Source organism: Leeia aquatica (genome assembly GCF_012641365.1).
GTDB lineage: Bacteria > Pseudomonadota > Gammaproteobacteria > Burkholderiales > Leeiaceae > Leeia > Leeia aquatica.
The window spans coordinates 229,663-345,005 of sequence record NZ_JABAIM010000001.1; the positions used below are offsets into that span (position 1 = coordinate 229,663).

Here is a 115,343-nt window from a genome sequence, read left to right on the forward strand (position 1 = left end):
CCGTACAACGACTCCGCCTCCGGGTAACTGCGGCGCAGGTAACCCAGCCATTGTTTGAGACGTCCAGGCGCATGCTTGGGCTCGACCTTGCGGCGCACCTCGGCGAAAAAGTCCGCCAGAATGGGCAGCATGTCTGCCCAGTGCCATAGCGCTACTTCGCCTGCAGCTGACCGAATCTGCAAGGCCAAGTCAGGCCGGGCCACCAGACCACGTCCGATCATCACGTCCTGCAGGCCGCTGACCTGCCGACAGCGCAAATAATCCGCCACACTCCAGATCTCGCCATTGGCAATCACCGGAACCGTGACCTGCTCCGCAATACGGGCGATCCATTCCCAATGTGCAGGCGGGCGGTAACCTTGCTGTTTGGTGCGCGCATGCACCACCAGTTCCGCCGCCCCGCCGCTGCAGAGTGCCTGTGCTGCCGCAATAGCAGGGGTTGTGTCGTTGACTCCTAGCCGCATCTTGGCCGTAACCGGCACCTGGGCTGGCACCGTCTTGCGCACTTCACTCATGATCTGGAACAGCAGCTCCGGCTCTTCCAGCAGGACGGCGCCACCACGGTGACGGTTGACGGTTTTGGCCGGGCAGCCAAAGTTGAGGTCCACCACCGGCGCGCCCAGCTCGGCGGCACGCGCAGCATTATCCGCCAGGCTGACCGGATCGCTCCCCAGCAGTTGCACCCGTACCGGCACCCCACTACGGGTGCGGGCCGCGTTACGCAGCTCTGGCACGACACGGGTAAAGGTACGTCTTGGCAGCAGGCTACCCGTCACGCGGATGAACTCGCTGACGCACCAGTCCACACCCGGCACCCGAGTCAGCGCATCCCGCATGACATTGTCTGCCAGCCCTTCCATCGGGGCCAATACCAGCCGCATTACCCTGCCCTCACTCAGCCGCGTTGCAACCAAGGGGCTGGCAGCCCACGCGCTTGCCAATGCTGTTCCAAGCGTTGCCACACTTGCTCACGGGCCGTTGCATCCATGGCCACCCATTGCGCCACCTCTTGAAAGGTGCGCCCGCACCCCACGCACACCTCATCACCCAGTGCCGTTGAGCACAGGGCCACACAGGGAGAATCCGGACGTTCAGCGGGCATGGCAGAGGGTCATCGACAAGATCAATCGTCTATTGTACTGCGACTGGTCACAACACCAAAATGTCAGGACCGGCGGAAGGTCACCACGTGGTCTGCCGCCAGCACGATACCAATGGCTTCGCCAAGCTGATGGTCGTGATGGCTAGGCACCAGCGCCAGCAGCAACTGGCCGCTGGGCAACTGCAGCTGATAGAGGAACTCAGCGCCCCGGAACTGCTTGTTGACCACCACGGCACGCAAGGGGGCATCATCCTGGTGCACCACATCATCCGGGCGAATCAACACATCTACCAGCTCACCGGCGCTACCTGCCGCAGCGGTCACGCAGGCAGACTGGGTACACAGCCGCCCCAGCTCGGTCAGCACGCAGCCATCAGGCTGGACCTCCCCCAGAAGCCAGACTTGCTCACCGATGAAGTCCGCAACCTGGTGGGTGGCGGGCTGATGGTAAAGCTGGTACGGCGGTGCCCACTGCAGCAGGCTGCCACGCATCATGACCCCCACCTCATCCGCCAGGATAAAGGCCTCCTGTTGGTCGTGGGTCACCAGCAGCGCCGTGGTGGCACTGGCCTTGAGAATGCGGCGCACCTCTTGCCCCAGCTGCTGCCGCAGGCTCACGTCCAGACTGGAGAAGGGCTCATCCAGCAGCAACAAGCGGGGCCGGGGCGCAAGCGCCCTCGCCAGTGCGACCCGCTGCTGCTGCCCCCCGGAAAGCTGATGCGGCATGGCCTGTGCGTAGCCCTCCAGCCCAACCAGCGTCAGCATGTCCGCGACACGCTGACGCTGCTGGATTTTTGCTTGATTGAACAAGCCAAACGCAATATTGTCCGCCACACTCAGATGCGGGAACAGCGCAAAATCCTGAAACACCAGGCCGATGCCGCGTTGCTGCGCCGCCAGTTGATAATCGGGAGCAGACAGCAATTGCTCCCCCAGCCGGATTTCCCCATGGCGCACCGGCTCCAGCCCTGCAATGGCCCGCAACAAGGTGGTCTTGCCGCAACCCGATGGCCCGAGCAAGCACCCCACCTGACCGGCCGCCAGGGTGAAGCTGATCTGTTCCAGTACCGTGTTTGCGGCATAGCCACAGCTGACACGGTCAATATGCAAGGTTGTACTCATGGGCCAGGAGGGGGTGATGATGAACTCATCCGGTTCAGGGTGCGGAACAACAGGCCAACCGGCAGCAAGCCCGCCAGCACCAGGGTCAAGGAAGGCAAGGCCGCCAGGGTCCACTGCCCTTCTGAGGTATATTCAAAAATTTTGGTGGCCAGTGTATCCCAGCCAAACGGGCGCATCAGCAAAGTGATGGGAATTTCCTTCATCACATCAATGAACACCAGCATCATGGCTGTGCCCATTCCCCCTGCCAGCAGGGGGGCGTAGAGTCGGGAGAGCAAACGCCACCCGCGCATGCCCAGCAGACGGGCAGACTCCTCTACACTTCGCGTCAACCGCTGGCTGGCACCCTCCACCGGCTTGTAGGCCACCGCCATAAAGCGTGCTGCATACGCCAGCAGCAATGCAAGCACGGTTCCGCGCAATACCGCGTCGGCGTGCAGGCCCAGCGCTCTAGCGCTGGTCAGCAGCCACTGGTCCAGCATTGTAAACGGCCAGTAGAAACCGACCGCCAGCACGGCGCCCGGCAAGGCGTAGCCCAACGTTGCCATGCGTGACCAGAGCTTGAAACCTACCGAGGCATGGCGTCGCCCCGCCAGCACCAGTGCCGTCGCCATCAGCGTGACCAGCATCGCCGCCATCAGGCTCAGACGCACCGCATTCCAGGTGAGCGCCCAGTATGCTTCGTCCCACTCCGCCCGCACCTGGTCCCAGCTCCAGCCGATCAACTGTGCCAGGGGCAGAATAAACACCGGCAGTAACACCAGCAACAACAGGCACGGCATCAGATAGCGCATTGCCCCCTGCAAGGCTCGGGGCTGGAAATGCTGGCTGCTGCGCCCGCCGAGATCAAAGCGCAACCGCCGTAACAGCAGATACTCCGTGAGCAACAACAGCGCCACCAGCAGCAATAGCACGGTGGCCAATTGCATGGCACCCGCCTTGGAGAAGAGCCCAAACCAGGTTTTGTAGATGGCGGTGGTCAGTGTGTCGTAATTGAAGATGGCGACCGTACCATAGTCTGCCAGTGTTTCCATCGACACCAGCATGCTGCCACCCAGCAGCCAGGGCAAAGCCAGCGGCAAAGACACCCGCCACCAGACTCGCCAGCGACCGGCCCCCAGCGATCGGGCAACTTCTTGCAAGCGCTGGCCTTGCGTCAGGAAAGCCTGCCGCGCAATCAGATAGACGTAAGGGTAATAGCCCATCACCATGCACAGGATGGTGAGCATCCTTCCACGGCTCAAGGGGAAAGCGCCCCAGCCTGCCTCACGCCATAGCGTCGGGAGCCAGGCCCCATACTCAGTCCAGCCCAGATAGACAAAGGCCAGAATGTAGGTGGGCATGGCCAGCGGCAGCATCAAGGCAAAGCTCAGCCAGCGCCGCCCCGGATAATCCCAGGCTACCGTGGCCCACGCCAGCGAGGCGCCCAGCAGCAAGCTGCCCAACATCACCCCTAACCATAGCCAGAGGGTATTGGGCAGCACATGGGGCAGCACATACTCACGCAAGTGCTGCCAAACCGCCGGTTCCGCCACCAGGAAACCGCTGAGCACCGCCAGCACGGGCAGGAGCACCAGCACTCCCGCCAGGGTGGCCAGCAGTGTCAGCAACCGCCCTGACACGGACCGTGATTGCTGTGAATCAGCGATAGCCTGCACGATCCATCAGCTTGACCGCTTCCGCTTGCAATTCACCTGCCTTGGACATATTGATCAGATTGGCCTTGAAGCTGCCCCAGGCGGCCACTTTAGGATCCGGCTTCACCGCCGGGTTGGCCGGGAACTCCATATTGTTGTCGGCAAAGAGGTTCTGCGCCTTGGGCGAGGCCAGCCACTCCAGCAGTTTCTGCGCGCCTGCCGGGTTCTTGGCATGACGGGTAATGCCGGCGCCAGACACGTTGACGTGAACCCCGCTGGTTTTCTGGTTAGCCCAGAAGATCCCGACCGGGAACGCCGGGTTGCTGTCGATCAGTCGGCCATAGTAATAGGTGTTTGCCAGACCAACCTCGCATTGCCCCGCCGCGATGGCTTCCAGCATCTTGGTATCATCCGCGAAGGGGTCCGTTGCCAGGTTGTTGACCCAGCCTTTCACAATCTGCTCGGTCTTGGCTTCGCCATGCTCTGCAATCAAGGTGGCCACCAAAGACTGGTTATAGACCTTCTTGGAGGTACGCAGGCACAGCTTGCCTTTCCACTTCGGGCTTGCCAGGTCCTCATAGCTGCTGAGGCTAGCTGGATTGACCTTGGCTTTGTTGAAGAAAATAGTCCGGGCACGGACAGACAAACCAAACCACTGATTGCCCGGGTCACGCAAATGCGCCGGAATGGCGGCATTCAGTGTGTCCGACTTGACCGGGCGCAACACGCCCTCTTTGGCTGCCAGCCAGAGATTACCGGCATCCACCGTGATCAGCAGGTCTGCGGGTGTGTTCTCTTTTTCGGCCTTCAGGCGCTCCAGCAGCACCCCTTCCTTGTCGTTGAACACCTTGATCTCAACACCGGTTTCCTTTTTGTACGCCTCAAGGATCGGCTTGAGCAAGGTTTCGGTGCGTGCAGAGTAGATGGTTAGAGACTCGGCCTGACTCGCCAAAGGCACAATCAGCGCAGCCGCCAGCAAGGTACGGGTAAACAGCATGGTAAAACACACTCCGGATCAATCGTTGAAATGAGCGGCGCCCTCATATATAGACACCGCTCCGCTAGCAGGATAACACGAATAGCAATAATTCCCAATTGTACAAAAGCAGGGATTAAACAGCATGGATATTGCCGGTCATGGTGTTTGTTTGACCAAACAATGGCTCAAATAGTTGCCATAAAGTTTGATAATCATTAACATTTTCATTTTTACCCACGCTTGGGCATCTGCCCTGGCTTGCAATCCATAGATCTGGAGTTTTCCTGTGACCCTATCCCTGCACCGCAAAGGCCTTGCCCTGTTGATGGCTGCCGCCCTGACAGGCCTCGCCCCTGTCTACAGTCAGGCAGCCACTGATGTCTCTGCTGTCCTCAGCACCTATGCGGACATGGTGCATGCCAGCTATCAGGACGCCAGCAACAAGGCTCGTGAACTGCAAAAGGCTGTCGATGCCTTTGTCGCCAAGCCGTCTGCTGATGGCTTGCAAGCAGCCCGCAAAGCCTGGCTGGCTGCGCGTGAGCCATACGGCCAGACCGAGGTGTATCGCTTCTACGGCGGCCCGATCGATGATGCCAAAGATGTCGAAGGTCGCCTCAACTCCTGGCCGCTGGATGAGGTCTACATCGACATGGTCAAGGGCAAACCGAATGCAGGCCTGATCAACAACCCCAAGATCGACCTGGCCGCTGAGCGGCTGATCAAGCTGAATACCAAGGGCGGCGAAGCCAATATCGCCACCGGCTACCACGCGGTGGAATTCATGCTGTGGGGGCAGGACTTCAACCCGCAAGGCCCAGGCGACCGCGCCTTTACCGATTTTGTCGATGGTCAGGCCAAAAATGCCGACCGCCGCCGCCAGTACCTGAAGGTGGTGACCGATCAACTGGTGGCGGATCTCGACTATCTGGCGCACTCCTGGCAGGCTGGCAGCACTGACAACTTCCGCAGTCGTTTCCTGAAAGACAAACCGGAAGCCAGCCTGCGCAAGGTATTGACCGGCATGGCCGTACTCAGCAGCGCTGAACTCTCCGGTGAACGCATGCAGGTGGCGCTGGATAACCAGGATCAGGAAGACGAACACTCCTGCTTCTCTGACAATACCCATCGCGATATCGTCAACAATGCGCTAGGCATCCAGAACGTTTACCTGGGCAGCTACAAGCGCGTGGACGGTAGCGTGGTCAAGGGGCCAAGCCTGAAAGACCTGGTGGCGGACAAAGACCCCAAGCTGGCCGAGAAGCTGGCACAGGACTTGGCCAGCACCCAGCAAGCTGCTGAAGCCATCCAGGCACCGTTTGATCAGGAAATCATCGGCAAGAAAGATGCGCCGGGCCGCAAACGGGTGCAGGCCACCATCGCATTGTTGAAAGCCCAGACCAAGACACTGGTCAGCGCCGCGCGCGCCATTGGCATCAACAAACTGTCGGTCGACGCCCCCAACTGACGCCCTCAACCGGGCTGGCACCACTGTGGCCAGCCCGCTCAGACCCTTCATCGTACCTTTGCCGCCCATGCCTACCCTGCCCTCCAGCCGTACCCTCCTGACTGGCCTTAGCCTGCTATCCTGTGCCATCCTGCTGGGGTTCACCAGCAGCCGTAACCTGCAACAGCAGAGCGACCCGGGTGAGGAGCGCTCCGGCGGTGATACCACCGTGGTGGAAACCAACCGTCGTGCCTTTTCCCTGCCCGCTGCCAATATGAGCCTGGACCGGCGCGCACGCTTTGCCGTGGGTCACGCCTTCTTTAACCAGCCCTGGGTGGAAGCCCCCTCCAGTACGGCTGCCCGCGATGGGCTGGGCCCACATTTCATCGCCCGCTCCTGTACCGCCTGCCACAGCAATGATGGGCGTGCCGCACCGCCGGTGGAAGCTGATGAGCAACCGATGGGGCTGCTGTTCCGCCTCTCCATCGCCGGTGAAGGCGAACACGGTTCACCCAAGCCCGAGCCGACTTACGGTGGTCAGTTCAATAATCAGGCGGTGGACGGTGTCAAGCCGGAAGGCAAAGTCAACATCCAGTACACTGAAATGCCTGGCAAGTTTGCCGACGGCGAGCCTTACGCACTGCGCAAGCCCAGCTATCAGTTCACCGATCTGGGCTATGGTCCGATGCAGGCCGGCACGCTGGTATCACCGCGTATCGCGCAACAGGTCATCGGCCTCGGCTTGCTGGAGGCCATTCCGGCGGAAGCCATCCGCAAGCAGGCTGACCCGGATGACCGTAACAAAGATGGCATTTCCGGCCGCCCCAATCTGGTGTGGGATGCGGTAAGCAAACGCATGCAGCTGGGGCGCTTTGGCTGGAAGGCGAATACCCCCAATGTGGCGCATCAAAGCGCGGGGGCCTTCAATGGCGACATCGGCATCACTTCCTCGCTGTTCCCGACAGAGGAATGCACGCCCTCACAAAAGGATTGCCAGCAGGCTGCGCGTGGTGGCAAGCCGGAAATTGCCGAGCACAATCTGCAAGCGATGATCTTCTACACTCGCACGCTGGCAGTACCGGCACGGCGGGAGGTAGACAAGCCGCAAGTCATCCGTGGCAAGCAATTGTTCGCCGAGAGTAACTGCATCGCCTGCCACACCGCATCCTGGAAGACCGGCACGCTCGCTGGTTTGCCAGAAGTCTCCAGGCAGTGGATCCACCCCTATACCGACCTGCTGCTGCACGATATGGGTGAAGGACTGGCCGATGGCCGTCCGGATTTTCAAGCCACAGGCCGCGAATGGCGTACCCCGCCCTTGTGGGGTATTGGCCTGATCCCGACCGTCAATGGCCACAGCTACTACCTGCACGATGGCCGCGCCCGCAATCTGAGCGAAGCCGTGCTGTGGCATGATGGCGAAGCCGCCGCCGCCCGCAGCCGTTTCCTCAACATGAACAAACAGGATCGTGAAGCGCTGCTGGCATTTCTGAATTCACTTTAAGTTTATGCCGCATGAAACTGATTTATAGTGCTTTTATTGCTTCGGTTGTGCTTGCGTCCACGCCGAGCCTGGCTGCCGATGATGACAGCGTGCAGGAGCGGTTTTCCAAATCGACCTTGCTGAAAGGCTTGGCAGAGGGTGTATTTCAGCCACAAGTGCAGCAGTTTGCCCGGCAAAGCCAGACCTGGGCACAGGACTGGCAGCGCTATTGTCAGCGACCCAGTGCAAACGGCTGGAAGCAGCTACAGCAAGGCTGGCTGACAACGGCCAAGCAATGGCAAGCACTGGAGATGGTACAGATCGGGCCGCTGATTGAGCGGCGTAGCCAGCGAGAAGTCAATTTTTGGCCCACTCGCCCTGCGCAGATCGACAACTGGCTCAAAAGCCATGATGCCCTGACTGCGGATGCGCTGGAGGCCCTGCCTGCCGCAGCCAAAGGGCTACCAGCCCTTGAGTACCTGATGTCGCTTAAGCCCGCGCCAAAGGGGCGACGCTGTGCCGTGGCGACTTGGCTGGCACAGGGGGTAGCCCAAGAGGCCACAGGGCTGGAGCAGGACTGGCGACAGGGCTACACCCGCCAACTGGCAGAAGCCGGGCAGCACCCGGAAGACAAGGTGTTCCTGCGTACCGACCAAGCGCTGGGCGAGCTGATCAACCTGATGATTGCCGGCATGGACTTTGTGCGGGTGCGCAAGCTGGAAAAGCCTTTGCAGCACAATCGTGACGAACAGGATGCGCTGGGCCGGATCGAAGCCTGGCGCAGCGGGCACTCCCTCAGCCTGCTGGAGGCCAATCTGGATGGCTTCAGTCGTGTCTTTTTCGGCATGGATGGCCCCGGCGGCAAGGCGGTGGGCTTTGACGACTATCTGGACGGACGTGACAAGCTGGTACTGATCCGCCGTACCAAAGAGGACCTGGAAGAAGCCCGTGCCATCCTCCGCAGCTTGAAGGGCAAGACGATGCAGCAAGCCATCCAGCGCCACCCGGCCCAGCTGGAGACCCTGCAAACCATCCTGCGCCGCCTGCAAACCCGGCTGGAAAACGAGCTGGCACCCTTGCTGGACATACAGCTGGATTTCAACGCCAGCGACGGAGACTGAGCCGTGCCACTCAGCCGCAGACGCCTGCTGCAAGGCATGCTGGCTTACAGCCTGCTGCCTGCGCTTGGGCACGCCACACCGGAACAAGCCGCACCCCGCTGGCTGGTTTCGCCACTCAATATCGGTAACCTCAGCCACAATGGCCGGCTGCGCTGGCCACTGGAAGCCGGGCAAATCAGTGCCAAAACCCCCTTGCCCGCACGCGGGCATGGTGCGGTGTTCACCCATGACGGCAAGGTGCTGATCCTCGCCCGCCGTCCCGGTACCCAGGCCTGGTTGCTGGATCTGACTAGCGGTGAAGTCTGTGGCGGCTTTAGCAGCGATGAAGACCATCATCTGTTTGGCCACGCCGTCTATAGTGCCGACCAGCGCTATCTGTTCACCAGCGAGAACCATATCCCGACCGGGCAAGGACGGATTGTGGTGCGGGATGCCCGTGACTTTCGGGTGCTGGACAGCCACCCCAGCCATGGCATTGGTCCACATGAATTGATTCTGCTGCCGGATCGCCACACCCTGGCCGTCGCCAATGGCGGTATCCTCACCCTGCCGGAGACTGGGCGCGTCAAGCTCAATGTCGCGAGCATGGTGTCATCCCTCGCTTATGTGGATAGCCGGAACGGTGCGCTGCGCGGGGAATACCGGGTACCGCTGCCGCAGCTGTCGTTACGGCACCTGGCGCGCACCCCGGATGGGCGACTGGCTGCCGCGATGCAGTTTGAAGGCCAGGACGACCGTACGCCGCTGATCGCCTTCCATCAAGGTGAAGACCCGCTGTCGATTCCCCAGCTGGCGGAAGACACGCAGCGTCGCATGGCCGGCTATACCGCCTCGATCGCCGCCCTCGCCTCACAACCGCTGCATGCGGCCACCCACCCCAAAGGCAATGGGGTATCGCTATGGCGCAATGGTCAATGGCAAGGCTGGGTAGACATCCCCAAGGCATCCGGCATCGCCGACATGGGCGATGCCTTTCTGGTATCGAATGAGTTGGGCGAGCTGTACCGGGTTAGCCCGCAAGGCGAGAAACAGCTGCTGCTGCGTGAGCCCGGTGTGATGTGGGACAACCACATTTACCTGAGCCCACCCGCTGCCTGATCAACGCCGCCACCAGCGGGCGCGGTGCAGATCCTGCCATGCGGCCTTACGGAAGGCGGCTGCGTGGCGGACCAGGATCGCCGCCACCTGCTCCATCATCTGGTCCTGCGCTTCACTATCGCCGTCGCTAACCGCCTGCAAGTGCATGGCAGCCAACTCATCCACGATGGTATCCAGAATCTGCGAGGCGGTTTCCGACATCAGCAGACGGTAGCCCGGTGCCTGCACAAACAACTGGAATACCGCCTGCCGGGCCTGCTGCTCCAGCTCTTCGCCTGCACCAAGGGTACGGCAGATAGTGCTACCGCACGCATCGCCCCTTCCCCGGCCCACAGCTGGATTTTTCCCAGTGCCTGCAAGGTATCCTGATAAGCCAGCCGTCGCTCATCCCACAAGCGCTCGTACCGACGCTGCCACAAGGTGATCCAGGCACCGGCCAGTACGCCGATCAGTGCCGTCAGTAAACTGAATACGGCCCCCCATAGGGGACTGCCACTGGCATTCATGATTCATCCTCCTGCCTCAAACGTGCAACCAGACCGGAATGGCGCAACGGTACCAGCCGCACAGCCTCGCGCAAGCGGGCCTCATGGCCAAACAGCGTGACCTGCCGCCGTGCGCGGGTGACGGCGGTATACAGCAGAGGGCGGCTGAGCAAGGGGCTGGCCTGCTCGGGCAACACCAGCGCCACATGTGAAAATTCAGAGCCTTGGCTCTTGTGCACCGTCATCACATAGGCGGGTTCATGCGGAGGCAGGCGTGCGGGGGGCAAGGCCCGCCAACCACCACCCTCTGCCGCAAACCAGACCTTGAGCTGCCCCTGTGCGTCCGGCAGCATGATGCCAAGGTCCCCATTGTAGAGCTGCAGGCTGTAATCATTCTGCTGAACCAATACCGGCAAGCCGGGATAGCGTGGTTCCGCCCGAATCCAGCCACGGTTGGCAAAACGGTAAGCCAGCTGGGCATTGAGCTGCTGGGTGCCATCCGGCCCCTCGTGCAAGGCCGCCAGCACCCGCACCGCATCCAGTGCAGCAAAACAGGCCGACACATCGCCCTGCCGGACTGCGGCAAAGTAGTCTGCAAACAGTGCTGTCAGTTGCTCCAGCATCACGACCCGTGAGAGCGTGTGCCAGTGCAGATCCGGATTGTGCTGCAACACAGCCAGCACCGCGTCTTCCTGCCCGGCATTGATATGGCGGGCCAACTGGCCGATTCCAGCGTCACCGGCAAAACGATAGCTGTGGTGCAGGAACTGCACCGCATTGCCCAGCTGGCTACGCCCGGCACGTGGCAAAATGACATGGCCGGTCAGTCGGGACAAGGACTCGGCTTGCTGTGGGTCCAGCCCGGCGTCGGCACACAGGTCGGCAAACACGCTGCCCGCCTCCACCGAGGACAACTGGTCCTTGTCGCCGAGCAGAATCAGGCGGGCGTCCACCGGCAAGGCATCCAGCAGATGCGCCATCAGGCTGACATCCACCATCGACGCCTCATCCACCACCAGCACATCCAGCGGTAACGGATTGCTGGCATGATAGCGATAGCCAATGCGGTCCGGTCGGGGCTGCAGCAGCCGGTGCAGGGTTTCCGCCTGTTGCGGCAAGCCTTGCAGGGCGACCTGCCAGTCCTCCGGCAAGCCGGGCAGCACCTGGGCTGCGGTCAACCGCAGACTCTCCGCCAGCCGGGCCGCAGCCTTGCCGGTAGGCGCAGCCAGCCGGATGCGCAAGCTCTGCGGCGCGCTCAGTTGCAGCGCGCATAGCATATTGAAAACGGTACGGCTTTTACCGGTTCCGGGCCCACCCGAGAGGATGGTCAACCCCTGGCGCAGGCTGGCCGCCACCGCCACGCATTGCCAGTCCGGCTGTTGCTGGCTACCCGCAAACAGTCGGGCCAGCAGTGCCGGACTGTCGGGCCGGGACCAGTCGGCACTGTTTTGCAAGCGTTGCAACAAGCCTTGTGCCAGCTGTTGCTCGTAGTGCCAGTAGCGGGCCAGGTAAAAACGGTCCAGCTGATAGAGGATGGGCTTGAACTCCCCCGGTCTGCCGACCAGCGGGCTCGCCAACAAGGCCTCACAGGCTGCCGGGCCCAGCATGTCTCGACTCAGGCAGACATGACCCGCCTCCAGCGCTTCCACCAGCTGCTGCACCGCATGCTCCAGCTCGGCACTATGCGCATCAACCAGACGCAACAAGGTCTGACTCAGCGGGCGGGCCAGGATACTCATGCCTGCACCCCGGCAAAGAAGTGATCCAGCGCATCAATCATGGCCAGCGAAGGCAGGTCAGCATACACCCCGCAGCCGGGCTGTCCGGTTGCCGTACCGCGCAGGAACAGGTAGCGCACCCCACCCATGTGCTCTTCATACTGATAGCCGGGCAGGCGTTGCTGCAGGTAGCGGTGCAAGGCCAGCGTATACAGCAGGTATTGCAGGTAATAGTGCTCATGCGCGATGGCGTGACTCAGTCGCTGCGGCACATAATCCTCCGCCCTTCCCCCCAGCCAGTTTGATTTGTAATCAATAACATAAAATCGGTTGTTAATACGGCATATCAAGTCTACATAGCCCTTCAGGTAGCCTGCCGCCGCCTGATGGTTCAGCTGGCCCAGCACCTGGCGGCAAGGCTCAGGCAAGCCCAGCTCTGGTCGAGCCAGTAGCGCAGCCAGCTGCGGCATGGACAGCGCGGGCAGCGGGAAAGTGAACTCCAGCTCGACCAGACGCTCACGCTGCGTGACCTGTGCCAGACAGCCACCGGCCTCATCCAGCGGCTGCAGCAGGGTCGCTTGCAGCATGTCTAGCAGCACCGGCTCCCAGTGCGCCTCATAGCCCTGTCCCGCCAGCAGGGTACGGACCACGGGTTGCCAAGCTAAACGGGGTGCGCAGAAATCAATCTGCTCAAACAGGCTGTGCAGGAAGGTACCCGGTCGGGCCCCTTTCGGGAAAGCAAACATGCCCGAAGCCGGTACCTCGCTCTCGACCGGGAGTGGCTGGGTGCGGCCATCATGGTCGGGTAGTTCGATGTACGCCGCAGACAGGTTTCGGGTCAACGCCGTAAAGCTGCTCATTTGCCACTGGCTGCGCAAGTGGCGGCCAAACCGAGCGACCTCGACTTGTGGTGTACTCAGCTCGGCTTGCCAGCGTGCCTGCGACACATCGTCTGCAAGCTGCCAATGCATATGCCCGTCCATCCGTGCTTGCCAAGCCTGCAGCAGCGCCTGCCACCCTGCCTGATCCAGTGCCTCGGTCATCATCAGGTGTTCCGGCAAGCTGGTGGCCATGCCGTGCAGCAGCCAGGACAAAGCGGCCCGACCGGCATCCTTGACCCAGCCCCAATACAGATAGCAGCGGTGGCGGGCGCGGGTCAGCGCCACATAAAGCAGGCGCAGCTGTTCGGCAAAGCGCTCGCTTTCAGCGCGGGCACGGGCGGCGGCAGGCGCCCCCAGGTAGAGCGTTGCTACACCCGCCTCATCACGGCAGCTGAGCACATCCTGCTCGTGGCGCTGCAGCAGCTTGCCATCCCAGGCAAACGGACAGAACACCACCGGATACTCCAGCCCCTTGCTGGCATGAATGGTGACAATCCGCACCCGCTGCGCATCGCTCTCCAGCCGGATCAGCGCTTCATCCTGACCACCTTCCGGCTGCAGTGTCTGATCGCAGAACCAGCGGTACAGACTGTCCATTCCCAGGTGGACATGGCTCTCCGCCTGGGTCAGCTCCAGCAAGTGCAATACATTGGTCAGGCGCCGCTCGCCATCCTGCAGACGCAGCAAGTGTTCAGCAACCGCCCGCTCGTCCAGTAGCTGGCGTGCCATCGGCAAGAAGCCCTGCTCGCGCCACAGCTGATGGTAGCGGTTGAAATCTTCAACCTGCTGCTCCCAGTGCTCCGGCGTTTCACGCAGTTGCCACAGCTCTGCACCATCCAAGCCGAGCCAAGGGCAACACAAGGCAGCACTCAACGCGGACTGTCGGTTGGGCTGCAGCACCGCCGCCAGCAGGTTGCGCAGTTCCACCGCCTCTTCTGTCAGGAAGACATTGTGGGTGGCCTGCTGCACACACGGGACCCCCCGCTCACGCAAAGCCTCGGCCATCAGGCTGCCTTGCCGGTGGCTGGGCACCAGTACCGCCATATCGCCACCGTGCAGCCGTCGCCCTTCCAGCATCACGGCCGGATCGCTCAGCAGACGTACCATCTCACTGGCAGCGTGCTGCGCACTGTGGCGGCTGGCCTCCTCCTTGCTCAGTGCGGTGCCATTCGCCGGTAGCAGTCGCCACTGCAGGGGCGCCGCATGCTGCGCGCCACCGTGCAAGGCAGAGGGGCCGCGCCGCGCGGCGTCTACTGGCTGAAACACAATCCCCGGCAGCAAAAAGGGCTGAGGCCGGGCAAACAGCTGATTGACGGCACTGACCAGTGCCTCGTCTGAGCGGTGGTTGACACCCAGACTATGCTGCTGACCGGCATCGTGTCGGGCCTGTAGATAGGTAAACACGTCCGCCCCACGGAAGCTATAGATCGCCTGCTTGGGGTCACCCACCAGCCAGGCCACCGCATCGTCATCCCCGTACAGATGCCGGAAGATGCGGTACTGTACTGGGTCGGTATCCTGGAATTCGTCGATCAATGCTGCCGGAAAGCGCTGGCGCACCCGCTGGCGCAGGAATTCGGCAGCCGGACCCTCCAGCGCCTGGGCCAGCCGATTGAGCAGGTCATCATAGGACAGCACACCCTCGGTTTCCTTGCGCGCGGGTAGCGCCGCCTGGCAGTGACGATACAGCGCCGCCAGCACATGCTGATAACGCTGCTCCAGCGCAATCAGCATGCTTTTCTGCTCCATCAGCAAGTCCTGCCAGGCGATGAAGAAGGCGTGCACAGGCGCCTCACTGCCTGCCTTGCAGCTGGCAGACAAGCTGTCCTGGGCCAAGCGTTCAGCCTTGTCAAACAGGGCTTGCTGGTGAGCCTGCTCCGGGCGCAGCCAGGCATCCATTTTGCCGAGCCACAGGCGGCACCAGTCCTCGCGATACACGTTCTTCTTCAAGGCCGGGCTGGCGAGCAAGGCGGTGATGGTGTCAGCCTCTGCCTGCCATAGTGCGCGGCAATGCTGATAATGCTGCGCAAGGCGTTGCCAGCTGGCCTCTAGCTCACCGGCTTCTGGCGCCGCCACCTGCAACCAGGGCTGCCCGATGTAGCTCCGCAGGGTGCGCAGCAGGGTATAAGGCGTAATGTGGTGGTCCAGCAGCCATTGCAGCAACAGCGGATGAACATCGTGTACCAGTCGCCGCCAGCTGTCAGCGATCAACTCCAGCAGCAGGCCACTATCATCGGTCAGCAGGGCCTGCTCGAAGGGCACCCCGGCCTCCAGCGCCACGTCGCCCAGCACCCGCTGACAAAAGCCGTGAATGGTGAAGATCGCAGCTTCGTCGAAACCCCGCAGGGCATAGTCCAGACGGGTCAAGGCGCGGAAACGCGCCTCACCGGCGGGCAGGCGCTTCAGCAGCACCCGTCCGACCGGATCGGTACTGTCACCGTGATACAACCAGTCTCGTGCCTCCGCCAGCCGCAGCCGCAGCCGCTCGCGCAGCTCGGCAGTGGCCGCCTTGGTATAGGTCACCACCAGAATCTGCTCGATCGGCAACCCCTGCTCCAGCAGCAAGCGCAGTACCAGATTGGCGATCGTCCAGGTTTTGCCGGTCCCGGCGCTGGCTTCAATCAGTTGCAAGCCGCGCAGCGGAAACCCCATCAGGGTAGGTTCAACCAGCTTCATGGCTGACCTCCCGGTGTGCAAACATCGGTGCCAGCAGGCGCTGTGCCCAGTCGCAGAATGTCTGGTCCAGCGGATTGTGGTCGCGGTACAGCAGGTGGTAATACGCTTGCTCACCTTCGCCAAACTGGCCGGGGTGGCGATGCTCCGGGGGTAACCACACACGCTCGGCCGCCTTCATGGCATCTTTGCCTTGCTGCTGGGCCACAAACCAGGCATGTGCACTCTTGATGAAAAACGGCAGCGGCTGGTTCCCGGCAAGGCAGAAGGCCTGTTCCAGGTCCAGCAGCAGCGGCTCGGGTTCGGCCACGCGCTCAAACTGCAGCCACTGCGCGCCATTGCGCTCATCGTGCGCCAGCCAGCGGCTCTGGCAGGCCACATTCTGGGGCTGTAGTACGCACAACAACAGATGCTGTATCCATAGCAGGAATTCATCCGCTGGACGCAGGCGGTCTGCACGCAAGCCGAGCAATCCTGACGGCGTCAACCGCCAGTTGCCCTGCCCCAATACCCCTTGCAGGCGCAGCTGCTGTCCTTGCCAGTGAAAGGGTAAGGGTGGCAAGGTCTCTGCCGCGCCGGGCAAGGCTTGCAGAAAAGGCTGCAACGTGGCCCGTTCTGCCTGATACATCAGCCCCCCCATCGGCCCGGCAGGCAGCAAGCCATCCGCCTCGACCAGACACTGCACCGTCTCCGCATCGCCCCACGGGCGACCTTGTGCCTGCTGCAGCCAACGCCGCAGCGTCTGGCGGGCATGCCAGTCCAGCTCAAACGGCTCATACCCTTCCGGTTCCGCCCGGGGCTCATCCAGCCAGATGGAGAGCCGCTCCCGCAATAGATAGCGGGCAGGGTTACGAAAACACTGCAGCCACTCTTCCAGCGATGCGCTATCTACAACACGCTCAGGCAAGGGCTGCTGGAACAGTGGGGCAAGGCTGCCCTCGCCCAAGCCTGCCAACACGCCGGCTCGCGCATAAGGCGCGGCATAGCTGCGCAGCCGCCCAGCGTCGGGCTGAAACAAACGGGCATCAAACGGCTGCAAGGGATGGGCCAGCGTCACGCGCGACAAGGCGTCCGGGTCGGCACAGCTCAGGCGGATCACGTCCAGCAATTCAGCCAACAGCGGCGACGGTGGCAGACTCTGGCCGTCGCGAATGCTGAAACCGACATGGCTGAGGTAGAGCACTTGCCGGGCCGATAACAGTGCCTCAAGGAACAGATAGCGGTCGTCAAACCGGCGCGAGCGGTCTCCCCGCCGGTAATGCTGCGCCACCAGATCAAAGGATTGCGGGCGCAATTGTCGTGGGAAATCGCCATCATTGAGTCCCAGCAGACACAGTACGCGGAAGGGCAGACTGCGCATCGGCACCATCGCGCAAAAGGTCACCCCGCCGGACAGGAAACCAGTGGAGCCATAGGCTTGTGAACCATGCCGCTGTAGCCAGCGCCGCAACCAGGGCAGGCCAAATGTCTGGTTAAATCCAGCCAGCGTGGTGTCCTCCAGCAACTGTGCCAAGGTGTCGCGCAGGTGCTGCACGGCTTGTTGTTCGTCCTCATCGGGATCAAAAAACTGCTCCAGCACTTGATGTAACTGCGCGACCCAGTCTGCCGCCGACAGCGGCTGGGCCACCCGTTGGTGCAGCTGCCCCAGTTGTTCGACAAACACGGCCAATCTGGCCAGCAGCTGCGCCTTGCTGCCCTCGGCCACCGCAACCGGCAACATGCCCGCAAACATGGGGGCTTCAGCTTCAGCCAGCTCGACCGGCAATGCCACCCCCAGCAGCAGGCGGTCCAGCCCCTGTTGCCAGCTATGGGCGGGATCATCGGGCAGCCCCAGCTCCGCCTTGTGCCGGGCATCCCGCGCCCAGCGGATGGCTGCGGCCTCCACCCACTGCCGCAGTAGCGGCAATTCAGCCTCCTCGATGCCAAAGCAACGCGCCAGCGCCGGGCAAGACAGCAAGTCCAGCACCTCAGCGGCAGCAAACCGCCCGGCAGCCACCTGCAGCAGTTGCTCCACCACCTGCAACAACGGCCACTGGCTGAGCAAGGAGCGGTCAGCAATCCCGTAAGGGATGTAGGGCACCCCTTCCCGCCTGGCAAACACCGCATCAATCAGCGGCGCGTAGGTATGGATGTCCGGCATCAGCACTGCCACATCCGCAGGCTGCAAGCTGGGGTCGGCTTCAAACAGCTGCAGCAGCTGGTCGTGCAATACCTCCAGTTCGCGCATCGGGCTATGGCACAGATGGTGCTGGATGGAAACATCGTCTTCCGCCAGCACATGGTCGGCAGCCGGTTCACGCAGGTAGAGAATGTCATTCTGCAAGCGTGCCAGCAGCGTTGGCTGCTCGTTCTCGACAAACAGGTCGTGCAGTTCGCCACTGTGGCGCTCGACCAGCATGTCCATGAAATCACGGCCCTGACGGCCCAGAGAGGCCAGCAACGGGTGGCCCAGGTCCAGATAGAGGTCTTCGGGTCGCGCCGGGCCCGCATCTTCCAGCAACAGATCCAGCTGCGGCGGCTGTCGGGTCAGGTGCCCCCAAGCCTCCTGGCAAGGGTTGAGCACAAACAGGCACACATCCAGTTGCTGCGACAGTCCATGCAGGATGTCCACATAAGCGGGCGGCATGGCGCTGATGCCAAACAGGATCACGCGTTGCGGCAGGTGTGCCGGTCGCTCCCCCTGTGCCAGCCGGTCCAGCAGATGCTGCAGCAGGCGTACCCGGTGCGGCGCACTGTCTTGCGCGGCAAGACGCTGCCACAGTGGCTGCTGCCACCGCTCTTCTTCCCCCAGCCCCAGCTGCCGTCCCTGCTCCCAGGCCTCAATCCAGTCGGGGCGGTACATCAGATAGTGGTCAAAAATGTCGGCCACCTGCCAGGCCAGCTCATAGCGGCGGCGCTCATCCGGCTGCTGCAGATAGTGCTGCAAGGACGGGTGCAGCGCCATGACTTCCGACGAGGCCAGCTGCTCGGCAATACGCCAGGCCATGATGTCAGGACTGAAGCCGGAGCGGCGCGGCAAATCGGCCTGCATGGCGCGGAACAGTTGCCAGATGAAGGTGGCGGGCAGGGGAAACTGCAGATTGGCGCAAATGCCGTTGCGCTTCGCCTGTTGCAGCGTGATCCAGCGCGCCATGCCCTTGCTCTGCACCACCACGACCTCCGGCTCGAACGGCGAAGGCAGCGGCTGGCGAATCACCGCCAGCAGCAGTTCCAGCAAGGTTTCCAGTCGATTGGCTTGATAGAGATACAGCATGGCCGAGAGTATGCCGTCAAAGTGATGACGAGGCCAGCTGCGGCTTGTACCATGCCCCTGTCCGGTTGACCTGCTCTTGCACCCGAACACAAATTGACGTTAACGTAAACGTAAATGATAATGCGGCTATCCCCTCTCTCATGCAGGAGCTGGACCATGCGCAACGATCCGATTGTCATCATCAGTATTGCCCGTACCCCGATGGGGGGCTTTCAGGGCGATTTTCACAGCCTGAGTGCCAGCGAGCTGGGCGCCGTTGCCGTGCGTGCCGCAATCGAACGCAGTCAGTTGAGCGGAACCGACCTGGACGAAGCCATCATCGGCAATGTGCTGTCCGCCGGACAAGGCCAGGCTCCAGCCCGCCAGGCCATTATTGGTGCCGGTTTGCCGCAGTCGGTGCCCTGCACCACCATCAACAAGATGTGCGGTTCCGGCATGCAGGCCCTGATGCTGGCTCATGACCTGTTGCTGGCCGACAGCAACCGGGTGATGCTGGCCGGCGGCATGGAAAGCATGAGCAATGCCCCTTACCTGCTGCCCAAGGCCCGCGCAGGCATGCGCCTGGGCCACGGCGAAGTCAAGGATCATATGTTTCTGGATGGTCTGGAAGATGCCTATGACAAAGGCCGCCTGATGGGCAGCTTTGCCGAAGAATGCGCCGACCAGTACGGTTTTAGCCGTGAGGCACAGGATGAATTTGCCATTCGCTCGCTGACCCGTGCGCAGCAAGCCACCACGGAGCAGCGCTTTGCTGCAGAAATTGCACCGGTCACCCTGCGCAGCAAGCAAGGCGAGCACGTCATCAACGTGGATGAGCAGCCCGGTAAGGCCCGGCTGGACAAGATCCCGCAGTTAAAACCCGCCTTCCGCAAGGATGGCACCATCACCCCGGCCAATGCCAGCTCCATTTCGGATGGTGCCGCCGCGCTGGTGTTGATGCGGGCCTCTGAAGCCGAACGCCGCGGCCTTGCGCCGCTGGCCCGAATCGTCGGCCATGCCAGCCATGCCCAAGCCCCGGCCTTGTTCACCACCGCTCCGGTATTTGCCATGCAGAAGCTGCTGCAACGCTGCGGCTGGCAAGCAAGCGATGTGGATTTGTACGAGATCAATGAAGCCTTTGCGGTCGTCACCATGGCGGCCATGCACGACCTCAAGCTTTCGGCCGACAAGGTCAACATTCATGGCGGAGCGTGCGCCCTGGGCCATCCGATCGGGGCCTCTGGTGCACGTGTGGTCGTGACCCTGCTGTCCGCTTTACGACAGTATGGGCTCAAGCGCGGTGTGGCTTCATTGTGCATTGGTGGTGGCGAAGCCACAGCCATGGCGTTTGAATGCCTCTGACGGGTGGTGAAGCACTCGCCTTGTCGCCCGGCCTCTTGTAGCATGTGGGCTGGTTTCAGGGCTTGTTCTTCTCGTGTACCCATGAGGTAAATGCATGCTGTACTTTGAAGATTTAACGCCAGGCCGGGTGTTCCATGGTGGCCCCATCAGTGCCACCGTGGAAGAAATTGTGGATTTCGCCCGGCGCTTTGACCCGCAGCCCTTTCATCTGGACCCGATGGCGGGCCTGCAGAGTGTGTTTGGCGGTCTGGTGTCATCAGGCTGGCATACTGCAGCCTTGACCATGCGCATGCTGGCCGACTCAGACCTGAGCAAGATCAGCAATGGGCTGGTGGGCTTGCAGATCGACAAACTGATCTGGCATCAGCCGGTTCGGCCGGGTGATACCATTCGGGCCGAGTTTGATGTCATGGGCCGCAAGCACTCGCAGTCTCGCCCCGGTTTTGGCGTGGTAACCCTGGCATGGCGTACCTTCAACCAGCATGACCAATTGATCATGAGTCTGGAAAACGCCATCTGGGTGGCGTTACGACCGACTGAGGGCTGAATGTGCTGCTGAATGAAGACCAGCGTCTGATCCGTGACGCCGTGCGTGATTACGCACAACATGAACTATGGCCCACTGCGGCTGAGCGTGACCGCAGCCACCGTTTTCCCCGTGAAGAATTGCAGGCCCTAGCCAGCATGGGTCTGTTTGGCCTGACAGTACCGACTGAATGGGGCGGCGCCGGGCTGGATTACCTGTCTGCAGCGGTGGCACTGGAAGAAGTCGCCGCAGGAGATGGCGCCATCTCGACCATCCTGTCCGTACAAAATTCCGTAGTGTGCGGGCCGGTCTTGCACTTTGGTACCCCGGAACAGAAGGCGCGTTTCCTGCGCCCCTTTGCCTCAGGCGAGATGCTGGGCGCGTTTTGCCTGACCGAGCCCCAGGCCGGCTCAGACGCGGCCGCACTGCAGGCCAAGGCGGTGCGGGAGGGTGACGACTACCTGATCAGCGGCAGCAAGCAGTTCATCACCAATGGCCGCCACGCGGGTGCCGCCATCGTGTTTGCGGTAACAGACCCAAACGCCGGGCGTCAAGGCATTACTGCCTTTATCGTCCCCACGGATTTACCTGGCTTTGAAGTCGTTCGTGTGGAAGACAAGCTCGGACAGCATTGTTCCGATACGGCGGCACTGGCTTTTGACAAGGTGCGCGTCCCCGCCTCACTGCGTCTGGGGCAGGAAGGCGAAGGCTACCGCATTGCGCTGGCCAATCTGGAATCCGGTCGTATTGGTATCGCGGCACAATGTCTCGGCATGGCGCGTAGCGCCTTGCAGTGTGCGCTGGATTATGCCCGTGAGCGGCAGAGCTTCGGCAAGCCCATTTACCAGCATCAAGCGGTGCAATTCCGCCTGGCCAGCGCAGCCACTCGTCTGGAGGCGGCACGGCAGCTGGTGTGGCACGCAGCCAGCCTGAAAGATGCCGGCCAGCCCTGCTTGAAAGAAGCCGCCATGGCCAAACTGTTTGCTTCAGAGATGGCCGAGCAGGTCTGCTCTGATGCCTTGCAGACCTTTGGCGGCTATGGCTACCTCAATGACTTCCCGGTCGAGCGCATCTACCGCGATGTGCGCGTCACACAGATCTACGAAGGCACCAGCGATATCCAGCGCCTGATCATCGCCCGCGAGCTGGGGGTGGGTGGCAGCCTCGCCTGACTCCCCAGCAGCCTCCTTACACACGCAGGCCGTCTTGCAACCGTTGCCAGATGGCTTGCTGGTGGGGGTTCAGGAAGAAATGGTCTCCGTTGAAATCATGGCGTGTCATGCCAGCCGCCCCCAGCTCAGACCAAGCCAGCGCGCGGGGCAGCTCCACATAGGGATCCGAGTCTCCCAGCAGCAAGTGCATGGGGCACGTTAGCCCCCCTTCCTGATCCTGCCAGACATAACGCTCTGACAAGGCAAAATCTGCCCGGATACCTGGCAGCAGCAATTCCATCATCTCGGCATGGTCCAGCAGTTCAGCCGGTGTGCCATTATAGTCCCGCAGCGCCTCGATCAAGTCACGCTCCGGCAAGTCATGCAGACGGCGCTTGAGGGCCCGCCGGTGCGGCGCCTCTGCACCAGACAGCCACAGTGAATGCAGCGGTAACCCTCGCGCCCGCAATGCTCGCGCCGTTTCGAATGCCAGAAGTGCGCCGAGGCTGTGGCCGAAAAAGGCTACCGGGCGATCAAACAGCGGCGCCAGCTCGGCACACAATACCTCGACCAGGGTTGACCAGTCATCGCACGGGGGATCAAACAAACGACTCCCCCGTCCCGGCAGGCTGACAATCTGCAGGCCGATCTGCGACCCCAGCCCTTCGGCCCAGCCTTGAAAGGCAGCCACACTGCCCCCCGCAAATGGAAACCCGATCAGCCGAATTCGGGCATCACTGGCCGGCTGGCCAAATAGCCATTTTGACTCTGTTTTCACAAGTTGCATCCTATCTGCTTCCAGCATCACGCCGTGGGGCGAGAGCCTTCAATTGTGACACGCTGGCCAAACCGGTCAAACGGGTAGTAATCCCAGACGGCGTGATGCTGGGTACAACGGTTATCCCACAGCACGACCGTGTTGGGCTGCCAGCGAACCCGGCAACTCAGGATCGGCTCTTGCTGGGGCAGCCGAATCAACATGTCCAGCAACGGCTTGCTCTCTGGTGGCGCCAGCTGGACAATATGAGTGGTAAAGCCGGAATTGACGTACAGCAGTTTTCTTCCAGTTTCAGGGTGCCTAACGACAACCGGATGCTCCGTACGCGGAATCTCCAGCCCCTCAGGCGGCTCATAGCCATACTCACGCCATGGCACAATACCGTCGTGCATCGCGGTCAGCCCATCCAGAAACTGACGCATGGCGGGCGATAGCATTTCATAGGCGAGGTGCATGTTGGCAAACAAGGTATCGCCTCCGGCCCCCAGTGCTGGCGTCTGCTTGATATAGAGAATGGAGCCCAATGAGGGCGCTTCTTCCGCTGTGCCATCGGTGTGCCATTCTGTTCCGACGACGAATTCTGAATCCTTGGATGCCGTGATATCCAGAATATTGGGATCACCGCCATCCACCTTGCTGATGGGCAGAACCTTGAGCGAACCGAAATACTGGGCAAAGCGACGTTGATCATCCGGCTGAATGTGCTGATCACGAAACACCAGCACATGATGCCGCAGGAAAGCGCGTTTCAATTCCGCCAGTTGAACACCTTCCAGCGGGCGTGACAGATCGACGCCACTGACTTCGGCCCCAATGATGGGGGTCAGAGGTTGAACTCCGAGGGTTTCGTAGCGCTGAGTGGGCGCAGTGGTGATTTTTTCGACAGCAGCTCGTACAAACTGACTCATGGCAGGCCTTTAGCAAAGAAAGCAAGCGGAGCACTCCAGTCACCCCGCTTGCCGGATTGTTACAGGGTGGGTTTGCTTCCGTTGATGGTGACCCGACGAACATGGCGGTTGTAGGGATAATAATCCCAAACCGCAAAGTGCTGGGTGCAGCGGTTATCCCACCACACCATGGCGTGCTTTTCCCAGCGAATGCGGCAAGCCAGAATCGGCTCTTGCTCAATCATCCGGTACAGCATCTGCAGCAGCTGCTGGCTTTCAAATGGAGCAAGCTCATTGATTTTGGTGGTAAACCCGGAATTGACGAACAGGTTCTTGCGACCATTTTCCGGGTGCGTCATCACGACCGGGTGATCGGCACGCGCAATCGGGAAACCCTCTGGCGGTTTGTGGCCACGCCAGGCCACAATGCCGTCATGGTGTGCGGTCAGGCCTTCCAGAAAAGCTTTCATCGCCGGCGACATCATGTCGTAAGCGAGATGCATATTGGAGAACATGGTGTCACCACCCTGCACTTCCGGCATGTCCATCATGTACAGGAAAGAGCCCGCAGACGGCGCCTCATCGCCGGTGCCATCGGTGTGCCACAATCCACCCACAATGTGCTCGTTGTCACGCCCGGAGCGGGCCTCAACGACTTCCGGATCTCCCCCATCAAACTTGGCAATCGGAAACTGCCGCAGTTCACCAAAATAGCGGGCCACCCGCTTCTGATCCTCCGCAGACAGCTCCTGCTTGCGGAACACCACCACATGGTGCTCCAGCCAGGCACGGCGAATTTCAGCAATCTGTTGTGCGGTCAGCTCACGCGTCAGATCTACACCGGAAATTTCAGCACCAATGATCGGTGTGATCGGCTCTACCTTGATGGTTTCATAAGGGGCCAGCTTTCGGGTGGTAATCCGCTCTACCGCTTCACGAACATAATGACTCATCGTATCTCCTTGTCGCTTGATTCATTGGTTTATCAAAGTCACTACCAGGATATAACTGCCACTGTTCCTGCCACTGCTACTGCGATTCATGCATGACGCCTACACCTGCCTGATGCAAGGCATTCAGGATCAAGGCACCAAACGCCTGATTGCCATGCAGGGTGTCATTGGGTTCACAGTACTCGGGCCGTTGATAACCATCCGGCCCGGCTGCTTCTGGTCGAACATCAATCACTTCGATGCCGATGGCCTGCAGGTGTTGCTTGAGGGCCTCCTGCGCGGCAAAAAAGATCGTCGGGTCTGCCGTTTCCAATACCCGTTGTGGCGGCATGACCGCCAGGACACGCAGCCCCATATCATGCAGATCCCGATAAAGCGCCAGCGCGTCTTGCGCCATGACCCCAATCAGTTTTGAAAACAGCGGCCCTGCAAGGAATGCAGGCGAATATTGCTGCTGCCTGTCCTGGTAAATACGCCAGCTTTCATGAATGGCGAAGAAATGGGCGCCAAACCCTATGGTCGACACCACAGGAGTGGTCAGCTTGCCCAGCGGGCCACCGCCCAGCGTACGCTGGAATTCATCCATATACGCGGCAACGCCGGCATGCAGCCAGCGGATTTCCTCACCACAGCGCTCATGAAAGCGGCCGATGAAATCCCGCCCGGCACCAACGGGGCCACCCACAAAGGGAACCTCCGCAGCCTGCGCCGCCCGGCCAATGGCACCCGCATGGGAATCACCTACCAGCAGAAAACGGGCGGTCTCAGCCATAATCCCTCCCCGCTTCCCGCACCGCCGCCAGCAGTGCATCCGCCAGACGCTGGTGCAGCATACCTTGTGCCTCAGCCGTGTCGCCCACGGTCAGCAAATAGCCCTGCGTCACGGCCTGCAGCTGTCCATACAGCGTGCCTGGCGATGGCTGTCCTGCATCCCGCTGGGCCAGCCAATCGGCGTCCATCGCCGCATGCACCTTGGCATTGGCCTGCACAAAGGCCTTGCGGTTTGCCAGGGCATTTTCCTCTCCATACTCGCGCGACATGGGCTCCGCATCCGGGTACTGCTGTGCTTGCGCATATTGCAAGCAACGCAGGTAAGACTGTTGGTAGGCCGAGGCATAGTCATAGCCATATGTGAATGCAGCTTGCAGTGCTCCCTCCAGGCCGGAAAGCCACGTTTCGTGATCATGGAGCCTGTCGGCCAGTGCATCACGGTGGAGATCCATCAGCCGCTGCACCTGTTCCGGGTAACCATGTCTAAGCTCACAGCTCAGCTTCAGAACCGGCAACAAGCCATGCAGCAGCCAGTGATGCAGAATGCGCCGCGGGATGGGCCTGCCCTCAAAAGACGACAGTGCAATGATCAGGGCCTCGCCCCAATCCAGGTAGGTGGCAGCAGGCAGACCATCAAACAGCGGAGGGATCATCTGCGCCAGCCAGTCCGGCATCAGTGAGGCAGGAACCTCTGTACTGTGGCTGGCCGTGGGTGACAGCACCGCCAGCAGGCAACCGCCGCCATCCGGGTGATGCCACACGCCCTGGTGCAATGCCCCTGAAGCCCTGGCACGGCGAAAATGTTGCAACCCTTCAAGGTAGGTCATGCTGGCAACGCCTCACCCTGCTCACGGCCGGCCTTGTGTACGACCTGACTGGACAACAGTCCCAGCTCGCGCTTCAACACTTTGCCCACCCGCAGGATTTCTGCCGTTTCCAGCATCTCCCAATGGTCGCCATGCACCAGATGCACCCGGTAATAGCGGGAGGCCCGTTGCCGCCAGAAGGCCCGCCCCTCGCGGAGCAAGCCGCGCCCCCGCCCCCCCATGGCTTGAATCAGTACGACCCGTGCACCGCACTCGCCAGGGAAATAGGCTTTTCGAGTCAGACGGTTGTGGTTATAAACTGTGAAGTAACGCTCAATCTGCTCATCTTCGATGCCTGGGTACATGCCATTGAATTTGATCAGCTTCTGCCGGAACTCCTGCATGCTGACCTGAGCGATATCCGCGCGCTCGGTCTCGTCGTCCACCCCTTGTGTATCCAGCATCACCACAGACACCTGTGTATGCCCTTCTGCAACCAGACGGGCCGCCATCTCATAGGCCACCAGACCACCAAAAGACAGCCCGGTCAGCACCAGCGGACCCGCACTCAGGTGGGTAATGCACTGCAGATAGTATTCCGCCATTGCCTCAATGGACGGCAAGCGGGCTTCACCGGGCTGTATGCCCGGGGACTGAATGCCATACACTCCGCATGACTCCGGCAACACTTTGGCAAGGGACAAGTAGCAGAAAGCGGTCCCCCCCGCCGGGTGGATACACACCACATTGTGTTTGCCCTCGCCAGCCCGCAGGGTGACCAACTGGCCATTGCTGGAGGCGTCCTCGGCCTGCCGCAGCCGCCCTGCCATCGCTTCAATCGAGCTATAGCGCAGGATGTCATGCAGTGGCAGGTCCATATTGAACTCAGCCTTGATCCGGTGCGCCAGCTTGATGGCCGATATGGAGGTCCCGCCGATATCAAAGAAGTTATCCCGGATACTGATGGCCGGCTGTAGCAACAGGCTTTTCCAGATCTGGTATAGCCTCAGTTCGATATGATCACGCGGGCTGGCCAGATTAACCTGATAGCTGCCTTGTGCATGCCGGGCCGCTTCCAGTACCTGCTCACGATCCAGCTTGCCGTTTCGGGTTTGGGGCAACTTCGGAAATTCGACAAAAACGCTGGGAATCATGTGCGCCGGCAAGGCGGTCAGCAACAAGGCCCGCCATTCTGGCAGGCTGCGGCTGGCTGGATCGCCGGGCCGGGCTACTGCAGCAACCAGCCGGCCCTCTTCTCCCGTCTGATCCAGCAAAACCACGGACTCCCGAACATCGTCCAGCAGCATCAAGGCTTTTTCGATTTCTCCGAGCTCGATGCGGAAACCGCGCAGCTTGACCTGAAAATCGTTACGCCCGATGTATTCGATCCGTCCATCCTGCCGCCAACGACCCAGATCACCGGAGCGATACATCCTGGCACCCGTCTCTGGGGAAAATGGGTCTGCCACAAAACGGGTCTGGGTCAACTCAGGCTGATTCAGATAACCGCGAGCCAGCCCTGCCCCCGCCAGATACAGCTCACCCTGCACCCCAACGGGAACGGGACGCAAAGCCTCGTCCAGAATGTACACCCGGTCTCCAGTGATGACTGAGCCAATATCGGGCTGCTCACCGGCACCATTGATCAAGCCGATGGTGACATCCACCGTGCATTCCGTCGGGCCATACATATTGTAGAAGCGGATCGCTTCGGCTTGACGCAGTTGTGACCACATGGGCGGGCTCACCGGCTCACCACCAATCAGCACACGCTGCAGTGGCAGGTCGGTGGCGGTCAGCAAACCCTCAGCCAGCAGCATGTCGAGTTGGGTCGGTGTGCATTCAAAAGCGGCAATGCCGGTCTGGCGGAAGTACGCCAGCAGTGCCGCGCCATCTGCCCGGATCTCTTGCGGCAGGATATGCAGGCTATGCCCACTCAGCAGCTGCAGCCAGCCTTTGAGTGACATGTCAAAGGTATAGGCAGAATTGAGTGCAACGACTGAGGGCACCGGCAAACCCTCATGCGTAGAGCCTTGCATCACACGCCAGAAGTTGACGGCAGAACCATGCTCAACCATGACGCCCTTGGGCTTGCCGGTAGACCCTGAGGTGTAAATGACGTAAGCCAGTTGATGACGACTTACTTTGGGGAGGGTTACCTCTGGCCCATCCGGTGTTCCGGTATCCACTTGCGACAGGTTGATCAGACCGTTTACAGCACAACCCTCTACCGCTCGGGCTCCAGCATCATCCACCACTGCCATGGTCGCACCACTATCCTGCAGCATGTGCTGGAGGCGGTCATGCGGATAATCCGGGTCCATCGGAACATAAGCTGCACCCGCCTTCAACACACCCAGCATGGCAACCGGCATGTGCAAGCCCCGGTTCAGGCAGAGGGCAACACGATCCTCGGGAGCGACCCCGGACTGGAGCAGCCTGGCGGCAAGTACCGAAGCTCGCCTGTCGAGCTCGGCATAGCGGTACTGCTGGCCTTGATACACCACAGCAACCGCATCGGGTGTACGGCGTGCTTGCTGCTCAAAACGGTGGTGAATCACATCCTCATCAGACCATGCCGGAGCCGCAGGACCACGACTGAACTGCTGCAGGATGGATTGCTGCTCATCTGGCGGCACCCAGGATAGCTGCTGCAAGGGCAACATGAGCTCAGAGGGCATCCGGGACAGCAGGTAGGTGTAATGCCCGGCCAGCCGTGCGATGGTATCCGGGTCAAACAGATCCGTATTGAACTCAAATTCCAGATCGAGCCCGGCCTCGGTTTCCGTCATTGACAAGCCCAGGTCAAACTTGGCGGTGTGATTCTGTGCATCCAGTGCGGTCAGCTGAATATCCTGCAACTCATGCGAAGCCGCCTTGGGCAGGTTGCGCAGGACCAGCAACACCTGGAACAAAGGCGTATAGCTGGTGCTACGCTCCGGATTGATGGCTTCAACCACCTGCTCAAACGGGACATCCTGATTTTCGTAAGCCTCCAGCACCATCTGGCGTACCGCCCTCAGATAATCCTGCAGACTTTGCGTGGGCTGTGGCTGGTTGCGCAGTACCACCGTGTTGATGAAATGCCCGATCAGTGGTTCCAGCTCGCTGCGGTTCCGGTTGGCGAACGGCGTGCCCATCGACACATCCCGGGTATTGGCATGCTTGGCCAGAATGAGAGAGAACCCGGCTTGCAGCAACATGAATAGCGTGCACTGCTGCTCCCGGCCCAGCTGCTGCAACCGGGCCAGCACATCGCGGCTGACCTGACAGAAATGACGTTGACCATGATGCCGCTGGATCAGCGGACGGGGTCGATCGGTCGGCAGGGGCAGCAATGCTGGAGCATCCCCCAGCTGCCGCTTCCAGTAAGCCAACTGCTCTGCCTGAATCTCGGGCGTCAGCAGCTGTTGCTGCTGGCGCGCATAGTCAATGTACTGCAGCGGCAGCACATCCAGCTGAGGCTGCTCATGCTGGCTGAAAGCCTGATAGGCCGCCATCAACTCACTCAACAACAAACCTATCGACCAGCCATCCGCCACAATATGATGTACGCACACAAGCCATATCCACTCCTGTGCAGCGGTCTGGATCAAGGTAGCCCGGATTGGCAGTGATGCTTCCAGCATGAAAGGTCGCGAGGCATCTTCCGCAATGGCCGCTGCAATCTGTTGTTCTCGCTGGTGGGGGGGCAATGCCTGCCAGTCCAGTGTCTGCCAAGGCAGCAGATACTCTGTCAGTACCTCCTGAAAAGCCTGCCCGTCTTGCTGACCAAAGCGGGTGCGCAGACTGCCATGCCGTTCGATCACATGGGCGAAGCTGTCTCGCAACGCCGCCATATTGAGCTGACCTGTAATCCTGAAAGCCAGCGGATTGTTATAAAACCCTTGCTCCGGGCTCAACTGATACAGAAACCACAGCTGCTGCTGCGCACATGAGAGGGAGGCTTTGCCTGCAGGCGGGGCGGATGGTGACGGGGCGGACAGCAGTGCCAACAATGCCTGTTTATGGATACTCAGAGTCTGCTGGAGGTCTTCCGTCAACACGCCTTTAGGCGCCTTGCATTTCAATTTGCCATTTTCCGCCGACAAGACAATGCCTTTGGCTTGCAACGTGGCCAACAATGCTTCGGTTTGATTCATGAGCAATTCCATGTCCAGGTATTTCAGGCCATTGCAGTGGGTAGTTCATGCGACGTCACAGGATGCAGCTCACCATCATTGAGCTTGACGATACGATCCGCGCATGAGAAGTAGGCATCATCATGGGTGATGACGATGACAGCCTTCCCTCGAGCCTTCAGCTCCGGCAGCAGCTCGGTATAGAACACATGCTTGGAGCGTGGGTCCTGGTCTGCTGCCCATTCATCAAACAGATAGATCGGACGGTCTTCGAGATACGCAGCAACCAAAGCGAGGCGCTTGCGTTGCCCCTGGGAAAGCTTGATGGTGGAAAACTGCCCGCCTTCCTTCAACGCCACTTTGTGGCTGATGCCCAGTCGTTGCAGGTAGTGCTGGGCACGTTGACCCAATTGACCATCATCTGCCAGCAAGAGCTGCTCAAACAGGTGGAAGTCTGAAAAAATGGCCGAAAAATGCTGCCGGTAGGCGTGGGCGTTGTCCGGCGTAACGGCTTGTCCATTAAGCAGAATTTTTCCGCTATCGGGTGGGTACAGGCCGAGCAGCAACATCGCCAGTGTGGTTTTCCCTCCCCCATTGCCACCAATCACAAAGACGGTTTCCCCCTGCTTGACCCGGAAATTGACCGGCCCCAGACGGAAGGTCTCATCCTCCAGGTCGCCCGGATAGCGGTGTACAACTTCTTTTAGCTCCAGCGCCAGGGCGCGTTCTGCAGCAAAGGGAGAAGCCGGCTGATCCTCAGTACCCTCCCCCGACTCCAGCTCGCTGGCAATGTATTGAATGCGCCCCAAGGAAATCACGGCATTACGAATGCGGGGCAAGGCAATCAACAGCTCAAAAATGGGTTTGATCAGGTACAACAACACCAGTGTGACAGAGATCAGCACGCCGCTGGTCTGTGGCCACACCATCGGAACCACAAACAACATCAGCCCCATGACCACATAAAACGTCATGCCGCCAAGGTTGGTGACCCACATATACCGGTTCAGACTGGATGTACTCAGCGCACAAAACGCTGCGGCATCCGGCTCCAGCACTTTCTCCACAAAGTGCTTGCCCCGCTGCGCATTCAGTTGCAACTCGCGACTGCCATCAATCAAGTGGTAAAAATGATCGTAGAGTAAATCCACCTGATCACGCGCGGCAGCCAGCTGGCGTATCGGCTCGCGCTCAGCCATGTGAAAGCCATAAATGCCTACAACAATCAGCAGCGTGATCATCAGGAAAACGGGCCAGGACACCCATGCCAGATAGGCCATGCATCCCAGAATCACCACGCCATTGTTGAAGGCCACTGGCAGGTACTCAAAGGCCATGGTGAACACTTCAACATCGCGTGTCAGGATGGTGGTCAGACCATGGCGCCCCAGCTCTTGCAGTTTGCGCTGCGGCGTTGCCAGCAGCTGATGGCTCAAACGAATGCGCATGCGGTAAATGGCACGCTGCGTGAGGCGGATCAGTGCCATTTCCGAAGCGGTCTTGCTGATCAGGATCAGTGCGCACAAGCCAAAGAAGGCCACCGCCGCCATGGTGCCAATAGCGCGCCCTTGCAGGCCATTGCTGATCAGCACCGCCAGCAAGGCACCGGCAATGCCGCACACCAGCCCGGCCAGGGTGGCGACCAGCAGCAGCATGCGTGACTGCCGGTACAGATACATCAGATAAGGCATGTGTTCACCTCATGGTCCATGGAAGGAGTAAGCTGATAACACCAGCTAAAGCCGAGTCCATCCGTCAGGCAGCTGGACACGTTGAAAGGTTGGCGGGCCCAGCCCGGCAAATCGTTTGAGCACAACGCCAGCTGCAGGGTGTTATCGCGAACACCCAACAAACGGGCATCGTGAAACTCCAGCACCTGCTGCAAGCGGGGAAACACGGCCTTGTACAAGGCTTCCTTGGCCGAAAACAGCAAGGTTAGGAACTGAGGTAGTGACAGGCTTTGCGGCTTCAAGGCCAGCTCTTCGGGCCGGGCAATCATGTGTTGCAGATTGCGGACCGTGTCGCTATCCATCACCGGCTCGATGTCTATACCCAAACCAATGCACTGTGTCGCCCGCGCCACCACCGCGATGGCCAGGCGATCCGTATGGCTGATGCTGCCTACGATGCCCGCAGGCCATTGCGGGCTACGGTCCTCGCCAACCGGGACATGCCCCGAGGCACCCAGACTGCGCAACGCAGCACTCGCCGCCAGTCGCCCTGCCAGGAACTCGGCCTGCCGCTTGGCGACTGCACGCGTCATGCTCTCCGGCAAGATCGGCACATCCGTACTGGCTGGCGCACTCACCCCATCTGTCACGCCATTCCCGTCGTAATGAAACCGGCATGCCCGCACCTGCACCAACGGGTGCAGCAAGGCCTCCGGCGCGGCAATGTTGGTCAGCTCAATCATGGCTTGCCTCCCCGATCAGCATGCGTGCACCCCATGCTCATGCAAGGACAGCAGGTGATGCGCCACCTGCTCCACCATCGGTTGACGCATCAGACCATAGTGAGTGGTCGCCAGCACCTGCCAGTGCACCAGCCGCGGCAGGTGTCGCGTCCAGGCCTGCCGGTCTTGTGCTGTCGGTGCGGACAAGCCGCCCAAGCCCTCCTCGGCCTGACTGGCGACCATCAGGCTGACCGGTGTGCGTGACAGCGTCGGGAACGCGTAATCCACCATGCTGGCCAGATTACGCTGGCAGGTTGCCGTCAGGCGGGAAACATAGTGTGCATGCTCCCCCGCCTCACGCGGCTGGGCTCCCGCCAGCTCCTGCCGAAATACGGCTTCAATCTCTGCTTGGCTGTAGTTCGCAAACAGGCGGCCACTGCCCGGTGCAGGCGGGTCCAGCAGCAAGACGTGAGACGCTGGCGCGTGCCGCTGTTCCAGTTGTGATGCCATCTCGCTCACCACCCAGGCGCCGAAGGACCACCCCGCCAGCTGCCATTGCCATTGCGACGGCGGAAAGTGCTGCTCCAGCGCGGCCAGATAGTCATGAGCCCGCTCAGCAATGGAGCAGGTCTGAGCCACATTCTGCGACAAGGCAGGATCGGCAATCAGGCAAATCGTCTGATCCGCGCCCAAGCGGCTGACCAGGGGACGGTACGCTTGAATATCCCCCCCCACCGGGTGCACCAGACACAACAGGTTGTGACCGCTACCGCGCTGCCAGACATCAATGCTGACAGACGATGCGGGATTTCCATCCTGCATGAGCGCTGCCACTTTTGTCAGGCACTCCTGCAGGCTGACCTTGTGGCTGAGCTGGGACAAGGAAAGAACAATGCCGTACTGCTGCTCAAGCTCGGCTAGCACATCCAGCAAGGTGAGTGAGTCGGCACCTGAATCGTACCAGTTTGCGTCATCCGCAATCTCAGACAGCCCAAGCCAGCGGCACAGGCAATCCTGCAAATGCGCCTTGATTTGCGCCAGATCAGCAGCACCACTTTGCTGTGCCGGAGTAACCGGCGCACGATAAAACTGAGCGGCCTGATGCAACGGAGTAGTCGACACCAGAATCTGGGGTTGCCGGGCTGCCAGCGCGGCACGAAACACCTGCTCGCCCTCTGTGGCTGTCAGGCCCATGGCCAGATGTGCCTGATGCACCCGGTCCTGGCTCAGCGCCGTACTGGCCATGCCGACATCCTTCCAGATGTCCCAGTTGATGCTGATGCGCCGGGTTACCGGATTCAGCGGATCACTCTGGTTGGCCAACGCATCCAGTACGCTATTGGTTGCCGCATAGTCCATTTGCCCCACGCCACCAAACCAGGCCGACATGGACGAACAGTACAGCGCCAACCGTGGTTGATAGTGCTGAATCAGACGTTCAGCCAACAATGCACCGTTGAGTTTGGCCGCACGTCCCTCCCGCATGGACCGTGCGTCACGCTGCATGATCAGCCCCCCCGCAGCGGCCCCCACAGCGTGAATGACGCTACTCACCTGATCGGTCTGCTTCGCAATGGCCTGCAAGACCTGGTCCACACTGAACATGGCGGAGGACAGGTCGGCCTGGATCACATGGCAACGTGTCTGCCAGGGCTGCAAACGTTGCGGTAGCTCGCCGGATCGGGACAACAGGATCAGCTGAGCCTGTTCATCCTGCAGCAAGGTGGCGGCCAGTGTACTGCCGATGCCCCCGCTCCCCCCCAGGATGACGTGACAACCACCTGACGGCAAGTCGAGTGCTGGTGCAGGTGTCACCGGCGTCGGCACCGGTTGAAGTACCGGCTGCCACAGATAGCCGTAGCGCACCGCCAGCCGACCCTCTGCCTCCGGCATCATGGCGGGCACAATGTTGCTGGCTCGTGCCACATTATGGCGGTCCAGATCAATCCAGCAGCTACGCAGAGGCAGCTCCTGCGGCCCGACCTCATGTATCCCGGCCAGCAAAGCCTGTGCAGGGTGCTGCGTCGGCAACATGACGGCTTGCGCTTCGACCGATAGCCAATACACCGACAGGGCGGGTGGTTCAGCCCTGCTGAACCACCGCTGCAGGAACAAGGCGGGCCAATCCAGGCAGCACGCTTCGGCCTGCTGTACGTCCATGGCATCACGTAGCGCCAGTGGCAAGGCATAGACCGCTTCAACTGCGGTGCTACCTTGTGCGACGTGCTGCAGCAACCGGTCCACACTGGCGGGGTCAGCGGGATCGTAGCCGGCCACACCGCCCGGCAGGGTCTGTGAAGCATGGGCCACAGCCACCACCACCCTGGCATACAAGCGGGCGAGATGCTGATACTCCGCCTCAGACAAGGGCTCGGCACACATCCAGAGCAGCGTGTGGCTGGATGGCCGGGCCAGACATGCAGAGAGTGGCTGCCGCCGTATCCACTGCATTTGATGCAACCACTCGGATGAGGGCAATTTGCCCGCAGCATCCATCGGACCCGCTATGCTGGCCGGCTTGCGTTCAAAACTGAAGCGCTCCAGCTGGAAGGAGGGAACCGGCATATCCCAAGGCGGGGCGGCAGGTCCATCTGGCCACTTGATCTCACCGCCGGACAGCCAGAACGCGGCTAGTTCGCTGGCCGACTGTCCTGCCGAGTAACGTACTCCGCCGCTTGCCTGGACCTGCTGCGGTGAAACCTGCCGCAGCCAGGCCACGGCCGATGCTGCATCCGCACATTGAGCGGCTACCCGCCAGGCGTGCGTCGGGCGGCCTGCCTGCAGGTGGCGCAGCACCACGCTATACTGATGCGGATTCGCGGTCAGATAGTCTGCCAGTGCAGTCACATCCTGCCGTAATGCCGCCTCGCTGCGAGAGGACAACATGAGGCAGTGAATTGCACTGCCCTGCAGCACCACGTCCGGTCCCTGCATCACCAGCGCATGGGCATTGCTGCCACCAATGCCAAAGCTGCTGATGCCCGCGATACGCGGCTTGCCTTCAGGCCAGCGTTCAGCGACGCGCGGAATATGGAATGGCTCAAGCTGTCCCGCCAGCTTGGGGTTCAACTGGTGAAAGTCAATGGTCGGCGGAATCAAGCCGTGATAGACCGACAACGTGACACGGATCAGCCCTGCTACCCCTGCTGCAGCACCCAGGTGCCCGATCTGGCTCTTGACGGCGCTGAGGGCGCAATGGTGACCTGGCGCAACATCATATGCCTGGCGCAACGCAGCAACTTCAACCGGGTCGCCTAGCTGAGTACCGGTGCCATGAGCCTCGACATAGGACACCTGCTCCGGTGCCAGCCCGCTGCGCCACAAGGATTCCCGTATCACATCCCGCTGGCCATTGACCGACGGTGCCGCATAGCCCAGCTTGTCACGCCCGTCATTGTTGATGGCACTGCCTGCCAGCACCCCGTAGACCGTATCACCGTCTTCGATGGCAAAACGCAACGGCTTCAATACCACGACCGCGACACCACTGCCCGCAATCGTGCCGGTGGCATCATCGCTGAACGGGCGGCAATGGCCATCCTTGGAGAAAATATGCTGCGGTCGATAGGTATAGCCCTCGGTCAGCAGGGTATCGACCAATGAACCACCGACCAGCATGACTTCGCTTTCCCCTTGCCGCAGGAAAGCACTGGCCACATGGGTGCCCACCAGGGAGCTGGAGCAGGCGGACTGCACCGTAAATACCGGCCCGGTCAGGCCCAGATGGTAGGCCACTTTGGTCGCCAGGAAATCCTTGTCATGGTGCAGCGCCATCTGGAAACTGTCCGGGCGGCTGGCGGGATCCCCCTCCAGCAACTGCGACTGGTAGTAGGTATTTTCCCCGCAACTGGCCACCAGCCCGATGCGCATCGCCTGTGGATCACGAATGCCGGCGTGACTGAGTGCCTGCACGCAGCACATCAGCAAATGCCTTTGCTGCGGGTCCATCTGGCTGGCTTCCTGCCGGCTGATGCCAAACCAGCCGGGGTCAAAATCCAGAATACCCTGCATCTGACTTCGCGCACCGACCCGCCCTTCCTCAACCGGAAAGTAGCTGATGCCACTACGCCCCTCAACCATCATGTTCCAGAACGAGGCCAGATCATTGGCACCGGGCATGCGAACCGCCATACCGATGATGGCAATACGGTCCTCACTCCCTTCAGGAGCGGATGTAACCGCTGTTGCCCCCGCCTCAGGTGCTCCAGCGACCTGGCTGTGCGCTGCCGCTGGCTGCAGGAAGCGCGCCAGACTGCGTATGGTCACATGCTCAAACAGGGTGGAAACAGGAAAATCACGCCCAAGGCCATCACAACAGCGCAAATGAAAGCGCATCAGACCCAGACTGTTGGCCCCCGCGTCGAAGAAACGCTGCTCGACTGCAATCGGCTGCCCCACTGCGGCTTCAAACCAGCCGGCCAGTTGCAGCTCCAGTGAGGACATCGGTTCTGATGGCATCGCCACGGTGGCCAGTGTCGCACCCGGTAAGGCGGTGTATGGCACCGCCAGCGCCTGGCGGCGGTCCAGCTTGCCACTGGCCGTACGCGGCAGGGATGCCAGCACGCGATATTCCGCCACACGCACATGAGCAGGCAGGCTATTGGCCAGATGCTGTTCCAGCTGCTCGCGGTCGGGCATGCTGCCATGGCAACACAGGCAAGCCACCAGCCTCTTCTGTTGCGGATCCATCACCACCAGAGCTTGCTGAACCTCCGCACATTGCATCAGGGCCACCTCAACCTGCCCAAGTTCAAGGCGCTGCCCGCTCAGCTTGACCTGCTGGTCATCCCGCCCCAGGTAGTGCAAGCGGCCATCCCGATCAAAGCAGGCCAGATCTCCGCTGCGATACCAGTAGTGCCCGGAGGCTTCCTGCAGGAAATGCGCCGCATTGCGCGTGGCATCGGCCAGGTAGCATGGTGCAATGAATGCCCCACCCAGCTGCAAATGCCCTACCACCCCGGGCATAACCGGAATATCCTGATCATCGACCACCCGCAAGCCCATGTTGTCCACGGCAAAGCCGATGGCCGGCTGCTCCGGCCAGCTTACAGGGTCGCCTTGCAGGCACAGGCTACTGATCACATGGGTTTCGGTCGGCCCATAGTGGTTGAACAGGCGACTGCCCGCCATGCCGGCAAACCAGGCCCGAATCGCTTCCGTGGACAGCAGCTGCTCACCCGCCGTGACCACCTCCTTGAGGGCAGACGGAAACTGCTGCAAGCGAACACCATGCTCTGCCAGCATCTGCAAGGCAACATACGGCAGAAACAACCGTTCAATCGCGTGTTGCTGCATGTAGTCCAGTATGGCAGGTGCATCCTGCCGCCCGCCCGCCCACATCAGGTGCAGGCAACCCCCACTGCACAGGGTGGAGAGAATCTCCTGGAACGACACATCGAAGGACAACATGGCGTACTGCAGGGTACGTGCAGCCGGTTTCAAGCCCCCCGCAGCAGACTGCCATTGCATCAGGTTGCACAGGATGCGGTCGCTGACCTGTACCCCTTTGGGCGTGCCCGTCGAACCCGAGGTAAACAGGGTATACAAGGGACGTTGTCCCGCGCGTCGCTGTGGCGATGCCGATGAGGCATGCAGCGTGACATCCAGCACCGGGACCTGCTGACCGGCCAGCAAACGACTGACCGCGCCCCGTTGTTGCGCCTGGGTCAACACCATAAGAGGTGACACTTGCTGCAGCACATGCTGCAGCAGTGCAGGCGGATAAGAAGGGTCCAGCGGCACAATGGTGAGGTTCAGCCGGGCCAGTGCCAGAATGCTGACAATATGCTCAGGCGATGCATCCAGGTACAGGGCCACATGAGCCTCTGCCGTTTCATCCTGCGGCAAGGTACCTTGCGCCTGAATCTGCACCGCCAGCGCATCCGCCAGCTGATCCAGCTGCTGGTAAGTCCATAGCCGGCCCGCCGATTGCAGCGCCACCGCCTGGGGTGTCCGCAGCACCTGGTCATGAAAGGCATCACAAACGCGGTCATACAGCAAAGGCACGGTCACGCCTTGCCCCATCATCGCTGGCAAAGCCCGATTCTGTTGTGCCAGTGCATGCAGGGGCGGATCCTCCTGCTCCAGCAGCGGCAGGCGGTCAAGCAACTGAGAAAAAACGTGGGCAAACTGCTGGATGTGCTCGGGGGAAAACACATCCGCCGCATATTCCCACACACAGTCAAAACCGTTTTCCTGTTCAACCACACTCAACAACAACGGACACTTGGCCTGTGCCGGTTTCACCCACTGCAGGCGGGCACGGATGTCTGCCAGCTGGAACTGGTCGTAGCGTGTGTTTTCCAGCACAAACATGAAGTCAAACAGGCTTTGCCCTGCGGGAAACAGGGCGGGGGCTGCGGTCAGCACATCGTCCAGCAGGACTTCCTGGCACCCCAGCAAGCGCCCTACTTCCGCTGCCAGCTGTGGCAGCTGGGACGACAGCCCGGTTACGGCATCCAGTTGCAGCGGCAACAGCAGGGTATTGGCCAGCATGCCAACACTATGCTCAAACTCCGGGATCACCCGATTGGCCACGGGTGTGGCAATGCGCAGCCGCAGCAGGCCGGTGACGGCATAAACCGTCACCGCAAACAGTGGCAGCAGGACCTGAAACCGGGTCAACTGCTGGCGGCTGGCGTAATGATCCAGCAGGTTGCGCTTGTCCAGCCCCCAATGCTGTACCAGCATCGCGCCATTCTCGGCTTGGGTTGATTCCGGCAGCACAAGCCGTTCGATGTCCTCCGCCCGCTGATAGCAGGACAGCAAGGTGTGCAACTGCTGCTGGTAGCGGGGGTGCTGGCGCCATTGTGCCTGCCATCGCGCCCATTGCCGCGTATCCGGTGCCGCAGTGACCACCGGGGCTTGTCCGCTCAGCAAGGCTTGATAGCGCTCACTCAGCGCGGCAAACAGCAGGTTCATCGACCAGCCATCCACGGCAACATGGTGCATGTGCAGTAGCAGGACAAACTGCCCAGGATTGGCATCATGACAAGCATAGGCGTGGAACAGGCCTGGCTGGCTGAGATCGAAAGGTTGCCGCAGCAGATGTGCGGCCAGGGTCTGCCAGTTTTTGCTGCGGGTAGCAGGCCCCTCAGCGCCAAAGTGGCAGGGGTCGTAGACCGGGCCTGGCTGTTGCAGCAAGCTGGCGCCCTGACTGACCAAGGCGGTACGCAGTGCCGGGTAATCCACCACCAGCTGCCGCAAGGCAGCGGCCAGTACGGCCCAGTCGGGTGCGGTACTCAATTGCCAGGCAAACAGCACGCCATAAGCACTTTGCTGCCTGCCATGCTGCTGCACCCACCACAGGCGCTGCTGCTCGGCACTGGCCGCAACCGCATCGGATTCAGAGACAGCCGGTAACGGTGGGTAGTCGGTATCGGCCGCTTGCAACAGCAAAGCCGCCAGCGCACCCAAGGGTTGCTTGAAGAGGGCTTCCGGTGCGAGGTCCTTGTGCCAGCGTCGACGACACTCAAAACGTAACCGCAAAGCCTTGAGCGAATCCCCACCGTTGGCCAGCCAATAGTCCTCCCGTCCCAGCGGACCACAATCCAGCACCGTCTGCGCCAAAGCCAGAAAAGCGGTCTCGTGGTCAGACAACGCCACCGTATCCCGCTGCATACGCCAGGGTGTGTCATGCTCGGCCAGCAAGCGCTGACGATCCACCTTGCCGTTTGCATTCAGCGGAAAGTGGCTGACCTTGAACAGCCAGTGCGGCTGCATATAGGGCGGCAGATGCTCCGCCATGTGTTGCAGCAGCCCCGGCAGCTCCAGTTCGTCACCCGGCTGGATATACGCCAGCAATTCATGCGGGCCGTGCGCAACAGCTTGACGGGTGCAGACATAGACCTGACGAACTTGCGGATGCCGTGCGATCTGCTGCTCGACCTCGCTGGGCTCGATGCGGAACCCTCGCACCTTGACCTGCCTGTCCTTGCGGCCGATATAGTCAATCGCGCCGTCAGGGCCCACCCGCACCAGATCCCCCGTGCGATAGAAGCGAATCTGCTGCCCATCGCCTTCCGGCAGCAGGATAAACGCGGTCCGGTTGGCCTCTTCCAGATGCAGGTAGCCCGGCGTCAGCCCCGCTCCGGAAAGACAAAGCTCGCCGGTTTCACCAGCAGCCACCGGCTCGCCCGCCGCATTCAGAACCGCAAGGCCGGTCTCGGCGATCGGCCAGCCAATGGGAACCTGAGAAACAGACAAATCCCGCGGGATGGGCCAGCAGAGTGCAAATGTTGAACACTCTGTCGGGCCATAGACATTGAATATCCGGGTCGGGCTCGCCGGGTTATGCTGATACCAGCGTCGAATCAGGTCTGCATTCAGTGCCTCCCCGCCAACCAGGAGCTGAGTCAGACTGGAGAAGCACGTCATCTGCTGGTCGGCAATGGCATTGAACAGCGACACGGTCAGGAACAGGGTATGAATGCCAAGCTGCGACAACACCGCCGTCAACTGCTCCGGCTTTTGCAAGCACTCATCCTGCAGAATGACCATGCAGCCCCCTGTCAGCAGGGGTACCCAAACCTCAAAGTTGATGGCATCAAACGCCGGATTGGACGCACAACCATAGCGCTGCCCAGCGTCCTGCTGAATATAACCTGGCTGAGCCAGACGCATGATGCCCGCCTCAGGGATTCGCACGCCCTTTGGTTTGCCGGTGGAACCCGAGGTATAGATGATGAAGGCGTGATCTGCAGCGGTGTTACAAGGTGTCCATGCCGACGCGGGCGTATCCAGCAGCCCATCAAACCATCCTTGCTGTACCTGCGCGGGCATGAGGGCGGAAGGGCACGATTCATCAAGCACCGCAAAGGAACATGAGGCATCCTCCAGCATGTAGCCGATGCGCTCAGCGGGGCTCTGCCGATCCAGGGGCAACACTACGGATCCCGCTTTCAGCAGCCCGAGAAAGGCCACGGCCAGCTTCCAGCTGCGCGGCAAGCAGACCGCCACGGTCTGCCCTGGCTGGATGCCACGCCGCTGTAGCCCTGCTGCCAGCTGACTGCTCAGTGTGTCCAGCTGTTGCCGGTCCAGCCGGACCTGGCCGTCTTCGACAGCGGGTAAATGCAGGTGCTGTGCCAACTGCTGCTGCCAAGCAGGCAACAGCAAGCCTTGCCGTACGCTTTGCGGCTGATTGATGGCAGTCATGGCCCTCTCCTTCCCACTACCGGTCACCTGACCGTGATCCACGTGCTGATTGGCCGTCACAGCTCAATCTCTTCCATTTCACTGTCGTCATCCTGCACCACTGAAGGTGCGAACTGCTCCAGCACTGCCTGAGTGCCTTCCTGCACGTGCTTGATGCCCCCCACCATCGAGTACACCAACTGGTGATGCGGGCTTAACTGGAACAGGCGTGCCAGCATCTCGTCATCAATGGAACCGACACCACACAGCCCCAGCTGCAAGTCTGCCGCTGCCATGGTCAGCAGTTGCGACATGGCCCCAGCTTCAATCCGGCAGAAGTCCATGCTCATCTCGCCATACAGGGGCTGAATCGCCGCCAGATCCGCGATCAGAAACAAGGAGAATGCAGCGGACTCAAACATGGGCCGGTTGACGAAGTAATCGTAGGCATCCGCCAGATTGATGATCTCCGGGCTGGTGCGTACCAGACGATGCTGCACCGGGTCGTAGCAATAAGCCCCCCCTTCGACGCCGTCAACCCGCCCAGGCTTGATGAACAAATAGGTCTGCACCGGGTACAAACCACCTGCCGAGGCGTAGAGGTATTTGGGGTAACCATTGCGCTCGCGCCGAGCCAGCCAGCGCAGCATGCCAAACAGCTTGGCCACCGGCAGCACGTCTTCACTGAACTGTCGCACCGAGCGGAGTTGGTCAAATTGCTGCTCAAACCAGGCATCATCAGCCTGATCCCCCCGCACTTCAGCCACGCCAGTGGCAAAGCGACGGCGCCCCGGTTCGCGCGCCTTGAACGCCTGGCGGGCATCCGGGTCCTCAATGGTCTCGAGCGTCGCCGATGGCTCGCTCGAAACCATTGGTGCGGATACCACCGGCTTGGGCTGATGCTCACGGTACAGGGCCAACAGGTCATTCAGGGTCGGGCTGGCCATGAACTGTGCCAGCTTCGGCCGGAAGCCCAGCTCAGCATGCAGGGCATTGCTGATGCGCACGATGTCGATCGAACTGGCACCCAGATTGAGCAGGTTGGCCTCCAGCGGGATGTTGTCCCGTTGCAGTGTTTTCTCCACCACGCGGATCAGCTGCAACAAGGCGGGATCATCCGGCAGGCTGATCACCACCGCCTCTTCATGCTGTTCTGCTGGCTCCGGCAGCTGGCCTTTATCCACCTTGCCATTACTGGAGAGCGGCATGCGCTCCAGGAAGGTAAAGCTGCTGGGAACCATGTACGCAGGCAGTTTGCCTTGCAGGAAACTGCGCAGTGCGGCAGCGTTCTGCTCTGCTGCCGCCGTCACCACATAAGCTGCCAGACGCTTCTCGCCCCGCGCTGTCGTCACCACCTTGACTGCCGCCGAGAAGACCGAGGTATGCGACTCCAGCACGGTCTCAATCTCACCCAGCTCGACACGATAGCCCTGAAGCTTGACCTGCCCATCTTCACGGCCAAGAAACTCGATATTGCCATCTGGCAAATAACGCCCCAAGTCACCGGTACGATACAGCCGCAGGCCACTGCGCTCATGGGTGAAGAAGCTCTTGCTGGTCCGCCCGCTATCGCGCCAGTAGCCCTGTGCCAAGCCGATGCCACCGATATACAGCTGCCCGGTAACCCAGGTGGGGCAATGTTCCAGCTGGCTGTTGAGCACATAGAAGGTCTGGTTATCCAGCGCCTTGCCATACGGCACACTGCGCCAGCCCGGCTGCACCGCTTCAATCGGGTAAGCAATGGACCAGATCGAGGCCTCGGTGGCACCACCCAGACTATGCAAAACGGCCTCAGGGCAACATGCCTTGAAACGTGGTGGCAGATTGAGTGGAATCCAGTCACCAGACAGCATGGCCAGCCGCAAGCACGCAGGCAACCGCTGCTGCTGGCTCTCGGCATACTCCACCATCATGCCCAGCAAGGCGGGCACCGAGTTCCAGATGCTGACTTGATGTGCCAGTAACAACGCCTGCCAGTGTTCAGGATCACGGGCACGCTCATGTTCCAGAATCACCACCGCCGCCCCCACAGCCAGCGTACCGAAGATGTCGTACACCGACAGGTCAAAGCTGAGTGAGGAAATCGCCAGGACACGATCCTGTGCCGTGACTGCGAAGCGTTGATTGATGTCGATCAGGGTATTCACTGCCCCCCGATGGTCAATCATCACACCCTTCGGCAAACCGGTAGAGCCCGAGGTGTAGATGACATAGGCCAGATCGGTCTGTCGGGTCTGGATTGCGGGTAGCGCAGCGCCAGGACGAGCGTCGTACACCTGATCCACCACCATGCGCTGCAGCCCCTCGGGCAATGCAGTCTGCACACGGCGCTGGGTGAGTACGATCCGCACCTCAGCCTGCTGCAGGATATGCTCGATTCGCTCCTGCGGCAGCGCTGGGTCCAGCGGCAGGTAGGCGCCGCCCGCATACTGGATGGCCAGCGTGGCCACCACTTGCTCCCAACCGCGCTCCATCAGCACGGCAACCAGCTGATTAGGGCCCACACCTTGCGCTTGCAAGGTGGCCCCCAGGCGCCGCGCAGCGGCCTGCAGTTCGCCATAGCGCAACTGCCGCTCTGGCGCCAGCACGGCGATGTTGTCGGGGGTCAGGCTAACCTGACGGTCAAACAACTGGTGCATCAGCAAATCATGATCTGGCGTCAGGACCAGCTCACCGGCAGGCACCGCTGCACGCGGCAGCAAGCGCTCACTGCTGCAAGTCCAGGTTTCTGCCTGAACCAGACGCTCCAGCAAGTCGCCATAGCACTGGAACACCTCAGCCATCATGTCCGCCGGGAACAGGGCGTCGATGCTGTCCCAGTTGTAATGCAGCTGTCCGTCGTACTCGACCAGCGTATGGTCCAGCCACACCTGCGGCGTCTGCGTGATGCTGAACACCGGCTCGGCATCCAGCAGGTCGTACAGGCCCTTGTCCTCCGCACCGGTTGGCACAAACTCGGTCAGGGTACTGTTGAACACGATCGGCATGGCCGATTGTTGCACCCCCAGCTGACGTGCGCGCTCGCGCAGCACCTGCACACCGCTGATGGCGGAATGATCCATGTCCTGCCATAGCTGCTCCTGCAGCTGGCGCGCCAGCTCGGCAAACGTCTGGTTGGCTTCCAGACGGACCTCCAGCAACACAACCGAGGTGAAGTCACCAATCACACCGTTGATATCCGGATGCAAGGGCAAGCGGTTGAACAAGGGCAGGGTCAGGCTGAAACGGGGCTGGCGGCACCACAAACCCAACACCCGGGCAAACGCAGCCAGCAGCATGATGGACGAGGTGACGGAGTGTGCACGCGCCTGGGCTTGCAGCGCGCTCCAGTGCGCCGGGCTCAGGATACGATCACGACGGGTAAACTGCGGCTTCTCGATCGATTCTGGTTGACACACCAGTGGCAGATCGGGCGCCGGAGCCAGTTCCGCAATTCGTTTATGCCAGTAGGCCAGTGCCCGTTGCCATGCTGCCCCCTGACGCAGTGCATGCTCCGCCACCACATAATCCCGGAACGTAATGCCTACAGCTGGCAGCGAGGCGTCCGGATCAGCGTATAGCTGCATCAGTTCGCGGCCCACAATTTGCCCGCTGGCCGCATCGACAATCAGCGCATCCATGCTGTTGTGCAGATGTGCCACGCCATCATCCAGCACGCTGATGCCGTATTCAAACAAGGGCCACTGGCTGGCATCCATCACTTGATGAGACATCCGCTCGCGCAACAGCTGCAAGCGCTGTTCCACCTCTGTCGGCGGCAGGCCGCGCAGGTCCTGACGGGTCAGCTGATATACCGGCACAGAGGCCAGCGCACACTGGGTGCCATCAGGCCGGAATACCGTACGCAGCATGTCATGCCGGGCAATCAGGCGGTTAAGCGCCAGGGCAAAGCGCGCTTCATCCAGCCCGTGAACCCGCATCTCACCATAGCCGTGTGCGGCGACACCGCCCAGCCCCATGCTTTCCTCCCGTCCGACCCAGTAAGCCTGCTGGATGTCGGTCATCGGGAAAGGCTCGTAGCGTGCATGGGCATCATGCGTGATGACGGGATAGGTCACAGCAGGGTCTTCTCCCGCCTCTTCCGCCATGGCCTGAGCCAAATCTGCCAGTACCGGATGTTTGAACAGCGTACGCAAACGCTGGCCAGCCTGCATGCGTTGATTGATCTGGTGCACCAGCCGGGTGGCCAGCAAGGAATGACCACCTAACGCAAAGAAATTATCCAGTGCGCCCACTTGCGGCACGTTCAAAATCTCGGCCCAGATCAAGGCCAGTTGCCGTTCCACCCCATTGCGTGGGGCCACATACTGCTGTTGGGTGCGCTGCTGGTCTGGCAGCGGCAGTGCGGCACGATCCAGCTTGCCGTTCTGGGTCAAGGGCAAAGCCGGCAGCTTCACCCAGCGACTCGGGATCATGTGCTCAGGCAATACGCGTTTCAGCGCTGCCTGCAAGGACTCGAGCTCCACCTCACCCGTGACATACGCAACCAGTACACGCTCGCCATCCTGCCCGACCTTGACTGCGGCTGCAGCCTCGCCAACGCCCGGCTGAGCCAGCAGTTGCTGCTCGATCTCCCCCAGCTCGATGCGGAAACCGCGCAGCTTGACCTGCTGGTCGGCCCGGCCAACGTATTCCAGCTGACCATCGCGGTTCCAGCGTGCCAGATCACCGCTGCGATACATGCGCTCGCCCTGAGGCTGGAATGGGTCGGCCAGGAAGCGCTCTGCTGTGAGCACATCCTGATGAAGGTAACCCTTGGCCACGGCGGCGCCCGCCAGATATAGCTCACCCACGACCCCAGCTGGTACGGGCTGCAGCTGCGCATCCAGTACATAAGTCCGGACGTTGTCGATGGGGCGTCCAATCGGCGGGAAGGCAGGCCAGCTTGCCATGCAGGTGACATCAAGGGCGAACTGGGTCACCACATGCGTTTCGGTCGGACCATACTGGTTGTACAAGCAGCGGCTGCCCATTTCCTGCAGCAGAAGCTTGAGTTCTTCCGTCACCTGCAGGGCCTCGCCTGCCGTGATGATGTCGCAGCCTGAACCCTTTGCGCAGGGCCCGGAGCGCAAACTGGCCATTTGCTGCAGCACGGCGGCAGGCAGATAGGCCCGCTGAACCCGCTGCTCAGCAATGAAGGCTTGCAGTTGCCCCAAATCCTTGCGTTGCTCTTCAGACAGCATGACCAGCGTGCCACCAGTCGTGAGCGTGCTCCAGATTTCCTGGAACGACACATCAAAGCTGATCGAGGCAAACTGCAAGGTGCGCACAGCTGCAGGCCCCAGCAAGGCTTCGCGTTGCCACTGCAGCAGATTGCTCAGGGTGCGCTGAGTCTGCCCCACCCCTTTGGGTCGCCCGGTAGAGCCGGAGGTATACAGGATGTAGATCAGTTGCTCGGCGGTGACCTCGGCACGCTCCTCTTGCGGCAATGCCTCCTGGCTGACCTCGCCAGCGGACAGCAGTACAGGCACACCCACGTCCGCAAACCGGGATTGCAGCTCCGGCTGAGTCAACACCAGGCAGGGCTTGCTGTCAGCCAGCATGTAGGCGAGCCGTTCCTGCGGGTAGGCCGGGTCCAGTGGCAAACATGCGCCGCCAGCCTTCAGAATGGCCAACATGGACACGATCACCTCAGGCGAGCGATACATGCACAGCCCCACCGGCACATCCACCCGCACTCCGGCGGCCAGTAAGCGGTTTGCCAGCAGGCTGGCCTGCTGTTCCAAGGCCTGGTAGCTCAACTGCTGATCTTGCCAGGTCAGCGCAATCGCATCCGGCGTCGCCATGGCCTGACGCTCAAACAGGCGGTGCACCGGCACGAAAGGCCGAGGCCGTTCAGTCTGGTTCCAGCGCTGCAGCATCGCCTGTTGTGCCGCAGCTGGCATGAGTGGCAAGGTTTCGACCGATTGCAGGTCATCGCGCACCATTTCAGCCAGCACATGCGTCAAACCCTCCAGCAATTGCTGCACGGTTTCGGCATCAAACAACGCGGTCGCATATTCCAGCCCGCCGCGGATCGCCCCATCCTGCTCCCCCAGTGCCAGATTGAGGTCAAACTTGGCAATGTGGTGTGGCATTTCCAGTGACTTCACCTCCAGCCCCGGCAAGGCCAGCTCGCCATCATCGGTATTCTGCCAGGCAAACAGCACTTGGAAGACCGGGCTATAAGACAGGCTGCGGGTCGGGTTCAGCCGCTCCACCAGCTGCTCGAACGGGAAATCCTGATGATCCTGCGCGCCAACGGCCACCTCACGAACATGGGCCAGCAGGTCTTGCACGGTCGTCTCGCCGTCATACCGGATACGCAAGGCCACGGTATTGACGAAGAAGCCAATCAGCGCTTCCAGCGCTTGCTGGCGGCGGTTGGCCACTGGCGAACCGATCACGACATCACGCTGCCCCGCATGACGCGACAGCAACAAGGACCAGGCTGCCAGCAGGACCATATACACCGTGCAGCCATGGCGCTGCGCCAGCAGCTTGATGCTGCGGGTCAGTGTCGGGTCAATGTCATAGGGCAAGACAGCACCGGCATATTGCTGTTCCAGCGGGCGCTTGTAATCCGTCGGTAAGGTCAACAGCGCCGGAGCATCCTGCAACTGTTGCTGCCAGTATTGCCATTGTGGCTCCAGCCCATGCTGTGACATCCACTGACGTTGCCAACCGGCGTAATCCACATACTGCACCGCCAGCGGAGGCAGCCCGTGCGGCGCTCCCTCGATGCAGGCACGGTACAGCGTGCTGAGTTCATGGTTGAACACGCCCATCGACCAGCCGTCGGAGACGATATGGTGCATGTTGACCAGCAGGGCATGGCGCTCATCCGCCAGCTGCAGCAGGGTCACCCGCAGCAAGGGGCCCTGTTGCAAATCGAAGCTGCGTGAAAACACCTCATCCATACTGTGTTGCAGGGCTTGCTGAACATCTGCGGCACCGCGCAGATCCTGCATCTCCAGCGTGAATCCCGCTACCACGTCGGAAACCTGCTGGAATACCTCACCCTCCCGAGACTGGAAGGTGGTCCGCAAGGCTTCATGCCGCGCAACAATGGTTTGCAACGCCCTTTGCAAGGCGGCTGCATCCAGTTTTCCATCCAGCTGCAGCGCCATGGGCATGTGGTACGCCTGACTGGCCTGCTCCATCTGTGCCAGAAACCACAAGCGTTGCTGCGCGTACGATGGCGGCATCAAGGCTTGACGTTCTACCGGCAACAACGCGGGTACAGACTGGCGACCAGCCTGCATCACCTGCGCTGTAAACTCAGCCAGTACCGGATGTTTGAACAGTAGCGCAGGCTTGACCTCCAGCTGCCACTGTTGCTGCATGCGGGTCAGCAGGCGCATGGCCAATAGCGAGTGCCCACCCAGCGCAAAGAAGTGGTCGTGCCGACCAATCTGCGGTCGTCCCAGCACTTCAGCCCAGAGTGCAGCCATGCGCTGCTCATCGTCACCACGGGGCAATTCCAGCTCGAGCGCAGCAGGCGCATCCCATTGTGGTTGTGGCAACGCGGCGCGGTCGAGCTTGCCGTTGCTGGTCAGCGGCAGCTGGGCCAGATGTACGTAGGCAGCCGGCACCATGTAGTCCGGCAGCTCGGCTTGCAGGTGCTGTCGCAAGGCGGCGGCATCCTGTTCCGGCCCGGTGTAGTAGGCCACCAGACGCTTGTCGCCCGGAATGTCTTCCCGCGCCCACACCACCCCGTCCTGAATCCCCGGGTATTGCCGCAGGCGGCTTTCGATTTCGCCCAGCTCGATACGGAAACCCCGGATCTTGACCTGGAAGTCGTTCCGTCCCAGGTAGTTCAGGCTGCCGTCTGTCTGGTAGCTGGCCAGGTCGCCACTCTTGTACAGGCGGTCTCCCGCTACAAACGGGCTGTCGATGAAGCGCTCGGCATTGAGCTCAGGCCGGTTGAGGTAGCCTCGGGCAACCCCGGCGCCACCGATGTACAGCTCACCCACCACCCCTACCGGGACCGGCTGGCGCCAGGCGTCCAGCACGTACAGTCGGGTATTGTCGAACGGTGTACCCACCGGTAACGTTCCATCCGGCAAGTCCGTTGCGTCCTGAATCAGCAGTCGGCTGCTGTCAATCGCTGCCTCGGTAACCCCGAACGCGTTGACCAGTTGCATCCCGGCAGGAGCAACTTGGCGAACCGCACGCGCCAACAGGCCATCCCAGGCATCCGAACCGCAAATCAAGGTTTCCAGCGGGGCCAGAGTCAGCTTCCTGGCGGACAGATACTGGACCAGCGATGAGAGCACCGCGGGTACAAAGTCAGCAAAACCCACCTGATGGGTCTGCATCAATTGATACAGCGCGGCAGGCTCGAGCAAGGCAGCCTTGGGACAAATCACCAGTCGTCCACCAAAACACAAGGCACGCAAGATGTCTGCCGTGCAGACATCGAATGCAAAGCTGGCCATCTGCAGGACGCCCAGACCTTGGCGCAGCGGATAGCAGCCCGCCCAGGCATCGACAATCGACAGCACATTGCGGTGCTCGATCATCACCCCCTTCGGCTTGCCCGTCGAGCCCGAGGTGTAAATGATGTACGCCAGGTGGTACCCACTCAGCCCTTCTACCCCCTCATTACGGTCGTCTCCAGCGTCCTCCTCTCCCAACTGCTCCAGCCACAGCACCGGGCTGCCGCCCTGCCCTGCGCCTTGCAGCGCGGCGGCCGCCGCCGCGTGACTGACCACCACCACCGGCTCGCTGTCTTGCAGCATGTGGCTGAGCCGTTCTGCCGGGTAGGCCGGGTCGAGCGGGACGTAAGCTCCACCCGCCTTGAGGGTCCCCAGTACCGCAACCACCATGTCCAGCGAGCGTTCCAGACACAGGGCGACGCGTTGGTCAGGCCCAACGCCGTGGGCGCGCAGTTGGCGGGCCAGCCGGTTGGCGCGGCGGTTGAGCTCGCGGTAGCTGAGGCGTTCGTGCTGGTATTCAACGGCAATGGCGTCGGGCTGGGCTTGCGCCTGGGCTTCGAAGCGGTGCTGGATCAGGCCTTGCGGTTCGCTGATCTGTGCCGGATTCCAGTGGTAGAGCTGACGCTCTCGGCTCTCGGGACTGAGCAGGTCGAGTGCGGGTAGTGGGGTGTGGCTGTGTTGTTCGAGCTGTTCGACCAGTTGTTGCAGCGCTTGCTGCATCAGGCTGGTGAGTTCGACCGGGTCGAGTCCCTGGCTGCTCTGGGCGGTGATGTGTAGTTGCTCTCCCAGGTCGTCGATGTCGATGACGCAGGGGTAGTTGACGCTTTCACCGCTGGCGATGATCTGGTGTGTCCGCTCCCAGTCGGGGGCGGCCAGGTTCTCAGCGAGTACCGTGCGGTTTCGGTAATTGAGCAAGGCGGTGAACAGCGGTGCGCGCGGTGGCAGTGCGCTGCTGCGCTGGGCCAGCGAGAGGGGGGCATGCTCGTGCTGGAGCAGTTCGAGCAGCTGGCTTTGGGCGTGACGGACACCGGCAGCCGCATCCAGCCCATCCAGCTTGAGCCGGATCGGCAGGGTGTTGATGAAGGGGCCAAGGATGCGGTCTGCGCCTTCCAGATTTTGCAGACGCCCGAACAGGACGGTGCCGAAGACGATGTCGCTCTGGCCAGTGGTCTTGGCCAGCAGCATGCCATAGGCCAGATGACTGAGGCTGGCGGTGCTGACGCCGTGCTCACGGGCAACCTGGCGTAGCCGTTGGGTCAGGCTGTCCGGCAGGACCTGCCGGTGTTCGCGTGCGGTGCTGCCATCGCCCTGGATGTCGAGAACACCGAACGGGGCGGTGGGTTCACTGAAGTCACCCAGCTGTTGGCGGAACCAGGCTTCGTCACCTTGCGGGTCGCTGTGGTGCTGGATGTGGGCAATGAAGTTGCGGTACGGCAACGGTTGCTCCAGCCGGGCCTGCTGTCCATGCAGGCAGGCTTCGATCTCGGCGTGGAATTGTTTGATCGAGGTGTTGTCGTCGATGATGTGGTGGAACACCACCATCAGCAGCCAGCGTTGATGCACCGGGTCCGGGCTGAGCCACAGGCGGAACAGGGGCGCTTGCCCGAGGTCGATGCGCATGCGGGCCTGTTCGAAGCGCTGTTGCATTTGTCCGGCAATGTCGCCGTCTTCCGGGGACAGCTGCAGCACGTCCAGCGGCAGCTGTGCCTGACGCCAGACGATCTGCACCGGTTGCGGCAGGCCTTCCCACATGACGGCAGTGCGCAGGATGTCGTGGCGGTTGATGACCGTCTGCATGGCGTCGACATAGGCGCGCGCGCTGTGCTCGCTGTCAAAGGCGTAGTTGACCCAGACCAGATAGGGGTCGCCCTGTTCGGCCATCATGTGGTGGAACAGGATGCCTTCCTGCAGCGGGGAGAGCGGGTAGATGTCCTGTACATTCGCCGCACCGCCCGGTACGACGGCAACGATACGGTCGATGTCGTCCTGCTGCAGGTTCACCAGCGGTAACAGGTCTGGTGTGATGTGTGTGCAGTTTGCCGGGATGCGGTTGGCTGGAATTTGCCAGCGTGCGGCGGCCGGTTGCAGGGCGGCGGCCAATCCGGCCAGGTTCGGAGTGCCAAACAAGGCGCGCATGTCGCCATTCAAACCCTGGCGACGCAAGTGCTCCAGTACACGGACAGCCAACAGTGAGTGGCCACCCAGCGCAAAGAAGACGTCATGGCGGCTGATGCGGCCGACGCTGAGGGCTTCGGCCCAGATGGCAGCCAGTTGCGTTTCTTTCTCGCCTTGCGGGGCGCTGTACTGCCGTTGTCCGTAGGCATCGCCTTCCGGTTTGGGCAGGGCTTTGTGGTCGAGCTTGCCGTTGCTGGTCAGCGGCAGCTGGGCCAGATGTACGTAGGCGGCCGGGACCATGTAGTCCGGCAGCTCGGCTTGCAGGTGCTGTCGCAAGGCGGCAGCATCCTGTTCCGGCCCGGTGTAGTAGGCCACCAGACGCTTGTCGCCCGGGATGTCTTCCCGCGCCCACACCACCCCGTCCTGAATCCCCGGGTATTGTCGCAGGCGGCTTTCGATTTCGCCCAGCTCGATACGGAAGCCCCGGATCTTGACCTGGAAGTCGTTCCGTCCCAGGTAGTTCAGGCTGCCGTCTGTCTGGTAGCTGGCCAGGTCTCCACTCTTGTACAGGCGGTCTCCAGCGACAAACGGGCTGTCGATGAAGCGCTCGGCATTGAGCTCAGGCCGGTTGAGGTAGCCTCGGGCAACCCCGGCACCCCCAATGTACAGCTCACCCACCACCCCCACTGGTACCGGCTGGCGGTAAGCGTCCAGCACGTAGCAGCGCAAGTCACCCAACCCGCGTCCGACCGGGCTGGTCTGGCCGTGTTCGGCATCTGCTGCGGTGAGCGGGCGGTAGGTGGCGTGTACGGTAATCTCGGTGATGCCGTACATGTTGACCAGTTGGGTGCGGGCATTGCGTGGGTCACGATACCAAGGCTGCAGGCTGCTCAGTTCCAGTGCTTCGCCACCAAAGATGACGTGGCGCAGCTGGTGGGTCTGGCTGCTGTGCTGTTGCGCGGCAATCAGGCCGCGGAAGGCGCTGGGCGTCTGGTTGAGAACCGTCACGCCACGCTCGCTCAGCAACTGATAGAAGTCTCCCGGCTGACGGGCCGTTTCCTGCGGCACCACCACCAGACGGCCACCGTAAAACAGTGCTCCCCAGATCTCCCACACCGAGAAGTCAAAGGCAAAGGAGTGGAACAGGGTCCAGACGTCCTGCGCGCTGAACTGGTAATCCGCCTGGGTGATGTCGAACAGACGCAGCACATTGCGGTGCTCGATCATCACCCCCTTCGGCTTGCCCGTCGAGCCCGAGGTGTAAATGATGTATGCCAGATTCCGCCCACTCCGCCCTTCAACCTCCTCATTACGGTCGTCTCCGGCGTCCTCTTCTCCCAACTGCTCCAGCCACAGCACCGGGCTGCCGCCCTGCCCTGCGCCTTGCAGCGCGGCGGCCGCCGCCGCGTGACTGACCACCACCACCGGCTCGCTGTCTTGCAGCATGTGGCTGAGCCGTTCTGCCGGGTAGGCCGGGTCGAGCGGGACGTAAGCTCCACCCGCCTTGAGGGTCCCCAGTACCGCAACCACCATGTCCAGCGAGCGTTCCAGACACAGGGCGACGCGTTGGTCAGGCCCAACGCCGTGGGCGCGCAGTTGGCGGGCCAGCCGGTTGGCGCGGCGGTTGAGCTCGCGGTAGCTGAGGCGTTCGTGCTGGTATTCAACGGCAATGGCGTCGGGCTGGGCTTGCGCCTGGGCTTCGAAGCGGTGCTGGATCAGGCCTTGCGGTTCGCTGATCTGTGCCGGATTCCAGTGGTAGAGCTGACGCTCTCGGCTCTCGGGACTGAGCAGGTCGAGTGCGGGTAGTGGGGTGTGGCTGTGTTGTTCGAGCTGTTCGACCAGTTGTTGCAGCGCTTGCTGCATCAGGCTGGTGAGTTCGACCGGGTCGAGTCCCTGGCTGCTCTGGGCGGTGATGTGTAGTTGCTCTCCCAGGTCGTCGATGTCGATGACGCAGGGGTAGTTGACGCTTTCACCGCTGGCGATGATCTGGTGTGTCCGCTCCCAGTCGGGGGCGGCCAGGTTCTCAGCGAGTACCGTGCGGTTTCGGTAATTGAGCAAGGCGGTGAACAGCGGGGCGCGCGGTGGCAGTGCGCTGCTGCGCTGGGCCAGCGAGAGGGGGGCATGCTCGTGCTGGAGCAGTTCGAGCAGCTGGCTTTGGGCGTGACGGACACCGGCAGCCGCATCCAGCCCATCCAGCTTGAGCCGGATCGGCAGGGTGTTGATGAAGGGGCCAAGGATGCGGTCTGCGCCTTCCAGATTTTGCAGACGCCCGAACAGGACGGTGCCGAAGACGATGTCGCTCTGGCCAGTGGTCTTGGCCAGCAGCATGCCATAGGCCAGATGACTGAGGCTGGCGGTGCTGACGCCGTGCTCACGGGCAACCTGGCGTAGCCGTTGGGTCAGGCTGTCCGGCAGGACCTGCCGGTGTTCGCGTGCGGTGCTGCCATCGCCCTGGATGTCGAGAACACCGAACGGGGCGGTGGGTTCACTGAAGTCACCCAGCTGTTGGCGGAACCAGGCTTCGTCACCTTGCGGGTCGCTGTGGTGCTGGATGTGGGCAATGAAGTTGCGGTACGGCAACGGTTGCTCCAGCCGGGCCTGCTGTCCATGCAGGCAGGCTTCGATCTCGGCGTGGAATTGTTTGATCGAGGTGTTGTCGTCGATGATGTGGTGGAACACCACCATCAGCAGCCAGCGTTGATGCACCGGGTCCGGGCTGAGCCACAGGCGGAACAGGGGCGCTTGCCCGAGGTCGATGCGCATGCGGGCCTGTTCGAAGCGCTGTTGCATTTGTCCGGCAATGTCGCCGTCTTCCGGGGACAGCTGCAGCACGTCCAGCGGCAGCTGTGCCTGACGCCAGACGATCTGCACCGGTTGCGGCAGGCCTTCCCACATGACGGCAGTGCGCAGGATGTCGTGGCGGTTGATGACCGTCTGCATGGCGTCGACATAGGCGCGCGCGCTGTGCTCGCTGTCAAAGGCGTAGTTGACCCAGACCAGATAGGGGTCGCCCTGTTCGGCCATCATGTGGTGGAACAGGATGCCTTCCTGCAGCGGGGAGAGCGGGTAGATGTCCTGTACATTCGCCGCACCGCCCGGTACGACGGCAACGATACGGTCGATGTCGTCCTGCTGCAGGTTCACCAGCGGTAACAGGTCTGGTGTGATGTGTGTGCAGTTTGCCGGGATGCGGTTGGCTGGAATTTGCCAGCGTGCGGCGGCCGGTTGCAGGGCGGCGGCCAATCCGGCCAGGTTCGGAGTGCCAAACAAGGCGCGCATGTCGCCATTCAAACCCTGGCGACGCATGTGCTCCAGTACACGGACAGCCAACAGTGAGTGGCCACCCAGCGCAAAGAAGTTGTCATGGCGGCTGATGCGGTCGACGCTGAGGGCTTCGGCCCAGATGGCAGCCAGTTGCGTTTCGGTCTCGCCTTGCGGGGCGCTGTACTGCCGTTGTCCGTAGGCATCGCCTTCCGGTTTGGGCAGGGCTTTGTGGTCGAGCTTGCCGTTGCTGGTCAGCGGCAGCTGGGCCAGATGTACGTAGGCGGCCGGGACCATGTAGTCCGGCAGCTCGGCTTGCAGGTGCTGTCGCAAGGCGGCAGCATCCTGTTCCGGCCCGGTGTAGTAGGCCACCAGACGCTTGTCGCCCGGGATGTCTTCCCGCGCCCACACCACCCCGTCCTGAATCCCCGGGTATTGTCGCAGGCGGCTTTCGATTTCGCCCAGCTCGATACGGAAGCCCCGGATCTTGACCTGGAAGTCGTTCCGTCCCAGGTAGTTCAGGCTGCCGTCTGTCTGGTAGCTGGCCAGGTCTCCACTCTTGTACAGGCGGTCTCCAGCGACAAACGGGCTGTCGATGAAGCGCTCGGCATTGAGCTCAGGCCGGTTGAGGTAGCCTCGGGCAACCCCGGCACCCCCAATGTACAGCTCACCCACCACCCCCACTGGTACCGGCTGGCGGTAAGCGTCCAGCACGTAGCAGCGCAAGTCACCCAACCCGCGTCCGACCGGGCTGGTCTGGCCGTGTTCGGCATCTGCTGCGGTGAGCGGGCGGTAGGTGGCGTGTACGGTAATCTCGGTGATGCCGTACATGTTGACCAGTTGGGTGCGGGCATTGCGTGGGTCACGATACCAAGGCTGCAGGCTGCTCAGTTCCAGTGCTTCGCCACCAAAGATGACGTGGCGCAGCTGGTGGGTCTGGCTGCTGTGCTGTTGCGCGGCAATCAGGCCGCGGAAGGCGCTGGGCGTCTGGTTGAGAACCGTCACGCCACGCTCGCTCAGCAACTGATAGAAGTCTCCCGGCTGACGGGCCGTTTCCTGCGGCACCACCACCAGACGGCCACCGTAAAACAGTGCTCCCCAGATCTCCCACACCGAGAAGTCAAAGGCAAAGGAGTGGAACAGGGTCCAGACGTCCTGCGCGCTGAACTGGTAATCCGCCTGGGTGATGTCGAACAGACGCAGCACATTGCGGTGCTCGATCATCACCCCCTTCGGCTTGCCCGTCGAGCCCGAGGTGTAAATGATGTATGCCAGATTCCGCCCACTCCGCCCTTCAACCTCCTCATTACGGTCGTCTCCGGCGTCCTCTTCTCCCAACTGCTCCAGCCACAGCACCGGGCTGCCACCCTGCCCTGCACCTTGCAGCGCAGCGGCCGCCGCCGCGTGGCTGACCACCACCACCGGCGCGCTGTCTTGCAGCATGTGGCTGAGCCGTTCTGCCGGGTACGCCGGGTCGAGCGGGACGTAGGCGCCTCCCGCCTTGAGGGTGGCCAGTACGGCAATCACCATGTCCAGCGAGCGTTCCAGACACAGGGCGACGCGTTGGTCAGGCCCGACGCCGTGGGCGCGCAGTTGGCGGGCCAGCCGGTTGGCGCGGCGGTTGAGCTCGCGGTAGCTGAGGCGTTGGTGCTGGTATTCAACGGCAATGGCGTCGGGCTGGGCTTGCGCCTGGGCTTCGAAGCGGTGCTGGATCAGGCCTTGCGGTTCGCTGATCTGTGCCGGGTTCCAGTGGTAGAGTTGCCGAGCTCGACTCTCGGGACTGAGCGGTTGCAGCTGCCACAGTGCTTGAGCCGAATTTGCGACCATCTGTTTCAGCATGGATTGGAACATGCCCAGATGCTCGTTAATGCTGTGCTCCGTAAACAGGGCGGTTGCATACTCCATACCGCCCACAATGCAGCCACCCTCTTCCCCCAGAGACAGGGTCAGATCAAACTTGGATACGGCGTGCGGTAATGTCACCGTCTGGCTGTGAAGTCCCTGCAGGGCAAGCAGTTCATTTTCATTGTTCTGCCAGGCAAACATCACCTGAAATACCGGTGTATGCGCGAGATTACGCGGCGGATTCAGTGCCTCCACCACCTGCTCAAAAGGCAGGTCCTGATGGTCTTGCGCCTCCAGCGACACGCTACGGACCTGTTGCAGGTACTGCTCGATGCTGGACTCCGGCTCCGGCCGCAACCGTACCGCCAGGGTGTTGACGAAAAAGCCCATCAGGCCTTCGAGCTCGGTACGGCGGCGATTAGCCACTGGCGTACCAATCACCACATCCTGCTGACCAGCCAGCCGAGCCAACAGCAGCGACCATGCCGCTATCAGTACCATGAAGACGGTGGTGCCTGTGCGCTGTGCCAATTCGCGGATGGACTGGCTGAGCCCTTCATCCAGCTGCAGGTGCTGCAAACCGCCGGTAAACTGTTGAACGGCAGGTCTGGCATGGTCAGTTGGCAACGGCAGCAATACCGGTGCCTCGTGCAGTTGCTGCTGCCAGAACGCGCGTTGACGGCGGAACATCTCGCTGGTGGACTGGTTTCTCTGCCAACCCGCGTAATCTGCGTACTGGATGGCCAAAGGCGTCAGCGTGGGCGCTTGTCCCTGAAGCAGCGCCTCATAACCTGCCGCCAGTTCCCGGCCCAACACCCCCAGCGACCATCCATCTGTAATGATGTGGTGCAAGGTAAGTAGCAGCACATGCTCTTCTTCTGCCAGCCGGAACAGCTGTGCTCGCAGCAAGGGGCCTTGCATCAGCTCGAATGGCTCACTCAGCGCTTGCTGCATTGCCTCCGGCAAATGTGCCTCAGCAGAAACCGGAATGACCTGCAACAGCGGTTGCGGATAACGCACATCAAAGCACTGGTAGAGCTGACCTTCTGTCACCTGAAAGCGTGTACGCAAGGACTCGTGGCGTTCGATCACATGGTGCAGTGCCTGCTGTAATGCATGGACGCTCAGCTGACCTTGCAGGCGCACCGCAAAGGGCATGTGGTAGGCCTGCTGGCTGCCTTCCAGCTGGGTCGAGAGCCAGACCCGCTGTTGCGCGTAGGATGCCAGTAATGGTGCCTGACGATCCACAACGTCAATCGACTGCCCCCGGCGCAATGCGCGCAGTTGTTCAATGGACAGGCTTTGGCGGATCGAAGGTGTAACCATAGCTGCAGCACTCCTGCACGAAGTCAGAACCGGGTTCGGGAATAACGGTATGGGGCAAAGCCTGTGTTATCGCGCCAAGTGATACACCATGCCTGCAGGCATGATGAAGCATCGCATTACCGCAATGACGGAGTACGTTTCAACAGGCTGGCTGGTGTATTGCAGAGGCGACCCGGCCATGCCATAGCATGATCTGCAAGCGAGTGCTTCGGGGCGGCATTGAAACAAGGTATTGGACAGCATGATCAGGGCAATCATGCACGGCATTCCAACTGGGGGTACCAATCAACATCTGCGCAATCCTCTTGTTCCCAGGAACGACCGTGACCTACATTGGGTACGGTTTTTTTGAGCGTCTTGGACACGTTATTTGTCCAAGTAAAATTTTAGAGGCACTATACAGCTGAAATTAAGCTTTGAAAAGGGAAACTCAACCCTGCTGGTGATACGCTAATACCACTTCCTCACATTGCAGGTCAGCCTCATTACCAACATGCTCCGATGAGGATGAGGGCACTCTTGGGTCAATACCTTGTGCTTGCCAAAAGTGTCTCATGACCTGATCGACACCATGCGGGCATACCGTTCTCAGGTTGGGGTCAAAGAACATGCCCTTGAAGGGGGGGCTGGTGATGATTTCATACGAAGGGAAGTAGTCCACATGGTCATGCGTATCAGCCAGCTCGCCCGCAACCGCGCGCAACACAGACTTGGACTGCGTGGTCGCACACAACACATGCTTGCCACTAGCAGTCGCGGTCAGGGGCACCGGCGATACTGTCAAGAGAACACGAAGTGCCGGATTATGAATCTTCAGCAGCTGCAATAGCTGTTGCATGTCCTGCAGGATCTCTACAAACCGGTAGTTATGAAATTCGTGAAGCTGTGCATCAAACCGGCCATGCAAAGTACCTGGGCACATTGGATAAACGTAGCCGTGCTGGCGATGGCGCCAGGCTTCTGTCAGCCCCAGGGTAAACACCAGCAGTGTCGCTTGTTGCACGCCATCACGAATGGCCCGAAGCGTGGTCTCACGTCCTTGCTGCAGCATGGCCTGTGAGGCATAGCCATCGGGAAGAATGGCCGGGCGGAATGGGTCATACCAGCGGCCTTGCGCCTCCCACATCTCATCCGGCATGGGCGCTTCGCCAAATGCCCAGCGCAGCCATTGCAGAAAACCGGCGACGGTATACAGGTTGCCGGTGCGAAACGAAAAGACACCATAGTGGTTGGCGGCATGCTCGGAGCGCGGCAGCCATGCGGGGGCGGGCTCGGTATCCAGCCAAGAGATCCCCGCGCTGGCCATGGCGCGGCTAATGTGCTGCGCAAAACATGAGCCCGCAGTCAAGACCCGGTCATCCCGGGTGAGCGGGAAACGGGGCTGCCATAAGCCAGAGATTGAAAACGCATCCCGCTCCGCAATGGCTGTGCGCCAGAATGCAACTGGGGGTAAAGCCTGGTAAGGGTTCACTACCGCGCTCCACATTTTTGGTGATACTAAAATATGGAGCGCGGTAGAAGCAAATGAAATTTCGTTTGCAGCCCTCAGTGCTTCAACTCGGGATGATCACGCCAAGCGGGCATGCCTCGCATGTACTGCCGTGTCTGGGCTTCTGCCGACTGTCGGTCCAGTAGTGGATCATGCTGCAGCGCCCATTGCACCATGCGCTCGAACCGTTCGGCAAAAGGCTGCAGCTTCCCATGTTCATCGGTGCAGTAGGTGCAGAAAACGCCTGTTTCAATACGCATGCCACAGCTTTGACATTCACTCATGATCCGGACTCCAGTGATTGAGGGGTATGGCAGCCGCCAGCCAGCGCTGCAGCAAAGCAATCAGCTGCTGTTGTTCAACCGTGCTCAACTGTTGCAATGAAGCCGCCATTAAGTCGGCATCCAGTGGTCGCTGCGCTTTGTGCAGGACAGCCAGACCGGCTTCGGACAACCAGACCAAGGTGCGTCGCCTATCCCGCTGATCTGCAAAGCGGGTCAGCCAGCCTTGCTGCTCCAGCCGCATCACTTGCTCACTGATGGCAGATTGGGCCCGCTGCAGATGCTGCACAATTTCACCAATGGTCAGCGGACCCGTCACATGCAAGTGCTGCATCATCGCCAGCGCTTCCGGCCCCGGCCGGCTCTCGCCAGGCTGCCAGCGTACATGCAGGTGCAGGTAGAGCTGGTGATACAGTTCGCCAATTTGACGTGCCACAACGCTACTGTCAGTTACCATGTCGTGATCCTGCCGCGCAGAACTTGTATCGTAAACCCCGATACATCGAGCCTTCAGCTTGGGGCGACCGCCACCTGTACGGTTTGACAGGGCAGCACCTTGTTTAAATCTGCAGCGGCCATGGCGACCAGGAAGCCACGCTTGCCACCGTTGATCCAGATCCGGTCCAGTGCCAGGATGCTGCTCTCCACATAGACAGGCAGTGGCTTGCGGGTACCGAAGGGAGAGGTGCCGCCGACCAGGTAGCCGGTATGCTTATTGGCGACATCCGGATCACAAGGCGTAATGCGCTTGTAGCCCAAGGTGCGCGCCAGCGCTTGCGCGGAGATTTCCCGGTCACCATGCATCAGCACGATCAGCGGCTGACGTGCTTCATTCTCCATCACGATGGTCTTGATCACCGCATGATGGGGCGCACCCAATGCCTCGCTGCTATGCCGGGTGCCGCCCTTCTCCACGTACTCATACAGGCAAGGCTCAAACGCGACACCCGCCGCGCGCAAAGCGCGTACCGCCGTAGTGACCGGGTATTTATCCTGACTCATGCACCCTCTTGCCAGGCAGACAGATAGGCTTGCCACTGCTCACCGGGCAAACGCTGCAGATGCTCACGTACCAGTGCCATTTCCTGCTGACAGGCATCGCGACTGAGCACACCGCGCATCTGCTGGAAACGCTGGAAAACCAGATAGGTGTTGACCACGTCCGTTTCGCAATAGTCACGGATTTCTGCAATACGCCCCTGCTGCCAGGCCTCCCAGACCTTGCTGCCATCCATGCCCAGTTTGCCGGGGAAGCCGCACAGTTTGGCGAGGTCATCCAGCGGTGCATAGGCCCGGCTTTGATACAGCGCCAGCAGGTCCATCAGGTCAATGTGCCTCAAATGGTAACGGCTAATGTAGTTGTTCCACTTGAATTCACGGTCATCATCGCCCAGATCCCAGTAACGGGGTGCCGTCAGGCCATGACGCAAGCTGCGATAGTGCAGCACCGGCAGATCAAAACCACCACCGTTCCACGACACCAGCTGCGGGGTATAGCGTTCTACCCCGTCAAAGAAGCGCTGGATCAGTGAGGCCTCGGGCTCATCCGGTTCGCCCAGCGACCATACTTTGAACCCGGCATCTGAACGCAAGACACAGGAGATGGCGACCACCCGCTGCAGGTAATGCGGCAAGAAATCATTGCCGTGCGACTCCCGCCGCGCCTGCCGCGCCAGCTCCACCACCGCCGCATCACTCACGCTTTCCGGGTGGCCGTGCAGACGCCGTAGGCCTTCGGCATCCGGGATGGTTTCAATATCGAATACCAGAATCGGGACCATGTGCTGCCCTCTTACTTCACACGATTGGTAAGGAAAACACCGGCTATGGTCAGGCTACCACCCAGCACCGTGGCCAGACTCAGCTGCTCGCCCAGCAACAGTACCGATAGCAAGACGCCAAACACGGGCACCAAGTTGGTGAAAATAATGGTGCGTTGCGGCCCAACCGCCTTGATACCCTCGGCATACCAGAGGAAGGATAACACGGTGCCGGGCACCGCCAGATAGGCCAGCAAAGCCCACTCCTGCCAGCCCATATGGACCAGATGCCCCGTCAAGCCATCCTGCAGGGCAAAAGGCAGCAGCAGTACAAAACCCAGCATGCCGGACAGGGTGGTATTGGCCAGTGGGCTCAGGCCCGTCATGGCCCGGCGGCTGATCAGGGTATACACCACCCAGGATAGCGACGCCATCAGCATCACCAGCTCTCCCCACCCGACCGCGCCCTGGGTGAAGCTGGACAGATGACCTTGTGACACCACCCAAAGTGTACCCAATAGCGAGAGGGATACCCCCAACAATCGCATGGGAGACAGGCGCTTGCGGTAAAGCAGTGCCTCGACCAGTGCGGTGAGGATCGGATTCAGTGCTACCAGCAGCGCCGCCCGGCTGGCAGGAATTAGCCCCAACCCTTTGAAGAAAAAGAAATTATAGGCAAATATGCCGGTCAGTGCGAGCCCCAGTATCGTCAACCATTGCTTGCGATTGACCTTGGGCCAACCCTCAGTGCTCAACAAAATGCCCAGCAGCACTAGCGCTGCCAGCAGGAAGCGGCCTGTTGCGGCCACCATCGGCGGCAGCCCGCGCATCACGGCATGCCCGGCAATGAAGGAACCGCCCCAGAACAGCGTCGTCAACACCAACTTCAGATAAACGCGGAACACAAGCACTCCAGCCAAGCCAAAATCATGGCGCTATTGTACCCGGCCCTCCCCGACACACCCGGACGAATTCAGCCAAACTGGCTCTAGGCGTGCCAGGCTTCGACAGAAAGCTGCCGGTCAATCCGAAGTTGCTGCATGAACGCCACATCATGCGACACCACAAGCAGGCTGGCAGGCCATGCCTGCAATACACTGAGCAAGTGGCGTTTCATTGTCCAGTCCAGATTATTGCTGGGCTCATCCAGCAACAATAGGCGGGGTGGCCTGGCCGCCAGACAGGCCAGCGCCAGGCGAGCACGCTCTCCACCTGACAGCCTCTCTACGGTGCAGTTAACCTGCGCCTCATGCCGGAACAGAAAATCACTGAGATGACGACGCAATTGCTGCATGGACCACCCGGGGGCATGGTCCTGCAAACACGCCAGCACGGTAAGTGAAGGCTGCAGGTCCGCATAGTGCTGGTCCAGATACGCCACCTCGGCTGATGGGGGCAAAAGCCAGTCACCCGCACGGTGCAAGGAAACATCGCCCCTCAAAGCACGCAGCAAGGTGGACTTACCACTGCCATTCGGCCCGGTTAACCAGATACGCTCCTTTGCCTCCAGCTGCAGTTGTATACCTGTCAGCACTGGCGCAGCGGGGGTATATCCCAGTACACCTGCCGCAATCTGCAACACATGGCGGTTTCCCCGCTCGGCCGCAGACAGCTGAAAGGAAGGCTGAATCTCCTCTAAGCGCGGCAAAGCGGCTCGCTGCGCCAATAGCGCCTCCCGCTTGTCCCGCAAACCAGTCTGGCGCTGCCCAGCCGTGGTATTGCTCCGCCCCAGCTTGGCTGGCGACTTGATGGTGGCCCAGCGTCGTTCCTCGATCTGCTTGTTGCCGTGCTGTCTGGCCTTGCTGGCCCGCTGCTGTTCCCGCATCAATTGCTGGTGGGCCTGTTGTTGTTCATGCGCGATGGCATTCAGTGCAGCATGCACCTGCTCTCGTTCGGTAGCCTGATGTTGCAGCCAGTCCTCCAGCTCCCCCTGGAAAATCTGCAACTGCCCGTCCTGCAAGCAGTACAGGGTGTCACACAGACCTCGTAACAGCTCAGCATCATGGCTGACGATCAGCAGGGTGCCACCGTAAGTTCGCAGCATACGCTTCAAGGCCTTACGGGCCGCCGGGTCCAGATGATTGCTGGGCTCATCCAGCAGCAGGACATCCGGCTGTTCTTGCAAGACTTCGCTCATGCGCTGTTGCATGTTTTGGCCACCACTGCGTCCGGGTACAGGCGTAATCAACTGCGGCAAGTAGCCGACGTGCAGATGAGGCTGCCGGCGCAGTTGCCCGGCAGACGGCGAGAGCGCTCCGCTCAGCAACTGCAGAAAGGAGGATTTGCCGCTACCGTTGTCCCCCACCAGCGCAATACGCTGCCCGGCGACAATATGCAGGTCTACCGAATGGAAACAAACCCGATGCGGGTACTCAAGGCTAACGCCTTGCAGATGAAATAAGGACATGTATCGCTGCTCGACAATGATGGGGCACAGGGGTCGGTTTTCGCACCCTGAAGCGGGCGCATCACGCAGCGATATACATGGAGAAGGAGTCCTTAAGAAAGTGCGCTGATCTTAGGTGGCTTGCGCCGGGCCGTCAAGCCATGAGGTGAGATCAGATTCACCTCATGGCGTGTCATGCCTCATTGTGCGCCAAGCAACAAGGCGGGTAATTGCTTTTGCTGCGCCAGAACCGACAGATCATCAAACCCTCCAACATGCAGGTCTTCAATGAAAATCTGCGGTACGGTACGGCGGCCAGTACGGGTCTGCATCTGGCTGCGCAGCGCATCATCCGCCTCAATGTTGATCTTGGTAATCTGCGCCACGCCGTGGCGCTTGAGCAGCTGCTCAGCCTGCACACAGTAGGGGCAGGTGGAGGTGTGATACATGGTAACGGTCTTCATGGTGCATTCCTTTTGATAAGTGACAAGGCCCTTGCCTTACCTGGAGCACACTATGACATCAATCAAAAATCGCAGGAATACCCATAAAAATTAAATGATAATTTCAAAAAATGAAACAATACATAAGACCTACAGCAGCACAGCCCAGCGCTCAACCAAGTGGTCTAACAAGGAGCCATCCGAACCAGTCCAGCCCATGTGCTGTGAGCCTTCATCGTCGACAACCGCGAGCATGCTCGCACCCGAAAGCACCCACCGATAGCCAGCCTTGCAGGCTGGGCACCGGGTAAAGTCCCCCGCCTGCGCCGTCCGGTCCCGTACCAGAACCGGGCCACAGGCATCACAGTGTGCCAAGGGGATACCATCGTCACAGAATCCTACCACGCCGGAAAACCGCCCCGCCCGCCCCAGTTCGAGAAACAGCTCCCCAAGGTGCGCATCAAATTGCTGGCCCAGCCCGGCCTCGATGACATCCAGCGCATGCTCGACTGGCATCCCTGCCCGATACGGGCGGTGGCTGGTCATGGCATCAAAGGCATCACAGACGGCAACCAGCCGGGCATCCAGCGGAATGTTGTCCCCCGTCAGGCCCAACGGATAGCCTTTACCATCAGGCCGTTCATGATGGTGGTGCACCACACTCACCACCATTGAGGCCAAGGGATGAGGTTGCAGCAAACGCAGACCGATTTCAGCATGCTGCTGTACGGTCTGATATTCCTCTCCGCTTAGCTTGCCTTGCTTGCATAATGTGCTGTCGGGCACGCCCACCTTGCCCAAGTCATGCAGGAAGGCCGCCAAAGCTATCCGCTGCACTTCTTTGGATGGGAACCCTGCCGCTTCGGCCAGAAGCTCGGCCAAATGGGCTACGCGCCACAAGTGGCCCCCGGTATACGGGTCACGCGCCTCTACCATCCATGCCAGCAACAGCAAGCTGCGCAGCAAGCCGGTATACACAGATGCCTCACCCTGCAACGCTAAAGCAGCACGCTCCATCGCTCCTCCAGATGGTCCATCAGCAAGGCGTCCTCTGCCTGGGTAACACCATTGCTGCGATGGCTGCCATCTGGCGTAGCCATCAGACCTACGGCGGTTTGTTGCCAACGATAACCGGCCTGACAAGCCGGGCACCAGCTATGGTCACCAGACTGGGTGCTGCGATAACGCTGCAATACCGGGCCACAATCCACACAGTGCGCCAGCGGGATGCCTTCATCGCTGTAGCCAACAATATCGGCAAAGCGCCCCTGTCGGCCCAGTGCCACAAACAGTGCGCCCAGCTCGGCATCGAACTGCTGACCCAGCGCGCCTTCAATAATCGCCAGGGCACGCTCTACCGGCATGCCTTGCCGGTAAGGCCGGTGGCTGGTCATGGCGTCAAACGCGTCGCAAATACCCACCAGACGGGCATCCAGTGGAATATCCTGCCCGCTCAGCCCCATCGGGTAGCCCTTGCCATCCGGCATTTCGTGATGGTGATATACCACGCTCAAGGCCAGGCTGGACAAGGGGTGAGGTTGCAGCAAGCGCAAACCGATATCCGGGTGCTGCTTGATGGCAAGGTATTCTTCATCGTCCAGCTTGCCAGGTTTACGCAAGATGGCATCCGGTACGCCGATCTTGCCCATATCGTGCAGGAAGGCAGCCAGCGCAATGCGCTGAACCTCTCGTTCAGGCAGGCCAGCAGCTTCGGCCAGCACTTCTGACAGGCGAGCCACCCGCCAAAGGTGGCCACCGGTATAGGGGTCACGGGCCTCCACCATCCACGCCATCAATAGCAGACTGCGCAACAAACCGGAGGGTGTTGGCCTGTGTTGGGTATCACTCATAAGCGGTATCACTGATTGGTTGAGGCCATTCGCTCCAGGGCTTCAAGCACCAGGGCGCCACTGGTTTCCATACGCTGCACCGCATCCAGCATGGCGGCTGTTTCACCCGCTTGATGGTGGGTAATGGCAGCAAGGACATGTTGATGCAATTGTTGGTGCGGGTTATCCATGTCTCGATAGGCTGGCATGTGGGCATACTGTTTGCCCTCACCATGGTAGTACCATTGCCCGAGTCGGCACTGGAAGTGGTCGACAAAGTCGTCCGCCCCCTCCTGACTCAAGCCAAACAGGATGCGATACACCCGCAGCTTGAACAGTAAATGATCAATCTTGGCCACTTCACAAAAACCACGCAGGGATGATCGCTGGGTGGATTGCTGGGCCGTGGTCGCCAGCGTCAGCAGCTCGTCCATGCTCTGAGCCGCTTGGCTACCATTCTGGCTAAAGGTGCCGGACTGACTGGCCAGCGTTTCCATTTGCTGACGACTGCTGCTACTGTCATCCCGAATACCCGCCACCAGGGTGGAGATTTCTACTGTCGCCTGCGTGGTACGCTCCGCCAGTTTGCGCACTTCGTCCGCTACTACGGCAAAGCCGCGCCCGGTCTCCCCTGCTCGTGCGGCCTCGATCGCCGCATTCAGGGCCAGCAAATTGGTCTGGTCGGCCACTTCCTTGATCATCTGCACGATGCCGCCAATCTGCTGTGCGCGCGCATCCAGCTCGGCGACCTGACTGGCCGCGACAGAGGAATCCCGCGCCAGCGAGCCCAGCTGGCTGGCAATGTCACGGATGCTGGCGGTACAGCGTTGGGTCACATCCGAAATTTCGCAGGCACGGTCACGCTCTTCGCGCATCCCCTGCGCCAACTGCCCCATGCTGCCCTGCGCGTTGGTCATCGACTCAGCCATTTTCTGCATCTGGCCAATCAGGGCATGGGTTTCTGCCTGCTTGTCACCAGATAGCCCCAGTTGCATGCGTAGCTGGGCCAGCTCATCCTGCAACGCGCTGGCTTCTTGTTCTTTTTGAATCAGCTGAACTTGCAAAGACTGGATTTGCTGTTCGGCTTGCGCCAATTTTGCTGACTTTCCAAACATGGTTTACCCCCCGGTCATGAAGTTTCAGCATAGACCACCCCTCACGTTTCACCATCAGAAAATCCAATGCCAAACGGGCCGGAACCGGTGGCTCACCCCCACCGGAACCGGCCCGTCTAGCCCACCCCTTACTTGGTCATGTCAACGTCATACCACGGCGTAACATTGATCGGGCAGCGGTAGCGGAAACCATTGGCACTGATTTCCACGCGAGCGGTCTTGGTTTCACCCGGATTCAGGCCAAACCCCCCCAGCAGTTCGTGCGACTTTTGGTCCTGCACATTGAAGCCCACAAACTTGCCCGCCTTATTGGTCACCACAAAGTCGTAGGTGCCCGGCTTCAGGCCGGTCAGGGTTTCATCGGCAGCAAAATAGCCGTTGTATTCGGTCAGGTGAATGGTGGTCACGCCATTCATGGTCTTGGGCGTATCCGCCATGGCCGACGGTGCAGCCACCATCAGGGCAACGGTAGAGGCCAGCAACAGCGCGTAAGATTTCTTGATCATGGTGTTTCCTTTCAGTAGCGTTAATTTGCACGTCACCGGCCATTCCGGTTGAACATGACGCCGATGTGGTGCGGTTTGCTGTGAACTGCACGACATCAGCGAGTGACGCCACTTTGCCATTAACCACGAAAAAGAAGAATAAGCGTAAAATGGAATTTATCATTCCACTCAATGGAACTATCACATGGACCGCCTCCACTTGATGACTGTCTTCATTGCCGTTGCAGAAGAGGAAGGCTTTGCGGCGGGTGCACGGCGCATGGGCATGTCGCCTCCCGCCGTCACCCGCGCCATTTCAGCACTAGAGCAACGCCTGGGCGTCAAGCTGCTGCAGCGGACCACCCGCCATGTGCGGGTTACCGAAGCAGGCCAGCGCTACCTGGACGATGCCCGCCGCATCGTGGCCGAAGTCGATGAAGCCGACGAGGCTGCCGCCGGTATCAATGCCACCCCGCGCGGGCATCTGGCCGTCACCGCTCCGGTATTGTTCGGCAAGCTGCATGTGATGCCGGGCATTGTCGACTATCTGCAGCGTTATCCAGACATGGAAGTGGCGGCCCTGTTTCTGGACCGGGTGGTCAACCTGCTGGAAGAAGGTATGGATGTCGCCATCCGCATCGGCGCGCTACCGGATTCCGCCATGAAAGCCATCCGGGTTGGGGAAGTCAGGCGGGTGCTGTGCGCCTCACCAGACTATCTGGCACAGCATGGCGAACCGGCAGACCCCGCTGCCTTACGTCAGCACACCATCATTGCCGCAAGCCATGTTTCCCCCAGCGTGGAGTGGAAATTTGCAGGCCCGGACGAGCTACAAGGCATACGCCTCAAACCCCGTCTGACCGTTACCAGCAACGACGCGGCGATTGAAGCGGCCCGCTGCGGGCTGGGCATCACCCGGCTGCTCTCCTATCAGATCACCTCCGAGCTCAGTACTGATGCATTACGCATCATCTTGCCGGAATACGAACCCGCCCCTCTACCCGTGCATATCGTGCATCGGGAGAGCAAATACGGCTCGGTCAAGGTACGCAGCTTCATCGACCTGATGGCAGAACACTTACGGAACAACTTGGCATGATCCCAAACGGGGTGGCTTCAAGATGCATAGCGCCGAAAAATGGTATCCAGTTCGCCACTCTTTCGCAATGACTCTATGGCAGCATTGAGCTTGGGCAAAATATTGCTGCGCGCAGGGTGTACCCGGATCATCATCTCGGCCTGATCGACCGTTCTGCCTTCCTGACAGCCATAGCTCGCTCGATCCTGTGCTTGCCAATAGTCCTTGACCTGCTTGCTGACAAAGACCTGCTTAAACCGCTTGGCATTCAGCATCAGCAATAGATTGCGTGGATTGTCCACATTCTCTCGCGATACCAGATGGCTGTTAAAAGCGGCTTCAAATTCTGGATAGTGATAACCCGCTATGGTTCCAATGCGCTCGCCCGCGAAATCTTCCACCTGATCCTTTGTGCGATGCACCCCTAATCGATAGCACAGCACTGTTCGGGCCAAACCAAAGGAGATGCTATAAAGCCCGGGCACTTTGGCCTCCTTACGCCAGGCCGGGTTTGCGCCAACCTCTAGATCGAGCAAACCTTGATCGAACTCCCCCTGAATACGGGCATTCGGCAGGAAGCGGACACTTAGCGTGTCGCCGTTGACGCGTGCGATGGCCGCCATCAAGTCCGGGAAAATCCCTTTGCCTTTGCTACCATCACGGATGACAAAAGGTACATCACCTTGCTCGAAGTAAGCCACCCTCAGGGTCTCGGCCTGTACCGCCCCACCCATTAGCCATGCACCGATCAGCACACCCACCAAGTACTTCATCAGACCTCCTGGGACGTCTTCAATTCAGTATAGCGTACACCGCGCGCATGCGTTGACACCGCCCGATGCTTTGACTTAGAGTGGTCGGCGCTCCGGGGTGCGGGCAGCCAATGGCTGTTCGCTGAGATGGCATCTGCCGAACCCGTGAACTTGAATCGGTTCGTACCGACGTAAGAAGAGCACACGGATATCGGCCAGGCCTCGCCCTGACTGCGTCCGGTCTTCCTTTCGGTGCAACCGTCCTCGTTGCCTTGAAAGGATGGTCCGCATGAACGCCCCTCGCAATCCGGAAGCCCTGGCTTTCGATCAGCTGCAAACGCTCACCACGACACCTCTGCCTGCTTCACGTAAAGGCTGGCTCAACGGCCAGCATTACCCGGACTTGCGCGTACCGTTGCGCGAAGTCTCGCTCAGCAATGGTGAGCAAGTTGCCTTGTACGACACCTCTGGCCCCTATACCGACCCCGATAGCCGGATCGACATCCGCCAGGGTCTGCCCAACCCTCGGCTTGCCTGGCTGGAAGCACGCGGAGACAGCGAAGCCTATGCGGGCCGTCCCTTGCAAAGCCTGGACGATGGCAGCCGTGATGCTGACGCCGCGCGCCTGCAACTCTTACGGCAAGAAACGGCAGGCCTGCAACGGCAACCCCGTCGGGCGCGTAGCGGCCGCAATGTCACCCAGCTGCACTATGCCCGTCGCGGCATCATCACCCCGGAGATGGAGTACGTGGCGCTGCGGGAGAACGGCAAACGGGCGTGGTTGCAGGCATACCAGGCCAACCTGCCCCGCCAGCAAAGACTGGCCCCGCAAGGCATGGGCTTTGTACTGCCCGACGAGATCACCCCTGAATTCGTGCGGGATGAAGTGGCGCGTGGCCGCGCCATCATCCCGGCCAATATCAACCATACCGAGCTGGAACCGATGATCATTGGCCGGAATTTTCTGGTCAAGGTCAACGCCAACATCGGCAATTCCGCAGTGACGTCCAGCATTGAGGAGGAAGTCGAAAAGCTGGTGTGGTCCATCCGCTGGGGGGCCGATACGGTGATGGACCTCTCCACCGGCAAGCACATCCATACCACCCGCGACTGGATCATCCGCAACTCGCCGGTGCCGATTGGTACCGTGCCGCTGTATCAGGCACTGGAAAAAGTCGGCGGCATTGCCGAAGACCTCAGCTGGCCGCTGTTTCGTGACACCTTGATCGAGCAAGCCGAACAAGGGGTGGATTACTTCACCATTCATGCCGGGCTGCGCCTGGCCTACATTCCGCTTACCGTCGGGCGGCGTACCGGCATTGTGTCACGCGGCGGTTCCATCATGGCGAAGTGGTGCATTGCCCACCATCAGGAAAACTTCCTCTACAGCCATTTCGAGGACATCTGCGACATCATGAAGCAATACGATGTCAGCTTCTCGCTGGGCGATGGCCTGCGGCCCGGCTCTGGTGCCGACGCCAATGACGAGGCCCAGTTTGCCGAGCTGCACACGCTGGGTGAATTGACCCACCTGGCCTGGAAGCACGATGTGCAGACCATGGTGGAAGGACCGGGCCATGTGCCGATGCACCTGATCCAGGCCAATATGGACGAACAGCTCAAACACTGCCACGAAGCGCCGTTCTACACCCTGGGACCGCTCACCACGGACATTTCCCCTGGTTACGACCATATCAGCAGCGCCATTGGTGCTGCGATGATCGCCTGGCAAGGTACCGCCATGCTGTGTTACGTCACCCCCAAGGAACATCTGGGTCTGCCGGACCGGGATGATGTTCGGCAAGGCATCATCGCCTACAAGATTGCAGCACATACTGCAGACCTGGCCAAAGGGCACCCCACGGCCCGCTTCCGCGATGAAGCCTTGTCCAAAGCACGGTTTGAATTCCGCTGGCAGGACCAGTTCAATCTGTCGCTGGACCCGGAAACCGCACGCAGCTTTCATGATGAAACGCTACCGGCGGAAGGCGCCAAAGTGGCACACTTCTGCTCCATGTGCGGCCCCAAATTCTGCTCGATGAAAATCAGTCAGGAAGTGCGCGAGTACGCTGGACAGCAATCGCAGGCGACAGCGGAGACGGTGCAACAAGGCATGCAGGCAAAGTCGGTGGAATTCCGCCAGCGCGGCAGTGAACTGTATGTGCCGGAGCAGCAGCCATGAGCCTGCGCGTCGGCATCGTCGGCGCGGGGGTGCTGGGGCGGCTGCTGGCCAGCCGTCTGGCACGGAACGGTCAGCAGGTCGAGGTATTCGATGCGGCCCCGCACGCCGATGCACCTTTGGCCACCGGCTGGGTGGCCGCCGGCATGCTCAGCCCGCTGGCCGAGCTGGAATGCGGCAATCACGAGGTCTACACGCTGGGCATGCGCTCGCTGGCCTTATGGTCACGCTGGCTGCCTGCCCTTGCGCAGACAGTCCCCTTCGCGGCGGAAGGCAGCCTGCTGCTGGCCTTCCCGCAGGATAGGGGCAGTGCAGAACGCATCTTGCAGCAACTCAAGCACAAAGCCCCGGACTGGCAAACCCCTCCCACCCTCAGCAAAACTGAGCTGCATGCGCTAGAGCCTGCGCTGGCACCGCAGCTCATGGGCTGGCCACTGTCCACCGAAGGTTATCTGCACCCCACGCTGGCGATGCAGGCATTATGGGCGGATGCCCAGCAGCATGGCGCACGCGCCCATTGGGGCTGTACGGTGCACGCTACAAAGCCAGGGCAAGTCCAGCTTGAACACGAGACACGCCCCTTTGACTGGGTATTCGATACCCGTGGCCTGGGTGCGCGCACAGACCTGCCCTTGCGCGGCGTGCGAGGGGAAATTTTCACCCTGCATGCCCCTGGAGTGGTGCTGACACGCCCCTTGCGCTTGCTGCATCCGCGCTATCGCGTCTATCTGGTGCCTCGTGCCGGTGAACACATTATGGTGGGGGCCAGTGAACTGGAGAGTGAAGACCGCTCCCCACCCTCGCTACGCAGCACCGTAGAGCTGCTGAGTGCCGCCCACAGTGTCATCCCGGCACTGGCGGAAGCTCGGGTGATTGCGGCGCACAGCCACCTGCGCCCGGCGCTGCCGGACAATCTGCCGGTGTTGCAGCAGCAGGCTGGGCTGACTCACATCAACGGCCTGTTTCGCCACGGCTGGCTGCTGGCGCCCGCGCTGGTGGAGCAAGCCATCACGCATCTGGCGCAGGAGCATGCCGCATGAGCACGATACGCCTGCACCTCAACGAGCAGCCGGTGGAACTGCCCGCCCCATTGACCCTGCTGATGCTGCTGGAACGGCACGACATTGCCGCCGATAGCGTCGCTACCGCCGTCAACGGCCAGTTTGTCCCACGCGCCCAACGCGCCCACCACACGCTGCAGGCACACGATGTGGTGCTGACGTTTCAGCCCATCGTTGGAGGTTAAGCCATGTCCTATACTCTGGCCGGGCAAACCCTGCGTAGCCGCTTCTTCCTCGGCACCGCCGCTTACCCTTCCCCTCTGATCCTGCAGCAAGCCATCGCAGCAGCGGGCAGTGAGCTGGTGACCGTCAGCCTGCGGCGGCAGTTGCAGCCCGGCAGCCTGCCCAGTGATTTCTACCGGATCATTCAGCACAGTGGCGCGCGACTCCTGCCGAACACGGCGGGCTGCCGCACCGCTAGGGAAGCCATCACGCTGGCACACATGGCCCGGGAACTGTTCAATACCCACTGGATCAAGCTGGAAGTAGTGGGCGACGACTACACGCTGCAACCGGACCCGGTGGAATTGCTCGAAGCCACCCGGCAATTACTGGCCGATGGCTTTGAGGTCTTCCCTTATTGCACTGATGATCTGGTGAGCTGCCAGCGACTGGTCGATGCAGGCTGCAAGGTGCTGATGCCGTGGGGTGCCCCCATCGGGTCTGGCCAGGGCTTGCTCAATCCGTGGGCACTGCGTACCTTGCGCGCGCGCCTGCCCGGCGTCTTTCTGGTGGTTGATGCGGGTATTGGCACCCCGGCCCATGCCGTGCAAGCCATGGAGCTGGGCTTTGACGCCGTATTGCTCAATTCTGCAGTAGCGCACTCGCCAGACCCGGTGCGCATGGCCCAGGCCTTCCGGCTGGCCATCGAATCCGGGCGGCTGGCCTGGGAGGCGGGCATCATGCCCTGCCAGCCGATGGCTGTCGCCACCACCCCCGTCACCGGGAACCCTTTGCTATTATGAACATTCCCTACCGCCCCATCGTCTGGACCATTGCCGGTAGTGATAGCGGTGGCGGTGCCGGCATCCAGGCCGACCTGCGGGCGATTGACGCCCTGCATTGCCACGGCGCCAGTGTGATTACCGCGCTCACCGCACAGAATTCCACCAGCGTGCAGCGGGTCGAAGCGGTCAGCCCGACCATGCTGAACGCACAATGCCAGGCGCTGGCAGCAGACCTGCCGCCGCGCGCCATCAAGACCGGCATGCTGGGCAACGCCGCGCATCTGATGCACATCGTGGAATGGATTGAACGTCTGCGCCAGCAGCATGGCGCGCACCCCTTGGTGGTCGACCCTGTGCTGGCAGCCAGTAGCGGCCACAGCTTTGCCGATGATGCACTGCTACAGGCATACCAGACACACTTGCTGCCTGCCGCCTGTGTCTTGACACCCAACCGGCAAGAGGCAGCCCGCCTGGCCGGTATGCCCCCGCTGCACACTGATCATGACGTAGAAGCCTGCGCCCGGCGCTTGCAGTACCATCCGCAGCAAACGGTGGTGATTACTGGGGGCGACTGCACGGGCAGCCAGAGCCAGGATTACCTGCTCTCCCCTCAGGCCCAGGGCTGGCTCAACCTGCCGCGGGTAGACACCCCTCATAGCCATGGCAGCGGATGCAGCTTTGCATCCGCCATCGCTGCGGCCCTGGCGCACGGCCACCCTGCGGCCGATGCCGTCATACTGGCCAAAATGGCGGTGCAACAAGGGCTGCAACACAGCTATGCCGCCGGAAGCGGTCGTGGGCCGGTGCATCTCAGCCCCGGCTTTGCCCAACATCCCGGCCATTTGCCCGCGCTGTCACTACAGGCCACGCCCGCACCCATGCAAGCCTTCCCCCGCCTCAGTAATCCGGACCTTGGGCTGTACGTGATTGTGGACAGTGCCGACTGGGTCGCCCGTGTATTGCGTGCCGGGGTGCGGACGGTACAGTTGCGCATCAAAAACCAGAGTACCGAGCGATTACGATCCGAAATACGTACCAGCGTGCAGCTTGCAGCAGCAGCAGGGGCGCAGCTGTTCATCAATGACCATTGGCAGCTGGCCCTGGAGGAAGGTGCTTACGGTGTACACCTGGGGCAGGAAGACCTGATGCAAGCCGATCTGCCTCGCCTGGCCGCTGCAGGCCTGCGCCTGGGCCTCAGTAGCCATAGTTATTGGGAAGTTTGCCGGGCCTTGCCCATCCAGCCCAGCTATCTGGCCTGTGGCCCGGTGTTCCCGACCACCAGCAAGCAGATGCCCTGGCAGGCGCAAGGGCTGCACAATCTGTACTACTGGTGCCAGTTATTGTCCCTGCCGGTGATCGCCGTTGGTGGGCTGGACAGCAGCAATATTGCAGCGGCACGGCAGGCCGGGGCGGCGGGCGTCGCCCTGATTCGCGCGGTAACCGAGTCGCGCGATCCTGAAGCTACCATCCAGCGGTTGCAGCAGGCCATCCAGACGGCACAGCCGGATATGCAGCAGCCGCTGCCAGCGTGGGCCAACCCCTGCTTGCCCGGAGGCAATACGCTTAGCGCTCGCGGGTGAGCCAGTATTCCCGCATCAGCTCATGAGACCAGGCGGGCTGCTGCACGGCTTGCCTGGGCAGAAACTCCTGCATCACCGGCTTGAGGTCCAGCACCGGCGTACCGTTGATGGCGTCCAGCTCGGCGACCACCAGCCGCTTACCCTCCACCCGGATCACACGGCAGATGGTGCTGCCGATGCGATTGGGGCGATTTTTGCCGCGCTGGGCAAAAATCCCCACCGCAGGCCATTCTGGGTTGTTGCGGGGGTGGCGCGCGCCATGCACGATCTTGGCTGGGTCCACCTCGTGAAACAAAAACAGCACTTCCACATGTGAGAAGCTGTCCAGCCCTTGCAACGCCTCGGCGCTATAGTCTTCCGTCAGGCTGATGACCGCTTCTTCGCCCCCCCAGAAATCATCCTCGGCGTGCGGGCGAATGCCTTCAACATAGCCAATGGCTCGGACGGTCACTTCCATGCTTTTCTCCAGACTGGACTGAGTGTCCCATATTGAACCTCGGCTTCAGTCCTGAGCGCAAGTGACCATAACGTACAGTTTTTAAAGCATTACCAGTACTTGGGATAAGCGGCCTTGCGGGTCAGATTATGGTAGAGCACCGCCAGCACGAGCAGCAATGCGGCCCCTGCCGCTGTCGGCGTCAGCAGGAAAGACCAGCCTGGCTGGGTCAGAAAAACAATCACCGGATTGGAGCCCGCAGGGGGGTGCACGACGTTCAGAGCCATCATCAGCATGATGGCCAGCGCCACCGCCAGTGCTGCAGCCCATAGCGATGGCCCCAGCAAGTGCAGGCACAGCAAGCCTACCAGCGAGCTGAGCACATGCCCGGCAAGCACATGGCGAGGCTGCGAGAACGGCAGATCCGGATAGCCGAACACCAGCACGCATGATGCGCCAAACGAGCCCAGCAACAAGCTCCAGTGCCCCCACTGGCCTATATGGCCAAGCAGCAGGATGGCCAAAGCCCCACCTGCCCCGCCTAGCAGAATACTGCGGCATGCCGGCCGTGGTGGCCGATTGGCCCCTTCACCTTTCAGTTTGCGCCAGAACATCGCCCCTCCCTATCCATGTTGTGTAGACAGACCTGTCTACTTGATTCAAGTCTAACAACAAGTAGACAGGTTCGTCTACAATTCACGCATCATGACCGTCTCTCTCAGCGCCCGCGAGCGCATCCTGACTGCCGCACACGACTTGTTCTATCAACAAGGCATCCGTGCAACCGGGGTCGACCGCGTCATTGCTGCTGCCGGTGTAACCAAGGTCACCCTCTATCGCCATTTTCCCAGCAAGCAGGCGCTGGTGATGGCCTACCTTGATTACCGCCACCAGTTGTGGATGAACTGGCTGGATGAAGCCTTGTTGCGCCATGGAGGCCCCGCTGTCTCGCCCGCAACCTGCCTGACACACGCCATGCAGGAATGGTTTACCGCACCGGACTTCCGGGGCTGCGCCTTCATCAACGCCGTAACTGAGCTGGCCCATGAGTGGCCCGAGGTGGCAGTGTGCTGTCGTGCGCACAAACAGGACATGATCCAGCGGTTGGCTACCTTGCATGCAAGCACATCCGTCCCCCTCTGGGCACAGCGTGCGGCGCTGGTGGTGGATGGGGCCATCGTTCGCGCACAAAGTGGCGAGCCTTTGCCTGCGCTACTGCAGGACGTGCATGCACTGCTCGGTAGCACATCATGATTGCACCGTGGCTCCTGCTGCTGCGTGGCACGATCATAGGGTTGCTGCTGTTTTTATCCATGCACCTGGCCCGCCAGGCGCTCTCCGGAAAGCTCGCGGCGTTGTTGATGATTGGTACCACCAGCTGGCTATTGCATAACACCCCGCAACTGATCCCGGATGACACACCATGGCAATGGGGGCTGGCGGCCTTGTCAGGCGGTAATGCGGTTGTGCTGTGGCTCGTCAGTTGCAGCTGGTTTATGGATAGCTTCCGGCTTCGCGCTCACCACATCCTGCTCTGGTCACTGCTGGTGTTGATGGGCGGCCTGCGCTGCCATCTGGCAGGCGATCCAGACTTTCATTTTCTGCTCGGTTTGCATGATGGTGCCAACCTGTTATTTGCCGGTTTGGCACTTGTGCCTGTCATACAAGGCTGGTCAGGTGACCTGCTGACAATGCGCAGACAATTACGTGTCCAGCTGGCTATCACTGCCAGTCTCTATGCCGTGTTGCGCACCCTGGCGCAATTCTGGCCAGCCCTTGCCACACTCACCGAGTTTGCCTTGCTGGATACGCTGGTGCTGTTGCTGCTCTGTCTGTACGCGGCCTGCCGCTTGACGCGTCTGCTCCCCTTGCTGCAACCCGCGACGGCCCCGCCTTCACCACCCCCCACTCCGACAGACGCGGCTGAGAAGCAGCTGTTGCAGCGTTTACTGGACAGCATGCTGCGGGAAGTCTGGCATCGACAGGATAACCTGACCATGGGTCGCATGGCTGTCGGGCTTGGCATACCGGAATACCGGCTCCGACAACTGATCAATCAGCAGCTGGGCTTCCGCAACTTCAACCAATTCATCAACCATTACCGGATCGAATCCGCCAAGCAGCTGCTGGTCGATCCCGCATGGCAAAACCGTTCTATCGTCGACATTGCCTTCGAAGCGGGCTTCCAGTCGCTGGGGCCATTCAACCGGGCCTTCAAGGCAGCGACCCAACTCACCCCTCAGGCGTATCGCCAAAGCATGGCCTGAGCACCGTTTTCAGGATTTGACCAGCCGTTTTCAAGATCCGGCGAGACATCACGGCCCATCCGCTGACACTGCGCACTCCTCATCGTCCTTGCTGGAGCACGCCATGCGCAAACGCTTGTTATTGATCGCCCTGATATCCGTCTTGCTGGTGGCTTGTGGCATTGACCAACCCATGCGGGTGGCCAGCGCCTACACCAGCCGGGAGCTGTGCGGACAAGTGTTTGTCAATGGGCAAGCCGAGGATCAGGCGTATCAGCAACGGGTGGCAGCCTTGCCGGGTCTATCTACCGCCGACCCTTTGCTGAGTTATCGTGTGGACAGGCCACAGCAGCAGGTTGAGGCACGGCTACTGGGTCTGTATCACAGCAAGTCGGTTTATCACCCGAATTGGGGCTGCATGCTGGTACGCGATGAACAGGATGAAGCCACCCTCCGGCAATGGCCGGGTTGGTCAAGCTCCTCGGCTTTGCCAGAGCCTGCGCTGACGCTCACCCCGTCTGCCCCGCTGCAGCACGCGCTAGACGACGCTTTCGCGGAACACAAAGAGGCTCCTTTTAAGCACACTCAGGCCATAGTCATCATGCAGAACGGGCAGATCATCGCCGAGCGGTATGCACCTGGCTTTGGCCCGGACAGCCGCTTCCATGGTTTTTCCCTCAGCAAGTCGGTGACCAACGCGCTGATCGGCATTCTGGTACGGCAAGGCAAGCTGCACGTCGCGGAGCCGCTGGGCAGCCTGTGGCCAGACCCGTCGGACCCGCGCCATGCCTTGACCATTGATCACCTGCTACGACAGGACAGTGGGCTGGATATGGCGCAAAACTTTAGCGGCTACGATACAGACAGTCGCCTGACCTATCTTGAGCGTGATACCGCCGCCTATGCTGCGAGCCTCCCCCTGCTTCAGCCCCCGGGCAGCACCTGGACCTATTCTGATGGTCACTTTGCCTTGCTGTCCCGGCTTATCCGTGACCAGGCAGGTGGCACGCCAGCCGCCGTGCGGCAATTTGCCGAACAGCAGCTGTTTCACCCCATCGGGATGCAACAGGCCTTGATGGAGTTTGACCTCACCGGTACACCACTCGGTGCCAACAGCTTCCATGCCAGCGCACGTGACTGGGCGCGCTTTGGTCAGCTTTATTTGAATGATGGCGTGATCAACGGTCAACGCATCCTGCCCGAAGGTTGGGTGGCCTACAGCACACGCCAGACCCTCTCTACCGGCTATGCGGCAGGCTTCTGGCTGCAACAAGGAGAGGGCGACGCGCCTTGGGGCATGCCTTGGGGACTTCCCCATGCCCCAGCGGATACCTTCTTTGGCATGGGGTTCATGGGGCAATTTGTGGTGATCATCCCCTCCCGCCAGCTGGCGATCGTCAAGCTTGGCGCGGCACACCACCCGGATGGGCTCTTGCCGGGCATGGATCGACTGGTTGCTGCTGTGGTCGGCAGCCTGAACCCGCAGCAACCATTGTCAAGGAATGGCGGTCACGCCGGCAGGTATTGCGGCCCCGGCAGGCCATACAACCCAGTACTGCAAGGGCAGGCGCATCTTGCCCGCCAGCTCTCCCGCGGCCTCGCCAAAACCGGTAAACAGGTCAGCCCGCACCGTGCCGCGGATAGCGCCGCCAGTATCCTGCGCCATCACCAGGCGCCACACCGGCTGCTCCAAACCCGGCAAGCGGGTGGACAGCAGCACTGGCGTACCCAGCGGAATGCTTTGCGGATCGACTGCAATGCTGTAGCCCGCCGTCAGCGGCACACCCAGGCTGCCCAGCGGGCCATCGTTACTGGCCGGCATGGGTTTGAAGAACACATAGCTAGGGTTGCTGCCCAGCAGCGCAGCCACCCGGTCCGGATTACGTTGCGCCCATTGCTTGATGCCCTGCATGGAGGCACTGGCGGCGGTCATCTCGCCACGCTGCACCAGCTCGCGACCAATCGACACATAAGGGTGGCCATTCTGCTCGGCATAGCCCAGGCGCAGTTGCCCGCCTTGCGCCAGCTGGATACGCCCCGACCCTTGTACGTGCAGAAAGAACAAATCTACCGGATCGTCCACCCAGGCCAGAATCGGGGTATCGGCAGGCAGTTTGCCAGCATCGATCTCGGCACGGCTCAAGTAAGGCACCACCCGCTTGCCCTCCAGCCGGCCCCGAATACGATTGCCTTTGAGCGTGGGATACAAGGCTCCCAAATCAACCGTCAGCAGGTCTTTCGGTGTGCCATACACCGGATAACGAAAGCGGGCGGTCTGATTGGTACTACCTTGCAGCAAGGGCTCATAGTAGCCGGTCAGCATCCCCTCTGCCTGCCCTTCGGTGCTGCTGACCCGGTACAGGGTGAAGCGAGCCGGGTCTTGCAATACGGAAAGCGGTAGCACCGGCCATTGCTGGCAGGCTGCCCGCAAGGCTTCGTGCAGTTTGCTGCCCCCCTGGCAATTAAGCTGCCAAGCTTGTTGCAGGCCTGCCGTCTCCAGCTGCCCTGCAGCTACAGGCCACGGCACCGCTTGCCAGCGAATACCCGGCGGAGCTGTGGGCTCAGCCACCGGTTTGGGCATGGCTTCCGCCTTGCGTCCCCCGCCTGGCGGCACTGCGCTGCAGGCCAGCAGAAACGCACTCAATACCAGTACCACACCCCACCCTCGCATCACACCTCCTCAAAACAAACAAGGCACGCCGAGGCGTGCCTTGTTCATTCTAACCCTAACCGCGATCAGAAGGTATGCTGGATACCGATCTGGATGCTGCGCGGGTCCGAACCACGGGCAGTGGTGAAGGTGCTGCTGTTGTTGCCGCTGTAATCCACACCCGGTGCGCGACCGTTGATGAAGAAGTTGTATGCGGCGTTCTTCTGGTTCTTGAACTGGGCATAGGACGCGTACAGCGTGGTGCGCTTGGACAGGTCATAGGCGTATGACAGACCCAGATACTGGGAGCCAGTTTCAGTGGTACCTGACAGGTTTCCAGCACGCCCATAGGTCGCATAGACGTTATTTTTGCCCCAGCTGTGGCTAGCCGTCAGCGCCCACGCTGTACGGGATGGTGCGAGGTTGACGGAATAGCCATTAGCCCTTACCTTATTGACCAGCCCCATCAACTTCGGGTTAGGGTTGGCATTGTACTTAACCCGCTCAACAATAAAGCCAATGCGAGTAGCACCATTGAACAGGTAGCTGGCTGACAGCTTCACGCCAGTCTGAGTTGACTGGTTCCCGCCACCGACTGTTGCATTAGCATTAAGGATGGAGGGGCTCAGAGCTGTACCATTAGGATCTAGCGCAATATGCCTCGTACCAAAAGAATTGAATAGCATGTCGGCCAAGGCTGTGCCCAGCGAGCCATTCGAACCATGACCCGGTTCCAAGCCTGAGCCAGTAATGACGGTAGCTCCATCCAAACGGCGGATATAATCCAAGCCCAGTGCAAACGGGCCACTGTTATAGCCACCATGCAAAGCCCATGTCCGCTCGTTCGTACCATTGGTACTCTTGTTTTCAGCCGTTGCGTAAGCAGCGCGGAACTGGAAACCACCAAACTTCGGTGTGGTGTATTCCAGTACATTATCGAGGCGACCGCCTATGTAGCCAGCTGACCCACCCACGCCTGTCTTCGCTGCATTAGCAAGGAAAGGGACATACTGCTCGCCCGCACTATTGAATAGCCCCATCGTAGTCAACGAAATGGAGGATTTACCGCCGGCCAAATCACCCACAAACAGGTGCTCATGGTAGTAAACCGGCAGATGCCCCAAGCGGACCTGACCATAATCGTCCGACTTCAGACCAACAAAGGTGGTTGAGGAGCCCAGTTTGGTGGAAGAGTTACTGGTGTACGTCCCGTTGGCATCAATATTGTTGGTGCCCAGACCCGACCCATCAGGACTGATGGCAGATTCAATCTGCCAGATAGCTTCCAAGCCGTTCCCCAGATCTTCACGCCCTTTAAAGCCCAAGTTGGAAGCGTTATCGGTTACGCGCATCATGGATGGCGTATTCTGCCCACCAATGTTTACCGTACCAAAGGTAGGTGTTGACCCGTTCATCCCTGTAAAAGCAGCAGAATACGTGACTGGCGTACTCGCGCCCTTGGCGCTGATGCTCTCCACCGACATATTGATCTTGCCGTAAATCTCCACATTCTCGCTGTCTGCCAAGACAGACAGGCTGGCGCATGCGCCGAACACTGCCAAAGCAATCTTGCTGTGTTTCATCGTATCTCCTTCGTTATCGGACTGCTTGCCACTAACTGATGTAGGGGTCGATTTGATTCTGCCGAACGCAGGTTCACCAATCAAGCGCTTTGGTAAAAAAAAGTAAATGCTGATTCACGGTGTTGCGGGGCTGCAACCCCATGATTTTACTTAGCATACAAAGTCATGCAGCACACATGAATGCCAATTCACATATCTGTCATGCAGCCATCATGGCGTGTCGGTATAGTGGGGGAGAAACTGGACCTAAAGGAGGAGTTCCGATGCGTTACTTCGGTATGCTGCTGACCCTGCTGTTCAGCCTGTCTGCATCGGCTGGGGAGTATGTACTGGCGTTGAGCTGGCAGCCCCGTTTCTGTGCTACGCACACCGACAAGCCGGAGTGCCCTGCCACGGCAGCACGTCACCCGCTGACCTTGCACGGGTTGTGGCCGCAGCAGAACGAATACTGCCAGATACCCGCTGAGACCATTGCCAACGATCGCCAGCATCGCTGGGAGGCCCTACCGCAGCCCGCCACACAAACCGATACCCAGGCACAATTAGCGCAGGTGATGCCGGGGGTGCAGTCCTACCTGGACCGCCATGAGTGGGCCCGTCATGGCAGCTGCGCTGGCACGGATGCGGATACCTATTTCCGTCAAGCCATACGGCTGACCGAGCAGGTGCAGCAATCTCGTCTGGCCACCTTGTTGCGGCAGCAGCAAGGGCAAGCCATTCCCTTGCAAAGCTTGCAAAATGCCGCACGTGAACTGAATAGCCAGCGCAACAGCGTAGAGTTTCTGTGCGAGCAGCAGCAACTGACTGAGATCCGATTGCAGCTGCAGGCCGGGCAAGTGCAGCAGCTGCGGCTGGACATGGGCAATCCCCGCCCTTCTCGCCCGGCTCCACGCAAAGCCTTATGCCGCAGCGGGCTGGTGCAGCTGGCCCCCGTTCAGTGATCAGTACGGGCTAAACCAAAACGCCACCTTGCGGTGGCGTTTTGCTTGGGCAGAACCCGTTGCCCAATCAGCGTTTGCTGTTCAAGCGCGAAGCAATGCGCATGCGCAAGGCGTTCAGTTTGATGAAGCCACCTGCGTCGGCCTGATTGTAAGCACCGCCATCGTCATCAAAGGTGGCAATGTTCATGTCAAACAGCGAGTTGCTCTTCGAATCCCGGCTGACCACGATCACATTGCCCTTGTACAGCTTGAGGCGTACCCAGCCATTGACGGTCTGCTGGGTGTGGTCGATCAACACCTGCAGCGCCTTGCGCTCCGGTGCCCACCAGTAGCCGTTGTAAATCAGGCTGGCATAACGCGGCATGAGGTCATCCTTCAGGTGCGCCACTTCACGGTCCAGCGTGATGGATTCGATGGCACGGTGCGCCCGCAGCATGATGGTACCGCCCGGGGTTTCGTAGCACCCGCGGGATTTCATGCCGACATAGCGATTTTCCACCAGGTCCAGACGACCAATACCGTGTTTGCCACCCAGGCGGTTCAATTCGGTCAGCACCTGGGCCGGGCTCATGCGCTGGCCGTTCAGCGCCACGATGTCACCACGCTCGAATTCCACATCCAGATACTCTGCCTCATCCGGTGCCGCTTCCGGACTCACCGTCCAGCGCCACATGGCTTCTTCCGCCTCGGCGCTCGGGTTTTCCAGATGGCGACCTTCAAAGCTGATGTGCAGCAGGTTGGCATCCATTGAGTAGGGTGCGCCACCTTGCTTGTGCTTCATGTCAATCGGAATGCCCGCTTTTTCAGCATAGGTCAGCAGCTTCTCACGGGACAGCAAGTCCCACTCACGCCACGGTGCGACCACTTTCACATCCGGCTTCAAGGCGTAGTAGCCCAGTTCAAAGCGAACCTGGTCGTTGCCCTTGCCGGTGGCACCGTGGGACACCGCATCCGCCCCCACCTGGTTGGCAATCTCGATCTGACGCTTGGCGATCAGCGGACGCGCAATCGAGGTACCCAGCAGGTACTCACCCTCATAAATGGTGTTGGCACGGAACATGGGGAACACAAAATCCCGCACGAACTCTTCACGCAAATCATCAATGAAGATCTGCTTGACACCAAACATCTCCGCCTTCTTGCGGGCAGGCTCCAGCTCTTCACCCTGGCCAATGTCAGCGGTGAAGGTAACCACTTCACACTGATACGTATCCTGCAGCCACTTCAGAATCACCGAGGTATCCAGACCGCCGGAGTACGCCAGTACCACTTTTTTTACGTCAGACATGTTCTACCTTTCGTGCATCAATACCCGGTGGCGCTACGCGCCACCTCAATCATTCACCTGGCCCAGCAGCAGATACTCCATCAGGGCCTTCTGCGTATGCATGCGGTTCTCCGCCTCATCCCACACCACGCTTTGCGGGCCATCCAGCACCTCGGCAGAAACTTCCTCACCACGGTGTGCCGGCAGGCAGTGCATGAAGAGCGCATCCTTACGGGCCAGCGACATCAGCTCTGCTGTCACCTCATACGGCTCGAAGTCCACCTTGCGCTGCAGCGACTCCCGCTCAAACCCCATCGACACACACACATCGGTCGTCACGATGTCGGCACCGGCCACCGCCTCACGCGGGTCGTGCAGCTGTACAAAGTGTTTGTCATCATAGGTAGCGCCATCCACATCCTTGAACATATAGCCCTTGGGGGTGGCAGCGCGCAGCTGGAAGTTGAACAGCTTGGCGGCCTGCCGCCAGGTATAGGAAATATTGTTGGCATCCCCCACCCAAGCCACCACCTTGCCTTCAATCGAGCCACGATGCTCGATATAGGTAAAGATGTCCGCCAGAATCTGGCAGGGGTGGAATTCATTGGTCAATGCATTGATCACCGGCACTTTGGACACCGACGCAAAGCGCTCGACAATACGCTGCTCAAAGGTACGCACCATGACGATGTCCGTCATGCGCGACACCACGCGCGACACATCCTCAATCGGCTCGCCCCGCCCCAGCTGGGAGTCACTATTGGAAAGGAACAAGGCATGCCCGCCCAGCTGTGCCATCCCCGCCTCAAACGCCACCCGGGTACGGGTGGAGTTTTTCTCGAAGATCATGGTCAGCACCTTGCCCAACAGCGGACGATACAGCTCCCCGGCTTTCCAGCGGCGCTTCAGCTCAGCGGTTCGTCGGAACAGGTACTGATGTTCATCCAGAGTGAAATCGCTGAACTGCAAGAAGTGCTTGACCGCCATACCGGCTCCATTTCCCCAGAAACCCCGCTACATCCATAGCGGAAACATTGGCCACATCCGTGGCATGACACAACCGGGACACACGTCCCATGTCGCAAAAATATAAACTATTTCATAAAATGCGACATCAGGGCAAGCTGTGGGCACTACGGAGCGGAGGATGGTGCTAGAGGAATACCCATTCTGGTCTGCTCAACACATCGTTGCACTGCCCCCAACTGCCTATCACGAGACGCTGAGGCAGCTTCTTCACAAGCTTGTTTGATTGTCTGCACACTGGGGATCGCTCCGCGATATGGATGCTCAGGAGTCAAAACCGCCAAAAGCGTCAGTACCGTCGCAACCAGCCCCCCCATAACAAACAGCCAGATAGGTGTGTCATGCTCAGTACTGCCCTGCTCCGCCCTCACTTGGTTGAAGATGCGTAGCCCACCTGCCCACAGTGCACTAAGCCCTCCCCAGATCGCATAAAGCAGAAACAGAAACATGCCTCCAACAAAAACCAGGGATATCAACTTGCCTATGTATTCGCCTCGCACAACAAATACTATCGCCCCGAGTCCCAACACTCCCCAGAGCCCTACACTACGCCAGGTCAGTAACACTCGCCAACCACTTGCATAGGCACGGGGGAAATGGGTATTGATCCAGCGCTCACTCAGGTCTTCATCCAAAGCCACAAACCAACCCACCAGAGCACGATTAAGCCGGATAAACCTTTGGAGCGCGAGTGCTGTAAAAAACCCCGATATAATTGCCAGTATTACATTCGCACTCAGCACGACAGGCAACGGTAGCAGCCCGGCGATACCATGGTTCAGCATCAAACCGTTTGCCAGCCAGAACAACAGGAAAAAACAGATCATGCAGGAGATAGACAAGGACATGACGGGGTTCTGACCCAAGTGAGCATGCTTCTCACGCCAGAACGCTATCCCTCGCTGGTTAAACATATCCTGAAACGGTTTGGGAAACTGCTCGATCTCCTCGATCCGCTCTTCGGCAAACAGCTGGGCCTTGTGGTTCAATGCCCACAGCTTGAGTCGCCATCGAGGAACGGGATAGAACAAGCTCTGCATCACCTGTTGCTGGTGCATTCTTCCCCATGGCAACCTTGTTTTGGCGTGAGCCCGCCAGTCACTGATCAATACTTCATAGTCCGCATTGGACTGTGCCTCCCGTCGCATGCTGTACAGATACTCGATTTGCTGTCGGCTGCTTTTGGGAAGATGCGAAGGGTAGTCCTCCCATCCCATTTTTTCAAAAACTGTATTCAGCACCTCAAGTGACAGTGACGCCTGGAGACACAAGACAGTAGCCACATGCTCCTCAAGCCATTCATATTCCTCGAGCCCACTAGCACACTGGCTCTGTAATATTCTCAAGGCCATTCTGAGTTTGAATGTGCCTTGGTGCAAAGCGCTGGACAGCGTCTCACTCACCTCGCACAGCAGCAATTGCTTGCGTAATACCACCCAAGCCTGATGATGGTACAAAGGCAACTCGGACCGGCCCTCACGCCAGCCGTAATGCGCATCCACAGCCAGCAGCAATGGCAGGCAGGCAGGGTTCTGGGCGCACAGATACAGCAGCGAGCGCTCCCACTCCTGCCCCAGACTGAGTTGCAGGCGCGGGTCGGTCCAGATCTCGTTCAACGCCGACAGCAAGGCCTCCGGCTGCTCCAGCAAGGCAAGCACTTGCTGATACCACTGTCCAAGCGTGGTGGTACTGTCAGCACTGTGCAGCTCAATGCGCTCATCTGCATCGGCGGGCGGGGGGTCCTCTTCTAGTGTGGCCGCAAACTCGTTCCGGATAACGTCTTCGCCAAGCGGGGTTACAGGTGACCCCAAAGGCGCCTCTTGGGTAGCGCTTTCGACAAGCTCAGCCTCACCCTCTTCCTCTTCTTCCAGCATCCAGGCTGCACGTGCCAGCGCCTCATCATGCGCATCGCGCAGGCGCTGGAACGCCTCGGCATCGTCTTCCGGACGGTTGACTTTCAGCAACTTGGCATAGGCACGCTTGATCAGCCGTGTATCCGAGGTCGCCTCAATACCCAGTATCTCCCAGCAGCGGCTCATAGGTAGCTGTCACCCTCCACATCATCCAGTAGCCGTTTCAGGTCACGCCTCGCTTCTGCGACAATACGTTCATCTTGGGTTTCCAGTGCAGCCTGGAAGTTGCGTATCCATTCTCCGATTGCGGCGCGCAGATTGCCTAGCGTCTGCTGGAACAGGCGCTCAGCCCGGTTCAGCAGCACGGTATTCGGCAATTGCTCACGCGGGTGCAGCTTGAGGTCTTTCAGCGCTTCCAGCCGAGCATTGATCTCTTCCTGCGTGAGCAGGCCGGGGTTCTTTTCTACCACCAGCCGGTGCATCTCGCCCGTTGTGGGTACCTTCATCTGCGCTTCCAGCAGACCATCCACATCGTAGGTAAAGCGGATATCCAGGCTCACTTCGCCCGCCGGGCGACGGGGAATCGGCACATCCAGCTCACCCAGGAACACGTTGTCCTGCACCAGACGGGACTCGCCCTGAAAAATGCGGACTGACAGCAGCTCCTGATTGTCGTACATGGAGGAGACTGTTTTCTCCTTGCTGGTCGGCACCACCGCATTACGCTCGATAATGGGCAGGAAGATGCCATGCTGATACCGCCCGTGCGACAACTCTTCCGAAACAGCAATGCCCAGCGTATAGGGGCAAACGTCCGTCATCACCACTTCGTCCAGCGCGGCATCGCGCATCTTCAGCCCGGCCTGTACCGCAGCACCGCGTGCCACGATTTCGTCCGGGTTGAGGTGTACTGCAGGCAGGCGGCCAAACAGGCGCGCTACCAGTTTGCGCACGATGGGCATGCGGGTAGAGCCCCCCGCCAGCACCACCTGATCCAGCTCGGCAGAGCGAATCCGCGCATCGCGCAGGGCGCGCTCCACCGGGCCGCGCAGGCGGGTCAGCAAAGGCTCGGCCAGCACGGTAAACCGTGCTTCATTCACCGTCCAGCTATAGCTTTCGCCTTCCCACTCCAGCAGGAAGGTGGCTTCGTCCTGGCTGGTCAGCAGCCGCTTGACCCGCTCCCCTTCCTTGCGCAGCGCCTGCGCCAGCAGGGGTTGCGTGCCAATGCGGTCGATCAGGGGCTTGGCGGCTTCTTTCAGGAAGGCTTCGATCAGAATCTGCACAAAATCTTCGCCGCCCAGCTGGTTATCCCCGGCGCTGGCGCGAACCTCCATCACCCCGTCAAACAGCTCCAGCACGGAAACGTCAAAGGTGCCGCCGCCCAGGTCGAATACCAGAAACTTGCTCTCGACCGGGCCCAAGTGCAGGCCATAGGCCAGCGAAGCGGCGGTCGGTTCATTGAGCAGGCGCTGCACATTCAGGCCGGCCATCTCACCCGCCACCCGAGTGGCTTTACGCTGAGCATCGCTGAAGTAGGCCGGGACCGTGATGATGGCTTCGCTGACACTCTCACCCAGATACCGTTCGGCATCTTCCTTCAGGGCCTTGAGCACAAAGGCAGACAACTCCTCGGCGCGGAAACTGCGCTTGCCCAGACGGACTTCATGGTTGGTGCCCATATAGCGCTTGAATACCGCGGCTGTGCGCTCCGGGTGAAACAGCAGCCGTTCCTTGGCGGCTTGGCCCACCAGAATGTGATCTTGCTCATCGAGCGCAACCACTGATGGCGTCAACACTTCGCCCAGCACATTGGGTATCAGTTCCGCTTTGCCATCGCGCCAGATGGCGACCAGGCTGTTGGTCGTTCCCAGATCAATGCCGATAATCATGATGCTCAGCTGAAAAAGAAAAGGGCCATTCTAGCAAATGGCCCTGACCGTGATACAGGCATATGCAAAACAGGATTACGCAACCGTCAGAACAAGCTGTCTGTCCGTTGCCCGCGCTTGAGGAAAGGCTTGCCCTTGCGCGCCCGCTTGCCGGTGTACTCGGTAAAGCGTTCACCTTCCAGCGTGACATTTTCTGACCGTCCGGTCCGCAAGGTGATATTGACCTCAAAGCGCGCACTATCGCACCAGTACAGATTGGCCAGGCGGTCGTCCGCATCCAGCGTCGACAGAATCACGCCGCGCCCCTTGGGCAATTGCTTGATCTCCGGCGCAGACACCAGCAGCAGCTTGCCCGCGTCAGACAAGAAGCCAAACCAGCCTGCATCTCGTGCCTCCGGTACTGGCAACGGTGGCAATGGTACTTCGCCGGCTTCCAGCGACATGAACACTTTACCCGCGCGCTGACGGGTCATCAGGTCTGACGCCTTGCAGACAAAGCCATAGCCGCCGCTATTGGCCACCAGCAAGGCTTGTTCAGGAGCCGCGGAGAATACCTGCGCCACCTTGGCTTTGTCCTGCAGCTCTACCAGGGTGCTCAGCGGTACGCCGTCCCCACGCCCAGTGGGCACATCCACCGGGTCGATCTGGTAGCTGCGCCCCTTGCTGTCAATCAGCAGCAGCGGGTGAATGGTGCGGGTTTCCACCATTGCCAGCAGGCTATCGCCTTCCTTGAAGCCCAGATTGGCCGCCTCAATACCATGGCCGCTGCGTGCGCGTAGCCAGCCGTTGCGCGACACAATCAGCGTCACCGGCTCATTCGGTACCACTTTGCTGCTGCCGGCCCGCTCAGCGGCTTCGATATGGGTACGGCGTGCATCGCCAAAGCGCTCGGTATCGGCACGAATCTCGTCGATCACCAGTTGACGGCGAGCGCCTTCGTCCCCCAGCAAGTGTCGCAGGCTGGCCTCTTCTTCGCGCAGTGCGTTCAGCTCGCTCTCGATCTTGAAGCCTTCCAGCCGGGCCAGTTGCCGCAGCCGGATCTCCAGAATGTCCTCCGCCTGAATCTCGGATAGACCAAACGCCGACATCAGTGCCGGTTTCGGCTCATCCGATTCACGGATCACCCGGATCACGTCCTCGATATGCAGAAAGGCGATCATGCGGCCATCCAGAATATGGATGCGCTTTTCCACCTGTTGCAAGCGATGTTGCAAGCGGCGGGTCACGGTATCGCAGCGATACTGGCCCCACTCGGCCAGAATCTGCTTCAGGTTCTTTTGCTGCGGTCGTCCGTCCAGCCCCAGCATCACCAGGTTCAGTGAAGCGGTCCCTTCCAGGCTGGTATGGCTGAGCAAGGCGGCCATGAAAGCCTGCGGGTCCACCGTGCGTGACTTGGGTTCCAGGATCAGCCGCACCGGGTTGTTCTGGTCGGAATCGTCGCGCACTTTGTCCAGCAGCCCCTGCATCAGGGTCTTCAGGGTTTGCTGCTCAGTGGTCAGGCTCTTCTTGCCGGCCTTGACCTGTGGGTTGGTGGCCTCTTCAATCTCCAGCAGTACTTTCTGCGCCGAAGTGCCCGGTGGCAATTCGGTGACGATCACCCGCCACTGCCCACGCGCCAGTTGCTCCACCTCCCAGCGGGCACGCACCCGTATGCTGCCACGGCCACTCTCATAAGCCGACTGCAGCTCGGCATCCGTGCTGATGATCTGCCCGCCTCCCGGGAAATCCGGTGCCGGTACCATGCTGCGCAAGGCCGCCACATCCAGCTCCGGCTGCTCCAGCAGTGCAATGGCCGCAGCGGCCACTTCCTTCAGATTATGCGGCGGGATTTCGGTCGCCATTCCCACCGCAATGCCGGAAGCACCATTGAGCAAGACCATGGGCAAACGAGCGGGCAGCAAGGCCGGCTCCTGGCTAGTACCATCGTAGTTGGGGATGAAATCGACCGTACCCTGATCCAGCTCGGACAGCAGCAGCTCGGCAAACGGCGTCAGCCGGGCTTCGGTATAGCGCATGGCAGCGGCACCATCACCGTCGCGGCTACCAAAATTGCCTTGCCCGTCCACCAGCGGGTAGCGCATCACAAAATCCTGCGCCAGGCGCACCATGGCATCGTAGGCTGCGGTATCACCATGCGGGTGATAATTACCCAGCACCTCACCCACTACCTTGGCACTCTTCACGTGCTTGGCACCCGCCGTAAGCCCCATGCGGCGCATGGCGTACAGGATGCGGCGCTGCACCGGCTTCTGGCCATCGGCCACTTCCGGCAGCGCGCGGCCCTTGACCACGCTCATCGCGTATTCCAGATACGCCCGCTCAGCGTATGCCCCCAGCGACAGTGCATCATCCGGCAAGCCCGCCCCCAGCACAGGAGTGGTCGTTACGGGCGGCGGTGCATCGCTGCCTTCTGCAGTGGGCAGATCATGCAAATCGTTCATTCTTGTTCTTCCTGTACTGCGTCACCGCTTCAGATGTCCACGTCCACTTCGTTGCCATGCCGTTCCATCCATTCGCGACGGCCCGCGGCTTCACCCTTGCCCATCAGCATGCCCATCAAACGCAAGGTCTCCGCCTCCGCGCCATCCTCAATCGACACCCGATACAAGCGGCGGGTATCCGTCGCCATGGTGGTTTCCTTCAGCTGGTCGGCATTCATTTCACCCAGGCCCTTGAAACGGCTGACGGTAATGGCTTCAGCCTTCACGCCCTCATCACGCAGGCGGGCCAGCATGCCATCCCGTTCATCCTCATCCAGCGCATACAGCTTGCGTGCCGGGCGCGCCTTGCCTTGCCCCGCCACATCCACCCGGAACAGCGGCGGCTTGGCGACGTAGAGGTGTCCGGCGGCAATCAGCTGCGGGAAATGGCGGTAGAACAGCGTCAGCAGCAGCACCTGAATATGCGAGCCATCGACATCGGCATCCGACAGAATGATGACTTTGCCGTAACGCAGATTGGCCAGCACGCTGGCAGGTTCGCTCAGATCATGCGGGTCCACGCCGATGGACGCCGCGATATCCGCAATTTCCCGGTTGGCAAACAGCTGGTCACGCGGGGTTTCAAAGGCATTAAGTACCTTGCCGCGCAAGGGCAGTATCGCCTGATACTCCTTGTCGCGTGCCAGTTTGGCGGAGCCCCCGGCAGAGTCCCCTTCCACCAGAAACAGCTCGTTGCGTTCAATATCCTCCGAACCGCAATCGGTCAGCTTGCCGGGCAGGATGGCAATGCCGGAGCTCTTGCGACGTTCGACCTTCTTGCCGGAGCGCAGCCGGTTCATGGCCTGGGCGATAGCCAGCTCAGCCAGCTTGCGGCCCTCGTCCACGTGCTGGTTCAACCACAGCTCAAACGGGGTCTTGACCATGCTGGCGACCAGCTTGAGGGCCTCACGGCTGTTCAGGCGCTCCTTGGTCTGGCCCTGGAACTGTGGGTCCAGCACTTTAGCGGACAACACGTAGCGCACCTTGCTCCACACATCCTCCGCTTGCAGCTTGACCCCACGCGGCAGCAGGTTGTGGTGGTCGATGAACTCGCGTAACGCCTCAAACAGGCCCGTACGCAGGCCCGCCTCATGCGTGCCACCCAATGCAGTCGGGATCAGATTGACATAGGATTCGCCACTACCGGCTTCCGGCGTCCACGCCACCGCCCATGCTGCGCCTTCGCCTTCCGCAAAGGTGTCACTGTCGCCCGGTTTGCCACAGTAGCGTGCATCCGAAAAGATGGGTACCAGCAGCTCGCTCTCGGCACACAGCTCCGCCAGATAGCCGGGCAAACCTTGCGGGTAATTCCAGCTGCGTACCTCCTCAGTGCCATCGTGCTTTTCTACGGTCAAGTTGACGGAAATGCCCGGCAGCAGCACGGCCTTGGCGCGCAGCAGGCGTTCCAGTTCCTGCATGGATACTTTGGGGGACTCGAAGTAACGTGCATCCGGCCACACGCGAACCCGGGTACCGCTACGGCGCTGACCACAGGTACCCGTCACCTGCAACGGCTCCACCACATCACCACCGGCAAACACCAGGCGATGAACCTGCCCTTCGCGCATCACCTCAACTTCCAGCCGAGTAGACAGCGCATTGGTCACAGACACACCAACACCATGCAGACCACCGGAGAAGCTGTAGGCGCCACCATCTTTCTTGTTGAACTTGCCCCCGGCATGCAAGCGGGTGAATACCAGCTCCACCACCGGAACCTGCTCTTCTGGATGCAGGCCGACCGGGATGCCCCGACCATCATCGGCCACCGTGAGCGAACCATCCCGATGCAGGGTGACCTCGATCCGCTTGGCAAAGCCTCCCAGGGCTTCATCCGCTGCGTTATCAATCACTTCCTGACAGATATGGGTCGGGTCCGTGGTGCGGGTATACATCCCCGGCCGTTCTTTCACCGGCTCCAGCCCTTTCAGGACCCGGACCGATGATTCGTCATATACCTTGCTCATCCCCTGCGCCTTGGTTGCTTCGCGGCCCAGACCGCAAACAGAACGATCGTACCATATTGCATATTTCCGCTCAAACGACCACCAAGCGGTGGGTCGTTGTCACAGATAGCGCCATGTCATGTCGGCACGCATTTTGCCATAGCTGGCTGGCGAACTGGGGATGCTGCACAACAGCAATGTGCAGGCGTTTTTTCGTGTGACTTCACAAAATTTCATATTCAGTATATTGTATCCACACAAGGAGAATTCATGCGCCGCCCTACCCCCCAGCAACAGCGTCGCAATGCCCTGCTCAGCCAGATGGAGAGCGGCATTGCCATTATTCCGAATGCCTTCCAGCCTCGCCGTGAGGATGACCCCTCACGCTACACGACCTGGATCTATGGCCTGAGCGTGTTCATGCCGGATAGCGACTTCTGGTACCTGACCGCTTTTCCGGAGCCCGAATCGGTACTGGTGCTGATCGCCGGTGCGCAACCGCAAAGCATCCTGTTCTGTCGGCCTCGGGATGAGGAACAAGAACTATGGTGGGGCAAGCGCATTGGCCCCGAGCAGGCCCAGGAACGGTTTGGCTTTGACGCCTGCTACAGCATGGATGAGCTGGATACTCGCCTGCCCCAGTTGATGCAAGGCCATTCCCGACTGCATTACGCCTTTGGCGCGGATGCAGGCTGGGATCAGCGCGTCTATCAGGCCCTGAACCAGCTGCGCCACCCCAAGGCCAGCCGCGGCGGCAGCGTTTTTCCGACGGAGACGGTCGACATCCGGCGCAACATTCACGCCATGCGCCGCATCAAGGATGCTGCCGAGATCGACATCATGCGCAAGGCGGTGAACATCTCCGTTGCGGCACACCTGCGCGCGATGCGCGCCTGCCAGGCCGGCTTGTATGAGTACCAGCTGGAAGCCGAGCTGCAATATGTGTTCCGTCACCACGGTGCCTGGGGGCCGTCGTACAACAGTATCGTGGCATCCGGCCCAAATGCCTGCTTGCTGCACCATGTCGACAATGACCGCCAGATGCAGTCCGACGAGCTGGTCTTGATTGACGCCGGTGCTCGCTTTGATGGCTATTGTGCGGACCTGACCCGCACACTGCCCGTTTCCGGGCGTTTTACCGGCCCGCAGCGCGATATCTATGATCTGGTGCTCTCGGCCGAAGTCGCAGCCATCGACGCCATTCGGCCTGGCCGCCCCATGAATACCGCTCAGCAAACCCATGTTCGCATCCTGTCGCAAGGACTGCTGGACCTCGGGCTCTGCCAGGGCAGCCTGGATGGTGTGATCGAGCGTGAAGACTACAAGCGCTTCTACATGCATGGCCCGGGCCATTTCCTGGGGATTGATACCCACGATGCCGGGCGTTATCACAATGCTCAGGGTGAATGGCTGAACTATCAGCCCGGCATGACCCTGACAGTTGAGCCGGGTCTGTACATCCGCCCGGCGGACAACATCCCGGAAGCCTTCTGGCACATCGGTGTGCGGGTAGAGGACAACCTGTTGGTTACCGAACATGGTGTCGAAGTCCTGTCTGCAGACTTGCCCAAGTCTGCGACAGACATCGAAGCCATCATGCGGGACGGCGCATTGCATTAATCCGTCCAGCTGTACGCAGCCAGCCCCCCGGCATAGAGGGGGCGGCTTGAGGACTATCGCAGTTTGACAACATTGAGGACGCACCACATGAAACGTACTGCTCTCGCCCTGTGGGCCGGGATGGGCTTGCTCAGCCTGAACGCCTACGCTGCCAAAACCCTGACGGTTTGCACCGAAAACTCACCGCAAGGTTTTGATATTGCCCAGTATGACGCCATTGTCACCATGGATGCCTCCATGGAACCCCTGTACAACCGCCTGGTGGAATTTGAACGCGGCACCACCAAAGTCGTGCCGGGGTTGGCGGACAGCTGGGAGATTTCCCCGGATGGTCTGACCTACACCTTCAAGCTGCACAAAGGGGTGCAATTCCACAGTACGGACTACTTCAAGCCTACACGCCCGATGAATGCAGACGACGTGGTGTTCTCTTTTCAGCGCATGATTGACCCGAATCACCCGTGGCACAAACTGGCCAAGGCGGGCTTCCCCTATGCGGAGTCCATGGAATTTTCCAAGCTGGTGAAGTCGGTAGAAAAGCTGGATGACTACACGGTACGCGTGACGCTGAATCGTCCGGAAGCCCCGATGATTGCAAACCTCGCCATGGGCTTTGCCTCCATCTTCTCCGCGGAGTATGCGGCCCAGCTGCTGAAAGACAACCGTTCAGAAGACCTGAACAGCAAACCGATTGGCACCGGGCCGTTCATCCTCAAGCGTTATGAAAAGGATGCACAGGTACGCTATGTGGCACACCCGACCTACTTCCGTGGTCGCGCCAAGCTGGACAACCTGATCTTCGCCATCACCACCGACCCGATCGTTCGCATGCAGAAGCTCAAGGCCAATGAGTGCCAGATTGCACTGTACCCCAAGCCGACGGAAGTGCCGGTGCTGAAGGAAGACCCGAATCTGCGCGTGGTCAGCATGAATCAGCTGAACATCAGCTACCTGGCCTTCAACGTGGAGCACAAGCCGCTCAACAACAAGCTGGTGCGTCAGGCACTGTCACACGCAGTGGACAAGCAGAGCTATATCAAGGCGCTGTTTGGTGTTGGCAATGCCATCCCGGCCGTCAACCCGTTCCCGCCGTCCATGTGGGGTTACAACAAGTCGACCAAAGACTACGAGTACAACCCGGAAAAAGCCAAGGAACTGCTGGCCAAAGCGGGCTATCCGAATGGCTTTGACCTGACCATCTGGACCCGTATTGGTGGCGCCTCCAACCTGCCCAATGCCAAACTGGCTGCTGAAATGGTGCAGGCCGACTGGAAGAAGATCGGGGTGAATGCCACCATCCAGCAGCTGGAATGGGGCGAAGTGCTCAAGCGTACCCGCAAGGGCGAACATGACACCATGTTCATTGGCTGGACCGGCGACAATGGCGATCCGGACAACTTCATGACACCGATCCTGTCCTGCCAGGCCGCTCAGAGTGGTGACAACCGCGCGCGCTGGTGCAACCAGGAATTTGATACCTTGCTGGACAAGGCCAAAGCCACCTCAAACGTCAAGCAGCGCACCCAGCTGTATGAAACGGCGCAAAAACTGTTCAAGGATGAAGCGCCGTGGTTGACGTTGGTTCACCCGTCCGTGTTCGTAGCGACCCGCAAGAATGTCAGCGGTTATGTGATGAACCCGCTGGGGACCAACAACTACTACAAAGTTACCGTACAGTAAGCTGAACTCTCGCTCTCTCCTCTCTCTGTACGTTAGGGTGGCGCAAGCCACCCGGGTCGCCAGCAGCACGTTGAACACCTTGGCCGGTGTCGGCGTGCCCCCCCCTGTTGGCGACCCCTTTTTTGCTCAGCGCAGCAACAGATCAAGCGGCAAGCGACCCGCTGCCTTGGTCTCGCGCAGGGAAAAGCTGGAGTAAACCTCCTTGACGCCCGGCAAGGCGCGCAGCACCTGCCTGGCAAAATCGCCAAATGACGCGAGATCCGCTGCCACCACGGTCAGCAGAAAATCATAACGTCCGGTGACGTTATGGCAGGACAGAATCTGCGGCACCTCGGCCACGGCGGCCTCAAACTCCTGCCCCAGATCGACGCGGTGGTTCTCCAGCATCACGCTGACAAACGCCGTCACGCCGAAGCCCAGCTTCACCGGGTCCAGCTCTGTGCGGTAGCCCCGGATATAACCCTCATCCTCCAGCCGCTTCACCCGCCGCCAGCAGGGCGAGGGGGTCAATGCCACTTTCTCAGCCAGCTCGGCACTGGACAAGCGCGCCTGCCCTTGCAGCGCTTGCAGGATCCAGACATCGGTGCGGTCCAGCCGGTTTTCACTCATGCCATCACCTCAATCAGCGAGATGAAAAGATCATCCTGCATAACGGCAGTTCAATGCAATATCTTTGCGCAATATTATTTTTATGAACACTAAATCACATCATTTCTGCGCAGGGACAAACGTATCATGGCTTTAATAACACGCTGTGGCGGCGCGTATCCGCCCTCAACCGGAGAGAGACATGACTACCCCCAAGACTGCAGGTTTTGCTACCCGCGCCATCCATCACGGCTACAACCCGGCAGATCATCAGGGTGCACTGGTACCGCCGGTCTACATGACTTCCACCTTTGCGTTCCCGACTGCCGAATATGGCGGGCAGTGTTTTGCCGGTGAAGCGCCGGGTTACATCTACACCCGTATTGCCAACCCGACACTGAATTTGCTGGAGCAACGGCTGGCCGTGCTGGAAGGTGGCGAGGCTGCCGTCGCATTTGCATCCGGTATGGGTGCGGTGACCGCCACCCTGTGGAGCCTGCTGCAACCCGGTGATGAAATCATCGTCGACGAAACCCTGTACGGATGCACCTATGCGTTCCTGCATCACGGCATTGGCCGCTTTGGTGTGCAGGTGCGGCATATAGACCTGACCCGCCCTGAATTGCTGAAAGAGGCCATGGGGCCGCACACCCGAATGGTGTATTTTGAAACCCCAGCCAACCCCAATATGCGCATGGTGGACATTGCGGCCATCAGCCAGATCGCCCATGACGGTCAGGCTTTGGTGGTGGTGGACAACACCTACTGCAGCCCTTACCTGCAGCAGCCCTTGCAACTGGGTGCCGATGTCTCCTTGCACTCCGCCACCAAATACCTGGGTGGGCATGGCGACCTGACGGCCGGGATCGTGATCTGCAATGCTGAGCTGGCGCAGCGGATCCGCCTGGTAGGGCTGAAAGACATGACGGGTGCGGTCATGTCACCGCAAGACGCCTACCTGATCCTGCGTGGCTTGAAGACATTGGCCTTGCGCATGGAGCGCCATTGCGACAATGCGGAGAAAATGGCCGCGCTGCTGGCGGCCCATCCCGCGGTGGAACAGGTGTATTACCCCGGCCTGCCGGGTTTCCCGCAACGCGAGCTGGCGGCACGGCAGATGCGCCGTGCTGGCGGCATGATTGCTTTTGAACTGAAAGGCGGCGAAGCCGCAGGGCGTCGCTTCATCAACGCACTGCAGATGGTGACCTGTGCCGTAAGCCTGGGTGACGCCGAAACGCTGGCCCAGCATCCAGCCAGCATGACCCACTCCACCTATACACCGGAGGAGCGGGCTCAGCACTTCATCAGCGAGGGCTTGATCCGCCTGTCTGCCGGGCTGGAGGACGCCGAAGACATCTTGGCGGACCTTGAACAGGCGCTGGATCAGTTACGCTAAGCATGTGACCCGGCGTGCCCCAGCGGGCACGCCAACCCTCAAGCCGCCAGTGCGCGCTGGCAGGCTGCAATGGCATCCGACAGCTGCGCATGCCGCTGCTGCAAGGCAGCGGGCAGTTTGTTACCCAGCTGTGCCAGCCATGTTTGCTGGCGGCTCAGCTCCTGTGACCAGCGCGCGGCATCCACCCGGGTCAGTTGCTCGAACAACTCCGCCGGGAACTCGGTGCCATTCCAGTCCAGATCCTCATGCCGAGGCACAACGCCCAGCGCAGTCTGGCGACCTTGCGCTTGCCCCTGGCAGCGCTGGATGATCCATTTCAGCACCCGCATATTGTCGCCAAAGCCCGGCCAGACGAAGCGACCTTCCGCATTGGTCTGAAACCAGTTCACGCAGAATATCGGTGGTACCTCGGCAATACCGTCCACCATGCGCAACCAGTGCTGGAAGTAATCACCCATGTGGTAGCCGCAGAACGGCAACATGGCAAACGGGTCGCGTCGCACCACGCCTTGCTCACCCACCGCTGCAGCCGTGGTGGCCGAGCCCAGGGTTGCCGCCAGATAGACACCGGAAGCCCAGTCTGGTGCTTGATACGCCAGTGGTACCGTGTCGGCACGGCGGCCACCAAAGATGAAAGCCGAAATGGGCACCCCGGCCGGATCTTCCCAGGCATCATCAATGGAGGGGCACTGGCTGGCGGGGGCGGTAAAGCGGGCATTCGGGTGCGCCGCCTTGCGGCCACAATCCGGCGTCCATGCCTGTCCGGTCCAGTCTGTCAGGCGTGCGGGTGGCGTCTTGCTCATGCCCTCCCACCAGACATCCCCATCTTCCGTCAACGCCACGTTGGTGAAAATCACATTCTCGCGCAAGGTGGCCATGGCATTGCGGTTGGTGAATTCCGAAGTCCCCGGTGCCACACCAAAATAACCATACTCGGGGTTGATGGCACGCAGGCGGCCATCTGCACCCGGCTTGATCCAGGCAATATCGTCACCGACCGTGGTGACCTTCCAGCCCTCCATCCCCGCGGGCGGGATCAGCATGGCAAAATTGGTTTTGCCACAGGCCGACGGAAAAGCGGCCGCCACATAGTGCTTCTCCCCTTGCGGGCTTTCCACCCCGAGGATCAGCATGTGCTCGGCCAGCCAGCCTTCATCCCTTGCCATGGTGGAGGCGATGCGCAAGGCAAAGCACTTTTTGCCCAGCAAGGCATTGCCGCCATAACCAGAGCCATAGGACCAGATTTCGCGGGTTTCCGGGAAGTGCACAATATATTTGGTCGGGTTGCAAGGCCAGCGCACGTCGGCCTCACCGGCTTGCAGTGGCACACCCACGGTATGCAGGCAGGGAACGAAGTGCCCCTCTTCACCCAATACCTCGTACACCGCCCGCCCCATGCGGGTCATGATGCGCATATTGAGCACCACGTAGGGGCTATCCGACAGTTCCACGCCGATATGAGCAATCGGTGAGCCAAGCGGCCCCATCGAGAACGGGATCACATACAGAGTACGCCCGCGCATGCAGCCTTTGAACAAGCCTTGCAAGGTTTCTCGCATCAGCGCTGGGTCTTGCCAGTTGTTGGTCGGACCGGCATCTTCCTCACGTGCTGAACAAATAAAGGTTCGATCCTCTACTCGCGCCACATCGTTGGGGTCCGAACAGGCCAGATAGGAATTGGGGCGCAGTTCAGGATTCAGGCGGACCAGTTTGCCAGCCACCACCATTTGCTCGGTCAAGGCCGCTTGCTCTTGTGGAGAGCCATCCACCCAGTGTACCTGGGCGGGCTCGGTCAGTTCGACCACCTGCTGCACCCAGGCAATCAGGCGACGATGTTTAACGTAATCCGGAACATTCAAGGGGGGGAGCTGTGACATGGGGGAAGGCCATTGCAGTCATTACAGAGGGACTACAATTTTACCCCCAAACCCATTTTTGGTCGTCAAAAAAAGCGTTTTTTCGACTGTATTTTTGGATTTGACGACATAAAAATGCGCAACACTTCGCCTGAATTACAGTTCAACTACAGAGACCAACGGCCCAGCTCGGCATACGCGGGACCTTGCGCATCCAGCCTGGACTGGACCAGCACAAAATCCCGTACTTCCCAGCTCAAGGCCGGAACAGATTGCGTGGCCATGCGTTGCGGCATACGCCGACGCAGCGTGACATGGGGCTGAAAGGGACGTCGATCCACACTCACACCCAGCTGCTGCACGCCCTGCTGTAGGGCTTCGGCCAGCTGTAGTAACGCAGCCTGCGGCGCCGAGGGTGACAGATGGGCCACACCCGGCGGTGACCAGATGGCGAGCCGATCCAGCTGCAAGACAAATGCCTCACACTGTATGCGGGATGCCATGTCCTGCAGCGCTGGCAGCACCGCCTCCGATACCTCGGACATGAAAGCCAGAGTCAGGTGCACCGTCTCCGCACGCGCAGGCCGCCCGCCATCGAGCAGCTGCGCCGCCTGCAGCATACTCTGCTGCAAGGGCGCATCCGGCCACAAAGCAAAAAACAGGCGCATCTCAGCGGGGACTGCGCTTGCGGCGCTGGCTCGGTGCCTGGGTCTGCTCGCCCTGCAAGGCAAAGTCAATCTTGGTGGTTTCCAGGTCCACCCGCACCACCTGCACCTGCAAACGGTCCCCCAGCTGATAACCCAGCCCGGTTTTCTCCCCACTTAAACGATGGCGTACGGCGTCATAGTGGAAATAGTCCTTGCCCAGTTCGGAGATGTGTACCAGCCCTTCGATATAGATTTCATCGAGCAGCACAAACAAGCCAAAGCTGGTAACCGCCGCAACCGTACCGGCAAACGACTCGCCCACTTTATCCTGCATGAAGTAGCACTTCAGCCAGTTGTCGACATCCCGGGTGGCCTCATCGGCGCGCCGCTCGGTCATCGAGCAGTGCTCACCCAGCTGATGCCAGTCGCCCGGCTTGTACTTCTTGCCCGCCAGCACCGCCTTGATGGCACGGTGCACCAGCAAATCCGGGTAGCGGCGGATCGGCGAGGTAAAGTGCGTGTAGGCCTCGTAACCCAGACCAAAGTGCCCGACATTGTCCGGTGCGTAGCGCGCCTGCATCAGCGAGCGCTGAATGACCGTTTGCAGCAGCTGGGCATCCGGACGAGCACGCACCTTGTCCAGCAGACGGGTGTAGTCAGCCACCGAGGGGGCCTCTCCGCCTTCCAGACTCAAGCCAAAGTCTTTGAGAAAGGCCTGCAGGTTCTCCAGCTTTTCCGGTGACGGTACCTCATGGTTCCGGAACAGGCTGGGCTGCTTGTGCTTGAGCAGGAAATCCGCCGCCGACACATTGGCCGCCAGCATGCATTCTTCAATCAGGCGATGCGCGTCGTTACGCACCACCGGCACAATGCGCTCAATCTTGCTGTTGGCATCGAACAGCATCTGCGTTTCACTACCGGCAAAGTCAATTGCCCCGCGCGCCTCTCGCGCCTTCAGCAAGGCATGAAACACCGCTTCCAGATTTTGCAGCGCGGGCAACAGCTTGCGCAGTGTCTTGTCCTGAACCGCATTCGGTTTGGCCAGTGTTTCCGCCACCTGGGTATAGGTCAGCCGCGCATGGGAATGCATCACCGCCTCATAGAAGCGATAATGTTTGACCTGCCCTTTTTTGCTGATCTCCATGTCACACACCATGCACAGGCGGTCGACCTTGGGGTTCAGCGAACAAATTTCATTGGACAGCGACTCCGGCAGCATCGGGATCACCCGCCGCGGGAAATACACCGAGTTCCCCCGGCTCAGCGCTTCCGCATCCAGTTCCGAGCCTGGCCGGACGTAATAGCTGACATCGGCAATGGCCACCAGCAAGCGCCAGCCCTTGCCTTTGGGCTCGCAGTAGACCGCATCGTCAAAATCGCGCGAGGTTTCACCATCAATGGTGACCAGTGGCAGGCCGGTCAGGTCCTCGCGGTCCTTCCAGTCCTTCTTGCGCACCTTGTCCGGCACCGGCTCTGCCAGCAGCGCCTCGGAGAACACATGCGGCAGGTCATGCTTGCGCAGGGCAATTTCAATTTCCATGCCTGGATCAGCATAGTTGCCCAGCACTTGCTCCACCCGTCCGATCGGGCGGGCATGCTTGCCGGGCTGCTGCAGCAGGTTGACCATCACCACCTGACCATCCTGCAAAGGCTCAGTCAGATGCTGGTGCTCCTCGTGGGGCAGCAGGATTTCATGCTGGATACGCTTGTCTTCCGCCATGGCAAAGGGTACGCCACGGTTCATGAACACGCGACCGACCAACTGCTGCTGAGCCCGCTCCAGTACTTCAACCACGCTGCCTTCGCGCTTGCCGCGGCGCTCTGGGCTGCGTCGGTCCTGCGTTACTTCCCGTACCAGTACGCGGTCACCGTGCATCACCTTCTGCATCTCGCGACTGTTCAAATACAGGTCCGGGCTGCCATCTTCGGGTACGCAAAAACCAAAGCCATCCACATGACCAAACACCTTGCCACGGATCAAATCCAGCTTGTCCGCCACACAGATGTCACCCTTGCGGTTGAACAGCAGCTCGCCATCACGCTCCATGGCGCGTAGCCGACGGCTGAACACACCCTCTTCTGCGGTCTGGATCTCCAGCAGGTTCATAAGCTCAATGGGCGCCACCGGCACCCCTTGTGCGGCCAGGATTTGCAGCACGTACTCACGGCTGGGTAGCGGCGAAGCATAGTTCTGGCGTTCACGCTCCAGCCAGGGGTCTTGCTGGCGCAGGCCAGTCGCAGGAGTAGCAGCGGATTTACGGGTTTTACTACGGCGAGGTGTGGCGGGTGGCGTGGTCGCCGGGGAGGTCACAACTTCGGTGACAGCTGCGGCGGGGGCTCGTTTACGAGAGCGCGTTGCTGGCTTAACTTCTGGGGTAGATGAGGTTGGGATTTCGTTTTGTTTTTTTTGCATCCGATTATTGACACGTGGTTGGAAACCCTTATAATGCGTGCTTCTTCGCTGCTGCGCAACAGAAATCGCGGTTGAGCAGCAAAAGATGGCGGGCCCAGGTGGCGGAATTGGTAGACGCACTAGGTTCAGGTCCTAGCGCCTTCACGGGCGTGGAAGTTCGAGTCTTCTCCTGGGCACCATCGACAACAAAGCGAAGCAAGTCTGGAATCGTGCCCAGGTGGCGGAATTGGTAGACGCACTAGGTTCAGGTCCTAGCGCCTTCACGGGCGTGGAAGTTCGAGTCTTCTCCTGGGCACCACGATTCAAATCACTCCTGCAGTAACCCTTCCTTTTGTTTGATTGCCCCAGCTTTGCGATGACCAGTTCGGTCAGGTAGCATGTTTGCGGTCCACTTCACCTGCAAATACCATGCTGATACCTGCTGATGATATTCATCGTGTGCTGCGACAAGCCCGTAAAGCCGCACTGGCCACGCATTCCGCACGCCACCCAGGTTTTCCGCATGCTTCCTGGTTGCCACTCTGTGTTGCCGCCGCAGGCGACCCCTTGCTGCTGTTGAGCCAGCTGGCCGAGCATACCCAGAATCTGCAGGCCAACCCGCAGGCCAGCCTCTTACTTACCGCAGATGATCACCTCCCCGCGACAGAGCAGCGGCGGCTGACCTTATTGGGTAGCCTGACCCCGGTTGAACTGGAACCAGAAGAACAGGCGCGTTACCTGCGCCTGCAGCCTGATGCAGCACAGTTTCTGGCTTTGGGTGACTTTCGTTTTTATCGCATGCAGGTAGCGCATGCGCGATTGATTGCCGGATTTGGCCGCATGGGCTGGCAAACCGGTGCACAAGCAGCAGGTTTGCCCTGGGATGCCCGGCAAGAACACGCCGTGCTGGCACAACTGGACCACCCTGCCGTATTGGGTATTGATCCCTACGGGCTGGACTATGACAACGCGGGGCAACGCAGCCGCCATGAATGGCCGCATGCTACCTCGGAAATGACGTCATTGCTGGCACAGGCACGCCTATGGTGTGACGCTCACTGAGCGTTCACACCATCAGGTCCAGCTGCTGCACGCTGCGCACCTGCCCGTCATCACCGATCGCAATGCCGCTACGCTGTATCTGCCCTTGCAGCTGATGCCCTGCGCCGTACAGGTCAAAGGGGGTGGCCAGCGAAGCCAGGCTGATGGCACCGACCCCCGCCTGCTTCAGGCTCAACAGCTGATCTTTGCCATCCACGCCACGCGTCCACAGGCAAAGCTGCGCGAATACCGGGTCTGACTCATCAATCCAGCCATTGTGATCGCTGTCTTCCTGCGCCAGATCGGCAAACCCGTTGCCAGACTGGGGGCCAAACAGCTCGCGGCCATCATTGACCTTGCCGTCCTGATTGCGATCCAGCGCCAGAAAACCACTCCCCGGCTGCAGCAGGTGAACCTGCTCTCGCTGCCCGTCTGCGTCCAGATCAAAAGCGACGGTCTGCTCAGACAGGGCTGCCGCATTGCCGGCATAGTTAATGATCAGGGGATCCTTGCGTACGGCATTGCCGATGGTGAGCCGCTCGTGTCGCTCTTCGTGGTATTGCCGGGCCAGCGTGAGCGACAGGTCGAAGCGGATGTGGGCACCATCCTGCGTCACCAGCTCGCCTTGCGCGCTGAACTGGCTGAGCTCCCGCTCATCACGCACCTCATGGTACTCGTACTCGGCACCGAAGCCGGGATCGTTATTGGTCGCTGCGACCGCCTCTGCCGCAGGCTGGGCGCTATCCGCCTCGGCACCAGGCAGTTTGCCCTCAAACAGGTCCAGCTTGCGCCCGGTCAGGATTTCCACCAGTTGCCGCAAGACATCCAGCGGCGAGCCTGACACGGTTCCCCTGCACTCATCCGGCTTGGGCTGCGGCGCTGCTGCGTCCGCCTGCGCCGCCAACCGTCGCGCCTCCTCTCCCAGGGTCACCTGATCGCGGCCCCGCTCTGGCGCATCAGACGGACGCGGCCCGGTCCAAAACCGCAAGTGCTCGCGCACCTCTGTCTGCTCGAGTTTGACATGCGATGCACTCATTTGCAGCGTGGCTGATTCGATCTTCATGGCACACTCCGATAGCCGCCGACCTGTACGGTCTATCGGGTGATTCCAGCATTACTTTAGCCTCAGCAGCTGGACGGCATCACCACCAGCGCCACCCCGGCAGCGGCCAGCCCGATGCCCAGCAGCATCAAGGCGGTCAACGGCTCATCCAGAATCAGTGAGGCCATCACTGCAGTGGTAGGCGGCACCAGATAGAACAGGCTGGACACCTTGCTCGCCTCACCCTGCCGAATCAGCCAGAACAGCAAAAAGATGGCCGCCAGCGACAACACCAGCACCAACCAGGCCATGGCCAGCCCAAATTGCATCGTCCATACGACCGGACGCGTCTCCAGCAGTGACAAGGGCAATAACACCAGCGTCGCTGCCAGATACTGGATCAGGGTCGTGATGCGGAAATCCAGCCCACCGCCAAAGTGCTTTTGGTACAAGGTGCCAACAGACATGCCCAGCATGGCCATGACCGTCAGCGCGAACCCCAGTAACGAAAATTGGCCGCTACCCCACTTGCTGGACAACACCAGCAGCACCCCGGCCAAACCCAGTGCCAAACCCAGCCAGTGCCGTGCAGGCGGACGCTCTTTCAGCAACCCGGCACCAATCAGGTTGACCACCAGCGGTTGCAAACCTGCAACCAGCGCCACCAAGCCAGCGGGGACGTGATGATCTATGGCACTGAACACCCCTCCCAGATAGGTGGCGTGCAGCAAGACCCCCGCTACGGCAACATGCGCAACCACTCTCCAGTCACGCGGCCACGACACGCCCGCCAGCAGAATGAACGGCGTCAGCAACGCTACCACCAGCACAAAGCGGATCACCAGAAAGGTCAGCGGTGGGGCAAACGGCATGCCCAGCTTGGTGAAGATGAAGCCCGTGCTCCACAGCAGTACAAACAGGAACGGCGCCAGACGTGGCAATACGCGTGAAGCAGGCATGCTCAACCCAAAAATAAACCCTGATGTCTGCATGGTGACATACTCGACCGGGCGTGACACGGCACGCGACAGGAGGATTGGACTCGACTGTCTCCGTCAGATCCGGGGCGTTGTACCGGTCCCACTACCATGACAGCAACAAATGAAAAAGCGGCCCGCAGGCCGCTTGGTCTGAGCCGGGTACCGATGGCTTACTTGTCCTGCTTCTCCGGGGGGGTAAAGCCCGGCATGCCAGGAAAACCCAGCCCGCTGAACAGGTTGCGGGTGCGGTCCTGCATCTGCTGCTGCATGTCCACAAACATATTGGTGCTCTGCTCCAGGTAGGTGGACAGCATGCCTTGCATGGCAGGGCCCTGAAACTTGAGGAACTCGTTCCACAAGCCGGAGTTCATCACCGGGTTCTCACCATAGAGCTGCTTGGTCTGCTCCTGCAGGCGGTTTTGCATCTGGGCGAACATTTGCATGTTCTTTTCCAGATACGTGCCCATCATGCCCTGCATCGCATTGCCATAGAAGCGGATGATCTGGGTCAGCACGTCGTAGGAAAACATTGGCATGCCACCGGACTCTTCTTCCAGAATGATCTGCAGCAGCACACTGCGGGTCAGATCATCGCCACTCTTGGCATCCAGCACCTGAATGTCCACATTGTCCAGAACGAGGCGCTTCACATCATCGAGGGTGATATAGCAACTGGTCGCCGTATCGTACAACCGGCGGTTAGGGTATTTCTTGATGATGCGCTTTTCTTGCGTCATGCGTGCCTTCCCTTGTCGGCTTGTTTCTTCGGATTCTATCACCATTTTACGCTGCTGCGACGCGCAAGCACACCCCCTTGAAATATTGTTGCAATGCACAAATATATTTGACATCACGTTGATATCAATAATATTATTCAAATTGTGCACCGCACCAACAACCAAGGAGCAAGACCATGCAAGCGAATGAAGCCCTGAAAGCCTTCAGCCTGAAGCAGCTGGAATCCGCGCTGCAACTGGCGCAAATCTCCCTGCAAAGCACCGAACAACTGATCCGCCTGCAACTGGACGTCGCCAAGAGCACGCTGGAAAGCCAGGCACAGAAGGCCCAAGCCGCTACCGAATTGAAGACCCCGGAGCAGCTGGCCCAATACAACAAGGACAGCATCAAGGCGGGCCTCGAAAGTGTCCTGAGCTACTCCAACTCGCTGTACGAACTGGCCAGCCAGACCCAGAGCGAACTGGGCAAGCTGGGTGAAAGCCAGCTGACCGCGCTGAACAAGGACATCATCAGCACGCTGGACCAGACTGCCAAGCACGCCCCGGCCGGTTCGGAAACCGCGGTTGCCGTCGCCAAGCAAACCGTGCAAGCCACCGCTGCCGCCATTGACAGCCTGACCAAGGCTGCCAAGCAAGTGGCTGACTTTGCCGAAGCCAGCGTCAAGGCTGCTGCAACCGCCACGACGGACGCCGTACGCCAGGCTGCCCGCCTGTAATCCGGTAAACACTGTCAACAAAAAGGCGACCTGATGGTCGCCTTTTTGTTTGCGCGCCCCCGCCTTACGGGCGTTCCACCGCCAGCGCCACACCCATGCCACCGCCAATGCACAGGGTCGCCAGGCCTTTTTGTGCGCCGCTGCGCGCCATTTCATGCAGCAACGTCACCAGTACGCGGCACCCCGAAGCACCGATGGGGTGACCCAGCGCAATCGCCCCCCCATTCACATTCACCTTGCTGGCGTCCCAGCCCAGTTCGCGCCCCACACCCAGCGCCTGCGCGGCAAAGGCTTCGTTAGCTTCAATCAGGTCCACCTCACCCAGTGACCAGCCCGCGCGGGCCAGCACACGTTGCACGGCAGACACCGGCCCCATGCCCATGATGGCCGGCTCAACACCAGAGGAGGCATAGGCCTTGATCCGTGCCAGCGGCTTCAGCCCCAGTTGATCCGCCTTGGCTGCAGACATCATCATCACGGCGGCAGCACCATCGTTGATACCCGATGAACTGCCCGCCGTCACCGTACCGTCCTTCTTGAAGGCAGGGCGCAACTTGGCCAACAGCTCTGCCGTCGCATCGGTGCGGATGAACTCGTCGGTTGCAAACGGCACCGGGTCACCCTTGCGCTGCGGGACCAGCACCGGCACGATCTCATCCTTGAACTTGCCCGCAGCCTGTGCAGCGGTCGCCTTCAGCTGGGAAGACAAGGAGAATGCATCCTGCTCTTCGCGGCTGATGCCGTATTTTTCGGCAATGTTTTCAGCGGTGATGCCCATCGGGTACTGGTTGTATACGTCGGTCAGGCCGTCGTACATCATGCTGTCCACCAGCGTGCCATTCCCCATGCGGATACCGTCACGGCTGTTCATCAGCACGTGCGGGGCCAGGCTCATGCTTTCCTGACCACCGGCAATCACGATCTCATTGTCGCCGCAGGCAATCGACTGTGCGGCGAGGTGAGTGACCTTCAGGCCGGAACCACAGACCTGATTGATGGTCAGTGCTGGCACTTCGACCGGGATACCGGCCTTGATCAGGGCCTGCCGGGCCGGATTCTGGCCCAGACCTGCGGTCAGCACATTGCCCATGATCACTTCACTGATCTGGCTACCTTGCACCCCGGTACGCTCGAGCAAAGCCTTGATGACGGTCGCACCCAGCTCTGGTGCGGACACCTTGGCCAGACCGCCACCAAAATTGCCGATAGCAGTACGAACCGCTGCAACGATGACAACTTCCTGCATGTTTGACTCCTTCATTCCAGACAGAACGGGCACCCAGAGGGGTGCCCGTGATGAGGATTACTCGGCACGCATCTTCACATACCGCCCCGGTGCAGGCTCGATGGCCTTGTATTGTCGGTTGCCCGCTGACTTGGGCGCCTTGACCTTCTCGCCCGAGTGCCCGGCCAGCCAGGCCGAATAATCCGGCCACCAGCTACCCGGCTTGCTCTGCGCGCCTTCCAGCCATAGATCGGCCGAAGCGGGCAATTGATCATTGACCCAGAAATTGCGCTTGTTGGTGGTCACCGGGTTGATGGTGCCGGCAATATGGCCGGACGCACCCAGCACAAAGCGCTGCGGTCCGCTCAGGTACTGCGTGCTCAGGTAGGCCGACTTCCATGGCACGATGTGGTCTTCCTGTGCGGCAAACAGATAGGACGGGATGTCGATCTTGCGCACGTCGACCGGCACGCCGCACAAGGTCATCGCGCCGGGCTTGGTCAGGTTGTTTTCCTGATACATGTTGCGCAGGAAATAGGTGTGCATCGGCAGTGGCAGATTGGTGCCGTCCGAGTTCCAGTACAGCAGGTCAAACGGCGGCGGGGTCTTGCCCTTCAGGTAATTGTTGACCACGTAGTTCCAGATCAGGTCATTGGCGCGCAGGCTGGAGAAGGCGGTTGCCAGCTCCTTGCCCTTGACCAGCCCGCCCTCCGAGGCCCGCGCCTCGCGGAAGCGCAGCATGTTCTCGTCAATGTACACCTTGATCTGGCCCGGATCGGTGTGGTCGATCATCGAGGTCAGATAGGTGGCGGACGTGACACTGTTGTCACCCTTGGCCCGCAGTACGGCCAGCGCGGTGGTCAGGATCACGCCACCAATGCAGAAGCCCAGTGCATTGATGTCTTCGCGACCACTGATGGCCTTGACCACCTCAATCGCCTTGAATGCCCCCCGCTCGAGGTAGTCATTCCAGTCAAAGTGCTTCATGTCTTCCGTGGCACTGCGCCAGGAGACGAGGAAGGTGGTATAGCCTTCGGACACCAGATAGCGCATCAGCGAGTTCTCAGGCTGCATGTCCATCAGGTAGTACTTGTTCACACAAGGCGGGATCACCAGCAGCGGACGCTCGTAGACCTCTGCCGTGGTCGGTGTGTACTGGATCAGCTGGAACAGCTCATTCTCAAACACCACCGTGCCAGGGGTAACCGCCATGTTGCGACCGACTTCGAATTTCGATTCGTCGGTCATAGTGATATAGCCCTTTTGCATGTCCTCCAGCATGTTCTTCATGCCTTCGACCAGGCTTTCACCCTTGGTGTCCACCGCCAGCTTCAACACTTCCGGATTGGTCAGTGCAAAGTTGCTCGGGCTCATGGCGTCGATGAACTGCTTGGTAAAAAAGCGCAGGCGCTCCTTCTGCTCCTCATCGTTCTGCGTTTTGTCCACCATGTCCATCAGCCACTTGGAGGTGTTCAGATAGCTCTGACGCACGTAGCTGAAGAAGGGGTATTGTTCCCACTCGGGCGCCGAAAACCGCTTGTCCTTGAGCGGTACCGCAGCGTCCTGCGTCTGGCCAGAAAGCCCCTGCCAGGCCTGCATCTGCTGCTGGTACAGTTGCTGCTGCAACTGGCCCAGCTGGCTGGCACCTTGCCAGAAGCCCGAGAACAGCTGGGCATAGGGATTGGTGGCTGCGGCATTGGGATCAGCGGCGGCCGTGGTGCTGGCCTTGACCCATTGCTCAACGAACTGCTGATTGGCCCGCGTCATCTGCTCAAAAAACTGGGCAAGGCCGTTACTTTGCTGCGCTTCACTCATGCGGTAAGCTCCCGTGAAACCGCCAAACAGTTAAACCATGTTGCGTTGCAGGAATGTATTCAGGTCGGATGACAATTTGATGACCATGATGCATGCTAGCGGAAAGCCAGATTGCCGACAACGACATTCATCGTCTGTACATGGCCTGTTTGACGCAACGCAACAGAAACCCGTTTACCATGCGCATCATCATTCTCATCGCCTGGCTTTATGTCGTCCTGCTGCTGGCCGCTGGCAGCGGCAATCTGGCCCGGGCCATCAATGTTTTCCTGTTTCTCGGCGTCATCCCGGTCGGCTTGATGCTGTGGGTCAGCCTGCGCAAAGTGCATCAACGGCAGCGTGCGCTGCGTGAAGCACGGGAGCAGGCGGCAGAAGCCGATCAGGCCGAGTGATCCAGCCAGATCAGGCTGGCCATCCGGCCAGTCACCCGGTCTCGCCGGAAGGAAAAGAAACGCGCCTGATCATGCCAGGTGCACAGCCCGCCGCCACTGATGTCAGCCACCCCGACCGCTTGCAGGCGCTGCCGGGCCAGCGCATACAGATCGCACCACCACTTGCCTGCGCCATGCGGCTGAAACGCTAGAGCAGCCGCGGCATTGTGCTGCAGGAAGGCCTCGCGCACCTCATCCCCCACTTCAAATGCTTGCGGGCCAATGGCAGGGCCCAGCCAAGCCAGCACCTCCTGCCCCGGCACCCGCATCGCAGCCAGGGTGTGCTCCAGCACGCCTGCACACAGCCCGCGCCAGCCCGCATGGGCAGCGGCAACCACCGTCCCCTGCCGATCGGTGAACAGAACAGGCAGACAATCCGCCGTTTGCACCACACACACCGCCGCCGGGCTTCGGCTCACCGCCGCATCCGCGTCCGGCTCACACGCCAGACTTTCATCCAGATTGACCACCGTGGTGCCATGCACCTGGTTCAGCCATACCGGTTCTGCGGGGAGCAGTGCGGCCAGACGCTGCCGGTTCTGCGCGACCCGCAAAGGGTCATCCTGCACATGGGTGGCCGTGTTCAGGCTATCAAAGGGCGGCAGGCTTACCCCGCCCTGCCGGGTGGTGACCAGCGCACGCACGTGGGCGGGTGCGGCCCAGTCCGGACGAATCAGGTGTGAGTCAGTCAGCAGCATCTTCAGCCTCCAGCTCGTCGAGCAGGGTTTGCATGTCCTCCGGCAAGCTACTCTCCCATTGCATGGACTGGCCGGTTTGTGGATGCTGCAAGCCCAGCCGCAAGGCATGCAAGGCCTGCCGCGGGAAACGCTGGCAGCTGTTGCCGCCACCGTAGACCGGGTCGCCAAACAAGGGATGGCCGATGGACTGCATGTGAACACGAATCTGATGCGTCCGCCCGGTTTCCAGTCGACACTCCACCAGCGTGGCATGGCGGTACCAGTCCAGCGGTTCGTAGTGGGTCACCGCGGGCTTTGCTCCGGTCGAACCGGCAGGCAGGACACTCATCAGTGTACGCTCGCGCGGGTGGCGTCCCATCGCGGCATCCACCGTCCCGGCTTCGTTCAGGTGTCCACGCACCAAGGCGCAGTACTCCCGCTTGACGGTGCGAGCCTGCAACTGTCGCACCAGTTCGGTTTGCGCCGTCAGGGTCTTGGCGACCACCATCAGACCGCTGGTATCCTTGTCCAGCCGATGCACGATACCGGCACGCGGCACCTGAAACAGGGCCGGGCAGTGCGCCAGCAGGCCATTGAGCAAGGTGCCGGACCAGTTGCCATGCCCAGGATGCACCACCAGCCCAGCCGGTTTGTTGATCACCAGCAGCGCATCATCTTCATGCACGATGGGCAAATCCATCACCTCGGCGCGAAAAGCCAGTTGCTCCGGCGGCAGCTCCGGCAAGACCAGCACGGTCTCACCGCCCCATACCTTGGTCTTGGGCGTCGCCACATCGGCATCCAGCAGCACGCGCTCGGCCTTGACCCACTGCTGCAGGCGGCTGCGCGAATATTGGGGTAGCAAACGGGCCAATGCCTGATCCAGCCGCAGGCCCGCCAGATCAATGGGTACCACAAACTCCAGCGCATCCTGTTCCTCACCGTTCTCAGAAGGAAGGTTTGCGCTATAATCGTCAGACTCGATTTCGGATACGGACATGAAGAAACTTCTTTCTATCACCGTGGTGGCCTTGCTGCTGGCCGGTTGTGGCAGCAACGAGAAAAATGACCCCACGTTGAAGTGGTCGGCCAACAAGCTCTATGCAGAAGCCAAATATGAGCTGGAAGAACGGAATTATAGCCGGTCTATCGAGTACTTTGAAAAGCTGGAAGCCCGTTACCCCTATGGGCAGTATGCGCTGAGTGCCCAGCTGAACGTGGCTTACGCCAATTACAAGGATAATGAGCCGGCTGCAGCCATTGCGGCATGCGACCGCTTCATCAAGCTGCACCCGACGCATCCGAATGTGGATTACGCCTATTACCTGAAGGGGCTGGCTTCGTTCAACGAAGACACTGGCTTCTTTGCCCGCTTCTCCAATCAGGACCAGACCCAGCGCGACCCGCAGGCCGCCCGGGACTCCTTTGAGGCTTTCAAGAAGCTGACCACGCTGTACCCCAACAGCAAGTACACCCCTGATGCCCTGGGTCGCATGCGCTATCTGGTGAACGCGCTGGCTGCCAGTGAAGTGCACGTGGCCCGCTATTACATGAAGCGGGGTGCTTACGTGGCTGCCGTGAACCGGGCCAAGTACGCGATTGAGCACTACCAGCACGCACCTGCCACGGAAGAAGCCATGGTGCTGATGGTGGCCGGTTACGAAAAGCTGGGCATGACCGATCTGCGGGATGATGCCAGACGGGTGCTGGACAAGTCCTTCCCCAACAGCAAGTACCTGAATGGTCCACAAGAAGAAAGCAAGCCTTGGTGGCAGATCTGGTAAGCGCGCATCATGCACCATGAAAAACCGGGCGAGAAGCCCGGTTTTTTTATGGCTGATGTAGCGCGGCTACCGCCGCTTTCGCCTGCATCAGACGCTGCTCACCCTGCCCGGCTACCCGCAGAAACCGACAACCGAAACGCTGCAAGGTGGCCACCGCCTGCGGGCTGCTGAGTTCGCGGCGGTCAGTATGCGC

76 protein-coding genes, 2 tRNA genes, 4 pseudogenes and 1 riboswitch (2 of these 83 only partly in view) are annotated in these 115,343 nt (G+C 60.4%); of the genes and pseudogenes, 27 read left to right on the plus strand and 55 right to left on the minus strand.

Features of this window, described 5'->3' with window-relative positions:
* The 5 genes from HF682_RS01100 to HF682_RS01120 all read right to left on the minus strand — a co-directional run.
* Positions 1-881 carry the 5' portion of a tRNA dihydrouridine synthase gene (locus tag HF682_RS01100; RefSeq protein ID WP_168875416.1) on the minus strand. 67 nt of this gene lie to the left of the window's left edge, so only the first 881 of its 948 coding nucleotides appear in the window; its start codon is at positions 879-881; its stop codon lies off the left edge, out of view.
* 14 nt (positions 882-895) lie between these two features.
* A complete protein-coding gene (locus HF682_RS01105) occupies positions 896-1,102 on the minus strand; it encodes a DUF1289 domain-containing protein (protein WP_168875417.1) in 207 nt (68 codons plus the stop codon).
* Positions 1,103-1,165: 63 nt separating this feature from the next.
* Positions 1,166-2,212 (minus strand): ABC transporter ATP-binding protein, encoded by a 1,047-nt coding sequence (locus tag HF682_RS01110; RefSeq protein WP_240947026.1) that lies wholly within the window; start codon positions 2,210-2,212, stop codon positions 1,166-1,168.
* 8 nt (positions 2,213-2,220) lie between these two features.
* Complete coding sequence (locus tag HF682_RS01115; protein WP_168875419.1) at positions 2,221-3,846, minus strand: ABC transporter permease; 1,626 nt, start codon at positions 3,844-3,846, stop codon at positions 2,221-2,223.
* A gap of 19 nt (positions 3,847-3,865) precedes the next feature.
* Positions 3,866-4,858, minus strand: a complete 993-nt coding sequence (locus HF682_RS01120; protein WP_168875420.1) for an extracellular solute-binding protein — start codon at positions 4,856-4,858, stop codon at positions 3,866-3,868.
* 268 nt (positions 4,859-5,126) lie between these two features.
* Between HF682_RS01120 and HF682_RS01125 the strand changes: the two genes are divergently transcribed.
* The 4 genes from HF682_RS01125 (at position 5,127) to HF682_RS01140 (ending at position 9,986) form a co-directional block, all read left to right on the plus strand.
* Positions 5,127-6,305 carry an imelysin family protein gene (locus HF682_RS01125; RefSeq protein ID WP_308418682.1) on the plus strand — a complete coding sequence of 393 codons (1,179 nt, stop codon included), beginning with the start codon at positions 5,127-5,129 and terminating at the stop codon, positions 6,303-6,305.
* 67 nt (positions 6,306-6,372) lie between these two features.
* The gene (locus HF682_RS01130; protein WP_168875421.1) at positions 6,373-7,788 is read left to right on the plus strand and encodes a di-heme oxidoreductase family protein; all 1,416 of its coding nucleotides are present in this window, start codon (positions 6,373-6,375) and stop codon (positions 7,786-7,788) included.
* 11 nt (positions 7,789-7,799) lie between these two features.
* Complete coding sequence (locus HF682_RS01135; RefSeq protein WP_168875422.1) at positions 7,800-8,888, plus strand: imelysin family protein; 1,089 nt, start codon at positions 7,800-7,802, stop codon at positions 8,886-8,888.
* Between the two features lie 3 nt (positions 8,889-8,891).
* Positions 8,892-9,986: a DUF1513 domain-containing protein gene (locus tag HF682_RS01140; RefSeq protein ID WP_168875423.1), complete on the plus strand. Its 1,095-nt coding sequence runs from the start codon at positions 8,892-8,894 to the stop codon at positions 9,984-9,986.
* On the opposite strand, the gene HF682_RS01145 is transcribed toward HF682_RS01140, so the two are convergent.
* The 4 genes from HF682_RS01145 to recC form a co-directional block, all read right to left on the minus strand.
* Positions 9,987-10,319 (minus strand): hypothetical protein, encoded by a 333-nt coding sequence (locus tag HF682_RS01145; RefSeq protein WP_168875424.1) that lies wholly within the window; start codon positions 10,317-10,319, stop codon positions 9,987-9,989.
* A gap of 169 nt (positions 10,320-10,488) precedes the next feature.
* Positions 10,489-12,210, minus strand: coding sequence for an exodeoxyribonuclease V subunit alpha (gene recD, locus HF682_RS01150; protein WP_168875425.1), 1,722 nt, complete (start codon positions 12,208-12,210; stop codon positions 10,489-10,491).
* Positions 12,207-15,746, minus strand: coding sequence for an exodeoxyribonuclease V subunit beta (gene recB / locus HF682_RS01155; protein WP_168875426.1), 3,540 nt, complete (start codon positions 15,744-15,746; stop codon positions 12,207-12,209). The genes recD and recB overlap by 4 nt, the downstream gene beginning before the upstream one ends.
* Complete coding sequence (gene recC, locus HF682_RS01160) at positions 15,733-18,996, minus strand: exodeoxyribonuclease V subunit gamma (RefSeq protein ID WP_168875427.1); 3,264 nt, start codon at positions 18,994-18,996, stop codon at positions 15,733-15,735. Before recC ends, recB begins: the two co-directional genes overlap by 14 nt.
* Positions 18,997-19,152: 156 nt before the next feature.
* On the opposite strand from recC, the gene HF682_RS01165 reads away from it, so the two are divergent.
* The 3 genes from HF682_RS01165 to HF682_RS01175 all read left to right on the plus strand — a co-directional run bounded on the left by HF682_RS01165 (position 19,153) and on the right by HF682_RS01175 (position 22,035).
* On the plus strand, positions 19,153-20,337 hold the full coding sequence (locus HF682_RS01165; RefSeq protein WP_168875428.1) for an acetyl-CoA C-acyltransferase: 1,185 nt from the start codon (positions 19,153-19,155) through the stop codon (positions 20,335-20,337).
* 94 nt (positions 20,338-20,431) lie between these two features.
* Entirely contained in the window at positions 20,432-20,884 is a 453-nt protein-coding gene (locus HF682_RS01170; RefSeq protein WP_168875429.1) for a MaoC family dehydratase, read from the plus strand.
* A gap of 2 nt (positions 20,885-20,886) precedes the next feature.
* On the plus strand, positions 20,887-22,035 hold the full coding sequence (locus HF682_RS01175; protein ID WP_308418683.1) for an acyl-CoA dehydrogenase family protein: 1,149 nt from the start codon (positions 20,887-20,889) through the stop codon (positions 22,033-22,035).
* Between the two features lie 16 nt (positions 22,036-22,051).
* On the opposite strand, the gene HF682_RS01180 is transcribed toward HF682_RS01175, so the two are convergent.
* The 23 genes and pseudogenes from HF682_RS01180 to HF682_RS01285 form a co-directional block, all read right to left on the minus strand.
* Entirely contained in the window at positions 22,052-22,792 is a 741-nt protein-coding gene (locus HF682_RS01180) for a thioesterase II family protein (RefSeq protein ID WP_168875430.1), read from the minus strand.
* Between the two features lie 26 nt (positions 22,793-22,818).
* On the minus strand, positions 22,819-23,700 hold the full coding sequence (locus HF682_RS01185) for a TauD/TfdA dioxygenase family protein (RefSeq protein WP_168875431.1): 882 nt from the start codon (positions 23,698-23,700) through the stop codon (positions 22,819-22,821).
* Positions 23,701-23,759: 59 nt separating this feature from the next.
* Positions 23,760-24,632 carry a TauD/TfdA dioxygenase family protein gene (locus HF682_RS01190; RefSeq protein WP_168875432.1) on the minus strand — a complete coding sequence of 291 codons (873 nt, stop codon included), beginning with the start codon at positions 24,630-24,632 and terminating at the stop codon, positions 23,760-23,762.
* A 76-nt stretch (positions 24,633-24,708) separates the two neighbouring features.
* A complete protein-coding gene (locus tag HF682_RS01195; RefSeq protein WP_168875433.1) occupies positions 24,709-25,404 on the minus strand; it encodes a hypothetical protein in 696 nt (231 codons plus the stop codon).
* On the minus strand, positions 25,397-26,230 hold the full coding sequence (locus HF682_RS01200; RefSeq protein WP_168875434.1) for a hypothetical protein: 834 nt from the start codon (positions 26,228-26,230) through the stop codon (positions 25,397-25,399). Before HF682_RS01200 ends, HF682_RS01195 begins: the two co-directional genes overlap by 8 nt.
* Positions 26,227-30,351: a non-ribosomal peptide synthetase gene (locus HF682_RS01205; protein WP_168875435.1), complete on the minus strand. Its 4,125-nt coding sequence runs from the start codon at positions 30,349-30,351 to the stop codon at positions 26,227-26,229. Before HF682_RS01205 ends, HF682_RS01200 begins: the two co-directional genes overlap by 4 nt.
* A gap of 23 nt (positions 30,352-30,374) precedes the next feature.
* On the minus strand, positions 30,375-32,021 hold the full coding sequence (locus HF682_RS01210) for a cyclic peptide export ABC transporter (RefSeq protein WP_168875436.1): 1,647 nt from the start codon (positions 32,019-32,021) through the stop codon (positions 30,375-30,377).
* Positions 32,009-32,743, minus strand: coding sequence for a 4'-phosphopantetheinyl transferase family protein (locus HF682_RS01215; RefSeq protein ID WP_168875437.1), 735 nt, complete (start codon positions 32,741-32,743; stop codon positions 32,009-32,011). Before HF682_RS01215 ends, HF682_RS01210 begins: the two co-directional genes overlap by 13 nt.
* A 15-nt stretch (positions 32,744-32,758) precedes the next feature.
* Positions 32,759-41,875, minus strand: a complete 9,117-nt coding sequence (locus tag HF682_RS01220; RefSeq protein WP_168875438.1) for a non-ribosomal peptide synthetase — start codon at positions 41,873-41,875, stop codon at positions 32,759-32,761.
* Between the two features lie 56 nt (positions 41,876-41,931).
* Positions 41,932-58,821: a non-ribosomal peptide synthetase gene (locus HF682_RS01225; RefSeq protein ID WP_168875439.1), complete on the minus strand. Its 16,890-nt coding sequence runs from the start codon at positions 58,819-58,821 to the stop codon at positions 41,932-41,934.
* Positions 58,822-59,251: 430 nt separating this feature from the next.
* The gene (locus tag HF682_RS01230) at positions 59,252-60,292 is read right to left on the minus strand and encodes a GSCFA domain-containing protein (protein WP_168875440.1); all 1,041 of its coding nucleotides are present in this window, start codon (positions 60,290-60,292) and stop codon (positions 59,252-59,254) included.
* Positions 60,293-60,366: 74 nt separating this feature from the next.
* Positions 60,367-60,594 (minus strand): hypothetical protein, encoded by a 228-nt coding sequence (locus HF682_RS01235; protein WP_168875441.1) that lies wholly within the window; start codon positions 60,592-60,594, stop codon positions 60,367-60,369.
* Entirely contained in the window at positions 60,587-61,048 is a 462-nt protein-coding gene (locus HF682_RS01240; protein ID WP_168875442.1) for a MarR family winged helix-turn-helix transcriptional regulator, read from the minus strand. Before HF682_RS01240 ends, HF682_RS01235 begins: the two co-directional genes overlap by 8 nt.
* 53 nt (positions 61,049-61,101) lie before the next feature.
* Positions 61,102-61,593: an aminoacyl-tRNA deacylase gene (locus tag HF682_RS01245; RefSeq protein WP_168875443.1), complete on the minus strand. Its 492-nt coding sequence runs from the start codon at positions 61,591-61,593 to the stop codon at positions 61,102-61,104.
* Complete coding sequence (locus HF682_RS01250; protein ID WP_168875444.1) at positions 61,590-62,372, minus strand: 3'-5' exonuclease; 783 nt, start codon at positions 62,370-62,372, stop codon at positions 61,590-61,592. The genes HF682_RS01245 and HF682_RS01250 overlap by 4 nt, the downstream gene beginning before the upstream one ends.
* A gap of 11 nt (positions 62,373-62,383) precedes the next feature.
* A complete protein-coding gene (locus HF682_RS01255; protein ID WP_308418711.1) occupies positions 62,384-63,262 on the minus strand; it encodes a DMT family transporter in 879 nt (292 codons plus the stop codon).
* A gap of 77 nt (positions 63,263-63,339) precedes the next feature.
* Positions 63,340-64,758 carry an ATP-binding cassette domain-containing protein gene (locus tag HF682_RS01260; protein WP_168875445.1) on the minus strand — a complete coding sequence of 473 codons (1,419 nt, stop codon included), beginning with the start codon at positions 64,756-64,758 and terminating at the stop codon, positions 63,340-63,342.
* Between the two features lie 179 nt (positions 64,759-64,937).
* Positions 64,938-65,201 (minus strand): glutaredoxin 3, encoded by a 264-nt coding sequence (grxC, locus tag HF682_RS01265; protein ID WP_168875446.1) that lies wholly within the window; start codon positions 65,199-65,201, stop codon positions 64,938-64,940.
* Positions 65,202-65,330: 129 nt separating this feature from the next.
* Positions 65,331-66,197: an HD-GYP domain-containing protein gene (locus HF682_RS01270; RefSeq protein ID WP_168875447.1), complete on the minus strand. Its 867-nt coding sequence runs from the start codon at positions 66,195-66,197 to the stop codon at positions 65,331-65,333.
* Positions 66,179-67,030 carry an HD-GYP domain-containing protein gene (locus HF682_RS01275; RefSeq protein ID WP_168875448.1) on the minus strand — a complete coding sequence of 284 codons (852 nt, stop codon included), beginning with the start codon at positions 67,028-67,030 and terminating at the stop codon, positions 66,179-66,181. The genes HF682_RS01270 and HF682_RS01275 overlap by 19 nt, the downstream gene beginning before the upstream one ends.
* Before the next feature lie 8 nt (positions 67,031-67,038).
* The gene (locus HF682_RS18055) at positions 67,039-67,443 is read right to left on the minus strand and encodes a CZB domain-containing protein (RefSeq protein ID WP_240947107.1); all 405 of its coding nucleotides are present in this window, start codon (positions 67,441-67,443) and stop codon (positions 67,039-67,041) included.
* A 30-nt stretch (positions 67,444-67,473) separates the two neighbouring features.
* Positions 67,474-67,707: pseudogene (locus HF682_RS18060) on the minus strand (methyl-accepting chemotaxis protein); the annotation flags it as partial.
* Between the two features lie 545 nt (positions 67,708-68,252).
* Positions 68,253-68,630, minus strand: coding sequence for a hypothetical protein (locus HF682_RS01285; RefSeq protein ID WP_168875450.1), 378 nt, complete (start codon positions 68,628-68,630; stop codon positions 68,253-68,255).
* A 184-nt stretch (positions 68,631-68,814) separates the two neighbouring features.
* On the opposite strand from HF682_RS01285, the gene HF682_RS01290 reads away from it, so the two are divergent.
* A complete protein-coding gene (locus HF682_RS01290; protein ID WP_168875451.1) occupies positions 68,815-69,708 on the plus strand; it encodes a LysR family transcriptional regulator in 894 nt (297 codons plus the stop codon).
* 17 nt (positions 69,709-69,725) lie between these two features.
* Here HF682_RS01290 and HF682_RS01295 read toward each other — a convergent pair whose 3' ends face one another.
* Positions 69,726-70,460 (minus strand): substrate-binding periplasmic protein, encoded by a 735-nt coding sequence (locus tag HF682_RS01295; RefSeq protein ID WP_168875452.1) that lies wholly within the window; start codon positions 70,458-70,460, stop codon positions 69,726-69,728.
* A gap of 83 nt (positions 70,461-70,543) precedes the next feature.
* Positions 70,544-70,654: riboswitch (TPP riboswitch) on the plus strand.
* A 74-nt stretch (positions 70,655-70,728) separates the two neighbouring features.
* Between HF682_RS01295 and thiC the strand changes: the two genes are divergently transcribed.
* The 6 genes and pseudogenes from thiC to thiE form a co-directional block, all read left to right on the plus strand.
* Positions 70,729-72,621 carry a phosphomethylpyrimidine synthase ThiC gene (thiC, locus tag HF682_RS01300; RefSeq protein ID WP_168875453.1) on the plus strand — a complete coding sequence of 631 codons (1,893 nt, stop codon included), beginning with the start codon at positions 70,729-70,731 and terminating at the stop codon, positions 72,619-72,621.
* Complete coding sequence (locus tag HF682_RS01305) at positions 72,618-73,658, plus strand: FAD-dependent oxidoreductase (protein ID WP_168875454.1); 1,041 nt, start codon at positions 72,618-72,620, stop codon at positions 73,656-73,658. Before thiC ends, HF682_RS01305 begins: the two co-directional genes overlap by 4 nt.
* Positions 73,655-73,864 (plus strand): sulfur carrier protein ThiS, encoded by a 210-nt coding sequence (thiS, locus tag HF682_RS01310; protein WP_168875455.1) that lies wholly within the window; start codon positions 73,655-73,657, stop codon positions 73,862-73,864. The genes HF682_RS01305 and thiS overlap by 4 nt, the downstream gene beginning before the upstream one ends.
* A 3-nt stretch (positions 73,865-73,867) precedes the next feature.
* Complete coding sequence (locus HF682_RS01315) at positions 73,868-74,644, plus strand: thiazole synthase (protein ID WP_168875456.1); 777 nt, start codon at positions 73,868-73,870, stop codon at positions 74,642-74,644.
* A pseudogene (gene thiD / locus HF682_RS17745) lies at positions 74,641-75,423 on the plus strand (bifunctional hydroxymethylpyrimidine kinase/phosphomethylpyrimidine kinase); the annotation flags it as partial. The gene HF682_RS01315 and the pseudogene thiD, both read left to right, overlap by 4 nt.
* 81 nt (positions 75,424-75,504) lie before the next feature.
* Positions 75,505-76,107: pseudogene (gene thiE, locus HF682_RS17750) on the plus strand (thiamine phosphate synthase); the annotation flags it as partial.
* A gap of 82 nt (positions 76,108-76,189) precedes the next feature.
* Here thiE and HF682_RS01325 read toward each other — a convergent pair.
* Both HF682_RS01325 and HF682_RS01330 read right to left on the minus strand, forming a co-directional pair.
* Positions 76,190-76,663 carry an SAM-dependent methyltransferase gene (locus HF682_RS01325; RefSeq protein WP_168875458.1) on the minus strand — a complete coding sequence of 158 codons (474 nt, stop codon included), beginning with the start codon at positions 76,661-76,663 and terminating at the stop codon, positions 76,190-76,192.
* Positions 76,664-76,752: 89 nt separating this feature from the next.
* Positions 76,753-77,256, minus strand: a complete 504-nt coding sequence (locus HF682_RS01330) for an HPP family protein (RefSeq protein WP_168875459.1) — start codon at positions 77,254-77,256, stop codon at positions 76,753-76,755.
* 91 nt (positions 77,257-77,347) lie between these two features.
* Between HF682_RS01330 and HF682_RS01335 the strand changes: the two genes are divergently transcribed.
* The 3 genes and pseudogenes from HF682_RS01335 to HF682_RS18065 form a co-directional block, all read left to right on the plus strand.
* The gene (locus tag HF682_RS01335; protein ID WP_168875460.1) at positions 77,348-77,896 is read left to right on the plus strand and encodes a TetR/AcrR family transcriptional regulator; all 549 of its coding nucleotides are present in this window, start codon (positions 77,348-77,350) and stop codon (positions 77,894-77,896) included.
* Positions 77,893-78,909, plus strand: coding sequence for a helix-turn-helix domain-containing protein (locus HF682_RS01340; protein WP_168875461.1), 1,017 nt, complete (start codon positions 77,893-77,895; stop codon positions 78,907-78,909). The genes HF682_RS01335 and HF682_RS01340 overlap by 4 nt, the downstream gene beginning before the upstream one ends.
* A 580-nt stretch (positions 78,910-79,489) precedes the next feature.
* Positions 79,490-80,290, plus strand: a pseudogene (locus HF682_RS18065) (serine hydrolase domain-containing protein); the annotation flags it as partial.
* A gap of 93 nt (positions 80,291-80,383) precedes the next feature.
* Here HF682_RS18065 and mltA read toward each other — a convergent pair.
* Together mltA and HF682_RS01355 are read right to left on the minus strand one after the other, a co-directional pair.
* Positions 80,384-81,559 carry a murein transglycosylase A gene (gene mltA, locus HF682_RS01350; RefSeq protein WP_168875462.1) on the minus strand — a complete coding sequence of 392 codons (1,176 nt, stop codon included), beginning with the start codon at positions 81,557-81,559 and terminating at the stop codon, positions 80,384-80,386.
* A gap of 65 nt (positions 81,560-81,624) precedes the next feature.
* Positions 81,625-83,121, minus strand: a complete 1,497-nt coding sequence (locus HF682_RS01355) for a porin (RefSeq protein WP_168875463.1) — start codon at positions 83,119-83,121, stop codon at positions 81,625-81,627.
* 263 nt (positions 83,122-83,384) lie between these two features.
* On the opposite strand from HF682_RS01355, the gene HF682_RS01360 reads away from it, so the two are divergent.
* Positions 83,385-84,062 carry a ribonuclease T2 family protein gene (locus tag HF682_RS01360; protein ID WP_168875464.1) on the plus strand — a complete coding sequence of 226 codons (678 nt, stop codon included), beginning with the start codon at positions 83,385-83,387 and terminating at the stop codon, positions 84,060-84,062.
* A gap of 67 nt (positions 84,063-84,129) precedes the next feature.
* Here HF682_RS01360 and HF682_RS01365 read toward each other — a convergent pair whose 3' ends face one another.
* From HF682_RS01365 to parE, 6 genes are all read right to left on the minus strand, one after another.
* Positions 84,130-85,350, minus strand: a complete 1,221-nt coding sequence (locus HF682_RS01365) for an argininosuccinate synthase (protein ID WP_168875465.1) — start codon at positions 85,348-85,350, stop codon at positions 84,130-84,132.
* 45 nt (positions 85,351-85,395) lie between these two features.
* Complete coding sequence (argF, locus tag HF682_RS01370) at positions 85,396-86,316, minus strand: ornithine carbamoyltransferase (RefSeq protein WP_168875466.1); 921 nt, start codon at positions 86,314-86,316, stop codon at positions 85,396-85,398.
* Positions 86,317-86,462: 146 nt separating this feature from the next.
* Positions 86,463-88,394, minus strand: a complete 1,932-nt coding sequence (locus HF682_RS01375; protein ID WP_168875467.1) for a J domain-containing protein — start codon at positions 88,392-88,394, stop codon at positions 86,463-86,465.
* Entirely contained in the window at positions 88,391-90,097 is a 1,707-nt protein-coding gene (locus HF682_RS01380) for a molecular chaperone HscC (RefSeq protein ID WP_168875468.1), read from the minus strand. Before HF682_RS01380 ends, HF682_RS01375 begins: the two co-directional genes overlap by 4 nt.
* 86 nt (positions 90,098-90,183) lie before the next feature.
* On the minus strand, positions 90,184-92,538 hold the full coding sequence (parC, locus tag HF682_RS01385; RefSeq protein WP_168875469.1) for a DNA topoisomerase IV subunit A: 2,355 nt from the start codon (positions 92,536-92,538) through the stop codon (positions 90,184-90,186).
* Between the two features lie 29 nt (positions 92,539-92,567).
* Positions 92,568-94,544, minus strand: a complete 1,977-nt coding sequence (parE, locus tag HF682_RS01390; protein WP_168875470.1) for a DNA topoisomerase IV subunit B — start codon at positions 94,542-94,544, stop codon at positions 92,568-92,570.
* Positions 94,545-94,793: 249 nt separating this feature from the next.
* Here parE and HF682_RS01395 point away from each other — a divergent pair, with 249 nt between their 5' ends.
* Together HF682_RS01395 and HF682_RS01400 are read left to right on the plus strand one after the other, a co-directional pair.
* Positions 94,794-96,143 carry an aminopeptidase P N-terminal domain-containing protein gene (locus HF682_RS01395; protein WP_168875471.1) on the plus strand — a complete coding sequence of 450 codons (1,350 nt, stop codon included), beginning with the start codon at positions 94,794-94,796 and terminating at the stop codon, positions 96,141-96,143.
* Positions 96,144-96,230: 87 nt separating this feature from the next.
* Positions 96,231-97,823: an ABC transporter substrate-binding protein gene (locus HF682_RS01400; RefSeq protein ID WP_168875472.1), complete on the plus strand. Its 1,593-nt coding sequence runs from the start codon at positions 96,231-96,233 to the stop codon at positions 97,821-97,823.
* A 126-nt stretch (positions 97,824-97,949) separates the two neighbouring features.
* On the opposite strand, the gene HF682_RS01405 is transcribed toward HF682_RS01400, so the two are convergent.
* Complete coding sequence (locus HF682_RS01405) at positions 97,950-98,432, minus strand: Lrp/AsnC family transcriptional regulator (RefSeq protein WP_168875473.1); 483 nt, start codon at positions 98,430-98,432, stop codon at positions 97,950-97,952.
* A gap of 181 nt (positions 98,433-98,613) precedes the next feature.
* On the opposite strand from HF682_RS01405, the gene HF682_RS01410 reads away from it, so the two are divergent.
* Entirely contained in the window at positions 98,614-99,807 is a 1,194-nt protein-coding gene (locus tag HF682_RS01410; RefSeq protein ID WP_168875474.1) for a methionine gamma-lyase, read from the plus strand.
* A 38-nt stretch (positions 99,808-99,845) separates the two neighbouring features.
* Here the strand turns inward: HF682_RS01410 and HF682_RS01415 are convergent, their stop codons facing one another.
* The 3 genes from HF682_RS01415 to rnr form a co-directional block, all read right to left on the minus strand.
* On the minus strand, positions 99,846-101,684 hold the full coding sequence (locus tag HF682_RS01415; RefSeq protein ID WP_168875475.1) for a phosphoenolpyruvate carboxykinase (GTP): 1,839 nt from the start codon (positions 101,682-101,684) through the stop codon (positions 99,846-99,848).
* 146 nt (positions 101,685-101,830) lie between these two features.
* Positions 101,831-102,331 (minus strand): RNA 2',3'-cyclic phosphodiesterase, encoded by a 501-nt coding sequence (thpR, locus tag HF682_RS01420; RefSeq protein ID WP_168875476.1) that lies wholly within the window; start codon positions 102,329-102,331, stop codon positions 101,831-101,833.
* A gap of 1 nt (position 102,332) precedes the next feature.
* On the minus strand, positions 102,333-104,621 hold the full coding sequence (gene rnr, locus HF682_RS01425; protein WP_308418684.1) for a ribonuclease R: 2,289 nt from the start codon (positions 104,619-104,621) through the stop codon (positions 102,333-102,335).
* Positions 104,622-104,815: 194 nt separating this feature from the next.
* Between rnr and HF682_RS01430 the strand changes: the two genes are divergently transcribed.
* The 3 genes from HF682_RS01430 (at position 104,816) to HF682_RS01440 (ending at position 105,764) form a co-directional block, all read left to right on the plus strand.
* A tRNA-Leu gene (locus HF682_RS01430) sits at positions 104,816-104,902 on the plus strand.
* Positions 104,903-104,934: 32 nt separating this feature from the next.
* Positions 104,935-105,021: transfer RNA gene (locus HF682_RS01435), tRNA-Leu, on the plus strand.
* A 110-nt stretch (positions 105,022-105,131) separates the two neighbouring features.
* Positions 105,132-105,764 (plus strand): HugZ family pyridoxamine 5'-phosphate oxidase, encoded by a 633-nt coding sequence (locus HF682_RS01440; RefSeq protein ID WP_168875478.1) that lies wholly within the window; start codon positions 105,132-105,134, stop codon positions 105,762-105,764.
* Positions 105,765-105,768: 4 nt separating this feature from the next.
* Here HF682_RS01440 and HF682_RS01445 read toward each other — a convergent pair whose 3' ends face one another.
* The 3 genes from HF682_RS01445 to phaR all read right to left on the minus strand — a co-directional run bounded on the left by HF682_RS01445 (position 105,769) and on the right by phaR (position 108,502).
* Entirely contained in the window at positions 105,769-106,806 is a 1,038-nt protein-coding gene (locus HF682_RS01445) for an SPM autocatalytic domain-containing protein (RefSeq protein ID WP_168875479.1), read from the minus strand.
* Between the two features lie 62 nt (positions 106,807-106,868).
* Positions 106,869-107,744, minus strand: coding sequence for a DMT family transporter (locus HF682_RS01450; RefSeq protein WP_168875480.1), 876 nt, complete (start codon positions 107,742-107,744; stop codon positions 106,869-106,871).
* Between the two features lie 191 nt (positions 107,745-107,935).
* The gene (phaR, locus tag HF682_RS01455; protein ID WP_168875481.1) at positions 107,936-108,502 is read right to left on the minus strand and encodes a polyhydroxyalkanoate synthesis repressor PhaR; all 567 of its coding nucleotides are present in this window, start codon (positions 108,500-108,502) and stop codon (positions 107,936-107,938) included.
* Positions 108,503-108,678: 176 nt separating this feature from the next.
* Between phaR and HF682_RS01460 the strand changes: the two genes are divergently transcribed.
* On the plus strand, positions 108,679-109,218 hold the full coding sequence (locus HF682_RS01460) for a phasin family protein (RefSeq protein WP_168875482.1): 540 nt from the start codon (positions 108,679-108,681) through the stop codon (positions 109,216-109,218).
* A gap of 64 nt (positions 109,219-109,282) precedes the next feature.
* Here HF682_RS01460 and HF682_RS01465 read toward each other — a convergent pair whose 3' ends face one another.
* Both HF682_RS01465 and HF682_RS01470 read right to left on the minus strand, forming a co-directional pair.
* A complete protein-coding gene (locus HF682_RS01465) occupies positions 109,283-110,464 on the minus strand; it encodes an acetyl-CoA C-acetyltransferase (protein WP_168875483.1) in 1,182 nt (393 codons plus the stop codon).
* Positions 110,465-110,521: 57 nt separating this feature from the next.
* On the minus strand, positions 110,522-112,258 hold the full coding sequence (locus tag HF682_RS01470; protein ID WP_168875484.1) for a PHA/PHB synthase family protein: 1,737 nt from the start codon (positions 112,256-112,258) through the stop codon (positions 110,522-110,524).
* Between the two features lie 92 nt (positions 112,259-112,350).
* On the opposite strand from HF682_RS01470, the gene HF682_RS01475 reads away from it, so the two are divergent.
* Positions 112,351-112,650 (plus strand): hypothetical protein, encoded by a 300-nt coding sequence (locus HF682_RS01475; protein WP_168875485.1) that lies wholly within the window; start codon positions 112,351-112,353, stop codon positions 112,648-112,650.
* Here the strand turns inward: HF682_RS01475 and pgeF are convergent.
* Together pgeF and rluD are read right to left on the minus strand one after the other, a co-directional pair.
* On the minus strand, positions 112,638-113,387 hold the full coding sequence (gene pgeF / locus HF682_RS01480) for a peptidoglycan editing factor PgeF (RefSeq protein ID WP_168875486.1): 750 nt from the start codon (positions 113,385-113,387) through the stop codon (positions 112,638-112,640). The genes HF682_RS01475 and pgeF overlap by 13 nt on opposite strands.
* A complete protein-coding gene (gene rluD / locus HF682_RS01485) occupies positions 113,374-114,366 on the minus strand; it encodes a 23S rRNA pseudouridine(1911/1915/1917) synthase RluD (protein ID WP_168875487.1) in 993 nt (330 codons plus the stop codon). The genes pgeF and rluD overlap by 14 nt, the downstream gene beginning before the upstream one ends.
* Here rluD and HF682_RS01490 point away from each other — a divergent pair.
* The gene (locus tag HF682_RS01490; protein WP_168875488.1) at positions 114,365-115,150 is read left to right on the plus strand and encodes an outer membrane protein assembly factor BamD; all 786 of its coding nucleotides are present in this window, start codon (positions 114,365-114,367) and stop codon (positions 115,148-115,150) included. The two genes, rluD and HF682_RS01490, sit on opposite strands and share 2 nt — an antisense overlap.
* Positions 115,151-115,196: 46 nt before the next feature.
* On the opposite strand, the gene HF682_RS01495 is transcribed toward HF682_RS01490, so the two are convergent.
* On the minus strand, positions 115,197-115,343 hold the end of the coding sequence (locus HF682_RS01495; protein WP_168875489.1) for an AAA family ATPase. 663 nt of this gene lie beyond the right edge of the window; only the last 147 of its 810 coding nucleotides appear in the window; its start codon lies off the right edge, out of view; its stop codon occupies positions 115,197-115,199.

Excerpts from the sequence above, each read along its gene's own strand:
- HF682_RS01105 (WP_168875417.1), bottom strand. The coding sequence starts at position 1,102 with ATGCCCGCTGAACGTCCGGATTCTCCCTGTGTGGCCCTGTGCTCAACG.
- HF682_RS01120 (WP_168875420.1), bottom strand. The coding sequence starts at position 4,858 with ATGCTGTTTACCCGTACCTTGCTGGCGGCTGCGCTGATTGTGCCTTTG.
- HF682_RS01130 (WP_168875421.1), top strand. The coding sequence starts at position 6,373 with ATGCCTACCCTGCCCTCCAGCCGTACCCTCCTGACTGGCCTTAGCCTG.
- HF682_RS01135 (WP_168875422.1), top strand. The coding sequence starts at position 7,800 with ATGAAACTGATTTATAGTGCTTTTATTGCTTCGGTTGTGCTTGCGTCC.
- recD (WP_168875425.1), bottom strand. The coding sequence starts at position 12,210 with ATGAGTATCCTGGCCCGCCCGCTGAGTCAGACCTTGTTGCGTCTGGTT.
- recB (WP_168875426.1), bottom strand. The coding sequence starts at position 15,746 with ATGAAGCTGGTTGAACCTACCCTGATGGGGTTTCCGCTGCGCGGCTTG.
- recC (WP_168875427.1), bottom strand. The coding sequence starts at position 18,996 with ATGCTGTATCTCTATCAAGCCAATCGACTGGAAACCTTGCTGGAACTG.
- HF682_RS01165 (WP_168875428.1), top strand. The coding sequence starts at position 19,153 with ATGCGCAACGATCCGATTGTCATCATCAGTATTGCCCGTACCCCGATG.
- HF682_RS01170 (WP_168875429.1), top strand. The coding sequence starts at position 20,432 with ATGCTGTACTTTGAAGATTTAACGCCAGGCCGGGTGTTCCATGGTGGC.
- HF682_RS01185 (WP_168875431.1), bottom strand. The coding sequence starts at position 23,700 with ATGAGTCAGTTTGTACGAGCTGCTGTCGAAAAAATCACCACTGCGCCC.
- HF682_RS01190 (WP_168875432.1), bottom strand. The coding sequence starts at position 24,632 with ATGAGTCATTATGTTCGTGAAGCGGTAGAGCGGATTACCACCCGAAAG.
- HF682_RS01195 (WP_168875433.1), bottom strand. The coding sequence starts at position 25,404 with ATGGCTGAGACCGCCCGTTTTCTGCTGGTAGGTGATTCCCATGCGGGT.
- HF682_RS01200 (WP_168875434.1), bottom strand. The coding sequence starts at position 26,230 with ATGACCTACCTTGAAGGGTTGCAACATTTTCGCCGTGCCAGGGCTTCA.
- HF682_RS01205 (WP_168875435.1), bottom strand. The coding sequence starts at position 30,351 with ATGAATCAAACCGAAGCATTGTTGGCCACGTTGCAAGCCAAAGGCATT.
- HF682_RS01210 (WP_168875436.1), bottom strand. The coding sequence starts at position 32,021 with ATGCCTTATCTGATGTATCTGTACCGGCAGTCACGCATGCTGCTGCTG.
- HF682_RS01215 (WP_168875437.1), bottom strand. The coding sequence starts at position 32,743 with ATGATTGAGCTGACCAACATTGCCGCGCCGGAGGCCTTGCTGCACCCG.
- HF682_RS01220 (WP_168875438.1), bottom strand. The coding sequence starts at position 41,875 with ATGACTGCCATCAATCAGCCGCAAAGCGTACGGCAAGGCTTGCTGTTG.
- HF682_RS01225 (WP_168875439.1), bottom strand. The coding sequence starts at position 58,821 with ATGGTTACACCTTCGATCCGCCAAAGCCTGTCCATTGAACAACTGCGC.
- HF682_RS01235 (WP_168875441.1), bottom strand. The coding sequence starts at position 60,594 with ATGAGTGAATGTCAAAGCTGTGGCATGCGTATTGAAACAGGCGTTTTC.
- HF682_RS01240 (WP_168875442.1), bottom strand. The coding sequence starts at position 61,048 with ATGGTAACTGACAGTAGCGTTGTGGCACGTCAAATTGGCGAACTGTAT.
- HF682_RS01245 (WP_168875443.1), bottom strand. The coding sequence starts at position 61,593 with ATGAGTCAGGATAAATACCCGGTCACTACGGCGGTACGCGCTTTGCGC.
- HF682_RS01250 (WP_168875444.1), bottom strand. The coding sequence starts at position 62,372 with ATGGTCCCGATTCTGGTATTCGATATTGAAACCATCCCGGATGCCGAA.
- HF682_RS01260 (WP_168875445.1), bottom strand. The coding sequence starts at position 64,758 with ATGTCCTTATTTCATCTGCAAGGCGTTAGCCTTGAGTACCCGCATCGG.
- grxC (WP_168875446.1), bottom strand. The coding sequence starts at position 65,201 with ATGAAGACCGTTACCATGTATCACACCTCCACCTGCCCCTACTGTGTG.
- HF682_RS01270 (WP_168875447.1), bottom strand. The coding sequence starts at position 66,197 with ATGGAGCGTGCTGCTTTAGCGTTGCAGGGTGAGGCATCTGTGTATACC.
- HF682_RS01275 (WP_168875448.1), bottom strand. The coding sequence starts at position 67,030 with ATGAGTGATACCCAACACAGGCCAACACCCTCCGGTTTGTTGCGCAGT.
- HF682_RS18055 (WP_240947107.1), bottom strand. The coding sequence starts at position 67,443 with ATGGACGAGCTGCTGACGCTGGCGACCACGGCCCAGCAATCCACCCAG.
- HF682_RS01285 (WP_168875450.1), bottom strand. The coding sequence starts at position 68,630 with ATGATCAAGAAATCTTACGCGCTGTTGCTGGCCTCTACCGTTGCCCTG.
- HF682_RS01290 (WP_168875451.1), top strand. The coding sequence starts at position 68,815 with ATGGACCGCCTCCACTTGATGACTGTCTTCATTGCCGTTGCAGAAGAG.
- HF682_RS01295 (WP_168875452.1), bottom strand. The coding sequence starts at position 70,460 with ATGAAGTACTTGGTGGGTGTGCTGATCGGTGCATGGCTAATGGGTGGG.
- thiC (WP_168875453.1), top strand. The coding sequence starts at position 70,729 with ATGAACGCCCCTCGCAATCCGGAAGCCCTGGCTTTCGATCAGCTGCAA.
- HF682_RS01305 (WP_168875454.1), top strand. The coding sequence starts at position 72,618 with ATGAGCCTGCGCGTCGGCATCGTCGGCGCGGGGGTGCTGGGGCGGCTG.
- thiS (WP_168875455.1), top strand. The coding sequence starts at position 73,655 with ATGAGCACGATACGCCTGCACCTCAACGAGCAGCCGGTGGAACTGCCC.
- HF682_RS01315 (WP_168875456.1), top strand. The coding sequence starts at position 73,868 with ATGTCCTATACTCTGGCCGGGCAAACCCTGCGTAGCCGCTTCTTCCTC.
- HF682_RS01325 (WP_168875458.1), bottom strand. The coding sequence starts at position 76,663 with ATGGAAGTGACCGTCCGAGCCATTGGCTATGTTGAAGGCATTCGCCCG.
- HF682_RS01330 (WP_168875459.1), bottom strand. The coding sequence starts at position 77,256 with ATGTTCTGGCGCAAACTGAAAGGTGAAGGGGCCAATCGGCCACCACGG.
- HF682_RS01335 (WP_168875460.1), top strand. The coding sequence starts at position 77,348 with ATGACCGTCTCTCTCAGCGCCCGCGAGCGCATCCTGACTGCCGCACAC.
- HF682_RS01340 (WP_168875461.1), top strand. The coding sequence starts at position 77,893 with ATGATTGCACCGTGGCTCCTGCTGCTGCGTGGCACGATCATAGGGTTG.
- mltA (WP_168875462.1), bottom strand. The coding sequence starts at position 81,559 with ATGCGAGGGTGGGGTGTGGTACTGGTATTGAGTGCGTTTCTGCTGGCC.
- HF682_RS01355 (WP_168875463.1), bottom strand. The coding sequence starts at position 83,121 with ATGAAACACAGCAAGATTGCTTTGGCAGTGTTCGGCGCATGCGCCAGC.
- HF682_RS01360 (WP_168875464.1), top strand. The coding sequence starts at position 83,385 with ATGCGTTACTTCGGTATGCTGCTGACCCTGCTGTTCAGCCTGTCTGCA.
- HF682_RS01365 (WP_168875465.1), bottom strand. The coding sequence starts at position 85,350 with ATGTCTGACGTAAAAAAAGTGGTACTGGCGTACTCCGGCGGTCTGGAT.
- argF (WP_168875466.1), bottom strand. The coding sequence starts at position 86,316 with ATGGCGGTCAAGCACTTCTTGCAGTTCAGCGATTTCACTCTGGATGAA.
- HF682_RS01375 (WP_168875467.1), bottom strand. The coding sequence starts at position 88,394 with ATGAGCCGCTGCTGGGAGATACTGGGTATTGAGGCGACCTCGGATACA.
- HF682_RS01380 (WP_168875468.1), bottom strand. The coding sequence starts at position 90,097 with ATGATTATCGGCATTGATCTGGGAACGACCAACAGCCTGGTCGCCATC.
- parC (WP_168875469.1), bottom strand. The coding sequence starts at position 92,538 with ATGAACGATTTGCATGATCTGCCCACTGCAGAAGGCAGCGATGCACCG.
- parE (WP_168875470.1), bottom strand. The coding sequence starts at position 94,544 with ATGAGCAAGGTATATGACGAATCATCGGTCCGGGTCCTGAAAGGGCTG.
- HF682_RS01395 (WP_168875471.1), top strand. The coding sequence starts at position 94,794 with ATGCGCCGCCCTACCCCCCAGCAACAGCGTCGCAATGCCCTGCTCAGC.
- HF682_RS01400 (WP_168875472.1), top strand. The coding sequence starts at position 96,231 with ATGAAACGTACTGCTCTCGCCCTGTGGGCCGGGATGGGCTTGCTCAGC.
- HF682_RS01405 (WP_168875473.1), bottom strand. The coding sequence starts at position 98,432 with ATGAGTGAAAACCGGCTGGACCGCACCGATGTCTGGATCCTGCAAGCG.
- HF682_RS01410 (WP_168875474.1), top strand. The coding sequence starts at position 98,614 with ATGACTACCCCCAAGACTGCAGGTTTTGCTACCCGCGCCATCCATCAC.
- HF682_RS01415 (WP_168875475.1), bottom strand. The coding sequence starts at position 101,684 with ATGTCACAGCTCCCCCCCTTGAATGTTCCGGATTACGTTAAACATCGT.
- thpR (WP_168875476.1), bottom strand. The coding sequence starts at position 102,331 with ATGCGCCTGTTTTTTGCTTTGTGGCCGGATGCGCCCTTGCAGCAGAGT.
- HF682_RS01440 (WP_168875478.1), top strand. The coding sequence starts at position 105,132 with ATGCTGATACCTGCTGATGATATTCATCGTGTGCTGCGACAAGCCCGT.
- HF682_RS01445 (WP_168875479.1), bottom strand. The coding sequence starts at position 106,806 with ATGAAGATCGAATCAGCCACGCTGCAAATGAGTGCATCGCATGTCAAA.
- HF682_RS01450 (WP_168875480.1), bottom strand. The coding sequence starts at position 107,744 with ATGCCTGCTTCACGCGTATTGCCACGTCTGGCGCCGTTCCTGTTTGTA.
- phaR (WP_168875481.1), bottom strand. The coding sequence starts at position 108,502 with ATGACGCAAGAAAAGCGCATCATCAAGAAATACCCTAACCGCCGGTTG.
- HF682_RS01460 (WP_168875482.1), top strand. The coding sequence starts at position 108,679 with ATGCAAGCGAATGAAGCCCTGAAAGCCTTCAGCCTGAAGCAGCTGGAA.
- HF682_RS01465 (WP_168875483.1), bottom strand. The coding sequence starts at position 110,464 with ATGCAGGAAGTTGTCATCGTTGCAGCGGTTCGTACTGCTATCGGCAAT.
- HF682_RS01470 (WP_168875484.1), bottom strand. The coding sequence starts at position 112,258 with ATGAGTGAAGCGCAGCAAAGTAACGGCCTTGCCCAGTTTTTTGAGCAG.
- HF682_RS01475 (WP_168875485.1), top strand. The coding sequence starts at position 112,351 with ATGCTAGCGGAAAGCCAGATTGCCGACAACGACATTCATCGTCTGTAC.
- pgeF (WP_168875486.1), bottom strand. The coding sequence starts at position 113,387 with ATGCTGCTGACTGACTCACACCTGATTCGTCCGGACTGGGCCGCACCC.
- HF682_RS01490 (WP_168875488.1), top strand. The coding sequence starts at position 114,365 with ATGAAGAAACTTCTTTCTATCACCGTGGTGGCCTTGCTGCTGGCCGGT.
- rluD (WP_168875487.1), bottom strand. The coding sequence starts at position 114,366 with ATGTCCGTATCCGAAATCGAGTCTGACGATTATAGCGCAAACCTTCCT.